95 protein-coding genes, 5 pseudogenes and 3 riboswitches (2 of these 103 running past the window's edge) are annotated in these 115343 nt (G+C 60.2%); of the genes and pseudogenes, 66 read left to right on the top strand and 34 right to left on the bottom strand.

Annotation, left to right across the window (positions count from 1 at the left end):
• A protein-coding gene (locus CX511_RS14530) for a cadherin-like domain-containing protein (protein WP_101292290.1) crosses the window boundary here: on the bottom strand, positions 1-1661 show its beginning. 9829 nt of this gene lie to the left of the window's left edge; 1661 of the gene's 11490 nt are visible here — the first part of the coding sequence; its start codon is at positions 1659-1661; its stop codon lies beyond the left edge, outside the window.
• A gap of 324 nt (positions 1662-1985) precedes the next feature.
• Here CX511_RS14530 and CX511_RS14525 point away from each other — a divergent pair, with 324 nt between their 5' ends.
• The 14 genes from CX511_RS14525 (at position 1986) to CX511_RS14460 (ending at position 23001) form a co-directional block, all read left to right on the top strand.
• The gene (locus CX511_RS14525; protein WP_045186044.1) at positions 1986-3614 is read left to right on the top strand and encodes a mechanosensitive ion channel family protein; all 1629 of its coding nucleotides are present in this window, start codon (positions 1986-1988) and stop codon (positions 3612-3614) included.
• Complete coding sequence (gene aspT, locus CX511_RS14520) at positions 3611-5293, top strand: aspartate-alanine antiporter (RefSeq protein ID WP_045186046.1); 1683 nt, start codon at positions 3611-3613, stop codon at positions 5291-5293. Before CX511_RS14525 ends, aspT begins: the two co-directional genes overlap by 4 nt.
• Before the next feature lie 132 nt (positions 5294-5425).
• The gene (locus CX511_RS14515) at positions 5426-7399 is read left to right on the top strand and encodes a BCCT family transporter (RefSeq protein ID WP_045186048.1); all 1974 of its coding nucleotides are present in this window, start codon (positions 5426-5428) and stop codon (positions 7397-7399) included.
• Positions 7400-7906: 507 nt separating this feature from the next.
• Positions 7907-8596, top strand: a complete 690-nt coding sequence (locus CX511_RS14510; protein WP_101292291.1) for a LuxR family transcriptional regulator — start codon at positions 7907-7909, stop codon at positions 8594-8596.
• A gap of 322 nt (positions 8597-8918) precedes the next feature.
• Entirely contained in the window at positions 8919-11255 is a 2337-nt protein-coding gene (locus CX511_RS14505; RefSeq protein ID WP_101292550.1) for a tetratricopeptide repeat protein, read from the top strand.
• Between the two features lie 91 nt (positions 11256-11346).
• Positions 11347-12321 (top strand): AAA family ATPase, encoded by a 975-nt coding sequence (locus CX511_RS14500; RefSeq protein WP_045186052.1) that lies wholly within the window; start codon positions 11347-11349, stop codon positions 12319-12321.
• A 4-nt stretch (positions 12322-12325) separates the two neighbouring features.
• Positions 12326-13285 carry a DUF58 domain-containing protein gene (locus CX511_RS14495; protein WP_101292548.1) on the top strand — a complete coding sequence of 320 codons (960 nt, stop codon included), beginning with the start codon at positions 12326-12328 and terminating at the stop codon, positions 13283-13285.
• Positions 13282-13788 (top strand): DUF4381 domain-containing protein, encoded by a 507-nt coding sequence (locus CX511_RS14490; RefSeq protein WP_045186056.1) that lies wholly within the window; start codon positions 13282-13284, stop codon positions 13786-13788. The genes CX511_RS14495 and CX511_RS14490 overlap by 4 nt, the downstream gene beginning before the upstream one ends.
• Entirely contained in the window at positions 13775-14776 is a 1002-nt protein-coding gene (locus tag CX511_RS14485) for a vWA domain-containing protein (RefSeq protein ID WP_045186058.1), read from the top strand. Before CX511_RS14490 ends, CX511_RS14485 begins: the two co-directional genes overlap by 14 nt.
• 1 nt (position 14777) lies before the next feature.
• On the top strand, positions 14778-16373 hold the full coding sequence (locus tag CX511_RS14480) for a VWA domain-containing protein (protein WP_045186060.1): 1596 nt from the start codon (positions 14778-14780) through the stop codon (positions 16371-16373).
• Positions 16370-17674: a BatD family protein gene (locus tag CX511_RS14475; RefSeq protein WP_045186062.1), complete on the top strand. Its 1305-nt coding sequence runs from the start codon at positions 16370-16372 to the stop codon at positions 17672-17674. The genes CX511_RS14480 and CX511_RS14475 overlap by 4 nt, the downstream gene beginning before the upstream one ends.
• Before the next feature lie 42 nt (positions 17675-17716).
• Positions 17717-18715 (top strand): HAD family hydrolase, encoded by a 999-nt coding sequence (locus CX511_RS14470; RefSeq protein ID WP_045186064.1) that lies wholly within the window; start codon positions 17717-17719, stop codon positions 18713-18715.
• Between the two features lie 102 nt (positions 18716-18817).
• Positions 18818-20383, top strand: a complete 1566-nt coding sequence (locus CX511_RS14465) for an arylsulfatase (RefSeq protein WP_045186066.1) — start codon at positions 18818-18820, stop codon at positions 20381-20383.
• Positions 20384-20529: 146 nt separating this feature from the next.
• Positions 20530-23001 carry a fused MFS/spermidine synthase gene (locus tag CX511_RS14460; RefSeq protein WP_045186068.1) on the top strand — a complete coding sequence of 824 codons (2472 nt, stop codon included), beginning with the start codon at positions 20530-20532 and terminating at the stop codon, positions 22999-23001.
• Positions 23002-23013: 12 nt separating this feature from the next.
• Here the strand turns inward: CX511_RS14460 and CX511_RS14455 are convergent, their stop codons facing one another.
• The 3 genes from CX511_RS14455 to CX511_RS14445 all read right to left on the bottom strand — a co-directional run bounded on the left by CX511_RS14455 (position 23014) and on the right by CX511_RS14445 (position 27320).
• Positions 23014-24915 (bottom strand): diguanylate cyclase domain-containing protein, encoded by a 1902-nt coding sequence (locus CX511_RS14455; RefSeq protein ID WP_101292546.1) that lies wholly within the window; start codon positions 24913-24915, stop codon positions 23014-23016.
• Between the two features lie 102 nt (positions 24916-25017).
• The gene (locus tag CX511_RS14450) at positions 25018-26319 is read right to left on the bottom strand and encodes a spinster family MFS transporter (protein ID WP_101292558.1); all 1302 of its coding nucleotides are present in this window, start codon (positions 26317-26319) and stop codon (positions 25018-25020) included.
• 17 nt (positions 26320-26336) lie between these two features.
• A complete protein-coding gene (locus CX511_RS14445; protein WP_045186072.1) occupies positions 26337-27320 on the bottom strand; it encodes a flavin reductase family protein in 984 nt (327 codons plus the stop codon).
• Between the two features lie 177 nt (positions 27321-27497).
• Between CX511_RS14445 and CX511_RS14440 the strand changes: the two genes are divergently transcribed.
• From CX511_RS14440 to CX511_RS14420, 5 genes are all read left to right on the top strand, one after another.
• On the top strand, positions 27498-28925 hold the full coding sequence (locus tag CX511_RS14440; protein WP_101292544.1) for a coniferyl aldehyde dehydrogenase: 1428 nt from the start codon (positions 27498-27500) through the stop codon (positions 28923-28925).
• Positions 28926-28976: 51 nt separating this feature from the next.
• Entirely contained in the window at positions 28977-30554 is a 1578-nt protein-coding gene (locus tag CX511_RS14435; RefSeq protein WP_101292542.1) for an amidase, read from the top strand.
• Between the two features lie 136 nt (positions 30555-30690).
• Complete coding sequence (locus CX511_RS14430) at positions 30691-32400, top strand: FAD-binding protein (RefSeq protein ID WP_045186077.1); 1710 nt, start codon at positions 30691-30693, stop codon at positions 32398-32400.
• Positions 32401-32408: 8 nt separating this feature from the next.
• A complete protein-coding gene (locus tag CX511_RS14425) occupies positions 32409-34118 on the top strand; it encodes an FAD-binding protein (protein ID WP_101292540.1) in 1710 nt (569 codons plus the stop codon).
• Complete coding sequence (locus CX511_RS14420) at positions 34096-34854, top strand: glucose 1-dehydrogenase (protein ID WP_101292538.1); 759 nt, start codon at positions 34096-34098, stop codon at positions 34852-34854. The genes CX511_RS14425 and CX511_RS14420 overlap by 23 nt, the downstream gene beginning before the upstream one ends.
• A 105-nt stretch (positions 34855-34959) precedes the next feature.
• Here the strand turns inward: CX511_RS14420 and CX511_RS14415 are convergent, their stop codons facing one another.
• On the bottom strand, positions 34960-35745 hold the full coding sequence (locus CX511_RS14415) for an enoyl-CoA hydratase (protein WP_101292536.1): 786 nt from the start codon (positions 35743-35745) through the stop codon (positions 34960-34962).
• 136 nt (positions 35746-35881) lie between these two features.
• On the opposite strand from CX511_RS14415, the gene CX511_RS14410 reads away from it, so the two are divergent.
• The 10 genes from CX511_RS14410 (at position 35882) to CX511_RS14365 (ending at position 47155) form a co-directional block, all read left to right on the top strand.
• A complete protein-coding gene (locus tag CX511_RS14410) occupies positions 35882-36667 on the top strand; it encodes an SDR family oxidoreductase (RefSeq protein WP_045186085.1) in 786 nt (261 codons plus the stop codon).
• Between the two features lie 56 nt (positions 36668-36723).
• Positions 36724-37707, top strand: coding sequence for a bifunctional MaoC family dehydratase N-terminal/OB-fold nucleic acid binding domain-containing protein (locus CX511_RS14405; RefSeq protein ID WP_101292534.1), 984 nt, complete (start codon positions 36724-36726; stop codon positions 37705-37707).
• The gene (locus CX511_RS14400) at positions 37704-38837 is read left to right on the top strand and encodes an acyl-CoA dehydrogenase family protein (protein WP_045186087.1); all 1134 of its coding nucleotides are present in this window, start codon (positions 37704-37706) and stop codon (positions 38835-38837) included. The genes CX511_RS14405 and CX511_RS14400 overlap by 4 nt, the downstream gene beginning before the upstream one ends.
• Positions 38809-39228 (top strand): MaoC family dehydratase, encoded by a 420-nt coding sequence (locus tag CX511_RS14395; RefSeq protein ID WP_101292533.1) that lies wholly within the window; start codon positions 38809-38811, stop codon positions 39226-39228. The genes CX511_RS14400 and CX511_RS14395 overlap by 29 nt, the downstream gene beginning before the upstream one ends.
• A 17-nt stretch (positions 39229-39245) precedes the next feature.
• Positions 39246-40424 carry a lipid-transfer protein gene (locus tag CX511_RS14390; protein ID WP_045186089.1) on the top strand — a complete coding sequence of 393 codons (1179 nt, stop codon included), beginning with the start codon at positions 39246-39248 and terminating at the stop codon, positions 40422-40424.
• A gap of 10 nt (positions 40425-40434) precedes the next feature.
• Entirely contained in the window at positions 40435-41604 is a 1170-nt protein-coding gene (locus tag CX511_RS14385) for an acyl-CoA dehydrogenase family protein (protein ID WP_101292531.1), read from the top strand.
• A gap of 30 nt (positions 41605-41634) precedes the next feature.
• Entirely contained in the window at positions 41635-42840 is a 1206-nt protein-coding gene (locus tag CX511_RS14380; RefSeq protein WP_101292529.1) for an acyl-CoA dehydrogenase family protein, read from the top strand.
• Positions 42837-43991: an acyl-CoA dehydrogenase family protein gene (locus CX511_RS14375; protein ID WP_101292527.1), complete on the top strand. Its 1155-nt coding sequence runs from the start codon at positions 42837-42839 to the stop codon at positions 43989-43991. Before CX511_RS14380 ends, CX511_RS14375 begins: the two co-directional genes overlap by 4 nt.
• A gap of 12 nt (positions 43992-44003) precedes the next feature.
• Positions 44004-45692 (top strand): class I adenylate-forming enzyme family protein, encoded by a 1689-nt coding sequence (locus CX511_RS14370; RefSeq protein ID WP_101292525.1) that lies wholly within the window; start codon positions 44004-44006, stop codon positions 45690-45692.
• Between the two features lie 80 nt (positions 45693-45772).
• Complete coding sequence (locus CX511_RS14365; RefSeq protein WP_045186097.1) at positions 45773-47155, top strand: DUF1329 domain-containing protein; 1383 nt, start codon at positions 45773-45775, stop codon at positions 47153-47155.
• Between the two features lie 161 nt (positions 47156-47316).
• Here the strand turns inward: CX511_RS14365 and CX511_RS14360 are convergent, their stop codons facing one another.
• From CX511_RS14360 to gspG, 4 genes are all read right to left on the bottom strand, one after another.
• Positions 47317-47976, bottom strand: a complete 660-nt coding sequence (locus tag CX511_RS14360; RefSeq protein ID WP_045186099.1) for a TenA family protein — start codon at positions 47974-47976, stop codon at positions 47317-47319.
• A 3-nt stretch (positions 47977-47979) separates the two neighbouring features.
• Positions 47980-48627: a TenA family protein gene (locus tag CX511_RS14355; RefSeq protein WP_045186101.1), complete on the bottom strand. Its 648-nt coding sequence runs from the start codon at positions 48625-48627 to the stop codon at positions 47980-47982.
• 79 nt (positions 48628-48706) lie between these two features.
• Positions 48707-48821: riboswitch (TPP riboswitch) on the bottom strand.
• A gap of 38 nt (positions 48822-48859) precedes the next feature.
• Positions 48860-50047, bottom strand: a complete 1188-nt coding sequence (locus CX511_RS14350) for a type II secretion system F family protein (protein WP_101292523.1) — start codon at positions 50045-50047, stop codon at positions 48860-48862.
• A 15-nt stretch (positions 50048-50062) separates the two neighbouring features.
• The gene (gene gspG / locus CX511_RS14345; RefSeq protein WP_045186106.1) at positions 50063-50485 is read right to left on the bottom strand and encodes a type II secretion system major pseudopilin GspG; all 423 of its coding nucleotides are present in this window, start codon (positions 50483-50485) and stop codon (positions 50063-50065) included.
• Between the two features lie 177 nt (positions 50486-50662).
• Between gspG and CX511_RS14340 the strand changes: the two genes are divergently transcribed.
• The 20 genes from CX511_RS14340 (at position 50663) to CX511_RS14245 (ending at position 72536) form a co-directional block, all read left to right on the top strand.
• Positions 50663-51268: a lytic transglycosylase domain-containing protein gene (locus tag CX511_RS14340; protein ID WP_045186108.1), complete on the top strand. Its 606-nt coding sequence runs from the start codon at positions 50663-50665 to the stop codon at positions 51266-51268.
• A gap of 162 nt (positions 51269-51430) precedes the next feature.
• Positions 51431-57307: a manganese-oxidizing multicopper oxidase MnxG gene (gene mnxG / locus CX511_RS14335; RefSeq protein ID WP_045186109.1), complete on the top strand. Its 5877-nt coding sequence runs from the start codon at positions 51431-51433 to the stop codon at positions 57305-57307.
• An 18-nt stretch (positions 57308-57325) separates the two neighbouring features.
• A complete protein-coding gene (locus CX511_RS14330) occupies positions 57326-59311 on the top strand; it encodes a cytochrome D1 domain-containing protein (RefSeq protein WP_101292521.1) in 1986 nt (661 codons plus the stop codon).
• The gene (locus CX511_RS14325; protein WP_045186113.1) at positions 59308-59973 is read left to right on the top strand and encodes an SCO family protein; all 666 of its coding nucleotides are present in this window, start codon (positions 59308-59310) and stop codon (positions 59971-59973) included. The genes CX511_RS14330 and CX511_RS14325 overlap by 4 nt, the downstream gene beginning before the upstream one ends.
• The gene (locus CX511_RS14320; RefSeq protein WP_101292519.1) at positions 59970-60632 is read left to right on the top strand and encodes an SCO family protein; all 663 of its coding nucleotides are present in this window, start codon (positions 59970-59972) and stop codon (positions 60630-60632) included. The genes CX511_RS14325 and CX511_RS14320 overlap by 4 nt, the downstream gene beginning before the upstream one ends.
• Positions 60633-60637: 5 nt before the next feature.
• Entirely contained in the window at positions 60638-62173 is a 1536-nt protein-coding gene (locus CX511_RS14315) for a cytochrome c/ABC transporter substrate-binding protein (protein WP_231353298.1), read from the top strand.
• Complete coding sequence (locus CX511_RS14310) at positions 62170-62814, top strand: SurA N-terminal domain-containing protein (RefSeq protein WP_045186119.1); 645 nt, start codon at positions 62170-62172, stop codon at positions 62812-62814. Before CX511_RS14315 ends, CX511_RS14310 begins: the two co-directional genes overlap by 4 nt.
• Positions 62815-63043: 229 nt before the next feature.
• On the top strand, positions 63044-63577 hold the full coding sequence (locus CX511_RS14305) for a response regulator (protein ID WP_101292517.1): 534 nt from the start codon (positions 63044-63046) through the stop codon (positions 63575-63577).
• Between the two features lie 53 nt (positions 63578-63630).
• Positions 63631-65334, top strand: a complete 1704-nt coding sequence (locus CX511_RS14300) for a GspE/PulE family protein (protein ID WP_045186123.1) — start codon at positions 63631-63633, stop codon at positions 65332-65334.
• Entirely contained in the window at positions 65315-66103 is a 789-nt protein-coding gene (locus tag CX511_RS14295) for a hypothetical protein (protein WP_045186126.1), read from the top strand. Before CX511_RS14300 ends, CX511_RS14295 begins: the two co-directional genes overlap by 20 nt.
• Position 66104: 1 nt before the next feature.
• On the top strand, positions 66105-66647 hold the full coding sequence (locus tag CX511_RS14290; protein WP_101292515.1) for a PilN domain-containing protein: 543 nt from the start codon (positions 66105-66107) through the stop codon (positions 66645-66647).
• Positions 66634-67182 carry a GspMb/PilO family protein gene (locus CX511_RS14285; protein WP_045186129.1) on the top strand — a complete coding sequence of 183 codons (549 nt, stop codon included), beginning with the start codon at positions 66634-66636 and terminating at the stop codon, positions 67180-67182. The genes CX511_RS14290 and CX511_RS14285 overlap by 14 nt, the downstream gene beginning before the upstream one ends.
• The gene (locus CX511_RS14280) at positions 67182-67682 is read left to right on the top strand and encodes a hypothetical protein (RefSeq protein WP_101292513.1); all 501 of its coding nucleotides are present in this window, start codon (positions 67182-67184) and stop codon (positions 67680-67682) included. Before CX511_RS14285 ends, CX511_RS14280 begins: the two co-directional genes overlap by 1 nt.
• Positions 67679-69502: a secretin GspD/PilQ domain-containing protein gene (locus tag CX511_RS14275; protein WP_045186132.1), complete on the top strand. Its 1824-nt coding sequence runs from the start codon at positions 67679-67681 to the stop codon at positions 69500-69502. Before CX511_RS14280 ends, CX511_RS14275 begins: the two co-directional genes overlap by 4 nt.
• A 3-nt stretch (positions 69503-69505) precedes the next feature.
• A complete protein-coding gene (locus tag CX511_RS14270; RefSeq protein ID WP_101292511.1) occupies positions 69506-69979 on the top strand; it encodes a prepilin-type N-terminal cleavage/methylation domain-containing protein in 474 nt (157 codons plus the stop codon).
• Positions 69980-69984: 5 nt separating this feature from the next.
• On the top strand, positions 69985-70359 hold the full coding sequence (locus tag CX511_RS14265; RefSeq protein ID WP_045186137.1) for a type II secretion system protein: 375 nt from the start codon (positions 69985-69987) through the stop codon (positions 70357-70359).
• Positions 70334-70858, top strand: a complete 525-nt coding sequence (locus CX511_RS14260; RefSeq protein WP_045186139.1) for a type II secretion system protein — start codon at positions 70334-70336, stop codon at positions 70856-70858. Before CX511_RS14265 ends, CX511_RS14260 begins: the two co-directional genes overlap by 26 nt.
• Complete coding sequence (gene csgE / locus CX511_RS14255) at positions 70855-71250, top strand: curli production assembly/transport protein CsgE (protein ID WP_045186141.1); 396 nt, start codon at positions 70855-70857, stop codon at positions 71248-71250. The genes CX511_RS14260 and csgE overlap by 4 nt, the downstream gene beginning before the upstream one ends.
• Positions 71247-71666, top strand: a complete 420-nt coding sequence (locus CX511_RS14250; RefSeq protein ID WP_045186143.1) for a curli assembly protein CsgF — start codon at positions 71247-71249, stop codon at positions 71664-71666. The genes csgE and CX511_RS14250 overlap by 4 nt, the downstream gene beginning before the upstream one ends.
• Positions 71667-71693: 27 nt before the next feature.
• Entirely contained in the window at positions 71694-72536 is an 843-nt protein-coding gene (locus CX511_RS14245; protein WP_045186145.1) for a CsgG/HfaB family protein, read from the top strand.
• Positions 72537-72838: 302 nt separating this feature from the next.
• Here CX511_RS14245 and CX511_RS14240 read toward each other — a convergent pair whose 3' ends face one another.
• From CX511_RS14240 to CX511_RS14220, 5 genes are read right to left on the bottom strand one after another with little or no spacing between them, the layout of a single operon-like run.
• A complete protein-coding gene (locus CX511_RS14240; protein ID WP_101292509.1) occupies positions 72839-73084 on the bottom strand; it encodes a DUF1272 domain-containing protein in 246 nt (81 codons plus the stop codon).
• Positions 73085-73086: 2 nt separating this feature from the next.
• Entirely contained in the window at positions 73087-73842 is a 756-nt protein-coding gene (gene cobM, locus CX511_RS14235; RefSeq protein ID WP_101292507.1) for a precorrin-4 C(11)-methyltransferase, read from the bottom strand.
• A 27-nt stretch (positions 73843-73869) separates the two neighbouring features.
• Positions 73870-74271 (bottom strand): cobalamin biosynthesis protein, encoded by a 402-nt coding sequence (locus CX511_RS14230; protein ID WP_045189431.1) that lies wholly within the window; start codon positions 74269-74271, stop codon positions 73870-73872.
• 5 nt (positions 74272-74276) lie between these two features.
• Complete coding sequence (locus CX511_RS14225) at positions 74277-74969, bottom strand: CbtA family protein (RefSeq protein ID WP_045189428.1); 693 nt, start codon at positions 74967-74969, stop codon at positions 74277-74279.
• Between the two features lie 10 nt (positions 74970-74979).
• Positions 74980-75165, bottom strand: coding sequence for a CbtB domain-containing protein (locus tag CX511_RS14220; protein WP_045189426.1), 186 nt, complete (start codon positions 75163-75165; stop codon positions 74980-74982).
• 98 nt (positions 75166-75263) lie between these two features.
• Positions 75264-75488, bottom strand: a riboswitch (cobalamin riboswitch).
• A gap of 62 nt (positions 75489-75550) precedes the next feature.
• A riboswitch (cobalamin riboswitch) is annotated at positions 75551-75746 on the top strand.
• A gap of 96 nt (positions 75747-75842) precedes the next feature.
• Here CX511_RS14220 and cobW point away from each other — a divergent pair.
• The 4 genes from cobW to CX511_RS14200 all read left to right on the top strand — a co-directional run bounded on the left by cobW (position 75843) and on the right by CX511_RS14200 (position 82346).
• A complete protein-coding gene (gene cobW / locus CX511_RS14215) occupies positions 75843-76913 on the top strand; it encodes a cobalamin biosynthesis protein CobW (RefSeq protein WP_045189455.1) in 1071 nt (356 codons plus the stop codon).
• Positions 76914-76916: 3 nt separating this feature from the next.
• Positions 76917-80678 (top strand): cobaltochelatase subunit CobN, encoded by a 3762-nt coding sequence (gene cobN, locus CX511_RS14210; protein ID WP_101292505.1) that lies wholly within the window; start codon positions 76917-76919, stop codon positions 80676-80678.
• A 1-nt stretch (position 80679) separates the two neighbouring features.
• A complete protein-coding gene (locus tag CX511_RS14205) occupies positions 80680-81684 on the top strand; it encodes a magnesium chelatase ATPase subunit I (protein WP_101292503.1) in 1005 nt (334 codons plus the stop codon).
• A 95-nt stretch (positions 81685-81779) separates the two neighbouring features.
• The gene (locus tag CX511_RS14200; protein ID WP_101292501.1) at positions 81780-82346 is read left to right on the top strand and encodes a vWA domain-containing protein; all 567 of its coding nucleotides are present in this window, start codon (positions 81780-81782) and stop codon (positions 82344-82346) included.
• Between the two features lie 131 nt (positions 82347-82477).
• On the opposite strand, the gene CX511_RS14195 is transcribed toward CX511_RS14200, so the two are convergent.
• Positions 82478-82744 (bottom strand): DUF1652 domain-containing protein, encoded by a 267-nt coding sequence (locus CX511_RS14195; RefSeq protein ID WP_045189416.1) that lies wholly within the window; start codon positions 82742-82744, stop codon positions 82478-82480.
• A gap of 313 nt (positions 82745-83057) precedes the next feature.
• Here CX511_RS14195 and CX511_RS14190 point away from each other — a divergent pair, with 313 nt between their 5' ends.
• A complete protein-coding gene (locus CX511_RS14190; RefSeq protein ID WP_045189414.1) occupies positions 83058-84380 on the top strand; it encodes a sigma-54 dependent transcriptional regulator in 1323 nt (440 codons plus the stop codon).
• 57 nt (positions 84381-84437) lie between these two features.
• Here the strand turns inward: CX511_RS14190 and fapF are convergent, their stop codons facing one another.
• The 10 genes and pseudogenes from fapF to CX511_RS25680 form a co-directional block, all read right to left on the bottom strand.
• The gene (fapF, locus tag CX511_RS14185) at positions 84438-85718 is read right to left on the bottom strand and encodes a fibril amyloid transporter FapF (RefSeq protein ID WP_045189412.1); all 1281 of its coding nucleotides are present in this window, start codon (positions 85716-85718) and stop codon (positions 84438-84440) included.
• A gap of 47 nt (positions 85719-85765) precedes the next feature.
• Positions 85766-86518: a fibril amyloid subunit FapE gene (gene fapE, locus CX511_RS14180; RefSeq protein WP_101292499.1), complete on the bottom strand. Its 753-nt coding sequence runs from the start codon at positions 86516-86518 to the stop codon at positions 85766-85768.
• Positions 86519-86551: 33 nt separating this feature from the next.
• Positions 86552-87232 carry a fibril amyloid maturation endopeptidase FapD gene (gene fapD / locus CX511_RS14175; RefSeq protein WP_045189406.1) on the bottom strand — a complete coding sequence of 227 codons (681 nt, stop codon included), beginning with the start codon at positions 87230-87232 and terminating at the stop codon, positions 86552-86554.
• 64 nt (positions 87233-87296) lie between these two features.
• Positions 87297-88841, bottom strand: coding sequence for an amyloid-like fimbrin subunit FapC (fapC, locus tag CX511_RS14170; protein WP_045189403.1), 1545 nt, complete (start codon positions 88839-88841; stop codon positions 87297-87299).
• Positions 88842-88893: 52 nt separating this feature from the next.
• Entirely contained in the window at positions 88894-89466 is a 573-nt protein-coding gene (fapB, locus tag CX511_RS14165; protein WP_045189401.1) for a fibril amyloid subunit FapB, read from the bottom strand.
• Position 89467: 1 nt separating this feature from the next.
• Positions 89468-89905 carry a functional amyloid chaperone FapA gene (fapA, locus tag CX511_RS14160; protein ID WP_045189399.1) on the bottom strand — a complete coding sequence of 146 codons (438 nt, stop codon included), beginning with the start codon at positions 89903-89905 and terminating at the stop codon, positions 89468-89470.
• A 326-nt stretch (positions 89906-90231) separates the two neighbouring features.
• Positions 90232-90756, bottom strand: coding sequence for an AAA family ATPase (locus tag CX511_RS14155; protein ID WP_045189397.1), 525 nt, complete (start codon positions 90754-90756; stop codon positions 90232-90234).
• On the bottom strand, positions 90753-91319 hold the full coding sequence (gene pnuC / locus CX511_RS14150) for a nicotinamide riboside transporter PnuC (RefSeq protein WP_045189394.1): 567 nt from the start codon (positions 91317-91319) through the stop codon (positions 90753-90755). Before pnuC ends, CX511_RS14155 begins: the two co-directional genes overlap by 4 nt.
• A gap of 141 nt (positions 91320-91460) precedes the next feature.
• Positions 91461-92048: pseudogene (locus tag CX511_RS25685) on the bottom strand (methyl-accepting chemotaxis protein); the annotation flags it as partial.
• A gap of 270 nt (positions 92049-92318) precedes the next feature.
• Positions 92319-93005: pseudogene (locus CX511_RS25680) on the bottom strand (cache domain-containing protein); the annotation flags it as partial.
• A gap of 392 nt (positions 93006-93397) precedes the next feature.
• On the opposite strand from CX511_RS25680, the gene CX511_RS14140 reads away from it, so the two are divergent.
• Together CX511_RS14140 and CX511_RS14135 are read left to right on the top strand one after the other, a co-directional pair.
• Positions 93398-94228, top strand: a complete 831-nt coding sequence (locus CX511_RS14140) for an undecaprenyl-diphosphate phosphatase (RefSeq protein WP_045189390.1) — start codon at positions 93398-93400, stop codon at positions 94226-94228.
• Between the two features lie 12 nt (positions 94229-94240).
• Positions 94241-94678, top strand: a pseudogene (locus tag CX511_RS14135) (DUF1294 domain-containing protein); the annotation flags it as partial.
• Here the strand turns inward: CX511_RS14135 and CX511_RS14130 are convergent.
• Together CX511_RS14130 and CX511_RS14125 are read right to left on the bottom strand one after the other, a co-directional pair.
• On the bottom strand, positions 94671-95030 hold the full coding sequence (locus CX511_RS14130) for an MmcQ/YjbR family DNA-binding protein (protein ID WP_045189388.1): 360 nt from the start codon (positions 95028-95030) through the stop codon (positions 94671-94673). The pseudogene CX511_RS14135 and the gene CX511_RS14130 overlap by 8 nt on opposite strands.
• Positions 95023-95931, bottom strand: a complete 909-nt coding sequence (locus CX511_RS14125; protein WP_045189386.1) for a LysR substrate-binding domain-containing protein — start codon at positions 95929-95931, stop codon at positions 95023-95025. The genes CX511_RS14130 and CX511_RS14125 overlap by 8 nt, the downstream gene beginning before the upstream one ends.
• Positions 95932-96059: 128 nt before the next feature.
• Here CX511_RS14125 and CX511_RS14120 point away from each other — a divergent pair, with 128 nt between their 5' ends.
• Entirely contained in the window at positions 96060-96671 is a 612-nt protein-coding gene (locus CX511_RS14120) for an FMN-dependent NADH-azoreductase (protein WP_045189384.1), read from the top strand.
• Between the two features lie 125 nt (positions 96672-96796).
• Complete coding sequence (locus tag CX511_RS14115; RefSeq protein ID WP_045189452.1) at positions 96797-97825, top strand: alpha/beta hydrolase family protein; 1029 nt, start codon at positions 96797-96799, stop codon at positions 97823-97825.
• Here CX511_RS14115 and CX511_RS14110 read toward each other — a convergent pair.
• From CX511_RS14110 to CX511_RS14100, 3 genes and pseudogenes are all read right to left on the bottom strand, one after another.
• Positions 97809-99008 carry an MFS transporter gene (locus CX511_RS14110; protein WP_045189381.1) on the bottom strand — a complete coding sequence of 400 codons (1200 nt, stop codon included), beginning with the start codon at positions 99006-99008 and terminating at the stop codon, positions 97809-97811. The genes CX511_RS14115 and CX511_RS14110 overlap by 17 nt on opposite strands.
• 195 nt (positions 99009-99203) lie before the next feature.
• The gene (locus tag CX511_RS14105) at positions 99204-100790 is read right to left on the bottom strand and encodes an ABC-F family ATPase (protein WP_045189379.1); all 1587 of its coding nucleotides are present in this window, start codon (positions 100788-100790) and stop codon (positions 99204-99206) included.
• A 20-nt stretch (positions 100791-100810) separates the two neighbouring features.
• Positions 100811-101566: pseudogene (locus tag CX511_RS14100) on the bottom strand (tyrosine-type recombinase/integrase); the annotation flags it as partial.
• On the opposite strand from CX511_RS14100, the pseudogene CX511_RS14095 reads away from it, so the two are divergent.
• The 5 genes and pseudogenes from CX511_RS14095 to CX511_RS14075 form a co-directional block, all read left to right on the top strand.
• Positions 101567-101936 (top strand): annotated as a pseudogene (locus CX511_RS14095) (lysis system i-spanin subunit Rz); the annotation flags it as partial. It lies immediately after the preceding pseudogene.
• 611 nt (positions 101937-102547) lie between these two features.
• Positions 102548-103132, top strand: a complete 585-nt coding sequence (locus CX511_RS14090; RefSeq protein ID WP_101292491.1) for a fimbrial protein — start codon at positions 102548-102550, stop codon at positions 103130-103132.
• Positions 103133-103177: 45 nt separating this feature from the next.
• Positions 103178-103897, top strand: coding sequence for a fimbrial biogenesis chaperone (locus tag CX511_RS14085; RefSeq protein WP_101292489.1), 720 nt, complete (start codon positions 103178-103180; stop codon positions 103895-103897).
• Positions 103898-104103: 206 nt separating this feature from the next.
• Positions 104104-106494: a fimbria/pilus outer membrane usher protein gene (locus CX511_RS14080; protein WP_101292554.1), complete on the top strand. Its 2391-nt coding sequence runs from the start codon at positions 104104-104106 to the stop codon at positions 106492-106494.
• 4 nt (positions 106495-106498) lie between these two features.
• Positions 106499-107479, top strand: coding sequence for a fimbrial protein (locus tag CX511_RS14075; protein WP_101292487.1), 981 nt, complete (start codon positions 106499-106501; stop codon positions 107477-107479).
• 250 nt (positions 107480-107729) lie between these two features.
• Here the strand turns inward: CX511_RS14075 and CX511_RS14070 are convergent, their stop codons facing one another.
• From CX511_RS14070 to CX511_RS14060, 3 genes are all read right to left on the bottom strand, one after another.
• Positions 107730-108524, bottom strand: a complete 795-nt coding sequence (locus CX511_RS14070) for an EAL domain-containing protein (protein WP_177409681.1) — start codon at positions 108522-108524, stop codon at positions 107730-107732.
• Between the two features lie 206 nt (positions 108525-108730).
• The gene (locus CX511_RS14065; protein ID WP_231353297.1) at positions 108731-111940 is read right to left on the bottom strand and encodes an ATP-binding protein; all 3210 of its coding nucleotides are present in this window, start codon (positions 111938-111940) and stop codon (positions 108731-108733) included.
• Positions 111941-111950: 10 nt separating this feature from the next.
• Entirely contained in the window at positions 111951-112577 is a 627-nt protein-coding gene (locus CX511_RS14060; RefSeq protein WP_101292483.1) for a response regulator, read from the bottom strand.
• A gap of 475 nt (positions 112578-113052) precedes the next feature.
• Here CX511_RS14060 and CX511_RS14055 point away from each other — a divergent pair, with 475 nt between their 5' ends.
• Entirely contained in the window at positions 113053-113604 is a 552-nt protein-coding gene (locus CX511_RS14055) for a hypothetical protein (protein ID WP_101292481.1), read from the top strand.
• Between the two features lie 509 nt (positions 113605-114113).
• On the opposite strand, the gene CX511_RS14050 is transcribed toward CX511_RS14055, so the two are convergent.
• Positions 114114-114443, bottom strand: coding sequence for a hypothetical protein (locus CX511_RS14050; RefSeq protein ID WP_158239996.1), 330 nt, complete (start codon positions 114441-114443; stop codon positions 114114-114116).
• A 493-nt stretch (positions 114444-114936) separates the two neighbouring features.
• On the opposite strand from CX511_RS14050, the gene CX511_RS14045 reads away from it, so the two are divergent.
• On the top strand, positions 114937-115083 hold the full coding sequence (locus tag CX511_RS14045) for a hypothetical protein (protein WP_156156627.1): 147 nt from the start codon (positions 114937-114939) through the stop codon (positions 115081-115083).
• 95 nt (positions 115084-115178) lie between these two features.
• Positions 115179-115343, top strand: the 5' end (the start) of a protein-coding gene (locus CX511_RS14040; protein ID WP_231353296.1) for an MrpH family fimbial adhesin. 354 nt of this gene lie beyond the right edge of the window; only the first 165 of its 519 coding nucleotides appear in the window; its start codon is at positions 115179-115181; its stop codon lies beyond the right edge, outside the window.

Genomic DNA, 115343 nt, shown 5'->3' with positions numbered 1-115343 from the left:
TCGTCTTCGGGCACGAAGAATTGCACATTGGTGCTGGTCGGGCCACTGATAGTCGGGTAGCGGACACTGAACTCGCGGATGTAGAGATCGTTGCTAAGGTTGCCGTCGTTGTTTTGCGCGAGGATCGCCTGGATCAGCGCCGGATTGGTGACGGCGCGGCCATCGTAGAGGGTAATGGAGGTCAGCGTGCCGCCCCCGCCAGGGGTAATGGCGGTGACGATGACATTGTCCGGCACCGGTTGCTTGATCACGACGTCGGTCAGGGTCTGCTCATCGGCGGGGGTGAGGGTGACGTCGAGGTCGCGCTTGAAGTTGGGGCCGGTTGCCGTTTCACCTTCCGGGGTGGTGACCACTTGATCGACGGTGATCACCGTCGGATGCACCCGATAGCTGTCGGCGTTGGCCGCAGGCTCCAGGATGCTCGGGTCGGTGGCCGGATTGTTCAGCGAGTCGTTGCCGTACTGAAAGCCGCTACGGGCACGGATGGTCAGGTCTGGGGTCGAGCCGGAAAAGGAAAAATCGGTGTCGGCCAGGTTACTCAGGCTTGCCGTTACCTGGATGGCGATTGGTGGCTGACCCTGGCTGACACTGGCAAAGGGTAGCTCCAGGACCACCATCTGATCACCCGCGCGCATGCCGAAATCGGCGGCATTGATCACCAGCGGCTTGCCATCGCTGCCGACGGCCAAGGGGTGACTGGCGCGGCCATTGGCATCGAAGGTCAGGACATGCGCATTCAGCGCCTGGCCCAGGTAAGTGGCGGATACGAAGGTGACGCCATCATCGGTTTGCGAGCCGGCGCCGTCCTTGCCCGTGGCGGGGAAGAACAGGTCGACAAACGGCGCATAGCCGGTGTCACTGGTGCTGTTGGTGAAGGTCACGGTAAAGCTGAAGGTATCGCCGATCAGAACGTTAGCGCCGCCGGACAGGTCGGTATTGGGCCCGGCCGCCAGCAGGCGGTCATAACCGGCCATGGCGGTGGCGGTTAGTGCAACGGGCTTGTCCAGTACGCCACGGGTGACTTCCAGGGTCCAGTCGCCCCCGACGCGGGCGCTGCCGGTATTGTCATTGGAGGCGCCAACATCGGCGCCGGTCAAGCGTGACAGTTCATCGACCAGGGTGCGTCCATCGCTGCCTGCACCAACGTTGCAGCCATACAGTTGGATGTCCGCGCCCTCGCTCAGGGATTGGCTCCATTGACTCAGCGGTTGGGAAAACTGCTCGATAGTGTCGGCGCTCAGGGTAGTCTTGCCGAGGGTGAACTCGCCTGCGGCGCCGTGGGAGAGGATCTGGATCGAATCGACCTGCCCCAGTTGCGCCAAGGCAGTGGAAATCGCCGCCAAGCCATCTTCATCCGCTTCTACCACCAGCACATCGACATTGCCGGGCAGCTTGGCGGTGAGCTGCTCGCGGCCTTCGATGCGGCTATCGAGGACCAACAGGTGCCGGGCAGCAGAGGGTTGCTGGCTGGGTTCACTGCGGGCTTCAGCGGGGGTCGCGTGGGCGGTATTGGCATCGGCGTTGTCGCTGCCGTCTTGGTGCTGCTGGTCGGCCGCCGCCGTGGCGGCAGCGCCGTCAAACAAGATGCGCGGTTCCAGGGCCAGCGCTTGGCGCTGGGGTTTGAACGCGGTAGGCACTGCAGAACGGGGCTGGGTCGTCATGTCCACATCATCACTCTGAGCCCTGGAAGAGGGCAGGCCATCAGGGGCATCGCCACACAGCGGTCAGTCCCTCAGATGCTGATTAGGGAAAGGGCTGGCGTTGTTGGGTATCAAAAACAGCCTAGTCGTTTTTTTTAGCCTTGTAGGGCCGTGCTGAGGAGCGGTTCTACAGTCGATTGCAAACTGCAGGTACAAGCGTAGAACCCGGTCTATCCTGACGTTGCCTGCTCAACGCGAGCGGCAGGTGCGATGCAGTCACTGGCCACGAATGTGCCGCAGACGACGGTTGTGCCCTGACAAGGGAATCTGGCTGGAGCAAGAGTCATGGAGAGTTGGGTGAAGCGCTGGTATGTGCGCGTTTTTTTCCTGTTGTGGGCTGCTTTTCACTTCCCTGTGTTTGCCGCGCAAGATTCGCCGGAGGTGACGGCCCCACCGGCCGAGCTGAAGATTGCCAATCGCAGCATTATTACCTTTCAGGCCACTTTGCTCGGCGAAACCCCCGCCGCACGTGCCCAACGTGCGCAGACGGTGATCAACGAAACCCTCGACGGTACTGAAGATCCCTTGGTGCGCCTGGATACCATTCAAGACAGCTACCTGGTGCTGATCGGCGAACGCCGAGCGTTCATCGTAACGCCCAAGGATGCAGGCCAAGACCTCTCAGTTGCCGAGGCTGCAGCGCAAGCCGGCCAGCACCTGGAAAAGGTCGTGAATGAGTCCCAACAAGCTCGCAGCGTGCGATTTCTGGTCACCGCAGGGGGGCTGAGTGCGGTGGCCACGTTGCTGTATATCGCTTTGGTGCGCCTGGCAGGCTTTGTCCGGCGCAAACTGCTGTCCTGGCTGCCCAAGCGCATACGGCGACACCACGATGTGCTTAAAGTCGGCGAAACCCCGCTGCTGGACAGCAGCAACCTGTTTCCGCTGATCAGGCGTTTGCTGGCGTTGTTGTACTGGTCGATTGTGTTGCTTCTCACCTATGAATGGCTGACCTTCGTCTTGCAGCGCTTTCCTTATACCCGGCCCTGGGGGGAAAGCCTCGATCATTACTTGCTGGAACTGTTGCGCTACGTCCTTGATGCCATCGTCAGCGCCATACCGGGGTTGGTCATTGCCCTGATGATCTTCTTCATCGCCCGCGGCATCAGCGCTTTCAGCAAACGCGTGCTGGAGCGCTTGGCCAAGCCCGGGACCATTACCTGGCTGAACCACGAGACCCTGCAGCCGACCACCCGCCTGACCTCGTTGGCAATCTGGCTATTTGCCTTGGCAATGGCCTATCCGTACTTGCCTGGCGCTGGCACCGAGGCGTTCAAGGGGTTGTCAGTACTGATCGGTCTGATGATCTCGCTCGGCGCCTCCAGTGTTGTGGGCCAGGCCGCTGCTGGCTTGATCCTGACGTACACACGCACCTTGCGCCCCGGCGAGTTTGTGCGCATTGGTGAGCATGAAGGCACCGTGACCGAGCTGGGCATGTTCACCACCAGTATCCGTACCGGGTTGGGGGAGGTACTGACCATCCCCAATTCAATGATTACTGGCGCGGTGACCAAGAACTACTCGCGGGTGGTGCAGGGGGCCGGTTATGTGGTGGATACCGTGGTGACCATTGGCTACGACACCCCATGGCGTCAGGTCGAGGCGATGTTGCTGGAGGCTGCGCAACGCACTGCCGGGATCTTGCAGACCCCCAGCCCGCAAGTCTTTCAGACGGCGCTCTCAGACTTCTATCCGGAGTACCGCCTGGTCGCCCAGGCAGTACCCAGCGAACCACGGCCACGTGCCGAGTTGCTGACCTTGCTGCATGCCAACATTCAGGATGTGTTCAATGAGTACGGTGTGCAGATCATGTCGCCGCACTACCTGGGCGATCCCGAGCAGGAGAAACGCGTACCCAAGGAGCGTTGGTTTACCGCACCCGCGCAGGCTCCAAGCGAAAAAGGTGTCGAGCAATGATCGACTTCGTGCTTCATGCGTTGCGCTCCAACCCCGAGATTGCGGTGTTCCTGGCCATTGCCTCGGGGGTGCTGATCGGCCGGATTCAGCTGGGCAGTTTCCATTTGGGCTCGGTAGCCGGGGCCTTGCTGATGGGCTTGATCATTGGCCAGATCGGCCTTGAGGTGCCGCAAACGCTCAAGTCAGTGTTTTTTGTGCTGTTCATCTATGCCGTTGGCTTCAAAAGCGGCCCAGAGTTCTTCAGTTGCCTGAACCGCAGCAGCCTGAAGCTGGTGCTGTTTTCGGTGGTGCTGTGTGCCACGGCGTTGGGCGCGATCTTGATGATGAACGCGGTGTATCACTTCGATGCAGGCTTTACTGCAGGATTAGGCGCGGGCGCCCTGACGGATACCGCAATCATGGGGACTGCGAGCAGCGCCATCGCCCAGTTGCCCCTTGATGATGCGGCCAAGAATCAGCTCTACAGTCATATGGCAATTGCCTATGCCATCACCTACCTGTTCGGCACCATTGGCCTGATTGTGTTCGTTGGCACCATTGCGCCGAAGCTGTTGGGTGTGGACTTGCGCGCATCTGCCCGTGAGTTGGAACTGGAGTTAGGCATCGCCAGCAACGAAGACATCATCACTATTCCCTATACCCGCATCGTGGTGCGTGCCCATCGCGTGGCAGACAGCGCCAATGGCATGGCGATCGCCGAGTTTGAGCGCCGTCACGCCAACATCACCATCGAGCGTGTGGTACGCGGCGACCTGGTTCTTGAACGTGACACTGGTTTAGTCCTGCAAAGCGGCGATATCGTCGGCGTCTATGCCCTGCGGGAAGACGTTGGCGTGCTGGCGCAATGGCTTGGCCCGGAGATCGACCACGCGCAATCGCTGTCGTTTCCCACTCGCAGCGCCGACGTGGTGCTGACCAGCGACACCTTGGCCGGTAAGACGGTGCATGAAATCAAGTCCGCACTGGTGGGCTCGGAGCGTTTGGGGTGCTTTGTCAACACCATCACCCGCCAGGGGCTGGAGTTGCCGATGCTGCCCAACACCGTGCTGCGCAAAGGGGATGTCATCTCACTGACCGGGCGCACCTCAAGCATTGTCGCGCTGGCGCAACAACTGGGGCGTATTCGCGAGCACAGTTACAAAAGCGATATTGCCGTGCACAGCCTGGGCATGGTCGTTGGTGCGCTGGTCGGCATGCTATCGACGCATATCGGCATGATTCCCATCGAGCTGGGTGTGGGCGGTGGAGTGTTGTTGGTTGCGCTGTTGATTGGCTGGTACAACTCCCGCCACCCAGAGGTAGGCGCCTTGCCGGCCGCGGCGCAGTGGGCGTTTTCAGAGTTCGGGCTTACTGCCTTCGGTGCCGTGGTGGGCCTGCTGGCAGGTCCCGCCGCTATCAGCGCGATGCAGAGCCAAGGGGTTGCCTTGCTGATTTCCGGGGTGGTGGTGACCTTGTTGCCACCGCTGGTGTCGCTGTATTTCGGGCGTTATGTTCTGCGCTTGCACCCGATGGTGCTGTTCGGCGCGCTGGCCGGGGCCCAGACCGAGGCGGCGTCGATGAACAAGATCATTGAACAATCCGGGAGCAACACGCCTGTGATTGGGTTCACCGTTTGCTACGCCATTTCCAATGTGCTGCTGGCGGTGTGCGGGCCAATCATCGTTTATGTAGCGAGTTGATCCTGTGGCCTTCAGGCAACTGCGCCCGGTGCTTTGCTCAAGGCCCGGTGAGCTACGCTGTGCAGACGCGTGATTGTCCGGTGCCACCGGATGCTTGCTCAAGCTTAGTGTTGCAATGGAGAGAGCCACCTGATGGAAAACCCTACCAAGCCAAGGAGCACCCTCAATCCACCGGTGTTCTACACCAGCGCCGTACTCATTTTGTTACTGGTGTTCTATGCCGTGGCTTTTCAGGCACAGGCGCAATCCCAGTTCAACCATATCCAGCAGTGGATCATCACCAACGCCAGCTGGTTTTACATCCTGGCCGTGGCGTTGATCCTGATCAGCGCAGTGTTCCTGGCGATCAGCCGGTACGGCGACATCAAGCTTGGCCCCGACCACAGCGAGCCGGAGTACCGCAGTCGCAGCTGGTTCGCCATGCTGTTTTCCGCAGGGATGGGCATCGGCTTGATGTTCTTCGGGGTTGCCGAGCCGGTCATGCACTTCACCAGCCCGCCGGTGGGTGAATCGGGTACCGTGCAGGCCGCCCGTGAGGCGATGAAGATCACCTTCTTCCATTGGGGGCTGCACGCTTGGGCGATCTACGCGATCGTCGGCTTGATCCTGGCGTACTTCAGTTTCCGCAAGGGCTTGCCACTGACCCTGCGCTCGGCGCTGTACCCGCTGATCGGTGAACGTATCTACGGCCCGATAGGCCACGCGGTGGATGTATTCGCGATCATCGGCACGGTGTTCGGCGTGGCCACCTCACTGGGCTATGGCGTGCTGCAAATCAACAGCGGCTTTCACCAGTTGTTCGGGGTGCCGATTAATACCACGGTGCAGATCATTCTCATCACGGTCACGTGTGGCCTGGCCACGCTGTCGGTTGCCAGTGGCCTGGACCGCGGTGTGCGGATACTGTCGGAGCTCAACCTGGTACTGGCGCTGGTACTCATGCTGTTTGTGTTGGTGCTCGGGCCCACGGTGTTCTTGCTCCAGGCTTATGTGCAGAACACTGGCGCGTATCTCTCTGAGATCGTCAATAAGACCTTCAACCTCTACGCCTATGAGCCCACTGACTGGATCGGCGGCTGGACCCTGTTGTATTGGGGCTGGTGGCTGTCCTGGTCGCCCTTCGTTGGGTTGTTCATCGCACGCATCTCTCGCGGACGGACCATTCGCGAGTTCATTTGCGGCGTGCTCTTCGTGCCGGCCGGCTTCACCCTGTTGTGGATGACTGTGTTCGGCGATTCGGCGTTGCACATGATCCTCAACGAAGGCGTTAAGGATTTGGCCGTAGTGGTGGGGCAGGACAGCTCATTGGCGTTGTTCGCCTTCCTCGAACACTTTCCGATGTCCAGCGTGGTGTCGATGGTCGCGGTGCTGATGGTGGTGGTGTTCTTTATTACCTCCGCCGATTCCGGCGCGCTGGTGGTGGATATGTTGGCCTCCACCGGGCATGACCACTCGCCCTTGTGGCAGCGCATCTTCTGGTCAGTGAGCATCGGTGTGGTAGCGGTAGCATTGTTGCTGGCCAATGGGTTGAAGGCTTTGCAAACCGCGACCATTGCCAGTGCACTGCCGTTCTCGATCATTCTCCTGGCGTCGATCTGGGGTCTGTTCCGTGCTCTGAACCTGGATGCCACACGTCAAGGCTTGCGTTACCAGGCGCTCCCGTCGCCGCGTCACGCCGCCCATTCGTTCGGTGGCTGGCAGCGACGCCTGCGTAATATCGCCATGATGCCAAAGCGCTCGCACGTGACGCGCTTTATCGGTGAAGTGGTCAAGCCTGCCTGTGAGGAAGTGGCTGGGGAGCTGCGCAAGCAGGGGTATGAGGTGACCCTTCAAGAGCAGGACGATGGGCGCATCACCCTGGAGTTGGATCACGCCGGGGAAGGGCGCTTCCTTTATGAAGTACGGCCACGGGCTTTCGTGATGCCCAGCTTCGTGCTGCAGGAACGTGATGACAACAGTGATGCGCGCAAGTATTTCCGCGCCGAAGTGCACCTGCGCGAAGGCGGTCAGGATTACGACATCATGGGCTGGAGCCGTGAGGATGTGATTGGCGACATTCTCGATCAGTACGAACGGCATTTGCATTACTTGCATATGGTTCGCTGAGCCGGTTTCTGGCCAGCCACGTTGGTGAGAAGGCATACAGCAGCGCCTGTGGCACACACGTCCACCTTACCAGGGCGGGCGTGTGTGCTGACGGATCAGCTGTATCCATTACGGTTGCCCAATCGGGGTGATGGTGCATTTTTCCGTGCCATGGTTGAACTGTCGTCGAGCACATCGGCGATGGATTTAGATCAACTGGACGTGAAGTGAAGATATGCGTGCAACTGCCAAGATGTACATCTTCCGATCATTGTAATGAATATAAATTATTGGGTGTTTTCTGACTGTTGTTTCAATGAGTGGCGAACTGATAGCCCCCGCTAAAGTATTGTGAGCAGTAGCATTATTGAACTACAGGATATGGCATTTTGAGATTAAAGAATAAACAAAATGTTTATTGAATTCGCAACAATTCATGCTTCAACCTACAGTAATGGAAAGGAGTAGTAACACGTGGCGCAGGAGTAATTGGGCTACGTTCATGGAGCTGGACAACGGTAGGGTGTTATGCGGCAAAAAGACTGGGAAAATCTGACTCATGCGTCAACGCTGTCAAACGCATTCGATTATGCCTGTCAGGGCGTAAAGGAGCTGGGTTTCGATTTCTGCAGTTTTCTCTCCTGGAATAGCCTTGAAACCCGACCTGTGCTGTTAAGTACGTGTCCGACGGCGTGGGTTGAGCGCTACATCACGATGAACTATGTCGAATGCGATCCACGTGTGAACGCATGCCGACGCACGTTACTGCCGGTGTGCTGGACCGATACATTGTTTGTGGATACCCCCGAACTCTGGCAAGAAGCCCAAAGCCACGGCTTACGTTGCGGCGTGTCGCAGGGCAGCCACAGCGCAGGGGTCTTCAGTGTCTTCAGTGTTGCACGGACTGAACCGACCCTGTGTACGTTTGAGTTGTACGAGAAGGCCGGCGACATCCAGTTGCTGGCGACTTTCCTGCATATCCGCCAAGCAGACAACGCACGCCAGCAGGCAACCGCGATGCACCTGAGTGCGCGTGAAGTTGAGGTGTTGCAGTGGACGTCCCACGGCAAAAACGCAGAGGACGTGGCGAAGATCCTGGGGTTATCGTGTTCTACAGTGAGTTTTCATTTGCGCAACTCAATGGCCAAACTGGGTGTTCACAATAAGGTGGCGGCGGTGGCGAAGGCGGCGAAATTGGGGCTGATCGATGAGGCCTGATCCGCGCGGGTGCGTTGGGCACGCGACGCTGTTGGCACATTCGGAATAAATGTTAGGTCTTTTTGGAATTTAACTTAAGCCACCGGCTGAAGATGCACTAGCCTAGGCTCTGTATGAAAAGTTTTGAGACGAAGGCCAGGCAAGGCGAAAACAGCCGAGGAAGCGGAGTTTACGGGTTGTAAATGAGCATTCCGAGGCTGTTTTCAACGCAGCATCACCGAGTATTAATGCTTTTCGTACAGAGACTAAAGCACGCGGCAACCACCCGCCGTAGCTAAAAGCGCCCGGAACAGGGCGAAATAAACAGACCGTGGAGCAGGGAATGGGGCCATGCAAGCCAAAGGGAAGTCTGCTGTCTCGTTATCGGCATTGGGTGCTGTCAGGGGTGATGCTGTTGTCCGGCTTGTTGCCGGTCTGGACCAATAGCCAATCCAGCGCCCAAGCGGCTGCGCAAGCCAGTTCGAGTCAAGGTTACGTTGCCACGGCCACCTGCCTTGGCTGCCATAGTGAACAAGCAAAACAGTGGAAGGACTCCGATCACGGCTGGGCCATGCGCGATGCCACGGCGCAGAACGTGCTGGGTAACTTCAACGACGCGCGCTTTGACGAGGCTGGGGTCAAGGCGCGTTTCTTTCGCAAGGGGAAGCGTTTTTTCGTCAACACCGAAGGCGAGGCGGGGAAGGCTGCCGATTTTGAGATCCTCTACACCTTCGGCCATTACCCACTGCAGCAGTACTTGGTGTCCTTGCCACGCGGGCGCCTACAGGCCCTGACCATTGCCTGGGACAGTCGCGCCAACAGTGAAGGCGGACAACGCTGGTTTTCGTTGTACCCCGGTCAACGCTTTGCCCCCAACGATCCATTGCACTGGACCGGACGCTATCAGAACTGGAACGGCATGTGTGCCGACTGCCATTCGACGCGGTTGATGAAAAACTACAACGACCGTGACGATAGTTTTGCTTCTACCTGGCAGGAAAAGAACGTCGGTTGCCAAAGTTGCCACGGCCCGGGTCAGGCCCACGTCGATTGGGCAAAAGCGACAACGTCACTCGCAACGGCCGGTGCCTCGGCTTCGGAAATCGGGCTTGCCGTGGACTACAAGGCGCTGGGTAGCCAGGGTCTGGTCGAGCAATGCGCCTTTTGCCACAGTCGTCGGCAAACCCTGGGCGTAGGTCAGATACCCGGTCATCCGCAGTTGGACCAGAGCCTGCCGGCAACCTTGCGCACGGGCCTCTATCACGCTGACGGCCAGATCGATGGCGAAGTCTATGAATATGGTTCGTTCACCCAGAGCAAGATGTATGCGGCGGGTGTGGGCTGCACCGATTGCCACAACCCGCACACCAACAAGGTCAAGGTCGAAGGCAACGGCTTGTGTCTGCAGTGCCACAACAGTCAGCCACCCGTCGCCCGTTTTCCTAGCCTGCAGGCCAAGGATTACGACAGTGAAGCACACCATCATCACCCGGTGGGCACGCCCGGCAGCCAGTGCGTCAACTGCCACATGCCGAGCAAAACCTACATGGTGGTCGATCCCCGACGTGACCACAGTTTGCGCATTCCACGCCCGGACCTGGCCAGCAAGGACAGCAGTCCAGACGCCTGTACCGCCTGCCACCAAGGGCAAACGCCGCAATGGGCGGCGCAAGCGATCGAAGGCTGGTTCGGCAAGCGGCGACGTGCACCGCACTATGGCGAGAACTTCCATGCTGTACGCAGCGGCGAGGGCATTGCCTTCAGCGAGCTCAATACGGTGTTAGCGGACCAGGGCAAGCCGGCAATTGTGCGCGCCACTGCCGCCGAGCAAATGGCCGATTTGGGCAGCCAGTCGATCATTAGCCTGGGCTGGGCACTCAAGGACCCGAGTGCCTTGGTGCGCGCCTACGCCGTCTCGGGTTTTTCCAGCGTGCCTGCGGCGCAACGCTTGCAACCGCTGTTGCCACTGCTAAACGACCCGACCCTGGCCGTGCGCGATGAAACCGTCAGGGTACTGGCCGATGTCTCGGTTGAGCAGTTACCGGCCGAGTCGCGCGAGACGTTCAAAACGCTGTTGGCAGACTACGAGCGACGCTTGCGCGGCAACGCTGACCTGCCGGGCGGTCGCTTGAATCTGGCGGTACTGCTCAGTCGCCAGGGACGAGATGCCCAAGCAATGGACGAGTATCGTCAGGCCTTGAAACTGGACCCGTATTTTGTTCCCGCCCGGGTCAACCTAGTGACCTTGCTCAGTGCTGCACAACAGCTTGAAGAAGCCGAAAAGATGTTGCGCGAGGGGCTGGCCCTGGAAAAGATGCCCGTGACCGATCATGGCAATCTGGCTTACATGCTGGCGTTGTTGTTAGTCGAGCAGGGTAAGCCCGAGCAAGCGCTGGAATGGATGGAAACGGCAGCCGTGGCGTTGCCGAACAACACCCGCATTCGCTACAACCAGGGTTTGTTGCTTTCGCGCCTGAACCGTCGTGACGAGGCCATCAGCGCCTTGCGCAGCGGTTTGCAGCAGGCACCGGACGATCCTGACCTGCTGTATTCGTTGATCTACCTGCATGCCCTGGCGGGTGAGCGCAGCGATGCCTTCGGCTATGTTCAGCACATGCGCAATGTCGCGCCTGATGATCCGCGTCTGCAGGCGATCGAGCCCTATTGGCAGAAGCCTTGATCGCGCCTTGAACGCAGTGGCTGGCATTCTTGCGTATGCACCAGCCGCTGCTAGGATTTAAGCCACTGCGGCCAAGTCAGGGAATGAATAAGTGTCCATACGTGAACAAGTAGCTGCACTGGAAGCCAGCGTTGCGCAACAGGTGCTGGGGCAGGCTGAAACCATCCGCCATGTGATGCTGGGCTTGTTGGCCAATGGGCACGTGCTGCTCGAAAGCCTGCCCGGCCTGGCCAAGACCCGCACTGTCAAGGCGCTGGCCACCCACCTGGATGCCAAGATGCGGCGTATTCAGTTCACCCCGGATCTGCTGCCGTCCGACATCACCGGCGGGGAAATCCTGCAGCAGAGTGCTGAAGGCAACCAGATCAAGTTCCAGCCGGGGCCGCTGTTTGGCAACGTCATTCTCGCTGACGAGATCAATCGCGCACCGGCCAAGGTCCAGGCCGCTCTGCTCGAAGCCATGGAAGAACGGCAGATCACCGTGGCCGGACAAAGCTACCCGATGTCCGGGTTGTTCATGGTCCTGGCCACCCAGAATCCTATCGAACAGGAAGGCACCTACCCGCTGCCGGAAGCACAGATGGACCGCTTCCTGATGAAGCTGCAGCTGGACTACCCCAAGGTCGCCGATGAAACCCTGGTCTTGCGCCTGGTGCGCGGCGAAGAGCAGCAGGGCAGTGACACAGCTCAAGCGCCGCAGCGCCTGCCTCAAGACGTGGTGTTCGCCGCGCGCAAGGAGGTCGCTGCGATTCACGTCGCCGATGCCATCGACCACTATGTGATTGACTTGATCAACGCAACGCGCAACCCGGCCGCCTACGACGAAGACCTGGCGCGTTGGATCAAGATTGGCGCCAGCCCACGCGGCGGGATCAGCCTGGATCGGGTCTCACGGGCGCATGCCTGGTTGTGTGGCAATGATTTTGTCTCACCCGATGATGTGCGCGCCGTGGTCCACCCCGTGCTGCGCCATCGTTTGCAGCTTTCCTACGATGCGGTGGCCGACGGCATCACGGCGGATCAGGTGATTGACCGGCTGCTGGATCACGTCGCGATCCCGGCCTGAACCCATGGCTACCCTGCATTCGGATACACCGCCAGCCGATGGCTTGGTTTACGCCTCGCTTAGTCAGCTCATGGCGCTGGAACATCGTGTACACGGCTTGAACTTCGTTGCCCGACAACCCTTGGCGAGCATCCTCTCCGGCAACCATGCTTCGCGCCTGCGGGGCCGGGGCCTGAGCTTCGATGAATTGCGCCGTTATATTCCCGGTGACGACCTGCGCCATCTCGACTGGCGTGCCTCGCTACGCTACGGCAAACCGTTTGTGCGCACCTTTACCGAGGAGCGTGACCGTCCGACGCTGCTGTTGGTCGACCAGCGCATGAGCATGTTCTTCGGCTCTCAACGCAGCTTCAAATCGGTCGTCGCCGCCGAACTGGCGGCATTATCGGCATGGATCGCTTTCCATGCTGGAGACCGTGTGGGAGGCCTGGTCTTTGATGATCAAGGGGTAAAGCACATTCGGCCGCTACGCAGCCGGGCCCGGGTTGAGGCACTCTGCGCGGCGGTGATACGCAGCAATCAAAAACTCTCGGCCACCGCTGCCGACGCTGAATCGGCCAACCAGCTCGATGTAGTCCTGCGCAACTGCATTGCTGAGGCAGGCCACGATAGCCTGGTGTGCATCATCAGTGACTTTTCCGGTGTATCAACGCAGACCCTTCAGCTGTTGCGCCAGCTCAGTGCGCATAACGATGTGATCGCCATGCAGGTGTATGACCCGATCGCCCTGGACGTACCCCAGCAGGGGCGCTTGACCGTAACGCAAGGGCAACTGCAGGTGGAGCTGGAGGTGGCCCGGCGCCAGGTCAATCGGCCGTTGGAACAGTTTCTTTCCGGGCGTTTGCGCAGTGTGGCCGAGTTGCTGCGTCGCAGTCAGGTGCCGCTGATGATGATCAGCACAGGGGAGGAGCCCCTGCTGCAACTGCGCCGTGAGCTGGGTCGGTTATCGGGAGTGGCCCGATGACACCGCCAGCGCTACCGAGTATTGACCAGCTCCAGGAGCTGCCGTTGCCAACGCCGCCGTTCAGCTATGCGCCGCAAACCTGGGGCTGGCTGCTGTTGTTGCTGGTGGTAGTGCTCCTGGCCAGTTGCTGGGCTGTGAGGTACTGGCGACGCTGGCAACGCAATCGTTACCGGCGTGAAGCGCTAGTGTGTCTGGGGGACCTTGAGCACAAGCTCGCGGATCCCTCGCAGCGCTTGCAGGTATTGCGTGAACTGCCGGTGTTGCTCAAGCGGGTCGCGTTATCGACGAGTGCTGCTCCGGCAGTGTCGTCACTGAGCGGTGGGCAGTGGCAAGCGTTTTTGGTACAGCATGCGCGAACGCCCATTGCCGATGATTTTGCTGCTCGCCTGTACACCTTGGCCTATGCACCGGACAGCGAGGTGCTGGGCATCCCTCACGCTGAGATCGATACGCTGTTTGCAACCAGCCGTCAATGGATCGAGGCTCACCATGTGGCAGTTTGACTATCCCTGGGTGCTGTTGCTCTTGCCGCTGCCCTGGCTGGCCTACCGTTTCCTCGGTGCTTATCGTGAAGCGCACAGTGCGTTGCGGGTGCCGTTCTTCGCCGCCATGAGCCGCGCCATTGGCCAGCAACCGGGTGGTGCCCGTGGCGGCAGCGGGCGTTGGCAGTTGCTGCTCAACCTGCTGGTCTGGGCGCTGCTGTTGGCTGCTTGCGCACGGCCAGTGTGGGTCGAGCAAGCCATCGAGCACCAGCAGCCGATGCGCGACATGATGCTGGCCATCGACATCTCGCAATCCATGCAGACGCAGGATTACACCGACGCCAACGGCAACAACACTGATCGGCTGACGGCGGTGAAAGGCGTTGTGCGCGATTTTATCGCTCAACGCAAGGATGATCGCATTGGCTTGATTGTCTTCGGCACGGGTGCCTATCCCCAGGCGCCATTTACCCTGGATCACGCCAGCCTTGGTGTGCTGCTCAATGAAGTCGGCATTGGCATGGCCGGCCCCAATACCGCATTGGGTGATGCCATCGGGCTGAGTATCAAGTTGTTCGAGCAGGCCAAGGAGCAAGAGAAAGTGCTGATCCTGTTGACCGACGGCAATGACACTGGCAGCGCCATCACCCCCGACCATGCCGCGCAACTGGCTGGTCAGCGCGGGATCGTGGTGCATACCATCGGCATCGGGGATCCTCAGGCCAGTGGCGATGCCAAAGTTGACCTGGCGGCGTTGCAGAACATCTCCCGGATCACCGGCGGGCGCTTCTTCCGTGCCGACGATCGTCAGGCGCTGCACGCGGTCTATGCGACGCTGGATCAGATCACCCCACACAACGTCAAAACGTTGAGCCACCAACCCAAGCGCGACCTGTTCTGGTTGCCCTTGGGGGCCGCGTTGTTGTCGTTACTGCTCAGCCATACGCTGGCGGCACTTTGGGGGCGGGTTTCGCAGGCTCCAGAGCCGCGCGTGCAATCGGGACGTTGACATGGATATCGACCTCAGCGCCTTTCACTTTCTGCGCCCTCTGTGGCTGTTGTTGATTGTGCCCGCCATCGGGCTGCCCTGGAGCTGGGGGCGCCGTCATGATCTCAAGCACCAGTTAAGGGGGCTGATTGCCCCGCATTTGATGGAACCGCTGCTGATCATTCCAGATGACCAGCAACGTGTGCGTCCGGTGCACCTGCTCGCCGCGTTGCTCGGCATGGGCGCCATCGCCGCTGCCGGGCCAACCTGGACCCAGGACACCCCGGACTTTCTCGACAACCGGGCGCCGTTGATCCTGGCGGTCGATCTGTCGCCCTCGATGGATGCCGTAGACGTGCCGCCGTCACGCCTGGTGGCGGCCAAACATAAATTGCATGACCTGATCCAGCGCCGTGGCGGGGCGCGCACAGCGCTAATTGCTTACGCCGGCAGCGCGCACCTGGTGTTGCCCGCCACCGAAGACCCGGCGCTGCTCGACACCTTTCTGCAGGCATTGTCGACCGACCTGATCGAGCAATCCGGCAAGGACGTGCTTGGCGTGATCGATCAGGCGAAAAAGCTGCTTGATGCCGAAAAAATGCCTGGCACCCTGCTGTTGGTCACCGATGGTGCAGCACCCGAGCAGTTTGACGACATTTCCAAGCGCTTGTCCGGCAGTGACCTGCAAGTGCTGGTGCTGGCAGTCGGCAATACCGACGGCGGCGTGTTGCTCGATGCCAAGGGACGCCCGCGGGCTTCGGATGATGGCCAACCCGTGCAAGCGACCTTCGATACCCAAGCGTTGAAACACCTGGCGCAAGCGGCGCACGCGCCACTGGGCAGCCTGACGCTCAACGATGACGACCTGGACTGGATCACGCTGCACGCGCAGCAACACTTCCAGGCAGTGCAAGGCGATCAGCAACAGGTGCACTGGAAGGACGCAGGCTATTGGCTGTGTTGGCCATTGGCCTTGATTGCGCTGTTGTGCCTGCGGCGCGGTTGGCGGGTGAACTGGGTCGGATTGCTGTTGGTGGCTGCACTCAGTGCGCCTGCCGACTCGGTGCGCGCAGGGGCATTGGCCGATGCTTTCTTCACCCCTGACCAGCAAGGGCGCTGGGCCTTTGAGCAGGGCCATTTCCCCCAGGCTGCCGCGCATTTCAGCGACCGGTACTGGAAAGGTGTGGCGGCCTATAACGCGGCGGACTACCCTGTGGCGCTGGCCAGCCTTGCCCGCCTGGACAGTGCCGCAGCGTACTTTTACCTGGGCAATATCTACGTGCGCTTGTTCAAGTTTCCCCAAGCCATTACGGCTTACCAGCAGGCACTGCAAAAGCAGGCAAATTTCCCCCAGGCCAAGGCCAACCTGGCCCTGGCCCAAGCCTTGCTCAAGGACTACGAGGACCAGCAACAGGCCGGCACCCCGGATGAGAAAGCCGACAAGGTGGTCGAGGACCAAACACCCAGCCAGGGCGCGCAGCAAAAGCAGGTCAGTACCGCGCAAGCCGCCTCGGATCAGCTGTGGTTGAACAACCTGACGACATCGCCGGCGCAGTTCCTCAAACGCAAGTTCACCCTCCAGAATGCTGAGCGCCAAGCGATTGGGGAGACGCCATGAGACGCATCGTGATGCTCTTGCTGCTGTGCGTGCCATTGCTGGCGAACGCCGCTGCCGAGGTGCGCGTGCAAAGCCGCCTGGTTCCTCAAACGGGTGTCGTGGTCGGCGCAACGGTGAGCATGGAAGTGGATTTACTGGTGGACACCTGGTTTACCGCCGCGCCGGTTCTGCCCAAGCTGGAGTTGCCCGGTGCTGTAGTGACCCCGCCCAGCGGTGAGGCGCAGCACCTCAATGAGAAGCTCGATGGCAAGACCTTCTTCGGCTTGCGCTACACCTACCAGATCACACCACAGGCCGCGCAGTCGTTCACCATCCCGGCATTGGCCTTCCAGGTGCAGCCGGGGCAGGGCAGTGGAGTGGTGACGCTCAACAGTCAGCCATTGACGTTTGCCGCCAAAGCACTGGCGGGCGCTGGCAATCAACCGCGCCTAGTGGCCAATGAGGTGTCTATCGAACAGACGCTGCAGCGCTCCCATGAGCCGTTGCGGGTGGGCGACAGTATCACTCGGCAGTTGACCATCGAGGCGCAAGGCGCCCAGGCGATGTTAATTCCACCACCGTCCTTCGCTCAGGTTACGGGCCTGAAACGTTACCTGCAGTCCCCCACGGTGGCGGCCTTGAGTGATGGCCGTGGTGGGGTTTCCGGTGGCAAGCGCGAAGACAGCGTTACCTATGTGATCGAACAGCAAGGGTCGCATAGCCTGCCGGCCTTTACCGTTCAATGGTGGGACGCTAGCACTAGCGAAGCCCGCACCGCGACGGTCGAAGCCGTGAACTTTGTAGCTGACAAAGGTAGCTACAGCGCGCCATTTGATATCAATGAGGACCTGCGCGCCCTTGGCCGTCAGGCCCATGTGCGCATTGCCGGGCACTGGCTGTTAGTGTCGGCGATAGTGCTGGTGGGCGCGTGCCTGTTGTACTGCGCACGCCCATGGGGGCGCGCTGCTGTAGCGTGGTTGCGGGGCTGGCGGGAGAACCGGCGTCGTACCTGGCTGGCATCGGCAGACTACGCCTGGCAGGTGCTGCGCCGACAGTTGAACGGCTCCCCGCTGCAGTTAGGTGGGCTCTATCTTTGGGTACGCCGCAGTAGCGGCAAGCGCACCCTGTCTGATTTTTCTGAAGAATTGTCCGACACAGCAGTAAATCGTTCACTAGACTTGCTCAAGATTCGTTATGCCCCTAGCGATTCGGCCGAGGCTGCCCCCGCCAATCTGGTGCAATCGCTGGCGGTATCACGGCGGGAGTTACGCAAGCGCAAGGTCGCCGATCCGCAGCATGGATTGCGGCCATTGAATCCCTGACTCGCATGAGTAAGGTACGAGGGAACTGCTCAAGGACGTTGTATGCCCCTACTTCTTCAGATGCGTTGGCTGATCAGTCTATGTGTACTGGTACCGCTGCTGGTGCAGGCAGCCGACCCTATGCCGTCTTGGTACAACGGCACCTCGCGCCAGGCCATCGAGCAGTTTGTCAGTGCCGTCACTACCGAAGGCAGCAAGGAGTATGTGCCGACGGCTGAACGCATTGCGGTGTTCGACAATGACGGCACCTTGTGGAGTGAGCAGCCGATCTATTTCGAGGTGCAGTTCGCCCTGGATGAAGTCAAGCGTCTGGCGCCGCAACACCCAGAATGGAAAACCCAGCAACCGTTCAAGGCGGTTCTTGACGGCGATCAGAAGGCATTGGCTGCCAGTGGCATGGACGGGTTGCTAAAAATAGTCGCAGCGACTCATTCCGGCGTCAGCACCGAGGCGTTTATCGCCCAGGCCCAACGTTGGCTCGCCACGGCGGTTCACCCCAAAACCAAGAAGCCCTACACCGAGATGGTCTTCCAGCCGATGCTGGAGTTGCTGGAGTACCTGCGCGCTAATGGCTTCAAGACCTACATCGTGTCGGGCGGCGAAGTCGCGTTCATGCGGGCGTTCGCTGAGGAGGTGTATGGCATTCCCCCGGAGCAGGTCATCGGCACGACCCTGGCCTCGCGCTTTGACGACAACAAGGGCACCCTGACCATCCAGCGCCTGCCCAAGTTGCTCCACAACGATGATGGCCCGGGCAAGCCGGTCAGTATCGACACCGTCATCGGTCGCCGGCCGATCCTGGCATTCGGCAACTCCGACGGCGACCTGCAAATGCTGCAATGGACCAAGGCCGGTAGCGGCAAGCGCTTTGCGGGGCTGGTGCATCACACCGACGCCAGGCGCGAGTGGGCCTATGACCGCGACAGTAAAGTCGGTCGCCTGGACAAAGCGCTGATAGCCGCCAACAAAGAGGGTTGGACCGTGGTTGATATGGCCCGCGAGTGGCGCCGCGTCTATCCCTTCGACAGCATCGAGGACTAGTAAACAAGAAACCGCAGGCGCACAAGGAACCTTGAGCAAGGTACCTCTGGTGCACGTAGTCGTGGCGGATGCCAGTAAACGTGAGACGGAGAAAGTGGCCCTATGAAACTCAGTAGACGATGGATAACAACAATGACCCTTGCCGCGAGCGTGGCGGCGGTCATGAGTGGCGCGCAGGCCGCAGAAAAACCCAACATCCTGGTGATCTTTGGTGATGACATTGGCCAGACCAATATCAGTGCCTACGGCAAGGGTGTGGTGGGTTATCAAACGCCCAACATCGACCGGATTGCCAAAGAAGGCATGATGTTCACCGACTACTATGCCGAGAACAGCTGCACCGCGGGTCGCTCTTCCTTCATCACTGGTCAGACACCATTGCGTACCGGCTTGTCCAAGGTCGGCATGCCAGGCGTACCGGTTGGCTTGCAGGACCGCGACATTACCATCGCCCAAGCCCTCAAGGCCCAAGGCTATGCCACCGGCCAGTTCGGTAAAAACCATCTCGGTGACCGAGACGAGTACCTGCCGACCAACCATGGCTTTGACGAGTTTTTTGGCAACCTGTACCACTTGAACGCCGAAGAAGAGCCGGAGCGCGAGCTGTGGCCCAAAGATGACCCTGAGTTCCTCAAGGCCGCATCGCCCCGTGGTGTGATCAAGTCCAGCGCTGACGGCAAGATTGAGGACACCGGTGCGCTGACAAAAAAGCGCATGGAAACCATCGATGACGAGACCACTCAAGCGGCAATAAACTTCATCGACAAACAGGTTAAGGCGGACAAGCCGTTCTTCGTCTGGATGAACACCACCCGCATGCACCTGTACACCCATGTGCGCGAAGAGTTGCGCAACAAAAGCGGCATGCCGGGCAATGAGTACGCCGATGGCATGCTCGAGCACGACGCCGATGTGGGCAAACTGCTTAAAACCTTGGATGACCTGAAGATCACTGATAACACCATCGTGGTGTACACCACTGACAACGGGCCGAACCAGTTCTCTTGGCCGGATGCGGCGACCACGCCGTTCCGTAACGAGAAGAACTCTAACTGGGAGGGTGCCTATCGGGTCCCGGCGATGATTCGCTGGCCGGGCAAGGTCAAACCCGATGTGATTTCCACCCAGATGTTCTCAGGCCTCGACTGGTTCCCGACGCTGCTGGCAGCGGTGGGCGACACCGACATCAAGGAGCGTCTGCTCAAGGGTGCCGATGTGGGCGGCAAGAACTTCAAGGTGCACCTGGACGGCTACAACCAACTGGACTATCTGACCGGCAAGGCCGACAAGAGCGCACGTAACGAGTTCTATTACTTCAACGATGACGGTGAGTTGGTCTCCATGCGCTTTGGCAACTGGAAGCTGGTGTTCTGTGAGCAGCGCGCCCCCGGCGGTTTTGCCGTTTGGAGCGAACCGTTCACTTGCCTTCGGGTGCCGAAACTGTTCAACCTGCGCATGGACCCGTACGAGCGGGCAGACGTGGTGTCGAACCAGTATTACGACTGGTTGACCAAAAACACTTATCTGCTGTTCCAGGGCGAACGCAAGGCGGCAGCCTTCCTGCAGACCTTTGTTGAGTATCCGCCAAGCCAGCGTCCGGCCAGCTTCAGCATTGACCAGGTCCGCGCCGACGTAGATAAGAAGATTGCAGAGAAAATGAAGCAGTAAGGCAGTGCCAGCGCCCGTCAGTGACGGGCGCTTTCTTTTTACTTGTTTTTCGGTCGCGATGTTGGCGCCGATAAGGTCGATTGATGCCCTCAGCTGTCAGTTCCTCTGAACGCCAATCATCCCTTGCAGAGCCGGCGGACCAACGCATGCCCCTGCACATGCGCGTGCCCGCGCTATTGCTGTGTGTATCGGGTGCGGCGGCGTTGGTCTATCAGGTACTTTGGGTCAAACAACTTTCGCTGGTGGTGGGGGTGGAGGTATATGCCATCACCGCCGGTATCAGTGCGTTTTTCGCCGGGCTGGCCTTGGGCGGCCTGGTGTTCGGCCGCTGGGCCGATCGGTTACGCCGCCCGGTCAGGCTGTATGCCTGTCTGGAACTGGCGGTGGCGGTGCTCGGGGTGTTGAGTACCCTGGCGCTGGCTAACTCAGCCGGGCTGTTCGCGCGCCTGGAGAATCACGTAGGGCTGCTTGCCTGGCTGGTACCGTTTCTTCTGGTGGGGGCACCTGCGTTTCTCATGGGCGGTACGCTGCCAGTGCTGGTGCGTGCCCTGACCCCCGCACAAGGGCAATTGGCTGAGGCGGGAGGGCGTCTGTATGCCGCTAACACGGCCGGCGCCATTGCCGGCACCTTGCTGGCCGCCTTTGTGCTGCTGCCCCAAGTGGGGGTTACCGGCAGTGCGCTGGTGGCGGCGTCGCTTAACGTGCTGGCCGCTGCTGGCGCTTGGATTGCCCGCCGCCGTGATGAGCACACCCCCCTGAACGTTCAGGCCGCTAGCGCGCCGCGCTCCCCGGCGGCACGACTGGCCATTGCCCTGTACTGCGTGGCGGGTGGCGTCGCGCTGGGTTATGAAGTGGTGTGGACACAATCAATTGTGCAGTTCATGAGTACCCGTACCTTCGCCTTTTCAGTGGTGCTGGCCACGTACCTGGCGGGCTTGGTGCTGGGCAGCGCACTGTATGCGCGTCGCGCTGATCGAATCCGCGACCCTTGGGGGCTGTTTGGCTTGCTGATCGCGCTGGCAGGGCTACTGGCGCTGGTACAGATTGCCGGGCTGGGTCGCTGGCTGATCAGTGCCCAGACACAGGTAGAAGCGCTGGTGCTGCACCTGACCGGGAATGAGCTGGCCGGCATGTGCGCGCGCTTTGCCACGGCGGCGCTGTCTGTAGTGTTTTTGCCGACCACGGTACTGGGCGCTGCTTTCCCGCTGGCGCTGCGCCTGAGTGTCGACAGCCAGCAAGTGGGGCGCGATGTCGGTGCGGTGGTCGCGCTCAACACCGTAGGCGGCATTATTGGGGTGATGTTGACGGGCTTCGTGCTGGTGCCCGGTGTTGGCCTGGTGCGAACCTTGGTGGTGCTTGCACTGGTGGCGGCGGCAGTGGGGTGCGTGGCCGTCTGGCGTGGCCAGGCCGTGCCGCGCGGGATGCGCATGGCGGTCCTCGGCGTCAGCTTGAGCACTGTGATCATCGGTGTGTTGACACCGCCACAGCGCTTGGCCGAACTGCTCCCAGGTGCACGCAGTGGCCACCTCACTTTCTATGAAGAAGGTCGTGGCGGTACCGTTGCGGTGGTCGCCCAACAGCGCCAGAACCGCAGGTTCAACCGGCTCTACATTCAAGGCGTATCTAACACCGGTGATGCCATGCCGTCGCTGCGTTACATGCGTCTGCAGGCGCTGTTGCCGCTGTTGATACACCGCCAGGAGCCGCGTTCGGCCATGGTGATCGGCTTTGGCACCGGGATCACCGCAGGTGCCCTGTTGCGTTATCAGGGGCTGGAGCGGCCGGTGGTGGCCGAACTGCTGCCTGAAGTATTGGCTGCAGCGCCGTTGTTCAAGGGCAATTTCGACGCCAGAAATGACCCGCGCCTGGACATTCGCCTGCGTGACGGCCGTCGAGAACTGTTGCGCAGCGCCGAGCGCTACGACCTGATCACCCTGGAACCGCCTCCACCTTCAGCTGCCGGTGTGGTCAACCTGTACTCGCAGGACTTTTACCTATTGGCCGCGTCACGGTTGGAGGCGGGCGGTATTGTCGCTCAATGGTTGCCGTTGCCGACGCAGAATACTGATGACAGTCGCTCGCTGGTGCGCAGCTTCCTCAATACCTTTCCCCATGCCTCGTTGTGGACCACCGAGTTTCACGAAATGCTCCTGATTGGCTCGCAGGCACCGCTGGAGCTGGACGCCGCACGTATCAGCCAGCGTTTTGCGCAACCTCGCGTGCGCGCTGCGCTGGCTGAAGTCGGGGTCGACTCGGTCAGTGCCTTGCTCGCTACCTGGGTGACCGACCGCGAAGGTCTTGAGCGCTTTGCCGGCAGCGCCGAGGCCGTTACCGATGACCGTCCGCGCATTGAATATGCGCCCTGGGTACGTTCTGGGGAGATCACCCGGGTATTGCCGCAACTGCTCTCCCTGCGCACAGCGCCGCCGCTGATCAATGCCGACGCGGCCTTGCTGGGCGCCGTTGAAGACCAGTGGCACGTGCTCAAACGTTTCTATGGGTTGACGCTCCTGGCCTACAACGGCAATCGCCAAGGGTGGGCGCGGGAAGTCCGGCAACTGATGCAAACCGAGGCGGGCAACCCGTATTTTCGCTGGTTCATCGGTGGCGGCCAATGAAGCGGGGCCAGCTCAGCACCGCGCGCTGAACAGCACCGCTTCGTTTCTCCCGCGCTTGGCCTGGTACATGGCTTGGTCGGCCGCCTTGATCAGGCTGTCGATGTCCTGGGCGTGCTGCGGGTAGACGGCAATGCCGATACTCGGGGTGACGAAGTCGATCTGCAGCGCATCCAGCGTTACCGGTTGCCCCAGTGCAGCCAGCAAGCGTTGCGCCAATCCTTGGGCACCGGCGGCGTCGGCAGTGAGAATCAAGGTGAACTCGTCACCGCCCAGGCGATACGCCTGATCGGGTTTGCGTACAGCGCTGCGTAGTCGTTGTGCCATCTGTACCAGCAAAGCATCGCCGACATCATGGCCAAAGCTGTCGTTGACCTGTTTAAAACGGTCCAGGTCAATGAACAGAAGTGCCAATGCGGCGGGTGCTTCGTCGAGCCGTTGCTGCAGGTGTTCGTAGAAGGCCTTGCGGTTGCCCAGGCCGGTCAGGGCATCGCGGTAGGCGATATCCAATAGCTGGCTTTGGTACTCCACATGGCGACTGACATCGTGGAGGATGCCGCGGTATCCGCGAATTTCGCCCTTGGCATCGAGGATGGTCGACAAGCGCGTTTCGTAGTGGCAGAGACTGCCATCGACGCGCCGCAAGCGCCCCGACATCACCTGTGAGCGGTTGTCGTCGATGCTGTTGAGCAGTGCTAGGAAGCGTTGATTGGCGTCGTCATCGAGCAACGTCTGGACGCGTATACCTACCGGAGAGTGTGATTTGTAGCCCAGCAACTGACAAAAGGCGCGGTTCACCGAAACGATCTCACCGTTGGTATCCAGTTCGAAATAGCCTTCCTCGATGGCTTCGAGGATCGCCCGGTCGCGTGCCTCACTCTGTTCGAGACGTTCAAGGGTCTGGTTGGCTTCCTCGGCGAGGTAGCCCAGTTCATCCTGGCCGCTGTCGCTCAACCGCGCGCCGGTAACATCCGGGCCAATCCTGGCGAACTCATCGTGCATGCGCGATACCCGGCGCAGCAACAGGAACTCCAGGCCAAGGTAAATCAGTAACCAGGCCAGCAGTGCTACGGCTGTCGAGACCACCAGAAACAGGTTGATTGCCTTGCGGCCCTCGTTGTAGAGCCGACGTTCGCGGGTCAGCTCCAGCACCAGTTGTTGCTCATTGGGGCTGTGACTGAACAACAATGCAACTTGCTGATGACGCTCATCCGGCACGTGCCGGCTACTGATGGAAATCTGATCTTGATCCGGCCCGCTGGTCGCAGCCTGGGCACTATCACTGGCGGTGTAGCGCTCAGCCGGGACCACTTGCAGGCTTCCTTTGAGCTCGGCTTGCAAGGTGTTTATACGGCTGGCGTCGAGCAGGTGGCCCGCGACCAGGGTACGGCGTGCCTCACCTTGGTCCGGCGTTAAGGTGACACTGGCCAGGATCAGCGGAACGCCGGCGAGCACCACTAGTTCAACCTGAGACGCTTGCGCCGTGTGGCGTTTGCTCAATTGTGTCGCGCGCTGGCGGATACTGCTGCGCAAATTGTTCAGGTCGGCGTGTTGTGTGGTTAGCAACAGCGGTCGAGTTGCCAGGTCGATAGGCCGCCATTGCTCCAACTGCAAGGTGCCAGTGGCCTCCAGTTGCAGCAAAAAGTCGAAGTTCAGTTGTTCCAGTGTTGCCTGCTCCACGGCTTGCACAGGCATTTCGGCGGCCATTTGCTGGGCGAGGCGCTGCAAACGGTCCAGGTCGAAGTTGATGCTGTTGCTCATCAACGCCCGCAAGCGTTTGGCTTCATTGAACAGCAACAGTTCGTCCTCTCGATCGAGGCGGTCAAGCATCATCGTTTGCGACAACACATAAACCAGGCCCAAGGTCAGGGTCAGGGGCGGGACGAACAGCCAAAGCAGCTTTTTGCGGAGGGTCATGCGCACAGTTTCCGTAGGATCACAGCCGTAGCCTTCAGCCCAGGAGTCTAGTCAACCACAGGGGCGTAAGGGAAGTTGTCAGGCCAGTGACGCCAGGCGTGCTCACCTGCGGCCATAGCCAATCGTGCGGGCATGCACGGCTGTGCGCCAGAGCAGGAACAACGCGCCGAGCAACGGCAAGCTCACCAGCACCAGCGCATACCGTAGCGACTGTGCAGCGAACTGTGGCACCAGCAAGTCGCTGAACACGCCGGTCAACAGCGGCCCAATGCCGACCCCCAGCAGGGTGCTGACAATGGTCTGCAACGCCATGGCCGTGCCGCGGCGATTGGACGGCACCAGTTGCGTGACCAGGTTATAGGACGGTGCCACCCACCAGACCACGAAGAAACTGTACAGCGCGCACCAGAGCATGGCGGTGGGGATCGGTATGCCAGCCAGTTGCATCAACACGCCAGCCGGCCACAGCAGGTAGATGATCAATGCCGTCAGGGCGGTGAGATTGCCCAGAACTGGAATGAGGATCTGCCAGTGCGGACTGCGGTGGCTCAAACGGTCATTGAGCCAGCCGGCAAACAGGCCGCCGATGCCGGCCGCCACGCCACAGATGACCCCGGCCAGCATGCCGGCATGCTGCAGCGACAGGTCGTGGGAGCGAATCAGGAAACTGGTGTTCCACATGCCGATGGCATAGGAGCTCAAGGTCGTCAGGCCACCGGCCAGGATCAGGCAACGGTAGGCCGGCAGTGCCCACAGGGCGTGGGCCTCGTGGCGCACGCTGAGCAAAGGTGTCGCGGGGGGAGCACTGGCGATCAGATCCCAACGACCGCGCAACGGGTCTTTGACCCGCGCCAGCAATGCACAAAACAGCAGGGCGGGTGCACCGAGGGCGAAAAAAGCAGTGCGCCAGCCGTAGTGTTCAACCACCCAGGCGCCGATGCTCAGGCCAATGATCGAGGAAAAGGTCGGCGCTGCGGTAAAGCAACTGATGGCGAAGGAGCGGCGCTGTGGCGGATACAAATCGGCGATCAGCGACAGGGAGGCCGACGTAGTCGGCGACTCACTCACCGCCACCAGCATCCGCGCAATGGCCAGCACGATAAAACTGCCGGCCAGGCCGCAGGCCATGGTGGCCAAGGCCCAGAGCAGGCACGATAAGGCCAGCAGGCGGGTGCGTGGCAGGCGGTCGACCAAGCGCCCGGCCGGCAGGCCGAGTAGGGCATACACGGCGGCAAAGGCCAGGCCCGAAATCAGCCCCATGGCCGTGTCGCCGACGCCGAACTCGGCTTTGATCGGGTCGATCATCACCGCCAGGATCTGGCGGCCGACAAAGTTATCGGCAAACACCATCGCCAGCAGCAACAACAGGCCATGACTGCGCCAGCCGACCGTGGCGCTCGGCATGCCTTGCGCGTTGGCGGTCAACGCGGCGCCCACAGGTCAGGCAGGCCAGGGTCGCTGACCACAATCAGGCGTTTGAGCAGAACCTTCAGGGCTTGAGCATCGGCCGGGCCCAGTTTGGCGGCCAGGTCTTCTTCCACCAGCTTGGCCAATGCCAGCTGTTGCAAGGAGGCTTCACGGCCGTTGGCGGTGAGCACAAAGCGCAGTTGTCCTGCGTCGCCTTCAATTGCGACCAGGTTCTGCCGTTCAAGAAAGCGCATGCTCGGCAGGGTCACTTGATGGCCGGTGTAGCTGACGAAGGTGTTGATCTCTTCCAGGCTGAGGTTGTCGCGGATACACAGCACCGAGAGAATGAAGAACGCCTGTTCATCCAGTTGCTGGTTGTTAAGTAACAGGCGCAGGGCGTTGAGCAACTGGTAGTGGGCACGGCCCAGCAGATAGCCGAGCAAATCTTCGGTGTAACTGCACTCCGGTGGCGGCGGGGTGGTGGCCAGGCGTAGTTCACTGCGTGGCTTGCGCGTGGCCAGGGCGTATTGGCCGCTCTGGAATGCCAGCGGCGCACGCTCGCTGTGGTCGAACGCGAGCACTTCGCCGACGAAGATCACATGATCGCCGCCTTCATACTGGAATGCTGTGCGGCACTGGAAGCGCGCGGTGCAATCCTGCAACAGCGGTGCTTCACTGACGCCGTTGTCAAACTGGATTTCGGCGAACTTGTCCTCACCCTGAGTTGCGAACCGTCCGGACAGTTGCTCCTGTTCGGTAGACAGCACATGGACGTTCCAGTGCTTGCCATTGCTGAACACCGGCAAGCTGCGGGCTTTTTTCGACAGGCTCCAGAGCACCAGCGGCGGGTTGAGTGACACCGAGTTGAAACTGTTGGCGGTAATGCCCACCGGAGAGCCGTCTTCGGCCTGGGTGGTGATGATAGTGACCCCGGTGGTGAAGGTGCCGAGCGCGGTGCGAAAGGCCTGGGGGTCGAAACCGATGTTTGGCGTTGCCATGACTGACCTCATGGGGTGGGATTTTCGTGATCCCAGTATTGGTCGCAGGCCGTGTGTACACATCGTCTTAACGGACTAACGCAGATGCCGGGTAATCGTCCGATCGGACGAGGCGCAGGCCCTTGCTCGCCGCTAATGTGGCGCCAGCCACCACCCATGCGAGCCAAGGGGAACCCGATGACTTCATCCGTAGATACATTGACCCGTCTGCTGGCCAGCCAGAAGCAGGCCTTCAACAGCGCTGGCGCGGTCAGCGCGCAGACGCGCCGCCAGCGCTTGCAGCAGGTGATCGAGTTGCTGGTGCGCCACCATGCCCAACTGACGGAAGCGATTGACCTGGATTTCGGCGGCCGGCCTGCCGGCTTTTCGCTGATGAATGATGTGCTGGGCGCCCTGGCTTCGCTCAAGCACGCCCGCGACCACCTTGAAGGCTGGATGCAGGATGAGCAGCGCCAGCCGTTTGCACCCTATGATCTGTTGGGCGCCGAAGCCTGGGTGATGCACCAGCCCAAGGGCAGCGTCGGTATCATTGGTACCTGGAATGCGCCGTTGTACACCTTGCTCAGCCCGCTGGCCTCCGCCCTGGCGGCGGGTAACCGGGCCATCCTCAAACCGTCCGATGTGGTGCCGCGCACCGCGCAGTTGCTGGAGCAGCTGTTTGCCGAGCACATCGACCCGCTGGACGTCGCGGTCATTACCGGCGATTCGTCAGTGGCCAAGGTGTTTTCCGCGCAGCCTTTCGATCACCTGGTGTTCACCGGCAGCACCGAGGTCGGGCGTTCGGTGATGCGCAACGCTGCACAAAATCTGGTGCCGGTGACCCTGGAGCTGGGCGGCAAGTCGCCGGTGATTGTCTCGTCCAGTGCTGACCTTACGCGTGCTGCCTTCAGTATCGCCGTGGCCAAGGCCAGCAACGGCGGGCAGATCTGCATCAACCCGGACCTGGTCTATGTACCCGAGGCCAGCCTCGAAGCGTTTCTCCTTGCTTTGCGCAGCGCCTACTCAGAGCTCAACCCGACGGTGGCCGGCAACCCGGATGTCGTTGCCGTGGTCAATCAGCGCCATGTCGAGCGGGTGGAAAGCTATGTGCAGGAGGCGCGCAACCTGGGCGCACGGGTCGAATGCCTGCCTGAGGCTGTACCGCTGGATATCGGTGATCGTCGGCGTCCGCTACAGGTGGTGATCAACCCACCGCATGACAGCCTGATCATGCGTGAGGAGATTTTCGGCCCGGCGCTGGTGGTGCTGACCTATCAGCAACTTGATCCGGTACTGGCCGACATCAATGCGCGGCCACGGCCGTTGGCGCTGTATTACTTCGGTGCCGACCTGGACGAGCAGCGTCATGTGCTTGAGCACAGCCTGTCTGGCGGCGTGACCATCAACGAGGTCATGATGCATGCGGCCATGCACGACGCGCCTTTCGGCGGAGTCGGGGCTTCTGGACTGGGGCATTATCACGGTCGCGAGGGCTTCCTCGAATTCAGCCACATGCGTACCGTGTTCAAGGCCCCGGCCCATGACCCGCGTCGTGAGTGGGGTGTGTTGCCACCTTACGGCGAGCACTACCTGGCGGCGATGTCCGCGATGGTCACTGCCGATTGATAGTCCCACCCCGTCGATGCCCGATTGTTGAACCTTGAACAGGAAGTAGCCATGACCGAGTACCGCAGCGAAACCCCGTCTTCAACCACTGAAGCGCCTGGCATTTGGCCCCGGCGTAGCGTGCTCAAGGCGGGTGCCTTGGTGGCGGGTGTCGGTATGCTCGGACGCTTTGCCGATGCCCGTGCTGCCGGTCTTTCGGACCGTGAGTATCAGGGCCTGGATGCCTGGGCCATGAGTGAGGCGGTGCGCAAGGGGGAGCTTAGCGCTGAAGACCTGCTGGCCGCAGCCCTGGCGCGTTGCAGCGCGGTCAATGGCAAGGTCAAGGCGGTCAACATGCTGCATGAAGACTATGCCCGCGCGCTGCTCGCTCAACGTGGCAAGCCTCTTACCGAGGGCGCGTTGGCCGGGGTGCCAATATTGATCAAGGACCTCAACACCTACCTTAAAGGCACGGTCACCAGCAACGGCAGTCGTTTGTTCAAGGATGCACCGCCGGCGACCCGCACCAGCACGCTGATCAGCCGTTACGAGCTGGCCGGCGCCGTGCCGTTTGGCAAGACAACCTGCCCGGAGTTCGGCCTGACCACCACCACCGAGTCGCTGCTCTGGGGGCAGACCCGCAACCCCTGGAACCTGGAACACAGCGCGGGTGGCTCCTCCGGCGGCGCGGCCAGTGCCGTGGCGGCCGGGATCGTGCCGGTGGCGCATGCTACCGACGGCGGTGGCTCGATCCGTATTCCGGCGTCTTATTGTGGCTTGGTCGGGCTAAAGCCCAGCCGCTACCGCACGCCTAGCGGTCCGGGGCATTTTGAAGGCTGGTTTGGTGCCAGTGTCGGCAATGTGGTGTCGCGCAGTGTTCGCGACATGGCCTTGTTTCTTGATGTGGGGCAGGGCCATGAGGCGGGTAGCCCGTACTGGAGTGCGCCTTTGACCCGGCCTTACATTGAGGAGCTTGAGCGCGAACCCGGCAAATTGCGCATCGCGGTGGTGCGTCAGTCGTTGACCGGCTCACCGTTGGAGCCGGCGATTGCCGCGGCCCTGGAGCAGACCATCAAACAATTGACGGGGCTGGGGCATGAGCTGGAGGAACTGACACTGGGGGTCGATCCGCGTCAGATGTTCGGTGCTCATGGCACAGTTATCGGCACGGCCCTGACCACCCTGGTGAAAGATCGAGAGCAGGTGCTGGGACGGGCGGTAACGGCACAGGACCTGGAGAAGATCACCCAGGTGGTGCTTGAACGGGCGCGGGGAACCACGGGCGAGGGATTGTATCGGGCGCGGCAGTCGTTTGAGGCTATTGGCGCGTTGATGGAAAGTCACTTTGAGCGTTTTGACCTGATCCTTTCACCCGTGACGGCCAACCTGACCCCGCGTATTGGGCTGTTGTCGCTGGATCAGCCTTGGGACAGTTACGCCCAGCATGCGATGGGCAGTGCCGGGTTTACTGCGCTGGCCAACGTCAGCGGGCAGCCAGCCATCTCGCTGCCGCTGGGCTGGAGCGAGGAGGGCTTGCCGGTGGGCATGATGTTCACCGCACGCCTGGGTGGGGAGGATGGCTTATTGCGCCTGGCCCGGCAGATGGAGCAGGCACAGCCTTGGGCGGGCAAGCGCGCCCTCGTTGTCTGATTATCGCCTGGCCAGCGATGCAGACGCAGCGCAACGGCTGACAGGGGTAGGTCCCCATCTAGTCCGGATTGACGATGAGCCCGCCAGACACGGAGTCGATCATCGACGCTGTCCTTCAGCCAATGGCATAACAATAATGACAGCTCAAGTTCAGACTCAAACGGCCTACGACGTCATTGTCGTCGGTTCGGGTGCCGGGGCCATGGCCTCGGCGGTATTTCTCGCCGATCAGGGCTTCAGTGTGCTGATCGTGGAAAAGAGCGACAAGTACGGCGGCACCTCGGCGATTTCCGGCGGCGGTATCTGGATTCCGAACAATCACTACTTCTCCCGCAAGGGCGGTAACGACAGCGTCGAACAGGCCTTGACCTACCTGAAGGCCGCCGCCGGTGACCAGGTCGAGGAAGCGCGTTTGCGCGCCTACCTGGTCAACGCGCCGAAGATGATCGAGACCCTCACCCGCACCAGCCGCGTGCGCTATGCGGTGGCGGAAAAGTACCCAGACTACTACCCAGATCTGCCCGGTTCCTTGCCAGGCGGTCGCACCCTGGACCCTGAGCTGTTCGACACCAGCCTGTTGGGTGAGGAACTGGACAACCTGCGCAAGCCGTCGCCCTCAACCCTGCTGATGGGCCGCATCGCCTGGACTGCCCGCCATGCGCACAAGGCCATGGCCCGAGGCTTTGGTTGGCAGTTGCTGATCCTCGGCTTGATGCTGCGCTACAAGCTCGATTTCAAATGGCGGCGCAAGAGCAAGTATGACCGCCGCGCCGCCTTGGGCAGTTCGCTGGTGGCTTCGCTGCGCCGTTCGTTGATGGACCGCAATGTACCGCTGTGGCTGAACACCGACTTCGCCAGTCTGATCAGCGAAAACGGGCGAATCACTGGCGTGACGGTGACCCGCGACGGCCGCGAACTGGCTCTCAAGGCGCGCCACGGCGTGATTCTGGGCTCCGGTGGTTTCGAGCAAAACCAGGCGCTGCGTGAGCAGTACCTGCCGCAACCGACGCGCATGGCCTGGAGTGCCACACCGCCGGGCAACAATACCGGTGCCGCGTTGCAGGCCGGCATGGCCCAGGGTGCGGCCACGGCGTTGATGGACTGGGCCTGGTGGGCGCCGACCATCGCCGTGCCCGGCGAGGAAAAGCCCCGTGGCATCTTTGCCGAGCGGGCGTTCCCCGGTGCCATTGTGGTCAATGGCCTGGGCCAGCGTTTCGTCAATGAGGCGGCGCCGTACCTGGAGTTTGTCGACGCCATGTACCACGACAACCAGGTTACCGGCGGCAACAGCGTACCGGCCTGGGTGGTCTTTGACGGTCACTTCCGCCAGCACTACGCCATGGGCCCGTTGATGCCGGCCCAGGTCATGCCCGACAGCCGCCTGCGTAAGGAGTGGCGCAATGCCCTGTACTGGAAAGCCGACACCCTGGCTGAGCTGGCGCAGTTGATCGGCGTTGACGCCGCCGGGCTGGAAAACACCGTGGCCAAAGTCAATGACTACGCCCGCACTGGCGTCGATCCGGATTTTGGCCGCGGCGGCAACGTCTTCGACCGCTACTACGGCGACAGCAACATCAAACCCAACCCGTGTCTGGCGCCGCTGCGCAAGGGGCCTTTCTATGCCATGCGCATGGACGCCGGCGACATCGGCACCAAGGGCGGCCTGCTGACCAACGCCGATGCCCAGGTGGTGCGTGAGGATGGCCAGCCGATCAGCGGCCTGTATGCCATCGGCAACTGCTCGGCCTCGGTCATGGGCACCCGCTATCCCGGTGCCGGTGGCACCCTGGGGCCGGCGCTGACTTTCGCCTATGTGGCCGCTAATCACCTTGCCAGCCAACGCTAGGAGCTGTCATGCAGACGACCGATACCCCTTCAAGCTGCAGCGCCATCCTCGCGCCGTTGCGGGTCAGCGACAGCCATACACTGAAGTGGGATGAGCAGTGTGACGTGCTGGTCATCGGCTGGGGGGCGGCGGGTGCCTGTGCCGCCCTCGAAGCCCGGGCCAATGGTGTCGATGTGCTGATTGCCGACCGCTTCACTGGCGGCGGTGCCAGTGCCAAGAGTGGCGGCGTGGTGTACGCCGGCGGTGGTACCCGTCAGCAGCGCGCCGCTGGCATTAGCGACAGCCCGCAAGCGATGTTCGATTACCTCAAGCACGAAACCTGCGGCGTGGTCAGCGATAACACTCTGCAGCGATTCTGCGAGCAGAGTGTGGCCAACCTCGAATGGCTGCAAAGCCACGGCGCGCCCTACAGTCATGAGATGCCGCCAGGCGGCAAGACCTCGTATCCGGCTGATGGCTATTTTCTCTACTATTCGGGTAACGAACTGGTGCCGTCGCACACCGGCAGCCAGCCGCCCGCACCCCGCGGCCATCGCACCGTGGGCAAGGGCCAATGTGGCGCGGTGCTTTACGCTCACCTGCACAGCGCCTGCCTCAAGGCCGGAGTACGGCCGTTGCTGCAATCGGCGGCCCGGCGCTTGGTTCAGGACAACCAGGGCCGGGTGATCGGTGCCGAACTGTGGCGCCTGCCACCTGGTAGCGAAGCGGCCAAGACCCACGCACGCCTGGCTGCCCGCGCCGAACGCTGGCAGAACTTCGCACCGGGCTACTGCGACCGCTTGCGCCAGCGCGTCAGCCAACTGGAACGCGAACACGCACGGCCTTATCGGGTGCGCGCGCGCCAGGGAGTAGTACTCAGCACCGGCGGCTTTATCTTCAACCGTGAGCTGATGCGCGAGCATGCGCCGGACTACCGACGCAACTTCAAGGTCGGTGCCACCGGTTGCGATGGCAGTGGCTTGCGCCTGGGTCAGAGTGCCGGGGCAGCCAGCGCCGGGCTGGAGCGGGTATCGGCCTGGCGCTTCATCAATCCACCGCACTGCTGGCCGAAAGGGATCGTGGTCAACCGTGAGGGCCAACGCTTCTGTAACGAGGAAGTCTATGGCGCCACCCTGGGCCAGCCCTTGATGGAGGAGCAGGGCGGTCGTGCCTGGCTAGTGCTTGATGCCAGGCTGCGGGCTAAGGCCATTCGCCAGGCGCTGTTTGGCGGGTACTGGTGGTTCCAGAGCTTGCCTGCCTTGATGCTGATGCTGTGCAAACCACGCAAGGGCAAGACCGCTGCACAGTTGGCCAAGGCCAGCGGCATGCAGGTCGAGGCCTTGAGCCAGGCCCTGCAGCGCAACAATGCCGCAGCCCGTGGTGAGGCCGAAGATGCTTTCGGGAAATCCCCCGGCAGCCGTCAGGTCCTCGATCAGGGGCCGTTTTACGCCTGTGACATTTCGGTAGGTAACCCGATCTTTCCCCTTGGCGCGCTGACCTTGGGCGGGCTGAAAGTGGATGAAGACACGGGCGCTGCCCTTGACGCGCAAGGTCAGCCTATCTCCGGCTTGTATGCCGCCGGGCGTACGGCCCTGGGTATCCCTTCGCATTTGTATATCAGTGGCCTGTCGCTGGCCGATTGTGTGTTCTCAGGGCGTCGCGCAGGTGATGCGATCGCAAGGCAAGTCTGCAACCCAACACAACAAGGAGTGGCTTATGACACGACGAGTGCAAGGTAAGATCGCCCTGGTTACCGGCGGTGCGAACGGTATCGGTCGTGCGTGTGCACGCCTGTTGGCCGCCGAAGGTGCGCAGGTCGTGATCAGCGATATCGACGAGGTTGAGGGTCAAGCGCTGGCGCAGGAAATCGGCGCAGCGGCTGTATTCGTTCGTCACGATGCCAGCAGCGAACACGACTGGCAGCAGGTCATGGTGTTCATCGGCGAGCGGTATGGTCGCCTCGACATCCTCTTTAACAACGCTGGCATCCTGCGCAAGGGTTCGATAGAGGAGGCATCGTTGGAGGACTGGCACAAGGTACTGCGCATCAACAGCGACAGCGTGTTCCTCGGTTGTCGTGAAGCGATTGCGTTGATGAAGGCCACCGGCGGCTCGATCATCAACATGTCGTCGATTGCGGCGTTGGCTGGGCGTGCTGACTACCTGGCGTATAGCGCCTCGAAAGGTGCCGTGGCGGCGTTATCGCGGTCGGTGGCTGTGCATTGTCGCCAGCGTAAATACCGTATTCGTTGCAACACCCTGCACCCCGACAGCGTGCTCACCGATATGACCCGCGCCAGCTGGCCGGTCGGGCTCGACCCCGCGCGCATGACCATCGACAGCGACCCGATGCAACGCACCTGCCTGCCCGAGGATGTCGCCGCCAGCGTGCTGTTTTTGGCCAGTGACGAGTCGCGGGCGATCAATGGCGTCGAGTTGCGGGTCGACAGTGGGCAGTTGTTGATGAGTATTTAAATACCCGACGTAGCCGCTGCCGCCAGGCTGCGATCGACTGCGAAGCAGGCGCCAGGGACGGTTGCCTGTTGCGGCCTGGTGGCAGCGGCTACCAGGTGAAAGGCGTCAGTACCCTTCAAACCGCGCAGGACGTTTGTCGATAAACGCCTGCATGCCTTCCTTCTGGTCACGCGACGCGAACAACAACGCATTGGCCTTGCGCTCCAATGCCAACCCCGCTTCCAGTGGCGCGTCCATACCGGCGAGAATCACTTCCTTGATCTGTTCCGCCGCCAACGCCGGCATTGCCGCAATCACGGCCGCCAGCTCCAGGGCTTTGGCCTGCACCTGATCGTCGTCGACCAGATCGCTGACCAGCCCTGCCACCCAGGCTTCTTCGGCACTGATCGGCTGCCCGGTCAGGGCCATGCGCATGGCCTTGACCTTGCCCACTGCCCGTACCAGACGTTGCGTGCCGCCAATGCCGGGCATGATGCCGATGCGAATTTCCGGCTGGCAGAAGCGCGCGCCACGGCCAGCGACGATCAGGTCGGCGAGCATCGCCAGTTCGCAGCCGCCGCCATAGGCATAGCCGCATACCGCGGCAATCACCGGCTTTGGGCAATGCTGAATCGGCGCCCAGACCCGCTCGGTATGACGCTTGTAGATATCGATGGCGCCAACCCCGGCCATGCTGGTGATGTCCCCCCCGGCAGCAAACACCTTGTCGCCACCGGTGAGCAGGATGCAGCGCACCTGCGGGTCTTCGGCCAGGGCGATGAAGTGCGTCGAAAGCAGTGCCTGCAGTTCAAGGCTCAGGGCATTGGTAGCCTGCGGCCGGTTCAGGCGCAGCAGGGCCACGCCTGGCAGCGGGTATTCGAGCAGTACCGGCAAAGCGGCGGAATCGGTCATGGGCATCCTCGTGCGCACGTATCGTTGGCCGCCAGTGTCCTTGCCTGAGCCTGCGTAATTCATCGTCCGTTCAGACGAAGTACGCGGCGAACGTTGTCCCTAGAGTGGGCCTTGTCAAAAGAACAAGGAACACGACATGGCACAGCACACGGGGTTTGATTTCAGCGGCAAGGTGGTGCTCATCACTGGCGGCACCAAGGGTATCGGTGCGGGGATCGCCAGCGAATTTCTCGCCGCCGGTGCCCAGGTGATCGTCTGTGCCCGGCATGCACCACTGCAGGTGCCCGCGCATGGTAGCAACAGCGCGGCGTTTATTCCGGCCGACGTGCGTGACAGCGATTCGCTGCAAGCGCTGTTCGATGCAATCAGCCATGAATATGGCCGTCTCGATGTGCTCATCAACAACGCGGGTGGCAGCCCCCGGGCACCGGCCGCCGAGGCCTCGCCCCGTTTTCACGAGAGCATCATCCGCCTCAACCTGATCGCGCCCTTCAATGTGGCCCAGCACGCCAACCGACTGATGCAGGCGCAGACCGACGGCGGTTGCATCCTGTTCATCGGCAGCATCAGTGCCTTGCGTTCATCACCGGGCACTGCTGCCTATGGCGCGGCGAAAGCCGGCGTGTTGGCGCTGGTGCAATCGCTGGCGGTGGAGTGGGCGCCGAAGGTGCGGGTGGTGGCGGTCAGTCCTGGCCTGGTGCTGACCGAACAGGCGCATTTGCATTACGGCACCGACGCCGGCATCGCCGCGGTGAGTGCCGGTATCCCAGCGGGGCGCATGGCGGCCGCAGAAGATATCGCCAACGCCTGCCTGTACATGGCTTCACCGCTGGCCGCCTATGCCAGCGGCTGCAACCTGCTGCTGCATGGCGGCGGCGAGCGCCCGGCTTTTCTCGACGCGGCCCAGGTGCTGCCGACCTGATCGACCCCGGCAGCGCCGGCGTGCCGGCCGCTGCCCTCACTGTGCAGGAGACGACTGTGGCAGATCCACAATTGCTGTCCAATGTGAGCGCCCTGGTGGGGCGCCAATACGGGCGGGTGTACGCCTGGGATGAGGTAAACGCACCGATGATCCGCCAATGGTGCGAGATCATGGGCGTCAACAACCCGCTCTACACCAACCCCGCCGCGGCCCTCGAAAGTGTCCATGAAGGTCTGATCGCGCCGCCGGCGATGCTTCAGGTGTGGACCCTGGAAGGTTTTCACGCCAACAACTACCCGCCTGGGTCCACCGCCGAGAATCCCTACGAAGTGCTCAAGCTGTTTGAGCAGTACGGTTACAACTCAGTGGTGGCCGTGAACTCCGAGCTGAGCTTTACCCGGCCTTTGCGTCTGGGTGAGAAGCTGTACTACACCACACGCCTGGCGTCGGTTGGAGAAGAGAAAACCACCGGCCTGGGTACGGGTTTCTTCGTCACCCTGGTGATGAGCCATTTCGTCGAGAAAGCCTCGGGTGATGAACCTGTGGGCGAACTGTTGTTCCGGGTCTTCAAGTTCCGCCCGGCGGCTGCCCAGGCACCCGCTGCAGCCAGCAGTGAAACGCCGGTGACAGCCAAGCGTCCGCTGCCAGGCATCAGCGACGATACCCGTTTCTTCTGGGAAGGCTGTGCCAAGGGACAGCTGCTGATTCAGCGCTGTAGCGCCTGCTCGACCTTGCGTCACCCACCGGCACCGGTGTGTATCCAGTGCCACAGCTTTGATTGGGACACCGTCCAGGCCAGCGGCCGGGCCAGCCTGTATTCGTTCGTGGTCATGCATTACCCGGTGGTGGCGCCGTTTGAGCACCCTAACCCCATCGGCCTGATCGAGCTGGAGGAGGGCGTGCGTCTGATCGCGGGGCTGGTCGGCGTCGAGCCTGGGCAGCTGCAGATTGGCCAGCGCCTGCAGGTTGAATTTCAGGTTTTCGACGCGCAACAGACCTTGCCGCTGTTCCGCCCGGTTGTGGACCAGGAGGCGTCATGAACTTCGACCTGAGCGACGACCAGCGCGCTATTGCGCAGATGGCCGACAGCCTGTTTGCCGATCATTGCGACGACGATGCCTTGCGCCTCTGGGACAGCAGCGGCGAAGCGATGATGGGAGATCTCTGGGGCCTGTGCGTGGAAACCGGCCTGCACGCCCTGGCGATTCCCGAGCACGCCGGCGGCAGCGACCTGGGCATGACCGAGCTGATGTTGGTGCTTCAGGCCCAAGGCCGCAGCCTTGGCCAGGTACCGCTGTGGCGACACCAGTTGGCGGCGGCCACCCTGGCCTATTTTGCCTTGGCTGACGCGGCCACATGGGCAGCTCGCGCTGCCGCCGCCGAGGTCATCCTGACGTTGTCGGTTGAAGCCCGCGCTAGCGCGTGTGGCATCGAGTTGCAGGCGCAACCTTGTGAAGGCGGCTGGTTGCTCAATGGCCGCGTGTCAGCACTCGCCTTCGGCTTGCAAGCCCAGGCCGCGCTGGTCCTGGCCGAAGCCGAAGGCCAGGCGCGCTTGGTGCTGCTGGACCTGAGCGCGGCGCAGATTCGCCGGGTGCCTGGGGTGCTCAGTCATGGCGAGCCGGTCGCCGAAGTCCAGGTCGAAGGCTTGCGCATCAGCGCCGAGCAGTTGTTGCCGGGGCCAGCGCTGGACTGGCTGGAAGCACGCAGTCAGGCGGCACTGGCGGCGCTGCAGTTGGGGGTCAGTGATGAGCATATCCGCCGCACCGTGGCCTATGTCAGCGAGCGCGAGCAGTTCGGTCGTGCGATCGGCAGCTTTCAGGCGGTGCAGATGCGCATGGCTGATGCGCATATCGACCTTGAAGCGTTGCGCAGCGCGCTCTGGCAACTGTGCTATCGGCTTGACGCCGGCCTTGCCGCGCCGTCCGAAGCCCTGGCTACGGCCTACCTGGCCTGCGAAGCCGGGCACCGCATCGGCCACAGCGCGCAGCACGTGCATGGCGGCATTGGCGTCGACCTGACGTACCCGATTCACCGTTTTCTTTACTGGAGCCGCGCCCTGGGCCTTGCCCTGGGGGGATCGGCCGCATGCCTGGAACGCCTTGGCCACTGGCTGGGCGATAACGACAAGCTGGGATGGAAATATGACCTCGATGAACACCAAGTGCTTTGACGACGTGCAGCCCGGCGAAGCGTTGCCGGAGCTGGTGATCCCGATCACCGTCGGCCTGATCGCGGGTGGCGCGATTGCCACCCGCGACTACTTTCCCGGCCACCATGACGTCGACGCGGCCAAAGCCCTGGGCTCGCCGCACATTTTCATGAACATCCTCACCACCAATGGCCTGGTGCAGCGCTTTGTCGAAGGTTGGGCAGGGCCGCAGGCGCAGTTCGTGTCGCTGAAGATCAAGCTCGGTGCGCCCAACTACCCCGGCGACCGCATGACCTTCAGTGGCAGCGTGACGGGTCAGGACCCGGCCACCCGCACGGTGGAAGTGACCCTGAGCGGCAAGAATTCCATGGGCAATCACGTGACCGGCACGGTCGCGCTGATCTTGCCCTGACAGGCGGAGACATACAGATGACCGATTCATCGATTAGCGGGCGCGCCGCCATTGTTGGCCTCGGCGCCACCGAATTTTCCAAGCACTCCGGGCGTACCGAATTGCGTTTGGCGATGGAGGCCACCTTGAGTGCGCTCAAGGATGCCGGCATCGACCCGTCCGAGGTCGAGGGCTTTAGCTCCTACTCGGTGGACAAGGTGCCCGAGTACGAGATCGCCCGCCTGCTCGGCTGCAAGGACGTCAAGTTCTTCTCCCAGGTGCCGCATGGCGGCGGTGCGGCCTGCGGGCCGGTGATGCATGCGGCCATGGCGGTGGCCACCGGTGTGGCCAAGGTGGTGGTGGTCTATCGAGCGATGAACGAGCGCTCCTGGTACCGCTTCGGCACCGGCACCTACGGTTTTGCCTCGACGCCGATCTTCGAGAACGTCAACTACGGCTGGTACATGCCCCACGGCTTCCACACCCCGGCGGCCTGGGTCGGCATGTTCGCCCAGCGCTACATGCACACCTACGGCGCCACCTCCGAGGACTTCGGCCGGGTGGCCGTGGCGGTACGCGACTTTGCCGCGACCAACCCGGCGGCGTTCTTCCATGGCAAGCCGATCACCCTGGAAGAACACCAGGCCTCGCGCTGGATTTGCGAGCCGCTGCACTTGCTCGACTGCTGCCAGGAGTCTGATGGCGCCGTGGCCATGGTCATCACCTCGGCCGAACGTGCCCGTGACTTGCCGCAAAAGCCGGTGATCATCAAGGCCGGCTCCCAGGGCATCACCAGTGGTCAGCAGATCATGACCTCGTTCTACCGTGACGACATCACCGGCCTGCCGGAAATGGGCGTGGTGGCGCGTGAGCTGTACCGTCAGGCCAAGCTCGGCCCTGAAGATTTGCAAACCGCAGTGATCTACGACCATTTCACCCCCTTCGTGCTGCCGCAGCTGGAAGAGTTCGGCTTTGCCCGTCGCGGCGAGGCCAAGGAATTCATCCGCGCCGGCCACCATGCCCGTGGCGGCAAGTTGCCGATCAATACCCACGGCGGGCAACTGGGTGAAGCCTATATCCATGGCATGAACGGTGTTGCCGAGGCGGTGCGCCAGGTGCGTGGCAGCGCAGTCAACCAGGTGGCTGATGTTCACAACGTGCTGGTCACCGCCGGTACTGGCGTACCCACCAGCGGCCTGATTCTCGGCGCAGCCTAAGGAGCCGCTCATGTTCGTTGATCTCACCCCCGAGCAACAGGCGCTGCGCCACCAGGTGCGCGATTACTTTCAGGCGCTGATGACCCCGCTACTGCGCGAACAGCTACGCGGCCAGGAAGGCGGCGAGCTGTTTCGCCAGACCGTTCGGCAGATGGGCCGTGATGGCTGGCTGGCCGTGGGCTGGCCCAAGGAACACGGTGGCCAGGGCTACGCGGCCACCGAGCAATTGATCTTCTTTGAAGAAGCCAACATTGCCGGCGCACCGCTGCCGTTCGTGACCATCAGCACAGTTGGCCCGGCGTTGATTGCCCATGGCAGTGCACTGCAAAAGGAGCGCTTTCTGCCCGGTATCGCCGCTGGCGAAATCATGTTCGCCATCGGCTACTCCGAGCCTGGCGCTGGCAGCGACTTGGCGGTGCTCAAGACCACGGCGCGGCCAGAAGACGACCATTTTGTGGTCAACGGCAACAAACTCTGGACCTCTGGCGCTGAATCGGCCGACTACATCTGGCTGGCTGCGCGCACCGATCCGAGCCAGGCGCGGCACAAGGGCGTATCGATCCTGATACTCGACACGCAACTGCCGGGCTTTTCCAGCACCTTGATCCCGACCACCAGCAACCCGACCGCCGCGACCTATTACGACAACGTACGGGTGCCTCGGGACATGCTCGTCGGTGAGCTGCACGGCGGTTGGAAGCTGATCACCGCGCAACTCAACCATGAGCGCCTGGGCCTGGGGTCCTGGTCGGACAAGGTCGCTGGGCTGTTTCGCCGGGTCTACTTGTGGGCGCGCAGTCGCGACGAACAGGGGCGCCGAGCGATGGACCAGGCCTGGGTACGCAGCTCGCTTGCCGAGTGCTATGCACGTTTGGAGGCCATGCGCCTGATCAACTTTCGCATTGCCGCCGACCTTGAACAGGAACGCATCGACGTGGCGCTGGCCTCGACCACCAAGGTCTATGGCTCGGAGTCGGCAATTGAAATCCTGCGTCGGCTCGCCGCGATCGTCGGTGCCAATGGTGCGCTGCGCAGCGGTTCGGCGGCGGCCCTGCTGCATGGCGATCTGGAGTACGAGGTGCGCGCCTCGGTGACGGTGACCTTCGGCGGTGGCACCAACGAGATCCAGCGCGAGCTGATCGCCCAGTTCGGCCTGGGCATGCCGCGTCCACAGCGCTAGGGCCATCCAACAATAACAAGGGTCAAACATATGAGCACCATCGAGCAATTCAGGCACGACACCCGGGCTTGGCTTGAGGCCAACTGCCCGGCTTCGATGCGCACCGCCATGGGCGAGGGAGACGTGGTCTGGGGCGCGCAACAACCGCAGTTCCCCAGCAGCGACGCGCAGTTGTGGTTCGAGCGCATGCGCGACAGAGGCTGGTTCTGTCCCGAGTGGCCACAAGAATACGGCGGCGCTGGGTTGAGTGCTGAACAGCTGGCGGTGCTGGAAGGCGAGATGCGTCGCCTCAAGTGTCGGCCGCCGCAAATCAACCTGGGTGTATGGATGCTCGGCCCGGTGCTGCTGGAATTTGGCAGTGAGGAGCAAAAACGCACCTTGCTGCCGCCCATGGCCCGTGGCGAGGTGCGCTGGTGTCAGGGCTTTTCCGAGCCCAACGCCGGATCGGACCTGGCCAGCCTGAAGATGAGCGCCCGCGACGCTGGCGATCACTTCGTCGTCGATGGCAGCAAAATCTGGACCTCCTACGGTGACAAGTCCGATTGGATGTATGCGCTGGTGCGCACTGACCCGGCGGCGCCCAAGCATGAAGGCATCAGCCTGATCGTGCTGGACATGCGCAGCCCTGGGGTCAATCCGGTGCCGATTGACCTGATCAGCGGCAAATCGGCGTTTTGCCAGGTGTTCTTCGACGGTGTGAACGTCCCCAAAAGCCAGTTGATCGGGCCGCTCAATGGTGGCTGGAACCTGGCCAAGCGCCTGTTGCAGCACGAGCGCAAGGCGATGTCCAAGTTCGGCGAAATCAGCCTGCCATCCCATGTCGACCTGCTGGCGTTGCTGCGTCAGTACTTACCGCATCCGCGCAGCCAGAGCGAGCACGTGCTGCAGGGTCGCGCTGTGGCCTGCGCGATGAACGAGCGGGCCTATGACCTGACGGTACAGCGCATGGGCCAGGCGGCCCAGGTCGGCGACGACATCAGCGGCCTGATGGCAATCATGAAACTGGTGCACACCGAACAGGAGCGCGACAAGTTCGAAGTGCTGCTCGACCTCATGGGAGCCCATGCCATGGGCTGGCAGCTCGATCCCTTCACTGAGCAGCAGTTGGCAATAACCCGCGGCTGGCTCAACAGCTACGCCCTGACCATCTCCGGCGGCGCGTCGGAGGTGCAGCTCAATGTGATTGCCAAGCGCGTGCTTGGCCTGCCCGATGCCAAGAAAGGAGTGACGCCATGAACCTGGTCTACAGCGACGAACAGCGATTGCTGGCCGACAGCGCGCGCGACTTTCTGGCCGCTCGTAGCCCGGTTTCCGCCCAGCGCCGTCTGCGTGACCAACGCGGTAGCGAGGGTTTCGACGCGCAATTGTGGCGCGATGCGGTGGCGTTGGGATGGAGCGCCATTCCGTTCCCCGAGCACTTGGGTGGCCTGGATTTCGGCTGCATGGGCCTGGGGCCGATCTTCGAAGCCATTGGCCGCAACCTGTCGGCGACACCGTTGTTGTCCAGCGTGGTGCTCGGCGGCTCGCTGCTGCACCTGGCCGGTAACGCTGCACAGCAGGATCGTTGGCTGGCGCCGTTGATCGCCGGTGACCTGCGCCTGGCCCTGGCCCTCGACGAACAGGCCCGTCACGCGCCACAGGACACGGCGCTTGAAGCTCGCGCCGAGGGCGACGGCTATTGCCTGCAGGGCGAGAAGTACTGGGTGCTCGACGGCCTGGGTGCTGATGCCTACCTGGTCGCGGCACGCGTCGTCGGCCAGGCCGGTGACGAGCAGGGCATCAGCCTGTTCCTGTTGCCTGCCGACACGCCTGGTTTGCGCTGCAGCGCATTGCCGTTGATCGATGCGCGCAACTGCGCACGCTTGCGCCTTGAGCAGGTGCGCGTCGGGCGCGAGGCACTGCTCGGGCGGGTCGGGGCGGGCTGGGCCAGCCTTGATCTGGCCCTGGACCGTGGCCGGGCGTGCCTGGCGGCGGAGCTGCTGGGCGCTGCCGAGCAATTGTTTGACACCACTCTGGAATATCTCAAGACCCGCGTTCAGTTCGACACGCCGATTGGCAGCTTCCAGGCCCTGCAGCATCGCGCCGCGCAGCTGTATGTCGACCTGGCGTTGAGCCGCAGCGCGGTCATGGCTGCCCTTGCCGCATTGGATGACCACAGTCTGGACGCTAGCGCGCGTGGGCGGCTGGTCAGCCTGGCCAAATGGAAAGCCGGTGATAGCGCCTTGAAGGTCAGTAACGAAGCGGTGCAGATGCATGGCGGCATCGGTGTTACCGACGAACTGGACGTCGGCCTGTACCTGAAACGGGTACGTGTCGCCCAGGCTTGCCTGGGGGATCGCGACTTTCATTGCGAGCGCTATGCGGCCCTGAGCACGACGTGCGCCTGAGCGGAGAAGACTATGACCGAGCAACGCTGGCACAGCGCCTGGGCGCAACTGATTGCACCCGGTTCACCCTTTGAAGTAGTCACCCCGGCAGGCGGGGGGACGCGCTATTTTCGGCAAACGGCGGCGAACCTGTCGCAGGCCATCGACGCCGGTCGCGTGCATGGCGACCGCGAGTTCCTGGTCTGGCAGGGCCAGCGTCTGACTTTCACCCAGTACTTCGACCAGGTCGATCGTCTCGCCGGGCAATTGAGCGAAACCTATCAACTGCAGCCGGGTGCGCGGGTGGCGATTGCCATGCGCAATCAGCCGGCCTGGCTGGTGGCGTTTGCCGCGATCCAGCGTTGCGGCGCGGTGTGTGTACCACTCAATAGCTGGGGCTTGCGAGATGAGTTGGTGCATGGCCTGCAGGACAGCGGCGCCAGCCTGCTGTTGTGTGATGACGCCCGCCTGCAGGTGCTGACCGATGACCTGGCGGCTAAGGGCCTGGCGACCATTGTCGTCGGCGCCAATGCGCAGCAGCCCCTGGCCGCGCACTGCGCGGGCTATGAGTCGTTGCTGGCTGCGGTGCCTTTGCCGGTGCCTACGCTTGACCTCGATCCTGATGCACCGGCCTTGATTCTCTACACCTCGGGCACCACCCGCCGCGCCAAGGGCGTGCTGTCCAGCCACCGGGCGATCTGCCAGGCGCTGACCGCGCTGGAGTTTCAGGGGGCGTTCTGCGCCCTGAGTTCGCCCGAGCGGATCAGTGTGGTGGTCAACAGCGGCTTTGCCCCGACCACCTTGATGGCGGTGCCGTTGTTCCATGTCAGCGGCTTGCATGCGCAGTTCCTCCTGGCCCTGCGCGCCGGCCGACGCCTGGTGCTGATGTACAAGTGGGATGTCGAGCAAGCCTTGAACCTGATCCGTGACGAGGGCTGCACCCAGTTCAATGGCGCGCCGGTGATGATGCAGCAGTTGCTTGCCTCACCACGTTTTGCTGGCCCGCACACTGCCAGTCTGTTTGGCATGGGCCTGGGTGGCGGTGCGTCGTCGAGCGCCTTGCTCGCCAGCATGATTGAGCGCAAGCCCGATGCCATCGGCGGCAGCGGCTATGGCCTGACCGAAAGCAATGGTATCGGCGCTGCCATCGGGGGTGACCAGTTCGTCTACAAGCCCGCCAGCTGCGGGTGGCCGTTGCCGATTGTCGATGTACGTATTGGTGACGATCCCCAGCAGCCGTTGCCAGCCGGTACCCCCGGTTTGATCTGGTTGCGTTCACCGACGCTGATGAGTGGTTACTGGAACCTGCCCGAGGAAAGCGCTGCGACCTTGCGCGAGGGGTGGCTCGATACCGGTGACACTGGCTACCTCGATGAAGAGGGTTTTCTGTGCATCAGTGGCCGGGTCAAGGATCTGATTAACCGGGGTGGCGAGAAAGTTTCCGCCGCCGAGATCGAGGCCTGTATTTGCGACATGCCAGGGGTCGAGGAGGCCGCCGCGTTCGCCGTTCCCGACCCGCACCTGGGCGAGGCGGTGGCCCTGGCTATTCGTGCTGCCGAACGTCTGGATGCCGAGACCATTCGCGCCTATATCGCAGCGCGGCTGGCAGCTTACAAAGTACCCGCACAGGTCTACCTGCACACCACACCACTGCCGCGAAATGCCACCGGCAAAGTGCTCAAGGCTGAACTGCAAAAAACCATCGCCCAGTTCGATTCTTAGTCTTTCCGGACGATGAATACGCCGCCAGAACGCGAAGAATGGGTAACACCCGAAAGCCTTATCAGCGAAGGAGGCAATACATGAAAATAACAACAACAGGTGTCGTGCTCGCGGCCGCCATGGTGGCCAATACCGCTTTGATCGGTAGCGCAGCGGCGCAGGTGTCGCCCCAGGAAGCCGACAAGCTGGGCAAGGAGCTGACCTGCGTCGGTGCCGAAAAAGCCGGAAACGCCGCCGGTACTATCCCGCCGTACACCGGTAAGTACTTGGGCGAAGTGCCAGGCTGGAACCATGTGAAATTCTCTGGTGACCAGCCAGTGGACCCTTACGCTGCAGAACAGCCGATCCTGGTGATCACGGCGCAGAACATGGCGCAGTACGAAGCGAACCTGACCGACGGCCAGAAAGCGTTGCTGAAAAAGTACCCCAGCTCGTACAAGATGAATATTTACCCTGGCCACCGCGATTTCCGCTACCCGGATTATGTCTGCGATCGCGCCAAGTACAACGCCCTGCATGCCAAACTGGTCGATGATGGCATGGGCATCGAAGGGCTCGGTCAGATTCCGTTCCCGATTCCCAAGAGCGGTATGGAAGTGCTGTGGAACCACCAGTTGCCGGCGCGTGCTTACACCGAAGAGAAGGTCAGCGACCTGGCCTCGGTCTTGCCCAACGGCAGCATCGGCTGGGGGCGCGCCCATGCGCGCAACCTGTCCCAGGCCAACTCGCCAACCGTCGAGCCCAAGACCGAAGACAAGATCCAGGCCATGAGCTACAACACCACGCTCAAGCCGGCCCGTGATAACGGCGTGATCAGCATTTCCCACGAACCCTATAATTTCCTCGCCAACCCGCGTCAGGCCTGGAACTACAGCCCGTCCACCCGTCGCGTGCGGCAGATGCCCGGTTATGGCTACGACCAGCCCATGATCGGCACCAACGGCACCATGACGGTCGACGAGGACCGCCTGTTCAACGGCTCACCGGAGCGTTTCACCTGGAAACTGCTGGGCAAGCGCGAAATCTTCAGCCCGGCCAACGCCTACAAGGCCAACGCGGCGACGGTGAAGTACGCCGAATTGCTCACGCCCAACCATCCCAACCCTGAGTACATGCGGTATGAGTTGCGGCGAGTGTGGGTCGTGGAGGCTGACCTGAAGGAAGGTTACCGCCACGTCTATGGCAAACGCGTGCTGTTCATCGATGAAGACACCTGGAACGCGGTCATGGCCGACAACTACGACGCCCGTGGGCAGTTGTGGAAGCATGCGATGCTCAACTACTACTACCACCCGGACATGAGTGGCTGGCAGGCTGGTTCGCAGTTTTTCATGGACCTGAACTCGGGGCAGTACACCGGTTACGGCATGACCAACGAGGCGAAGAAGGGGCCGATTCTCAACGAAGCGAAGTTCACCCCGGACATGTACACCTCGGACGCGGCGCGGGCTATCGGGCGCTGACAGGCCCTCTTGCATTATTTGTGCGAGATACCGTCATGTGCTGATTCTGTGGGAGCTGGCCTTGCCAGCGATGCAGGCACCGAGCAATAGCTGACACCGCACCGATGCCATCGCCGGCAAGCCCGGCTCCCACAAATTTATCTGCAAGCCCGGCTGTGGTCCTAGCGGGTGTCCAGGCCCATCTGCCAGAAGTCCGCTTCCAGCCGCGAAGCCTGGGCGAACAGCTTGGCCAGCTCTTCGAAACGGCGTTCAGTCATTGCCCGTGAGGCCAGGTCGTCCAGGTGCGCACGGGCCGCGTTGGCAACGCCCTGATAGCCCTCACCGGCATATTCACCAATCCAGTCGCGATACGGATGATCTGCCAGCGCCTCGATGCCATTTGGCGTCAGGTTGCGGCCGATTTCGGCGTAGCCAATGACGCAAGGCGCCAAGGCCACATGCAGGTCCAGCAAATCACCCGCAGCGCCACAGTCGAGGACAAAGCGGGTGTAGGCCACAGTCGCTTGATGCTCCGGTGTGGCGGCCAGGTCCTCGGGCGACAACCCCCAACGTTGGCACAGCCGCACATGCAGCTCGGTTTCATCAAGGATCGCCGCCAACCCTGCTTGCGCAGCGCGAATATCGGCGAGCGTGCGGCTCTTGTAAGCCGCCAGGGCCCAGGAACGGGCGAACTGGATCAGAAACAGATAGTCCTGCACCAAGTATTTGCGAAAGGCTGGCTGAGCGAGGGTGCCCGCGCCCATCTGGCGGACGAAGTCATGGTCGACGTAGCGGTTCCAGTCTGCAGCGGCGGCTTGTTTCAGGCGATCAAAGATGTCCATGGCTTATCCCTTGATGTCGTAAGCAGCGTCGAAAAAAGCGTGCTCCAGCGCAACCGCGCGCAGGAAGAAGTCGGTACTGATCTGCGCTTGCGCCGGCCCCACACGGTCCAGCTCAGCGCGCAAGAAGGCGACGAAGCTTTGAAAGTCCGGATTGTCGTGGAGGGTGATCCATTCAGCGTGCTCAAAGCGCGGCGGCAATTGTTTCGGTGCACGCAGCGCCCAATCCAGATAAAGCCCCTCGGCGACGTTGAGCACCGCCAGTGCCGCGGCATAAGATCGGGTGGCGGCCGCTTCGCGCATGATGGCCTTGAAACCTGCAGTCGGCACCGCGTCGGGAGCTTCCAGGCGCTGCGCCTCACTGACCCCAAGGGCCTCGAAGGCACGCAGGAAGTAAGTGTTCTCCTCACCGCAAATCACCCCAGTGAAACGGCCCAGGCGAATTCGTGCCTCGAAGGTGTCGGCAGTAGCAATGGCCGCGCCGAGCAGGGTCAGGAAGGCATCGATGAAGCGGTGATCCTGGATCAGGTAATTGATCAGCACTGCATCGTCCAGGGTGCCGTCGAGCAATTCATTGACGAAGCGGTGTTCGATCGATTGCGTCCAGCTCGGTTCGCTCTGGCGGCGAAGGGTATCGGTGAAGCGTTCGGCCATGGTGCTGTCCTCAAAGATGGCGACAGCGAGACCGGATAACTCAGACATCGGCGGCCTCGCAGTGAGACCGGCAAAAAGGCAGGTTGGCAATCCCCATCCCTTCGCCGGCATGATCCGGATCAGGTTCGAAGGGTCACCGCGCTGCAGCTGCTAGCGGTTTCTCAGCCCGTTGCCGGGCTCCCCTTGGTGGCCGAATCTATACAGCAACTGGGTTGGATTGTCACGTTGGTGGCTAGTGAATGCTGGAAGCCAGCTCAAAGATCGGCATGTACATCAGGATCACGATAAAGCCGATCAGCAAACCAATGAAGGTCATCAGCAGGGGTTCGAACAGGCGCACGAACCATTCGATCCAGCGGCTGATTTCTTCGTCGTAGAAGTCGGCGCTGCGCTCCATCATCTGTCCGAGGTTGCCCGACTGTTCGCCCGCGCGCAGCAAACGCAGCGACACTGGCGTCACCAATTGTCCGGCTTCTAGCGCCGCCGACAACGACAGCCCTTCACGCACCCGTTCACACGCATGCTCCAGGCGCTGCTTGGCGGCGACGCCGAGCAAGCCGCGGGCCATTTCCATGGCGGTGAGAATCGGAATGCCGCCTTGAAGCAAGATACCCAAGGAGCGATAGAACCGCGCCAGTTCATACATCACCAGGCGCCGGTGCAGGGCCGGCAGGCGCTCCAGTTGACGGTTCAACCAACGTCGCACCCGTGGGTCGCGGCGCACCATGAACAGGCTGCCCATGAGCCCGAGAAAGCCAAGGCCCAGCGGCGCCTGGTGAGCATGCAAAAACATCCCGGCTTGCATCAGCCACCGCGAGAGCCACGGCAGTTCGGTGCCCAGGCCCTCAAATACCAGGCTGAAACGTGGCACCACATAACCGAGCAAAAACAGCACTACACCGCCACCGACCAGTAGCAGCAACAGTGGATAGATCGAGGCGCTGACGATCTTTTGCCGCACTTCGTCCATGCGTTTGCGGTAGGCGACGTAGCGGCCCAAGGCATCACCGAGGGCGCCGGTTTTCTCGCTCGATTGCACCAGCGCGATATACAGTGGCGGGAACACACTGGGTAATTGAGCCAAGGCTTGAGAGAAGGATTTACCCTCATAGAGCAGGCGCACCAGCTCACCGAGGGTCTTGCGTGCCTGCGGCGCCGCTTCTTTTTCGGCCAGGCTTTCCAGTGCATCAATCAGTGGCAGGCCGGCATTGAGCAGGGTGGTCAGCTCCTGGCTGAACAACACCAGATCGAACGTTTCGCGGCGACGCCAACGCAACTTGGCAAACTGCTCGCAGTTACGCACGCTGACCACCCGCAAACCTTGTTGCTCAGCCTGCAGGCGCGCTTGTCCGGCGTCCTGGGCGTCGAGCGTGAGCAACACCACTCCGGTTTTCCCCAATGCCTTGAGCTCAAAGCGCATGTGCTGATCCTCCGCTTACTGCCAGCTGGTGACCTCGGCGTTCTCGCCTTCGCCACCGGGCTGACCGTCTTTGCCCATGGAGAGCAGGTCGTACTCGCCGTTTTCCCCGGGTTGGCGATAGATGTAATTGCGCCCCCACGGGTCTTGGGGGACTTTTTTCTGCAAGTAGGGGCCCGACCAGCGGGTCTCGTCGCTGGGTGCCGTAACCAGCGCCTGTAGCCCTTGCTCGGAATTGGGGTAATGCCCCACTTCCAGGCGATACAGGTCCAGGGCTTTGCTCAAACCTTCGATCTGCGCCCGTGCCACCTTGGCCTCCGAACGCCCCAACTGGCTGAAATATTTGGGCGCGACGATACCCGCTAGCAAACCCAGTACCACCAACACCACCAGCAGTTCGAGCAGGGTGAATCCCTGTTGTGTGCCTTTTTTTTTGTTCATGCCAAGGCCCTCCATCGTGTGCCTACAAGGCCACATGCAATTGCCGTGCGCGTCTGCGCCGAGTCTTTGCGCTGTGGGCCTGGCAAGGCGGCACAGTGCTTGCGTCAGTAGCTCAAAGCCTCGGCAATCGGGGCATATGCCCCACTTTTCGGGGAACGCAACGGGGAGGGCGCAATCATGCACTGGCTCACTGCGGGAATTGTTGTCTGGCTGAGTGTGACCGATCCGGTCCTGGCTGATGTGTACATTTCGATCAAGGCTGACGGCGGCTATGTCCTGTCCAACGTCCACCGCCCGGGTCGCAAGTATGAACGGGTGGTCAGCGAGCCTGAAGTAGGCCTGGCCAGCAGCGGTCAGGCGCAACTGATCACCGGTATGCCCTATGCCGAGCTGGTAGCGGCGGCGGCCGAAGCCAACGACCTGCCACCGGCATTGCTGCATGCGGTGATCCAGGCCGAGTCGCGCTACAACCCCAATGCCCGTTCCGCCAGCGGTGCGGTCGGGTTGATGCAGCTGATGCCGGACACTGCACGCGAGTTGGGGGTCAAGAACGCCTTGGACCCGGCTTCGAACATCAAGGGGGGAGCACGCTACCTCAAGCGCATGCTCACCCTGTTCGACAACGACATTACCTTGGCCGTCGCGGCCTATAACGCTGGGCCTGACGCGGTGATGCGGCGTGGACGGGTAGTGCCGCCGTATGCCGAGACCCAGCGTTATGTGCCGAAAGTGTTGCGCCAGTACCGGCGGTTGCAGGGCTTGGCGATGGACGCACCGTTGTGACGGTGTCTGGACAGGGCCCCCTAAATGTGGGGAATACCGGGGGAAAATCCCCAATTGAGATTCATTCAGTAGTCCAACTGGCTGAAAAATAACAATAAAAAACTATGGCATGAGGCTTGCTCAAGCCGTTCCAGAGTCCACTTGCACCACCCGAGGCACGCCATGATGACTCCGATCAAAGGCTCCGTTCTGACCTCTCTGCTACTGACTGCCGTCACCTTTGGCTGGCAAACAGAAAGCGAGGCTGCCGTGCGCTGCGAGCGCAACCTGGTGGCCAACGTGGTGGCGCTTGACCAGCCACTGATGTTCAACCGGCTCGGTGCACAGAATGCCAACGGCATGATGTTCGCCCTGCGCCGCGACGTGGTCGACGAACACCAGGTGTCGCTGGATCACGGCGGCGCGGCAGTACCTGGCAAGGTCACCTTACGCCCGGACAAACGTCCGCGGCCGATCGTACTGCGGGTCGCAGCGGGTGATTGTCTAACCATCAATCTGCAAAACCTCTTGGCCTACCAGGCCAACCCGAACAAGCACGGCCTCGATCACGAAGAAGAAAACGAAGGCGAAGAGAACGAGGCCGAGGAAAACGAAGGCGCTGAAGGCAATGAGCAGGGCGGTGAACATGGTTTCGTTGCTGACGAACAGGTCACCGACCGCCACGTAGGCTTTCAGGTCAACGGCATGCAAGCGGTCAACGGCATTGGCGACATTGCCGCCAATACCGGGCGCAATGGCAACTTCTTGATCGCTCCAGGCGCCAGCCGTACCTATACCCTGTATGCCGAGCGCGAAGGCGCGTTCGCCGCGACCAGCCAGGGCGCCACGTTCGGCGGTGAAGGCGCTGCCGGTAACGTCGCCAACGGCTTGTTCGGTCAGGTGGTGGTGCTGCCAAAAAATGCCCGTACTTACCGCAACACCCTGACCGAAGAAGAAATGCGCCTGAGCACCACCGGCCGCGCCCCGACCGGCCAGCCGATCGTCGATTACCAGGCCCGCTACCCGCAACGTGAACCGTGGATCCGTGAAGGCAAGGCCGGTTCGCCGATCATCGCCATGGTCGATGGCAATGAGATCATCTCCAGTGAAACCGACGCCGTGGTCATGGGGCCCAATGCCGATGGCAGCTTTCCGCCCTCGACCTACCCATTGGAGAGTATTGGCAAGCGCAACCCGGCGATCCCCAATCGCCTGGAGCCGTTTCGCGACTTCGCCGCGCAGTTCACCGATGAAGCGGCTGCCACTCAAGCCTTCCCCGGTTACTGGGCAGACCCGGTAATGGGGCATGTGCTGGAGCCGACCCGCGACTCGTTCATGATCAACTACGGTTCTGGCGGTATGGGCGCTGAAGTGGTGGCCAACCGCCTGGGCGTCGGCCCCATGCATGATTGCCTGTCGTGTGCCTACGAAGAGTTCTTCCTCAGCTCGCACACGGTCGGTGACGTGGCCATGCTGGTGGACGTACCGGCCAACGTTGGCCTCGAAAACATTCGCCCCGGTGAGCAGCCCAAGGCTGATCAGATTGGCGTCAAGGCCACCATGGCGCTGTTTCCGGCAGAGCCGGCCAACGTCAACCACAGTTACATTGGCGACTTCGTCAAGTTTCGCAACACCCACAACGGCCACGAGCAGCACATCTTTCACCTGCACGGACACCAGTGGCTGTTCAACCCCAATGACGACAACTCTGACTACGTTGATGCCCAGGGCATTGGCCCTGGTGTCGGTTATACCTACGAGATCGCCAACGGTGGCTCGGGTAACCGCAACCGCGTAGCAGGCGACGCCATCTATCACTGCCACTTCTATCCGCACTTTGCCCAAGGCATGTGGAGCATGTGGCGGGTGCATGACGTGTTCGAAGAGGGCACCCGTCTGGAGGTCTCTGCGCAAGGTGCCGATGGTTACCACAGTGAGCCGTTTGCCCTGCGCAGCGGCAAGCCAGCGGCGGGGGCTCGGGCCTTGCCGGACGGCGAAATCATCGCCGGTACACCGATTCCCGCCATCGTTCCATTGCCAGGCAAGGCCATGGCGCCTATGCCGGGCAAAGTCGCAGTGATTCCGAAGCTGGCTGAAACCCTGGTCGCCGAGCAGGATGACGACGAGGACGAAGAAGAGGGCGATGACGACTCCGGCCATCATGATGCAGCCCCGCGGGCGGTCGGTTCGTTGGTGCTGGTGGATCGCAGTGAAGCCAACCGCAACGCCGATGGCAGCCTGAAAAACCCAGGCTATCCGTTCTGGATTGGCGGTATGGAAAGCACCGTGGGCCAACGCCCACCGACCCCGCCACTGGATATGCTCGACCCGGCCAAGGCGCAGGAACTGAAAAACACCGGTAATGCCCTGTGGGCCAACCTCGACCCGGCTCAGGTCGGCGGCTGGGACGGCGGTTTGCCACGCCACGCATTGGACGGTATCTCCGCCGGGGGGGAAGTGGACGTAACCACAACCGCCCTGGATTTCACCAAGCAGATCACCAAGGCCAAGGCGGTATTCCTGCCGGAAGAAGGCACCGAGGTCGAGCAGGCGGCAATGAGCTTCCACGCCAAGCTTGAACACCCAAGCTATGCGGTGTTGCCAGACAGCCAGACCGTTGCGCGCAACTTCCGCACCAACGGCGCCGCCCCGACTGCTGGCGCACCGTATTTCGAGCCGTGCATGGATGACCGCGCCAAACGCCTGACGCAGTCGTCCGGTGCGGGTGAATTTGCCAGCGGCGAGCGCCTGGACGGCATGAGCTTCACCGGATCTTCAACCTTTACCGCTGACCGCCCACGGATCTACAAGGGCGCCAACATTCAGTTCGATGCGGTGTACAACAAGGTCGGCTACCACTTCCCGCAAGCGCGGATCATTGCCCTTTGGGAAGATGCCTGGCCGGTGATCAACAAGCAGCGTCCACCAGAGCCGTTGGTGATGCGCATGAACACCTTCGACTGCACGATGTACCAGCACACCAACCTGATTCCATCGTTCTACGAGATGGATGACTATCAAGTGCGCACCCCGACCGACGTCATCGGCCAGCATATTCACCTACCCAAATGGGACCTGACCGCAGCCGATGGTTCGGCCAACGGCTGGAACTATGAGGACGGCATTCTTTCCCCCGGTACCGTGGTTGAACGTATTCATGCCATTCGAGAGTACAACAAGTGCAGCAGCGGCGATCCGCGCGAAGGCAGTGCCGAGTGTCCGGTGGCCAAGGCGCATCCTTTCTTCGGTCGCTACGGTCGCGCCGACTGGCTGGGCGCTCGCACGGCCATGCAACGCTGGTTCGCTGACCCGGTGATCAACGTCCACAACGTCGACCGTGGCCTGGGTACCATCTTTACCCACGACCATCTCGGCCCATCGACGCACCAGCAGTTGGGCCTGTACGCCACCGTGCTGGCCGAACCTGCCGGTTCCACCTGGTATCACGCCGAAACCGGTGAACAGCTCTACAACACCGCGCTGCGTGAAGACGGCGGGCCGACCTCCTGGCAGGCTGTGATCAAAACCGGCGACCTCGACAATGACGGCCGCAATGACAGCTATCGCGAGTTCTTCCTCGAGTACAGCGACTTCCAGCATGCTTACGAGGCTGGGGTATATGTCGGCGCAGGCCCTGACGGTGTACCCAATGCTCAGGCCTTCCCGGCCACCGCTGACAGCTTCCGCTTTGCCATTAACCCGCCGGTGCGGCAGAAGGCCTCGAACCTGCTCGAAGCGGTGGTCGAGTCGCGCGGCGGTCTGAATCCAGGTTGCCCATCACGGCCTTGCCCGCAAGCCATCTCGGTGGATGACCCAGGCATGTTCGTCGTCAACTACCGTAACGAGCCACTGGCGCTGCGGGTGTATGACCCGAACAAAGTGGCCCCGGACGGCAAGCGTGGGATGCAGGCCGATGGCCTTGGCGGTGACCTCGCATTCGCCATGCAAAGCCGTACCGACCGCGCCATTGCGGCGATGAACCTGTCGCCAGCAGCGATCACCTCGGCAGTCGGCCCGACCGGTGGCACCACACTTTTCCCGCCGCACATCAACAAGGCTGGCGCCGAACCTGGGGATCCGTTCACACCGATGCTGCGCACCTACTCGGGTGACAACGTGCGTCTGCGCATGCATGCCGGTGGCCATGAAGAGGAGCACAACGTGACCTTGCATGGCGTGAAATGGCTGCAGAACGGCTCGGGCTACGGCAACAGTTCGAACTCGGGCTGGAAAGCGTCGCAAATGGTCGGCATCTCCGAGCAACTGGGCTTTATGGCGCCGGTGTCGATGATCTCCAGTTCTTCAGCCCCCAACGGTGACTACCTGTACTCGCTCGATGCCGCCCATGAAGGCTATTGGAACGGTATCTGGGGGGTGATGCGCAATTACACCGCCAGCCGCAGCGACCTGTTCGCCTTGCCCAACAACCCGTTGCCGATGGCCGCGCGCAACACCGTGGCGTTTGACGGTATTTGCCCACGCTACACCGCCAATGCCAACGGCATCGGCACCCGGCCAACCGTGCAGCGCAGCTATGAAGTGGTCGCGGCGCTGGCCAACGACATCCTCGGCAATCCACTGGGGGTGAGCATCAATGACCCCAGTGGTGTCGGCCAGCACGTCGGCGGTCCATTGAAGGCCAATGGCGGTACCCTGGTCTACAACAGTCGGCGCACCAGTATTCCTCAGGTTACTGTGACCGATCCGGAAGATGGTGAAACCTTCACCATCGGTGGCCACAGCGGGCCACTGCATGACCCGACCGCGATCCTCTACGTGCGCAAGGCTGACCTTGATCCGGTCACCGGCAAGCTCAAGCCTGGCGTGCCGATCGAGCCGCTGGTGCTGCGTGCCGCTGCTGGCGAGTGCTTGAAGGTCACCCTGGAAAACCGTCTGCCGCTGGTGATGCCGGACCTGCCCAGCACCGCCGTGATGCAGAACGTGGTCAAGCGTGACCGCCAAGGCAGCGAAGGCTCCACCGCCTTCAACAACAACCTGATGCGTCCCTCCAGCCATGTTGGCCTGCACACGCAACTGCTGGCCTATGACATCACCAAGTCGGACGGCGTCAACGTCGGCCAGAACCCGGTCCAGACCGTACCGCCGCGCACCGGCAGCAGCGGTGCCTACCCGAACAAGGTGTACCAGTACTATGCCGGGCACCTGGAACGTGAAGGCAAGCCGGTGATGCAGATGGGCCGGTCGGTGGACAACATCAACACCACGGCCATCGAGTTCGGTGGGCTCAACATCACCCCGGCAGACGTCATCAAACAGGGGCAGAAGGGCCTGATCGGTGGCATGAGCATTCTGCCGCAGACCGCGACCTGGACCGAAGACAGCGCCAGCCGTGCCTCGGCCACGGTGCAAGTGCCAGGGCAGGCGGCCTACCGCGACTTTGCTACCCTGTGGCAGCGGGCGCTGAACATGCGCTGGGCCGATGGCCGGCCGGTGGAAGGCATCGCCACTGAAGGCAACGGGGTGCCGGGCGATCCGAAAGATAACTCGAACATGGCCATCAACTACAAGACCGAGCCCCTGTGGTTGCGCTTTGGCCTGGCCCCGGATGCGCCATTTGGGCATGCCGACGGCAATGGTTGGGCGGATGTCCCCAACGCCCACATGGCCTACAGCAACGCCCTGGTCGGCAGCGATCCGCAAACCCCTGTGCTGTGGGCCAAACCGGGTCAGCCGTTCCGTAACCACATCCTGATGCCTACCGGGGGCAGCCGCGGCATTACCTACCAACTCGATGGGCACCTGTGGCCACTGCACAACTACCAGGCTGAGAAGTCCGACATCGGCGGCTACCCATTGAATCTACCGGGGATCGGTTCGGTGCGCTTTGGCTACAACCCACAGGCGATGTTCATCGGCGCCCAGGAAAGCGTGCTACCGGCTGCGCACTTCAGCTTCATGGTGCCCAGTGCCGGGGGCAGCAACGCCATACCCGGTGACTACCTGTTCCGCGACTATGCTGCCTACGGCAACGTTTCGGGGCTATGGGGGATCTTGCGAGTAACGGAAGAAGCACCACCGACTACAGCGCCAGCGCAGTGACAGGGAGAGGAAGAGGTCATGAACAATAAAAATCGACCGTTGTACCTGGGCCTGATGGCAGGCTTGACCCTCATGGGTGTGGGGATCAGCTACGAGAGCCTGTGGTGCGACCCGCGCAGTGAGTTGGCTGAGACTCAAAGCGACCCGCAGGCCTTGCATCGGCTTAGCCGTGATGGCGTCACGGTCGAGTTCGAGGCGCGGCCACTGGGCAGCGACGGGGTGCTGACCGAGGGCGCGTTTGCCAGTGTGCGCTTCAACGTCACCGATCAGAACAGCGGCCAGCCATTGTCGGGCATTGCCCCCGGCGCCTGGCTGGACAAGGCGTTGACCGGCGACGCAGCCAAGGATCGCAACAAAAGCTGTAAGGCACGGGTGGCGCTGTTTCTTAAAAGCAGCATCGGTGCCCGGCCATTGCTCGACCTCAACAGCTACTTCCTGCTGGTACTCAACAAAGACGCCAGCCTGACCGTGATCGACCCCTCAGTCTCGGTCGGCGGTGTGACCAGCACCCTGGCGCGCATCGAACTGCCTGGTGTACCCATGGACTGGGCGGCCAGCAACGACGACAAACAGGTATTCGTGTCGATCCCCGAGCGCGATGAGGTGGCATTGATAGACACCGAGACCTTCCAGCGCGTTGGCAATATCGCTGCCGGCAAACAGCCGTTGCGGGTAGCCTTGCAGCCGGACCAGCGTCTGTTGTGGGTCGGCAACAACTCAACGGATCCCGCGCGCAGTGGTGTCACCGTGATTGATGTGACCAGCCGCAAAAACATGAAGTTCTTTGCCACCGGTACTGGCCATCACGAAATCGCCTTCAGCGCCGACTCGCGGTATGCCTTTGTCAGTAACCGCGACAGCGGCACCTTGAGCGTGATCGATGCCAGTGAAATGCGTCTGATCAAGACCTTGAAGGTTGGCCCGCACCCCTTATCGGTGGCCTATTCGGCGCTGTCGCAGGCGGTGTATGTGGCCGATGGTCGCGACGGCAGCATCAGTGTCATTGATGCCCGCAGTCATACTTTGCGCCACCGCATCGCGGGCCAGCAAGGGTTGGGGCCGATGCGGTTCAGCAGTGACGGGCGTTTCGGCATCGTCCTCAACACCCTGGAAAGCCAGGCGCTGGTAATCGACGCCAGCACCGACCGGCTGATTCACAGCCTGCCGGTGGCCGCCGAACCCTATCAACTGACCTTCACCAAGGCCTACGCCTATATTCGTGGCCTGGCTTCACCGAAGGTCACCATGGTCAACTTGAGCAGCCTTGGCGAGGGCCGCCAGCCCATCGTCCAAGGCTTCGAGGCAGGCCCGGCGGCACCGCGTCAGGCCGGTGACCTGCCGTTGGCCCAGGGTTTGGCGGTGTCGCGCGATGAGAACTCGGTGTTCGTCGTTAACCCGGTGGACAACACCACCTACTTCTATGCCGAGGGCATGAATGCACCGATGTCCGGTTACGCCAACCGCGGCCACAATGCCCGTGCGGCGTTGGTGATCGACCGCAGCCTGCGCGAGGTGGCGCCGGGGGTGTACAGCTCGACGATCAAACTGCCGGCTGCTGGCACCTTCGATGTGGCCTTCATGCTCAACCAACCGCAGATCATTCACTGCTTCAGTACTGAAGTGGCCGCTTCGCCCACCGCGCCTCATCGGCAGACGCCGCAGGTCGAGTTCCTGCTTGAACCCACCGTGGTCGTGCAGGGCAGCCCGTTTACCGCGCGCTTTCGTATCGTCGAAGGCAATGGTACCCCGCGCAACGGTATCAAGGACTTGAGTGTGCGCTACTTCCTCGCACCTTCGTCGCGGGCCCGTGACAGCCGCGTGCATGAAGTTGGCGAGGGCGTCTATGAGGCACCGTTGGAGCTGGCAGAAGCCGGCGCCTGGTACCTGCATGTACAGGCGCCGTCGCTGGGCAGCGCCTTTGCCGAAAAAAATTACACCAGCCTACGGGTGCTGCCTGCCGGGGCTCAACAAGCGTCTGACTCGGGTTCAAGGAGTGTGCGATGAAAAGGCTTGATCGCTGCAGACTGTTCAGCCTCTGCCTGTTAGCCGCCAGTTGTGGTTTTGCCCAGGCGCATGGTGGTGTGGATCACAGCGCCCAGGGTGACCACAGTGGACATGCTCCACCTGCCGCTCACCACGAAAAGGCCTCCGTGCGTTTCGCCGACGTGCAATTGCTCGACCAGAACGGCATGCCGGTACGCCTGGAGAAGGACCTGGTGGGCGATCGCCTGGTGGTCATGGGCTTTATCTACACCAGCTGTACCACAGTGTGCCCAGTGGTGTCGTCGATCATGGCCAAGGTGCAAAAGCAATTGGGTGGGCGGGTCGGCGACGAAGTCCAGTTGGTGTCGATCAGCGTCGACCCACAGCGCGATGATTCCAAACGCCTGCAAGATTATGCCAAAGCCTTCCAGGTGGGGCCGGGCTGGAGCTGGCTGACCGGCACCCCCTATGCCGTCAATGAAACCCTCAAGGGTTTGGGCAGTTTCAGCGCCAATCTCAGTGAACATCCACCGCTGATCCTGGTAGGCGATGGCCGCAGTGGCAAATGGACGCGTTTCTATGGCTTTACCGATCCGGCGTTGCTGGTGACGGAAATCGATCGCCTCAGTGCTCGTCGCGTGCATGCCAAACACACCGCTATCGCCCAAGAGGTATTGCCATGAGCGCCGCACCTGCACACAAATCGGCGATGCGCGGGGTCGACTGGCTGGCGTTGCTGGCCTGCCTGTGGATCCTCAGCTCGGTGGCGTTTGCCCATGAAGGGCATGCCCCGCAAAGCAGTCCAAGCCCCAACCCCAGTGCCGTTACGCCGACTGCGGGCACCCATGATGCCCAGACTTACTTTACCGACAGCCTGGTGCAGGACCAGAACGGTCGCACGTTACGGTTCTACAGCGATGTGCTCAAGGACCGTGTGGTGTTGCTCAATGTCATTTTCACCCACTGCAGCGATGCCTGCCCGCTGATTACCCGCAAGCTGCGCGAGGTGCGCGAAGCCATGGGCGAGGAGGCGGCCAGCAAGGTGACGTTCGTTTCCTTGAGCAGCGACCCGACCAACGATACGCCGCAAGTGCTCAAGGCCTTTGCGCAAAAACAGGGGGTGGACGGGCCCAACTGGCTGTTCCTGACCGGTGACAAGGCGCAGATGGACCTGGTGCTGATGCGCCTTGGCCACCTGATTCCCAGCCCCGAACAACATTCCACCCAACTGATCGCCGGTGATGTCGCCAACAAACGCTGGAGCAAGATCCGCCCTGATGCGCCGCCGATGGCGATCGCCCAGCGCCTGCAATTGCTTTCGCAACCCCTGGCCGGACGTTGAAGATCATGACCACGACGGCGCGCACCCTGGCCGTGTTGCTGATGCTCGTCGCCAGCAACGTAAGCCTGGCCTTGGACCTGAGCCCGGCAGAACTGGCAGGCAAGCGCTTGTACCGCGAGGGTGTGTCGAGCAGCGATGCTCAAGTGTCGGCGCGGGTCGGTGCTGCCGATATGCTGGTGCCGGCCAGTGTCGTGCCCTGTGGCAGTTGCCATGGCGCCGATGGCCTGGGGCGGGCCGAGGGTGGTGTGCGTCCGCCGCCGCTGAGCTGGCAACGCCTGGCCCTCGGCCAGGGGCAGCGTAGTGTCAATGGCCGGGCCTATCCGGCTTACACCGAGGCGAGCCTGGCGCGAGCGATTCAGGAGGGCCGGGACCCGGCGGGCAATCACCTGGACCCGGCGATGCCACGCTTTGTCCTGAGCATGGCTGACCAGCGTAACCTCACTGCCTATCTTAGGCGCTTGGCCGATGACCGTGATCCAGGGATAGAGGAGCAGACATTGCGCTTGGGCACTTTACTGCCTGGCGAGGGTGCGCTGGCGGCGTCGGCACGGGTGGTGGCAGCGGTGCTCAACGACCGCATCGAGCAACTCAACCAACAAGGCGGCATTCATGGGCGCAGGCTGCAGTTGATCAACGTCGATCCTGGGCCCGATCAAGCGAGTGCCGAACAAGCCCTCGCACAGTTGCTGGAACACGAACAGGTGTTCGCCTTGATTTCGCCGCTGGCACCCGCGCTGGAGCCGGTGCTGGCGAGCCGCCTGGAGCAAGCGCGGGTGCCTTTGATCGGCAGTGCACCGGCCTTGACCAGCAGTGTGCAGATCTTTGACCCTTTGCCGGGGCTGGATGAGCAACTCTTGAGTCTGGCTGACTACGCCCAGGCCACGTTGGCACAACAACAGGTCGGTACGCGGATTGTGTATGCCGATCCCGCCCAAGCCTCCATGGCCCAGCACCTTGAGCAGCAACTGCAACAACGCGGTTGGCGCGAGGTCAAGGTTCAAGCCCTGACTGACCAAGCGCCAGAGGGCCAGGCCATTTTCTTTCTCGGTCAGGCCGACGACTTCGGCCAGTTGACCACCCAGCTGCAGCAGAGCGGTCGCACTCCTTACTTGTTTGCCAGCGCCAACCAGGTCTCCAGCCAGTTGCCGCGAGTGCCTGAAGCCTGGTCGCGGCGGGTCTATCTGGCTTATCCCTTTGTCCCAGGGGACTGGACACCTAGCGGGCGCCAGGCACTAATGGAGATGCGAGTACGCCAAGGCCTGGACGGTCGCCAGGGAGTATTGCAGGTCAGCACCTGGTGTGCAGTGCAGTTGCTTGGCGATGCCCTCAAGCGTGCCGGACGGGATGCCAGCCGTGAAAAACTGATCCAGGCACTGGAGGGCCTGCACGATGTGCAGACCGGCTTGACGCCGCCGTTGAGTTTTGGACCGGGGCGCCGTCAGGGCTTGGCTGGCGCTCATGTCGTCACCCTGGAAATGCCCGGCCCGGTGTTCTATCCGGTGGCGGCCTATCGTCCTGTCACTGAGGTGACCACGCCATGAAGCTGCTCTGTCTGTTGCTGTGCCTGTTGGCCCTGCCGCTACAGGCGCAAGAAGGCCCAGCTGCGGCCAGGGTCAATGGTGTGCCCATTAGCCAGCTGCGTCTGGAACGTTACTTCGCCGACTACTTGCAGGCACAGAGCAGGGCCTTGACCAGTATTCGCAACCCCAGCGTGTACAAGCGTCTGCGCGAGCAGGCGCTCAATGACCTGATCGATAAAGAGTTGCTTTGGCAGGAGGCACAGCGTCAAGGAATCAAGGTCAGTGATCGTCAGGTGGATGAGCAGATAGACCAGCTACGTCAGGCGATGGGCACAGCAAAGCCCTTTGAGCAGCGTCTGGCCGATGCCGGGTTTGATGCCAACAGCTTTGCCGACTACACCCGTCATGAATTGGCCGCGCAGCAGGTGTTCATGCAGGCCTCTCAGGTCCCGGAGCCGAGCCCGGACCAGGTCCGCGCATTCTATGTGGCCAATCAGGAATCTTTGCAGCAGGCAGAGAACCAAACCGGCACTGGCCCAGTCGAACCTGAGCAGGGATTGAGTTTGGCAAAACGTTTGCTGGTCGATCAGCACCAGGCGCAGGCGCGCCACGCCTTGCTACAGCGTCTGCGTGACGCCGGGCAGGTGCAACGACTTGACTGACAACTCATCTGACCCCCAATGTTGGGGACATCAGTAGGGGCAAAACGCCAGCCGGTCCCCGGGATTGGGGAAGGGGGGATGGCCCGTTTGCGTCTACTCTTAAAGAATCAACGACATAGCACAGTGAAAAGCGCCGCCTCCGGTCTGGCACGAAGCATGCGTAAGCCTCTACAAGGTCGCACTTCGTCAGACCGGGAAACCGGGCCTGTGATGCTTCAGGGAGTCGACCTTGGTTAACACAGTATTGGTAGTCGATGACGAACAGACCCTTGCGGGCAATATCCAGGATTATCTGGGGCAGCAAGGCCTGGATGTCCATGTTGCCTACGACGGCGAGAGTGCCATCGGTAAAGCCGAGCGCACCCGACCTGACGTGATAGTGCTCGATTTCCGCTTGCCCGACATGGAGGGGTTTCAGGTACTGGAAGCTGTACGCAAGAGCAGGAACTGTCATTTCGTGCTGATCACTGCCCATCCGACCGCTGAGGTCCGTGAGCGGGCCAGTCAACTGGGTGTCAGTCATATCCTGTTCAAGCCTTTTCCGCTGGCGGAACTGGCCCGTGCAGTCAACGACCTGATGGGCATCAAGCGCGAAGCCAGGAGCCAGGGCCACACGGACACAGGGTTCGTCGAACGGCGCCAGAGCAGGAGTGAGAATTTTCCCCTGCAGTTGTTCGACGGTAGTTGGGTTTTGGCAGATCGCCGCCGTAATGGCGCGAGGCCGCCGGAACCGGACGACGACCAACTGCTCACCGGGGAATAACGCGCGAGCAGACCTGACCATGGCTTGCCGCGCCCCGCGCTGGAGAGCAAGTCATGGAAACCGTGTCGCTCGCTGTTGTCACCACCCAGGCCGGTGCCGTTGCCCCCCTCGGTCGTGAGTTGCTGGCCCAGGCCCGTGCCGTCGCCGAACAGAGCGCCGAACGCCTCCTCGATACCCTGCAACGCCTGAGTGGCCAGAGCCCTGCCGATTTTGTCGCCCGCTTAGGGGTGACCCTGCATTACCCGGTGCTGGACAGCCAGGCGTTGTTTGCCGCCACACCGCTGTTCGACCGAGTCAGTCTGGCCCAGTGCCTGAAGCGCGAATTCCTCTTCCTTGAACATGACGGCCAAGCCTTGGGCGTGTTTGCTGACCCCTTCGATACCGCGCGTCTAGCCTGGATCGACGAGTGCCTGCAAGGCGCGCCGCTGTACCTGGTCGAAGCCGCTGACCTTGCCGGATTTCTGGCCCGCCACGAAGAAAGCTTTCATGCGGTTGACTCGCTGGACAACGAAAGCGAAGCAGTCAACGAACTCGACACCCTGCAGAGCCTGTCGCTGGCCAGCATCAGCGAAGACCAGAGCCGGGTGGTCAAGCTGGTCAACTCGACCCTTTATGACGCCCTGAAAATGCACGCCAGTGACATTCATCTGGGTGTCACGGGTAACGGTCTGGTGATCAAGTACCGCATCGATGGCGTGCTCAACAGCATCAGCAAGGTCAGCGGCAGCGAGTTCGCCGAACAGGTGATCTCGCGGATCAAGGTCATGGCCGAGTTGGACATCGGTGAAAAGCGCGTACCGCAGGACGGTCGCTTCAAGATCGGCATCAGTGCCCGGCAGATCGACTTTCGTGTGTCGATCATGCCGAGCATCTTCGGTGAAGATGCGGTGTTGCGGGTACTCGACAAGCAGGACCTGGCCGATCGCGTCAGCGGCGTGCAACTGCAGGCCCTGGGGTTCGAAGATCACACCCTGCGCAGCCTGCGCCGCCTGGCGAACGAACCGTACGGGATGATCCTGGTTACTGGCCCGACTGGCAGCGGCAAGACCACCACCCTCTACGCCATGATCAGTGAGATCAACCACGGCGTGGACAAGATCATCACCATCGAAGACCCGGTTGAATACCAGTTGCCGGGGGTATTGCAGATTCCGGTCAACGAGAAAAAAGGCCTGACCTTCGCCCGCGGCCTGCGCTCGATCCTGCGTCACGACCCGGACAAGATCATGGTCGGTGAGATCCGCGACCCGGACACTGCACAGATTGCCGTGCAGTCGGCCCTGACCGGGCACCTGGTGTTCACCACCATCCATGCCAACAACGTCTTCGATGTGATCGGCCGCTTCAGCCAGATGCAGGTCGACCCCTACAGCTTTGTTTCCGCCCTTAACGCAGTGTTGGCCCAGCGCTTGATTCGCCTGGTGTGCCCGCACTGCGCCAGCCCCCATCAGCCCAGCGAGGAAGAACTCAGCCTTTCGGGGCTGGTAGCGGGGCAGGTGGATGACTACCACTTTGTTCACGGCAGCGGTTGCGGCCAGTGCCGGGGCAGTGGCTATCGCGGACGCACGGCGATCGCCGAATTGCTGCACCTGGACGATGAACTGCGGCAGATGATCGTCGAACGTCGGCCCCTGGCCCAGATCAGGGCGTTGGCCTGTCAACGCGGTCTGCGCCTGCTGCGCAGCTCGGCACTGGAACTGGTGCGCGATGGCCGGACCACCCTGGAGGAGATCAATCGTGTCACATTTGTCGCCTGATCGTTTTATCGCCGTGCTCGGCGCCCAGGGTGTTGGTGTTTGCCAGCGCCAAGGACAGCAACAACACTGGCTGGGCAGCCTGGGCTTTATTGCCGAGCGCAGCCAGGCCGCGAGTCTGGCCCTGGACACGCTGCACAGCCTGCTGGCTGAACAGCGCTGCAAGGGCGCCGACCTGCAACTGGTGCTGTCAGCGCATTACTGCCGCTTCTGCCTGGTGCCCTGGAGCGCGGCGATCAGCCGTCCCGATGAGCTGCACCACTATGCTCGGGCCTGCTTTGAAGCCCACTATGGCCAGAGCCTGGACGGCTGGCGCCTGGTGGTCTCGCCCGAGGCCGCCGGCGCTGCACGGATTGCCACTGCCGTGCCGGAAGCACTGCTGCAGCGGCTGCATGAGCACTGCCGCGACCTCGGTTTACGCCTGCGCTCGGTGCGCCCTTACTTGATGGCCGCCTATAACCGCTTTGCCGAGCAACTGGGGCAAAGCGACTTCCTTTTCGTCCTCGCCGAGCCACAACGCACTGTTTGCCTGCTGGCGCAGAACGGTGTCTGGCGCCAGGTCAGCGCGCAGGGCAGTGGTGACAGTGACGCTGCTCTGCAAGCTCTGATTGCCCGCCAGTGCGAACTCAATAGCCACGAACGTACGCTGGCGGTGTTCCTTCACGCGCCGGGTCGGCTGGAGCAGCCTCCGCTCATCGATGGCGTGCACTTGTGCGAACTGGACGGTGAAGCCGCTGACGTGCTGTGCCGCATGACCCGGGCGGTGGCCTGAAATGCGCCGCCTGGAGCTGGACTTTCAGCCACGGCGCACAGCCGTTGCGGCCTGGGTGTTGTTGGCGCTCGGCGCCAGCCTGTTGGCAGGGGCGATTATCGTTAGCCAAAGTTTCGAGCAGCAGCAGGCAGCACTTGATCAGCAACTGGAATCGTTCGAGCGGCAGTTGGGCAAACGCCCTGAGCATAGCGCGTCGCTGACCTCGGCGCAGAGCCGCGAGCAAACCGAGAAGCTGGCACAGATGCGCAGCGTCTCGCAGCAACTGCAGCGGCCGTGGGAGCGTCTGTTCGACATGCTCGAAGCACTGCCCCAGGACGACGTCGCGCTGCTGACCCTGACCCCCGATGCACGTAAGGGCCAGGTTCGCATCAGCGCCGAGGCCCGCGACCTGGAAGCCATGCTGAGTTTCCACAAGCGCCTGGAAGCCAGTGGTGAGTTGCGCGATGTGTCATTGCTCAACCACGAAATCATGGCCAAGCAAGCCGAGCATCCGGTGCAGTTCAACCTGTCGGCGACCTGGGAGATCGGCAATGCCCATCCATAGCCTGATTGTCCATGAGCGTGTCCGCCAGTTGGGCGTGGTTGGCCTGGCCGGTGCTGCCTTGGTGTTGCTGGCCTTGCTGTATGGCGCGGCAGTGGTACTGCCACACTGGCAGCAGGTGCAACAGCAGCACCTTCGCAGCGAGCAGGCGCTGGCGCAGTTGCAGCAACTCAAACGTGGCGACCTGAAACTGCCGCAGGTGCCCCAGCGTGAACTGGAAGACTTTCACAAACAACTGCCGGCCCAGCCGCAGGCCACCGTGGTCATCGACCGTATCTACAGCTTGGCCAAGGCCGAACGCATCAGCCTGGCTCGCGGTGAGTATGCCCTGGGGGTCGACCCGAAGACCCAGCTGGCGCGCTATCAGATCCTCTTGCCGGTGCGTGGCAGCTACCCGCAGATCCGCCGCTTCGTTCACGCCTTGCTCGGTCAGTTGCCGGCCCTGGTGCTGGAAGACGTCGACCTGCAGCGCAAGAAGATCGGGGACAGCGAGCTGACCGGTCGCCTACGTATGACCCTTTATCTGTCGAGGTCATGATGAACACTCAACGCCGCCTGGCCTGGCTGGCCTTTCTCGGATCCGCTGCCGTGCTGGCGTGGGCGCCGGGCTACTTCTTCGCGGACTCGGCCGCTGACAGCGAGGCAGTGATTGCCGCCGCCGACAAAGCCACGGTCGCTGCCAACGAAGTGGGCGCGCAGGCTGCCAAGCCAGCCGTGCTCAAGCTGCGCGACCTGTTCCCGAGCAAAAGCTGGAAACCGGCCGCACAGATGGCCACGGTCACGGAGCAACCGGCTGTTGTAGCGCCAGTGGCCTCGGCGCCCACTGCACCGGCGTTGCCGTTCCAATTTGTCGGTCGCCTGCACGATCGCGACGATCAGCAGGTGTTTTTGCAAAGTGGTGAAAAGCTTTACGTCGTACGTCGCGGCGATGTGATTGATGACCTCTACCGGATCGAGCAAATCTCCGCCACGGAGTTGAGCCTGGTCTACCTGCCGTTGCACCTGTCCCAGACTTTGTCTGTAGGGAGCGCACCATGATTTCGTCCAGGCACTGCAACAAGGCGCCGTACCTGATGCTGGCACTGTGTGTAGCCCTGGCCGGCTGCGGTACCAGTGGCGTACGCAAGGACGGCCAGGCGCTGATCGCCGAAGGGCAGTACGAAGCGGGCATCGCCTTGCTCGAGGAATCACTCAAGGAAAATCCGCGCGACACCGAGCTGAACATCGCCGTGATCCAGGGCCGTCGACAGGCGGTGGAGGCCTTACTGAGCCAGGCTGATAGCGACCGCAGCCGCCACGACTTCGCGGGTGCAAGCATGGGCTACGGCCGGGTGCTGACCCTGGAGCCGAACAACCGCCGGGCCCAGGAGGCGGTGCGCCAGCTTGAACAGATCCACAACCTCGACGAGCGCATCACCCTCGGCCAGGCAGCGCTGCGTCGCGGTGACCTGTTCGGTGCCGAGCGACACATGCGTGAAGTGCTCCAGCTCGACCCGCAGAACGCTCAAGGCCTGACCCTGCGCAGTGACATCGAACTGGTGCAGAGCCGCACCGCCCAGCCTAACCCGCAACTGCGCACGAAAATGGAACGGCCGGTGACCCTGGAGTTTCGCGATGCCAACCTGAAAACCATCTTTGAGGTGCTGTCGCAGGTGGCCGGGCTCAATTTCATCTTCGACAAGGACCTGCGTCCGGACATGAAGGCGACCATCTTCGTCAAGGACGTGCGCATTGAAGATGCCGTGGCGCTGCTGCTGGAACAGAACCAGTTGCACCAGAAAGTGGTGAACGACAACACCCTGCTGATCTACCCGGACTCGCCGCAAAAGACCAAGGACTATCAGGAATTGGTCATGCGCACCTTTTACCTGACCAGCATCGACTCCAACACCGCGCTGAACCTGGTCAAGACCATGCTCAAGACCCGAGATGTGTTCGTCGATGAACGCCTCAACACCTTGACCATGCGCGATACCCCCGATGCGGTGCGCATGGCTGAAAAACTGCTGCAGTCGCAGGACCAGTCCAATCCTGAAGTGGTGCTGGAAGTCGAGGTGATGGAGGTCGCGCGTTCGCGAATCCTCGAGCTCGGCCTGCAGTGGCCCAATACCTTCGGGGTGCTCAATGAAGATGGCAAAGCCGTAAGCACCCTCGATCAACTGCGTGGCATCGACTCGTCGCGCATCACCATTTCGCCGTCGCCGCAGGCCAAGATCAACGCCCAGGACAACGACATCAATACCTTGGCAAGCCCGGTGATTCGCGTCAGCAACCGCGAGCAGGCACGCATCCATATCGGCCAACGGGTGCCGATCGTCAGCGCTACGTCGGTGCCGTCTACCCAGGGACCGGTGATCACCGAAAGCATTACTTACCTGGACGTCGGCCTTAAGCTTGAAGTGACCCCGATTGTGCACTTGAACAACGAAGTGGCGATCAAGGTATCGCTGGAGGTCAGTAACGCCAAGCCACTGGAACCGACCCGTCAAGGCACCATTCCGGTCCAGGTCGACACCCGCAACGCCCAGACCAGCCTGCGCCTGCATGACGGTGAAACCCAAGTGCTGGCGGGGCTGGTGCGCAACGACGACGGTGCCAGCGGCAACAAGATTCCGTTGCTGGGCGACATTCCCGGGTTGGGACGACTGTTTGGCAGCAACCGCAACGACAAGAGCCAATCGGAACTGGTGCTGTCGATCACTCCGCGCATTGTGCGCAACCTGCCATACCAGAGCCCGTCGGACATGGAGTTCCCGTCGGGCACTGAAACCAGCATGCAGATCCGCAACCTCAATCGCACGATTGAGGTCAGCGACGAGCAGCCGATCGCCGCCGTGCCTACTGCTGTGAGGCCCTAAGCCATGAACCGCTCGATGGCAGGATTCAGCTTGATCGAAGTGATGTTGACCCTGGCGCTGCTCGGGTTGCTGGCCTCGATTGCCGCACCGCTGACCGAAACCCTGGTGCGCCGGGGCAAAGAGCAGGAGCTGAAAACCGCGCTGTATCAGATTCGCGACGCCATTGACGCCTACAAACGCGCCTTCGATGCGGGTTACATCGAGAAATCGCTTAATGCCAGCGGCTATCCACCCAGCTTGCAGGTGCTGGTGGAGGGGGTGCGCGATGTGCGCAGTGCCAAAGGTGCCAAGTTTTACTTTCTGCGGCGCATTCCCCACGACCCGTTGCTCAGCGCCAAGGCCGACGACGAAGGTGGCTGGGGCCTGCGTGCCTATGACAGCTCGGCACAAAGCCCGCGCGAAGGTGAAGACGTTTTCGACGTCTACTCCAAGGCAACGGGCAAGGGCCTCAACGGCATCGCCTACGGGCAGTGGTGACCAGCATGAAACGCAGCCAAGGCTTCACCTTGATCGAGTTGCTGGTGGTGATGGCGATCATCGCCACGCTGATGACCATTGCCATGCCGCGCTATTTCCAAAGCCTGGAAACCTCGCGTGAAGCCACCTTGCGTCAGAGCCTGGCGGTGATGCGCGAAGCACTGGACCACTACTACGGCGACACTGGGCGTTACCCCGAGTCGCTGGAGCAACTGGTCGAGCAACGGTACCTGCGCAACGCGCCGCTGGACCCGATCACCGAGCGCCGTGACCAGTGGCAGGTGGTCGCTCCGCCAGAGGGCGTGGGCGGTTCCGTGGCCGATATCAAGAGCGGTTCAACTGGGAGGGCGCGTGATGGCAGCTTATATGCCGAGTGGTAGCGCCGCCGAAGCGGGCTTCACGTACCTGGGGGTGCTGTTGCTGATTGCGGTGACCGGTATCGCCCTGGGTTCGACGGTGACCCTGTGGTCGACCCAGGCGCTGCGCGAGCGCGAGCGCGACCTGCTCTGGGTTGGCAGTCAGTATGCCCAGGCCTTGCGCAGCTACTACCGCAACTCGCCGGGCCTTGCGCAGTACCCAGAGACCCTGGAAGCACTGCTGGAAGACCCGCGCTATCCCAACCTCAAGCGTCACTTGCGTCGTTTGTACCCGGACCCAATCACCGGCAGCGATGACTGGGGGCTGCTGCGCGCCATCGACGGGCGCATCACCGGGGTGTACAGCCGTTCGGATCTCGCCCCGTTGAAACAGACCGGGTTTGCCGCCCAGTGGTCGGACTTTGAAGGCCTGCAGCACTACTCAGACTGGCAGTTCGTGGCTGAGAAGGATTTTGCCGAATCCGCCGCAAGTGGGCGCAAGGGCCAGGGAGCAGGGCAATGAACCGCCGCCTGGCAACCTGCGCCCTGGCCTTGGTGCTGCTGGCCGGCACGGCCCGCGGCGGTGCCGAGGACGAGATGATGGGCTTTATCGTCGACAACACCATCTCGCACATTGGCCACGACTTCTATTACAGCTTCGCCGAGCGGTTGCGTGCCACCAGCCGCCTGGATTTCAACCTGGTGGTACGCGAACGGCCCGACCCACGCTGGGGCAGCCTGGTCACGGTCGAGTATGAGCAACGGGTGGTCTACCGGCGTTTCCTGCCACCCAACACCACAGAGCTGAAGGACGCCGCCTATGAAGCGGCTGACCTGGTCAAGGCGCAGATCATCCAGCGCAAGTTGCAGATGCTGCTGCAGGACACCACCGATCTAGAGAGGGATGAGCTATGAACAACAACAATACCTGCCGCCTGGCCTCCCTGGTCCTGCTGGCTGCCCTGTGCAGCCAGGCGGGTGCCACTGAGCTGGTGTACACCCCGGTCAACCCGGCGTTTGGCGGCAATCCGTTGAACGGCACGTGGTTGCTCAACAACGCCCAGGCTCAGAACGACCATGATGATCCGGACGTCAAGGACCGCGCCTCGGCGTTCGCCAGTACCTCCGCACTGGAGCGCTTTACCAGCCAACTGGAGTCGCGGCTGCTCTCACAACTGCTTAACAACATCAATAACGGCACCACCGGCAGCCTGCAGACCGATGCATTCATCATCAACGTGCTCGACGACTCTGGGGCGCTGACCATCCAGATCACCGATCGGGCAACAGGTGAAATTTCAGAAGTTCTGGTGAACGGCCTGAACCCTTGAAGGGCCGGGCAATGGGGAGAGACAATCATGAAACGATTTCTGACCACACTGCTGATCCTCGCCGCGTTGCAAGGTTGCAGCCTGCGCGAACCGATGCCCGCCGAGCAGGACAGCGAAAGCCCGACCCTGACGCCGCGCGCTTCGACCTACTATGACTTGATCAACATGCCGCGGCCCAAGGGCCGGCTGATGGCGGTGGTGTATGGCTTTCGCGACCAGACCGGGCAATACAAACCGACCCCGGCCAGTTCGTTCTCCACCAGCGTCACCCAGGGGGCGGCAAGCATGCTGATGGATGCCTTGCAGGCCAGCGGCTGGTTCGTGGTGCTTGAACGTGAGGGCCTGCAGAACCTGTTGACCGAACGCAAGATCATTCGCGCTTCGCAGAAAAAGCCGGACACGCCGGTGAACATTCAAGGTGAACTACCACCGCTGCAAGCGGCCAACCTGATGCTCGAAGGCGGCATCATTGCCTACGACACCAACGTGCGCAGTGGCGGCGAGGGGGCACGCTACCTGGGCATCGACATCTCTCGTGAGTACCGCGTCGACCAGGTCTCGGTCAACCTGAGGGCGGTGGATGTACGCAGTGGTCAGGTGTTGGCCAACGTCATGACCAGTAAGACGATTTACTCGGTTGGGCGCAGTGCCGGGGTGTTCAAGTTCATCGAGTTCAAGAAGCTGCTGGAGGCCGAGGTCGGCTACACCACCAACGAACCGGCGCAGTTGTGTGTGCTGTCGGCCATCGAGTCGGCGGTGGGACATCTGCTGGCGCAAGGCATCGAGCGGCGCCTGTGGCAGGTGGCAGGGGATGGCAGCGGCGATAGCGCGACCCTGGACAAATACCTGAGTCAGTATCAAGCCCCATGAGGGAACCACTGACTTGATTGGCACCTTGTAGCCGCTGCCATGAGGCTGCGATCGACTGCAGAGCAGTCGCAATTCGTGCACTTCGTTAGACCTGACGGATTGCGGTGCCTGGTTTTGCGGCCGTTTCACGCCCGATCGCAGCCTCTCGGCAGCGGCTACAGGCCAGGAAGCAGTTGCACATGCTGTAGCCGCTGCCGAGGTACGAGGCTGCGATCGACTGCAGAGCAGTCGCAATTCGGGCCAACCTTATGAGCCGAAATTGGCTCTTGCCCGGTGACGGGCAAGACGGTATCTACTACTCATTACGGCGTCGAGCAGCCCTGTTCCTTGACGATCCGTGTCGTCGACGCCGGGTACTTGGCCAGTTTGGCCGCTGCGCGCGCCGGCCGCTTGACCAGCTCACCGCCGCAATTGGGGCACTGCCCCTTGAGCTGGCGCTCATTGCAGTCGGTGCAAAAGGTGCACTCAAACGAGCAGATCAACGCGTCCTGGCTATCGCCAGGCAGGTCACAACCACAGCATTCACAATTAGGGCGCAGTTCGAGCATGGTCAGTTCTCGTTGGGACGATAGAGGTGAGCATGGCTGGCGCGGTACAGCGCCGACTCGGCAAAGCTGTCATTGGCCAATACTCGGCCGACCAGAATCAGTGCGGTACGCCGAAAGCCCTTGGCCTGGACCTGCTCGACAATACCATCAAGGGTCGCGAGCACCCAATCCTGATCGGGCCATGTTGCCCGGTGGACCACTGCAATCGGGCAATCACCGCCGTAATACGGGCGCAGTTCTGTGACGATTCTCTCCAGGTGTTTGACCCCCAGGTGAATCGCCAGGGTAGTGCGATGTCGAGCAAGCTCAGCCAATTGCTCGCCCTCGGGCATCGGCGACTTGTCCCCGTAGCGGGTGAGGATCACGGTCTGGGCGATGTCCGGTAAGGTCAGTTCGCAACCGAGCAGGGCGGCGCTGGCGGCCACGGCCGTTACGCCGGGGACGATCTCATAGGGAATGCCCAGCTCGCGCAGGTAACGGATCTGCTCACCGATTGCACCGTACAGGCTCGGGTCACCGCTATGGACGCGCGCCACATCCAGGCCCTGGTCGTGGGCGTGCTTGATCGCTTCGATGATCTGCGCCAGATGCAGTTCGGCACTGTTGATTACCGTCTCGGCGCGATGGCCTTCAAGCACCGCAGTCGGTACCAGGGAACCGGCATAGATGATCACCGGGCAGCGATGGATCAGGCGCTGGCCCTTGACGGTGATCAGCTCGGGGTCGCCGGGGCCGGCACCGATGAAATAGACGGTCATGCAAAGTCCTTGAGAAGAAAGCGCGGATTATCTGCCAAATGCTGCCACTGTGGCCAACGCCAGGCTGGCGTCGGCACACAGCGTGCGGGTAATGCGCAGGTGGGCCGGGCCTGCGAGTTGCTCGGCCAAGGCCAGAGCGGCGCTTTCGGCGACGCCGTAGCAACCGCTGTGTTGGTAGGCAACGACTGAACGATGGCTCAAGCGCTGTTCGAAGGGCGCTAAGTGTGCGGCACTGAAAAACAGCAACGGGACATTCAACTGCTGGGCCAGTTGTTGCAGCCCAGGCTCATCGTGCTTGAGGTCGATGCTGGCAAGGCCCGCGACTGCCGTAAGTGGCAAGTTGTGGGCCTTGAGTGTCTGCACCAGCAGGTTGCCCAGCGTTTCTACCGGGCAACCCCGTCGGCAACCCAGGCCGACGAACAGCGGCATGAGCTTCAGGCCCGGCTCGGGCGACGGAACAACCAGGCACTGATCAGCCCCAAGGCCAGCCAGAATGCCGCGTTGGTCAGCAACGAGGCGACCTTGAACTCCGCTTCCAGGGCTTCTGGCGCGAGCATTTCATGTACTTGCGGCTGCGGTGCGCCAATCACATGCGGCACGACCAGCAGCACGACGCCCAGTGCTTTTAACAGCCAGTTTTGGGCGAACACCATTAACCCCAGACCGACGGCGGTGGCGGCGGCAGTGCCGACCCACCAGGCCTGACGCTGAGCCAGATCGGCAGCGGCAGTACCTGGCAGCTCCGGTGGCAGGCCCAAGGTCGGCGCCAGGCAGAACACGGCGAAGCCACCCAGGCCCCACAGTGCACCACTGATAACCGTCTTCGGCGCACGCAGGGTATAGAGGGCGGCGAGGATCAGGGCAAAGCCTACGGCGACCACCAGGTTACCGCCGGTGGTTGACAGTACTCGTTGCCAGCCATCTTCCGGTGCCCAGGCTTCGCTGTCGTGATGATGCTCGGCGGTACCGGCAGCATGCGCGTGTGGTGTTTCGACCGCAGGCGCGGCACTTTCATAGGTTTCCGCCTGAAGAATCAACGGCGCAACCCAGAAGCTTTGCAGCAGGGTCAGCAGCAGGGCGGCCAGCAGTCCGGCAAACCCTGCGGTACTCGCAATACGCTTGATCATCGGACGGTACTCAGTGGCAGGGGAAAGCGGCGCTGTGACGGGTATCGTGGGCGGCGTTGTGTACCGCTTCGATGTGCGAGAAACCGGCAAAGTACACCAGGCACAGGCCCAGCAGCGAGGCACCGACAGCAACCAGCAGGCGCTGGCTGAGACTTGAAGGGGTAACGGCGGTGTGACTGGCGGTACTGATAGGCATGGCGCTTTCCTCTTGGTGTTGTTCGGCAACAGGCAAGCGCAAGAACCCCCTGCACGGAACGCGCCCAGGGGTTGCAACAGCGCCCGCCCACCGCGGGTTTGTCAGATCAGTGTTGGGCCGGTCTCCGGGCTTGTGAGGGCGGACAAATTGCTCAGCCGAGGCGTCACCTTCCCATGCCAGACTACGGGCACAGTGGTTTTGACGCTTTTCTCACTTACCGTTGCGGGGGCAGCACCGGACTTGCCATACACCTTTATAAGCGATGTATGACGCACCGGTTTCCCAGTTTCACCCTGTAAAGGGCACCCAAACGAATGGCGCTAGCAAATCACGGGTAAGGGCGGGCGTCAATCGTGACAGCAGTTGACCGCTTACCAGGCACTGCGTAGCCTAGCCGCTTCGAGGTTCTTCGGCGCTGGCCGAAGCTAAGACGGGAACGCGGTTCAAGCCGCGGCTGCCCCCGCAACTGTAAGCATTGAACGGTTCGACACAGCCACTGCGTTCTGCGGGAAGGCGTCGTTCCAGCGGCCTTGGGCCGCAGCAGTGCAAGCCAGGAGACCTGCCTCGAACAGTTTCCGACATAAACCGGGCGGGGTGATCCGGTGGCGAACGCGCCCAGGCAATGACGCCTGCGGTTCTCGTCCCGCATGCCCGCCATTCCTGCCAAGGGCATCGACATGAAAACACTGGCCAAACTCCCCGTCACCATCGTTACCGGCTTCCTCGGCTCGGGCAAAACCACGTTGCTGCGGCATATGCTCGACAACGCCCAGGGGCGGCGTATCGCGGTGATCGTCAACGAGTTCGGCGAACTGGGCATCGACGGCGAGATCCTTAAGCAATGCAGCATCGGCTGCACTGAGGAAGAGGCCAGCGGCCGCGTCTACGAGCTGGCCAACGGCTGTCTGTGCTGCACCGTGCAGGAAGAGTTCTTCCCGGTCATGCGTGAATTGGTTGCCCGGCGCGGTGATCTGGACCACATCCTCATCGAAACCAGCGGCCTGGCCCTGCCCAAGCCCTTGGTACAAGCCTTCCAGTGGCCGGAAATCCGCAACGCCTGCACCGTTGATGCGGTGATCACTGTGGTCGACAGCCCAGCCGTGGCCGCGGGCACCTTTGCTGCCTACCCGGAGCAGGTCGATGCGCAGCGCAAGCTCGATCCGAACCTGGACCACGAGTCGCCGCTACACGAGCTGTTTGCCGACCAACTGGCCAGTGCTGACCTGGTGATCCTGAACAAGGCTGATCTGATTGCTGCGGATGACCTGGCCAAGGTCCGCAGCGAAGTGCAGGAAGAGCTGCCGCCTGCAGTGAAAGTCATCGAAGCCAGCAGCGGCCGTCTGCCACTGGAGGTGCTGTTGGGCCTGGGCGCCGAATCGGAAGCGCACATCGATAGTCGGCGCACGCACCACGATTCGCATCATGAGGGTGATGATGATCACGACGATCATGATCACGATGCCTTCGATTCGATTTCCATCGAGCTGCCGCAAGCTGACGAGAGCCTGTTGCTCGACGCCCTGACCCAACTGGTGGTGCAGCACGGAATTCTGCGGGTCAAAGGCTTTGCCGCGATTCCTGGCAAACCGATGCGCCTGCTGATCCAGGGCGTCGGCACTCGCTTCGACAAGCACTTCGACCGCGCCTGGCGCAGTGAAGAAGCGCGGACCACACGCCTGGTGCTGATCGGCCAGGAACTGGATGCCGCCCAACTGGAAGCGAGCCTGCGCGCCGCCCTGGGCGCCTGATTCATGCACCTGCTGCGGACCCAGCCCGGTGGTTTTGTACCGGACGACAGTATTGCCGACCTTGGCCAGACCCCGGCCGAGCTGGTCATTCTCTGCAGCGGTGACTCACACTTGGCGCTGCTGGCCGAAACCGCCCAGCAGTTGCCGGAGGATTTTCCCAGCCTGCGTCTGGCCAACCCGATGCAGGTACAGAACCATGCCTCGGTCGACCTGTACGTCGATGAAGTGCTGCGCCATGCCAAGGTGATACTGGTGTCGTTGCACGGTGGCGTAGGTTACTGGCGCTACGGCGTCGAGCAGCTACTTGAACTGGCGGCCCGTGGTGTGCACGTCATCCTGGTACCGGGCGATGATCGTCCTGATCCGGAACTCACTGACCTGAGTACGGTGTCGCCAGCACAGGCCGAGCGGCTTTGGCACTTCTTGCGCCAGGGCGGCAAGGCCAATGCCCTGAACCTGTTCAAGTGCCTGGCCAACCAGTGGTTGCAACGCGATTACCCGTGGCACGAGCCGCAGCAACTGCCGCGCACGATCGTGTACCACCCGCAGAAGGCCAGTGCCGCGTTGGCTGATTGGTTCGAAGACTGGCAGATTGAGCACCCGGTGGTGCCGATCCTGTTCTACCGTTCGCACCTGCAGGCGGCCAATACCGCGTTTATCGACACCTTCTGTGAGCGCTTGCAGCTGGCAGGGCTCAACCCGCTACCGATCGCCGTGGCCAGCCTCAAGGAAGCTGGTTGCCTGAATCAGGTAGAGGAATGGCTCGATCAGGTCGACGCGGCGTTGATCATCAACACCACCGGTTTCGCGCAATCAAGCCCCGAGCAACCGCACCTACGGCCGTTTCGCCGTGACATTCCTGTGTTGCAAGCGATTTGCGCTCAAGATAACCAACCCGGCTGGGAGGCGAGCGAGCAGGGGCTCGGCGCTCGGGACCTGGCCATGCACATCGTCCTGCCGGAATTGGACGGGCGCATCATTACCCGGCCGATCAGTTTCAAGGACCTGGCCTGGCGCAGTGAGCGCAGTCAGTCGGATGTCGTCTGTTATCGCCCACACGCCGAACGCATGGATTTTGTCGCCGAGCTGGCGCGGCGCTGGTGTGCGCTGGCCGAGTTGCCCAACCAGGACAAGCGTGTCGCCTTGATTCTGGCTAACTACCCGACCCGTGATGGGCGCATTGGCAATGGTGTTGGCCTGGATACGCCCGCAGCGGCCTTGAACATCCTGCGCGCTTTGCAGCAACAGGGTTATCCGTTGAGCGAGTTGCCCGACAGCGGCACCGCGCTGATCCAGGCGTTGCTTGGTGGCGTCAGCAATGACCTGGACAGCCTTGATCAGCGTCCTTGCCTGCAGAGCATGTCCCTGGACGACTATCGGGCGGCGTTTTCCGCCTTGCCGCGCGCCAATCAAGAGGCTGTGCGTGAGCGTTGGGGCGAGCCTGAACAGGACCCGATGTGCCGCAATGGGCGGATGATGGTCGCCGGCCTGCGCTTTGGCCTGACCTTTGTCGGCATACAACCTGCGCGTGGTTATCAGTTGGACCAGAGCGCGGTATATCACGATCCTGACCTGGTGCCGCCCCACGGTTATCTCGCGTTCTATTTCTGGCTGCGTCATGGCTTTGCCGCCGATGCGCTGATTCATGTGGGCAAGCACGGCAATCTGGAGTGGCTACCTGGCAAAGGCGTCGGCCTGTCTGGCAGTTGCTGGCCGGACGCCTTGATCGGTCCGCTGCCCAACATTTACCCGTTCATCGTCAATGATCCGGGCGAGGGCGCCCAGGCCAAGCGGCGCACCCAGGCGGTGATCATCGACCATCTGATGCCGCCGTTGACCCGTGCTGAAACCTACGGCCCGCTACGCCACTTGGAGGCGTTGGCCGACGAATACTACGAGGCGCAATTACTCGACCCGCGCCGCGCCCGCGAGCTGCAGCGGGATATTCTCGCCCTGCTGCGTGACAACCATATCGATCGTGAACTGCAACTGGAGGGCGCATTGGATGACGCGGCGGTGTGGTTACCGCGCTTGGACACCTACCTGTGCGACCTGAAGGAATCGCAGATCCGTGACGGCTTGCATGTGTTCGGTGAGTCGCCGTGCGGCCGCTTGCGCATCGATACGTTATTGGCGTTGTTGCGGGTGGAGCGTGGCGATGGGCGCGGCGCCAATGCCAGTTTGCTGCGCGCGCTGGCCAAAGCCCTGGCGCTGGGCTTCGACCCGCTCGATTGCGACCTCGGTCAGCCTTGGCAGGGTCCGCGCCCAGCATTGTTGCAGGCCCAGGATCCGGCGTTGTGGCGCACTGCCGGTGACAGCCGCGAACGCCTGGAAATGCTCGCTGCGCAGTGCATTGAGCAGGCCCTGGCAGGTGCCATCACTGTGCCCGATGAGCCGCTGTGGTCAGAGGTTCGTGCTGTACTGGCGGCCTTGCAACACACCGTTGCGCCACAATTGGACGCCTGTGGTCCAGCTGAGCTGCAGGGGATGCTGGCCGCCTTGCAAGGGCGCTTCGTCCCGGCCGGCCCTAGCGGCGCCCCTAGTCGTGGACGCCTGGACGTGCTGCCAACCGGGCGCAACTTTTATACCGTCGATGTGCGCAACTTGCCGACCACCACGGCCTGGCGTATCGGATTTGCGTCGGCCAACCTGATCCTTGAGCGTCACCTGCAGGAGCATGGCGACCACTTGCGTCAGCTCGGCCTGTCGGTGTGGGGCACGGCGACCATGCGCACCGGCGGTGACGACATCGCCCAGGCCATGGCCCTACTGGGCGTGCGTCCGGTGTGGGCCAGTGGCAGTCAGCGGGTGGATGACTTTGAGATCCTGCCGCTGAGCCTGCTGGATCGTTCACGGGTGGATGTGACGCTGCGCGTGTCGGGGTTCTTCCGAGACGCCTTTGGCAACCTGATCAAGCTGTTTGATGCGGCAGTGCAGGCAGTGGCAGCACTGGACGAGCCCGACGACCTCAATCCGCTTGCCGCCAAGGTGCGCAGCGAACGTGCCGAGCTAGAGCGTCAAGGCCTGAGTGACGAGCAGGCGGCGCGTCAGGCAGGTTGGCGCGTTTTTGGCGCCAAGCCTGGCGCCTATGGTGCTGGTGTACAGAACGCCATTGACGGGCATCTGTGGAATGAGCGCAAGGACCTCGCTGAGATCTACCTTAACCACGGTGGTTACGCCTACGGCGCTGGCGATGACGGCACACCGGCGCGTGCCGATTTTGCCCGGCGCCTGAGTCAAGTCCAGGCGGTGATTCAGAATCAGGACAACCACGAGCATGATCTGCTCGACTCCAACGACTATTACCAGTTCCAGGGCGGCATGCTGGCGGCGGTGGAAAGCCTGGGCGGCAGTCCGGTTGCCAGCTATCACGGTGACCACAGTCAGCCGGACCGCCCGCGTATCCGCACCTTGAAAGAAGAGCTCAACCGGGTGATTCGCGCCCGTGCGCTCAATCCCAAGTGGATCGATGGGGTCAAGCGCCATGGCTACAAAGGTGCCTTTGAACTGGCCGCGACCGTCGACAACCTGTTCGCGTTCGATGCCACCACGCACTTGATCGACGACCACCATTACCAAGCGCTGGCCGACGCCTATGTGCTCGACGGCCCGACCCGGGCGTTTATTCGCCAGCACAACCCGCACGCCTTGCGCGATATCACCGAGCGCCTGCTCGAAGCCCAGCAGCGCGGCCTGTGGGAACAACCGGGGGAGTACCGTGAAGCCCTCGAAGAGCAACTGCTGGACGGTGAAGAAGAGACCTGAAATGACTGAACCTGCACATTTTCCCCTGTCCGCTGTGGTCGGTGCCGACGCATTGAAGCTGGCCCTGTGCTTGACCGCCATCGACCCGAAGATCGGTGGCGTACTGATCGAGGGCCCACGCGGCATGGCCAAGAGCACCCTGGCTCGAGGTCTGGCTGATCTGCTCGGTGAAGGCCCGTTCGTAACCTTGCCTCTGGGGGCGAGCGAAGAGCGGCTGGTCGGTACCCTTGATCTGGAGGCCGCACTGGGCCAGGGTAAGGCGCAGTTTTCGCCTGGCGTGCTGGCCAAGGCTGACGGGGGGGTGCTGTATGTCGATGAGGTCAACCTGCTGGCCGATCATCTGGTCGACCTGCTGCTCGATGTCGCCGCCAGTGGCACCAACCGAGTCGAGCGCGACGGTATTTCTCATCGTCACAGCGCGCGCTTTGTATTGATTGGCACCATGAACCCGGAGGAGGGTGAGCTGCGTCCGCAGTTGCTGGATCGTTTTGGGCTGAACGTTGCCCTTGATGGGCAGCCGGCACCTGAAGCCCGTGGCCAGATCATACGGCGGCGCCTGGATTTCGACGCCGACCCCGAGGCATTTTGTGCGCAGTGGGCATCTGCGCAGGCGCAATTGCGCGATCGCTGCCAGGCTGCCCGTGAACAGCTGACGCGTATCGCCCTGGACGATCAGGCCCTGGCGCAGATCACCGAGCGTTGCTTTGCTGCTGGGGTCGATGGTTTACGCGCCGACCTGGTCTGGCTACGCGCCGCCCGCGCCCATGCCGCCTGGCGCGGCGGGGCAGCGATTGAGGCGCAGGATATTGAAGCGGTGGCCGAGTTCGCCTTGCGTCATCGGCGCCGTGACGTACCGCCGCCCTCTAGCCAAAGCCCAGCAGCCGAGCCACAGGCTGGCAAGGCAGCCAATCACCCACAAGGGCAAGGCGCCTGGGGTGAGATGCCTCCTCAAGCGACCGCAACCGGTGCACGGCGCGAGGTGCCGAACTGGGCAAAAAAGCCCTGAGCATCCGTCGCACCCAGGCGGCGGATGCCAAACCCCGTCCTGGAGCGATCAAGCAAGGTCAGCGGGGGCGAGCCCGCGAAGCCGCCCAAGGCACTGTGGCCTGGTCAGCAACCTTGCTCAAAGGCCGCCCTCGTCTGCGTCGAGACCTGTGTTGGCAGCAGCGCACGGCCAGCGCCCCTGAGCTGTGGCTGGTGATTGTCGACGCGTCGGCCTCGACCCGGCGTTACCAGGCTTTGAGCCAGGCCAAGGGACTATTGGCGGGATTGTTCGATCAGGCTTACCGCCAGCGTGCACGCCTGACGCTGCTGACTGCCAGTGGTAACGCGCCGCGTTGGCAGCGCCATGGCCTGAAAGCCTCGGCAGCCTTGCAGCCGTGGCTGGACACTCTCGGGGCGGGGGGAGGAACGCCGTTATTGGCGGCACTGGAGCAGGCGCGTGATTGGCTGCAGACACGTCAACGCCAGTATCCTGACGAGCAGCAGCGCTGCCTGCTGCTGACCGACGGTCGACTCAAGGCCTGGGAACCTGTGCAGCCGCTGCCATGCCCAAGCATGCTGGTGGACATCGAGTGTTCGCCCGTGCGCTTGGGTCGCGCGCTTTTATTAGCGCAGCAGTTACAGGCCGAGTACCGTACGATTGATAGTTTGAACGTGCTTGGATAACTAAGGCGCGTACAAAACAGTACGTTAGCGGTTCCGCGACGAAGTGTCGCAGTTTAACTTTTGCAACAATTAAGTTGCCTGGCGCGCACCGTAAAGATGCGCTGCCATTAACCCAATAGATAGCGGCCTACTTACTTTGGCATTGACCAAGGTTGCAGATCACATCCTTGTTTTTTCAACTCGGCGCGCATTTCTTCAATCAGGCTGGCCAGTTGCGTCGGGTCGGAGTAGGTGCTGCTCGGCACTTGCTTGCTGCCGATGCGAGTGCTGGTCCGGTCGATCACTGCCAGGCTCAGTTCACCCGTACCGTTAGGCGAATCCCAAGCAACACACTGGAAGGGTTCGAAGGCGTGGTCGGCAATCAGCAGTGCTTCGTTGACACGGAGCGGGGCATTCATGGGTTCGGTCTCTCTGTGGGCCCAAACAAGATAATTAACAACCGCATTGGCGGTGAGTTACTTGTACTGATGCACGCAGTACAGGGTTAAGTCACACGCGTATTGAAGTTTTTTTGTGTATTTGCAAAAAAACGCGATAACGGCTGCAACGTGGACGTTGAAAGTTAAAGAAAATTCCCTGGCACGTGGTTATTTTGACGCTTTGCGGACAGACGGTAGTGGGCGTTTGACACATCGTTGCTACTGTTACAAACGGGCCTGCCAACTTGCTGTTTCTATTTAAAATTCCAACAATTGGCGCCAAGGAAAGGTCATGCTTGAACCAGCATCCAACCGTCGCCTGCTCGTCGTTGATCCTTGCGACGATTGCCACCGATTATTGCCAGGTCTGCGCAATGTCGGCTGGGATGTTCACAGTTGCACCTTGGCCTCAGCGCTGGAGCATCCTTGTGATGTCGGCGTGCTGCGCCTACAAGCGTCACACCTGCAGCACCCGGATGCGGTCAAGGACCTGATCAGCCGCAGCAACACCGAATGGATTGCCGTGCTCAGCCCTCAAGAGCTGCGTATGCAGAATGTGGGCGATTTTGTCTGCGAATGGTTCTTCGATTTTCACACCCTGCCCTTCGATATCTCTCGGGTGCAGGTCACCATTGGCCGGGCCTTCGGCATGGCGCGCCTGCGCGGCAAGGCGGTGCATGTCGATGAAGCCGAGCATGAGTTGCTCGGTGACAGCCGACCGATTCGCGAGCTGCGTAAATTGCTCAGTAAACTGGCGCCCACCGAGTCGCCAGTGCTGATTCGGGGAGAGAGTGGAACCGGCAAGGAACTGGTGGCGCGCACCTTGCACCGCCAGTCCCAGCGCCATGACAAACCCTTTGTGCCAATCAACTGCGGGGCGATCCCTGAGCACCTGATTCAGTCGGAGCTGTTCGGCCACGAAAAAGGGGCATTTACCGGGGCCCACCAGCGCAAGATAGGCCGCATCGAGGCGGCCAACAGCGGCACGCTGTTTCTGGACGAAATTGGTGATTTGCCTCTGGAGCTGCAGGCCAACTTGCTGCGTTTCCTGCAGGAAAAACACATTGAACGGGTTGGCGGTAGCCAGCCGATCGCTGTCGATGTACGTGTACTGGCGGCCACCCATGTTGACCTCGAAGGCGCTATCGCCCGCGGCCGCTTCCGTGAGGACCTGTATTACCGGCTTAATGTCCTGCAAGTGGTCACCGCACCTTTGCGTGACCGGCATGGTGATCTGTCGATGCTGGCCAATCACTTTGCCCATTTCTATAGCCTGGAAACCGGGCGGCGGCCACGCAGTTTTAGCGAAGACGCGCTGGTGGCGATGGGCAAGCACGACTGGCCAGGCAATGTGCGTGAACTGGCCAACCGGGTCAGGCGTGGCCTGGTGCTGGCCGAAGGGCGGCAGATCGAGGCGCAGGACCTGGGCTTGCTCAGTCAGCATGCGTTCGTATCGACTATGGGAACCCTGGAAGATTACAAACACCGTGCCGAGCGCCAGGCGTTGTGCGATGTGCTCAACCGGCACAGCGATAACTTGAGTATTGCCGCCAAGGTACTCGGGGTTTCCCGGCCTACCTTTTACCGGTTGCTGCATAAGCATCAGATTCGCTGAGCGCTAGCGCCGCCATGAAAAAGCCCGCCGAAGCGGGCTTTTTCATGGGCGTCAGGGTCAGAAGTAGTAGGGGAATTTCAGGCTGAAGGAAAAATCTGGCGAGTCGTCGGTCAGGCCAATGGACAGGTTTGGCACGATGGTCAGGTTGTCGGTTGCAGCCAGGGTCATGCCGATGTTGAAGTTGGCTGCGTTGTAGTCGCTGCTGGGAACATCCTGCCAGTCGCCACCATCAGGCTTGATCTTGCTCTTGTTGGCAAACTGGTCGGAGAACGAAAATGACATGCTCATCTTTTCGTTCAAGGCAAAGGCAATACCGGCACCGATCTGCCAGGAGTCGCCAAGTTTCACGTCACCCGGGACTTTGGTGTTGATCGTGGGGCTGATGTCGCTGAACGAATCTTCCATGTTGTAGGTATAGGACAAGCTGCCGAAGAGCACGGCCGGGTCGTAGGTTTTCACCAGCGAGATACCCGGGGTGATCGCCCAGATACCGTTGCCGGTGGGCAAAGATTCAGGTACTGACAGGTTGTCGTTGGTGGGGTCATTGACCAGTTTGATGCCGTAAGGATCATCACCGGTCGGTGCCTTGACGCGCAACGTGAGCACCGCGTCGGGCAGGTTCTCTGACTCATCAAGGAACTTGTAGGCGACCCCGACGTTAACATCGCCGATGGTGGGATCGCGGGTGACAGTGGCGTCGGATGAAACAGGCCCGGCACCCCCTGCGCCACCAGAAGAATAGGTCGATTCACGGTAGACCACCGGAACGTTGATATCGAACTGCCAACGTTGCGCCAGGTTGTAACGGGCGGTCAGGTCCAGGGTCCAGTTATCGGCCTTGATACGGTCAAGGTTGATGTCGCCGAGGAAAATCGAATCGAGCGCCAGAAAACCGTTGAGGACCAATGCACGGGTATCGTAGTGCGTGTAGGTCAGGCCGGTTTCGACGCTGAACTTGCCGCCACCAAAGAAGCCGCTGGCTTCGTCATACAGGTTGGAGACGCTCTGCGCCGGTTCCGAATCTTCTTTGAGCGATTGCCCGTATGAGCTGCCTGTGGTGCCCGGCGCACCGGCGGCCACGGACTGACCACCCTTGACCGTTTCGGCGGGAGACTTGGTCAAACGTTTGGGGGCCGGTGTCGCCGGTGCTTCTTCGACTTGGCGAACGCGCTGTTCAAGCACCATCAACGCGTTCTGCTGGGCTTCGTAACGCTGTTTCAACTCCATGAGTTCTTGTTTTAGTGCTTCGACCTGGGGGTCCGTTGCTGCGTATAGCAATGTCGACGGGGCCAGGCTACTCAAAACAACGATAGCTCTGAACATTACCAATCGGTGCATGGGTTAGCCGTCCCTTCTAACTGCATTTTGATGAGACTGAGCGTAGATCAGAATCCGAGAGTGCGAAGGCCTTTGAGCTGGTCCAGGTTGCCGTTCAGCGAGCCTGCGGTCGGCACGTTGTCACGCAGGACGACATTGAGGGAGGTGAAGTTTCTGACCTGGTTGCCACCGCCAAGTAAAGTCGTGTTCTGCATCAGCCCACCCTGGGCAAGACGCTGCACGGTACTGCCCTGGTTGTTGTTGGCCATGATATTGAGTTGCACACCCTTGCCGGTCGAAGAGACGCTCAGCGAGCCGGCGCCATTGGCACCGATCAATGTTGTGCCCGCAGTCAGCGGCTTGCCTTGTTGTTGCGCTGCTGGCGCCTGGTTGGCCTTGGTGACATTGATATCAACGTTGTTGTAGGCCGTGTTGTTGTCGCCGGCCGCACGTACGACTTGGGTGACGCCTTCGGTGCTGTTCAGCCCTCTGCCGCCAGTAACGGTACCGGTGCCGGTAACAGTGCCTTGAGAACGCCCCGGGACATTGCCTTTTTCGTCGATCATCGACACATAGAATTGTGGCTTGATGGTCGATTGTTGAATTTGCATCGTGGACGTGGCGCCGATCATCTCACCTTTGGCATTTTGCCAAGTGCTGGTCATGACAATGCCAAAACTGATGATGCGCCCTGGCATCACGTAGCGGCCGCGCAGGTTGGCCAGTTCCTGATCCTTCAGTTCGATGGGGGTGAACGTTTGTGCCTGAGTCGGCAGGCTGGCGGCCAGACAAACCACGGCGAGCCAGAATGGAGTCTTCATGGGATGCTCCCGGAGCCTCGTGCTCCCTTGTCATTAGAAGAAGTCGCTTTGGATGAATCCGAAATCCATCAACTCGGCGTCTTGCACCGGGGTGAAGTTATTGATGCGGCCCTTGGCGGTCAGTGGCAGAGGAGGGTCGAGCAGGGCATTGGTCTTGTCGTAGCCCTTGCCAATGATGGCGAAGATGATGCCGTTCCAGCCTTTGATGAAATCATCGATTTTGTAGCGTTTATGGCCGAGGACCGGATCGCCGATATACACCCAGCCGTTGTCGACCTTTTGCATGACCACAAAGTGCTTGTAGCCACGGATATCCATCAGTACCACGACCGGAATGCGAATGTTGTGCAAGGTCTCGGGGGCGACCCGGTAACCACGGGCGCGCATACCGAGGCTTTCCACATAGCGCTTCATGTCGAGCATCGAAAAGCCCTGGACCCTGACAAGATCCTGATCGGCGTGGGCGAGCATGCCTTCGATGATCTGTTCTTCACCCACGTCCAGCCAATAGGCTTGGCGCAGGATGGTCGCCAGTGCCGCTGCGCCGCAGCTGAAGTCGGTTTTCTGTTGCACCAGGTCGGCAAATTTGCGCTCGCGTACACTCTGGATCGGCTTGAAGACCACCGCGCCACCCGGCAGGACGGACAGTGGCATTTGCGCCGCTTCACTCAGACTGGCCACACAAAGCAAAAACGCCAAGGCGATAATACGCATGGTTGGACGCCTTCTGGTTCTGTTGAAAAAAGGCCCCCCGAAGGGGGCCTCCAGGCCATAGCAATCAGAACGATTGGTTGGAAATGGCCAGCGAGTTGCTTTGTTGGTTGCCTACACCGGCAGCCACGTTGACGCCGAGGTTGCCACTGCCGCCATTCACCGAACCATTCAGGGTTGCAGTGTTGGTCACAGGGTTTGCCCAGCCGGTTGGGGTCAGCACTTGGAACGAGATGGTGTTGCTCAGCTCAAACGAGTCAGCCTCGCTATAGCTCTTCGAAACGCTTTCCGAGGACTCGGAAGCAGATTCTTTAGCTTTGTCATACGAGTTGGAGGCCGTTTTTTCGAAAGAAGACTCGAAAGCCTTATCGAACGCCGATTCGCGCGACTTATCGTAGGAAGACTCGCGCGATTTGTCGTACGAAGATTCGCGCGACTTGTCGAACGAGACGTCCAGCGACCGATCAAACGACGAGTCGCGGGTCCTGTCGTACGAGGAGTTCGACGAGGATTCATGCGATCTATCGATTGATGCATCGAGGTTTGCGTTAATTGAAGCGTCGGCACTTTGGCTGCGGGTGAACTCGTTATCGTTGAAGGTACGGGTAGAGGACTGGTTAGCTTCTACAGAAGCGTCCAGCGATGCGGACAGCGTAGTATTGGAGCTAGAGCTGTGATCGCGGCTGTTGGTACCGCTGGCCGACGAGCTGTTGTTCCCACTGGCAGACGCGCTGAGCGAACCACTGGAAGACGAGCTGTTCGAACCGCTGGCCGACGAGCTGTTGGATCCGCTGGCGGACGAGCTCTTCGAACCGCTGGCACTCCAGCTATTGGAACCGTTGGCACTGGTGTTCCATGAGCCGCTTTCGCTAGAGCTCGCAGAAGCACTCCGGTCAACGCTGGCGTCAAATGTCCCTTCGCGGGAGGACGAACCGCTCTTGGTGGTAGTGAACGTCAGTGTATCGACGCGATAGGTCCGGTCGGCTTTGTTTTCAACCACCAGGCCAGGGCCACTTTGATTGGCCGAAGCAGTGGCGGTTGCGTTACCCAGCGGGGCATTGGTGTTGGCAATGGCCATGGTATTTTTTTGCTGGTTAAGGTCGCCGCCAGCAATGTTGATACCCATGTTGCCGCTGCCTTCACTGCCGGAGGCGTTCATCACAGCAGAGTTTGTCGAGCCGAAGTTGTAGACCTTGTTGTTGTTGCTGTATTGCCTGACGTTGGCGGTGGCTTCGGAATTGCCGAACACGAAGCTGTTATCGATGGCGCTGGCGTCGGAAGCAGCGTTAGCGATAGCGGCGGCGTTGTCCTGCTGGTTGCCGGAGCCCGCTGCGACGTTGACACCGACGTTGCCGCTGGTGCCCGACGCAGACTCGTTCATCTCGGCTGCGTTGATGGTCCCTTCGTTGAGGATGCGATTGTTGGTACTGCTTTGCCTATCGTAGGCTTCAGCGGTCGCATTGATAGGGACCATTTTTGGAGGAGGGGTGTGGTTGTTGCCACCGTGATGGTGGCCATTACCACGCCGATCGTTCTGCCCAGCTTGTACAGCAACAGCCATGACCGCAGCAATTGCGAAAACCAGAGGCTTGATTGCCATCGAGGGTTTCATGGTGATTCTCCGTACTTTATTTTAGGTTAAGTGTTGTTCTTACCTGTTTGGGTCAGTCCGCGACCCGTACGCTCAGGGTATTGGCAGTTCGGTTTCCCACCCCGGCGCTCTGATTCAACTGAATCACCCCACGGCTACCGGTGAATGCCTGGTCACTGGTAGTGATCTGGCGATAGCCTGGTGCAGAAGCAGTTGCATCGGAGTTGTAGAGCAGCGCCACGTTCTGTTGCATGAGGACGCTGTCGTCGATACTTTGCGGTTGTTCACTGAGGCTGATACTCAGTGCGTTGGCTTGCTGGTTACTGGCACCTGAGCTCTGGTTGACGCCGACTACTCCGCTGCCTTGACTGAAGGCATCGCCCTTAATGGCGGAGCGGGCAGCGATGGCGGGGTCGACCTGAGTGCGCAACCGTTGGCGAATCTGGGTGCTTGCGCTGGCGTTGTGGCCAACGGCGATGGCCCGGGCGTTTGCCTGTTGCTGTTGATCGCCGGCAGCCTGGTTGACCGCGAGGTTGCCCTGGTATTGCTTGCCGGAACTGTCGATGGTGGCGTTATTGATCACGGGGGGTTGAGCGAAGGCCTGTGTACTGCAGAGCGTGGCCAGAATCAGCAGCGTGTACCTCATCTCACTTGCCTCCGGTCAGGATTTGCAGGGGCGCCAGGCCCTTCTGCACACTCGAATTGACCATGTTGGAGATGCCATTGCCGGAGCCCGTACCACGTCCACCCGCCAGGTTCGGCAGCTGGGTCTGGTTGTTGATATTGGCGCCCAGGTTGTTGGTCTGTTGCGTGATCAACGAGCTAATGCCTGCACCGCTGGTGATATCGGCAAAGTCACCATCACTCAATTCGTTAGTTTGTTTAAGGATTTGAGCAGACGGGTTGGTATTGACGGTGACCGGGTAGGGGTCGGGGGCGAGGGGCGGGCGCATGGCATTACGCGGTTGCACATCGCGGGTAATCACGACGATTCCGTTTTCGGCCTGGACCGGCAAGCTCAAGCTTGTTGCCACTGTGCAGCCGACCAGCAGGAGGCTAAAGATGCCTTTGTCAAATGTTCCCACGATGGCAATTCCTTCTTCAGTGCGCTGTCCCTGTTCAGCGCTGCGAGGAAGAGAGCAGAAGGTGTGCCGGTTTTTATTTATTATTGAAAAACAATGGGTTGATTTTATTCGTCGCCATAGTCAAAAAAAGGTGTATCGCCGCTGATACAGAGGTGCGATAGACGCGTCGATCCTGTGTGCGTTATTGCTCATCAAGGCGCTCGCACGTTGACTGTTTCAGGTTGTTAACACTTTTGCACAGGCGCGCCCTGGCCGCTTTAAATCGCGGGTTTGCGCGGGTGACAGTGTTACAGGAATGGACAGTTGCGCAGCGGGGGAGAAGCAATTCAATCGTCGAGCAAACGGGTCACCGCTTCAAACGCTGCACGCTTGCGCTGGTCCCAGTCGCCTTGTACCACCTGATAAGGCTGCTGGTGGCGCGTCAGCCAAGCGTGGGTGGCCTGGAAAAACGCCAGGCGTTCGCTCAGCTCTGGCTGGCAGCGTTGGCCGTCGTCATGCCAGGCGATGGACTCAGGGCTGAGCAGCAAGTGCAGGTCGTAATGACGCGTCAATAACGCGTCCTCGAGCCATGCCGGGCAGTCGCCAAACAGGGTGCGACTCCACAGCATGTTGCTTAACAGATGGGTATCGAGAATCAACAGCGACGGTTGTTTGGCGCGGGCGTCGTCCTCCCATGCCAGCTGGCCAATGGCTATCGCTGGAATGTCAGCGTAGCAGGTGTCGCGGGCTTCGCTGTCGATAAAGTGCCGTACGTATTCATCGACCAATATGCCGCCAAATGTGGCCTGAATCGCGTTCGCCAGCCAGCTTTTGCCACTGGATTCAGGGCCGGTCAGTACCAGGACTTTCATGCGCTGACCAGCGCCGGGTCGCGCCGCCACTGACGCCAGCCCTGCACGGCTATCAGAGTGAACAGGGCGTAGAGCGCCGCCGTCAGATAAAGCGCCTTGTACAGGAACAGGCCGACAAAGATCACATCCAGCACAATCCACAGCGGCCAGCACTGCACGCGCTTTTGTGCCATCCACAGCTGCGCGACCAGGCTGAAAGCGGTGAGCGCCGCGTCCAGCCAGGGTTGTGCGGCATCGGTCCAGGTGGCCATGGCGGCACCCAGGGCAAGGCTGCCAAGCAGACCCAGGCCCAAACTAAACAGCATCGATTGGGTATCCAGATGCGTCACCTGCCGGGCTTCGCGTTGGTGGTCCGGGCGCGTCCATTGCCACCAGCCGTAGAGCTGCAGCACGGCATAGACCAGTTGCAGGAGCATGTCCGAATACAAGCGCACTTCAAAGAATACCCAGCTGTAGAGCAGCACCATCACCAGGCCAATAGGCCAGCACCAAGGGTTCTGTTTGGTCGTGAGCCACACGGCGATAACGCCGAGCACGGCGGCGAACAGTTCGAGGCCGGACATCGGCGTTCCTAGGCAGGTTCGGGGGAGGGCGAGGATTGTACATGATTGGGGCTGCGCTGCAGCCCATCGCCGGCAAGGCCGGCGCCCACAAGTGTCCGTGTTCAGCTTCCCTGTAGGCGTCGGCCTTGCCGGTGATGAGGGTTAAACGCGGAACTGCCCCAACAACCGATCCAGTTGTTCGCGCAATTGATTCAATGCCACTCCCGCACTGCTCGATTGCTGGGCCGCCACTGCCGTCTGGCGTGAGAGGTCGGCGGTGTCGGTGACACTGCGGTTGATGTCCTCGACGACGTGAGACTGCTGCAGGGTCGCACTGGCAATCGAGGCGTTGAGGGCGGTGAGGTTGTGCAACGCCTGACTGATGGCGTCCAGGCTGACCCCCGCTTCGTTGGCTCGCTCGATCGTCTGGCGAGAGGCTGAACTGCTGGCGTCGATCGCTTTGACTGCCGCCTCGGACTGCCCTTGCAAATGCTCGATCATGCTCTGGATTTCTGCAGTCGATTGCTGGGTGCGCTGGGCCAGCAAACGGACTTCGTCGGCGACCACGGCAAAGCCACGGCCTTGTTCGCCTGCCCGGGCCGCCTCAATGGCCGCGTTGAGCGCGAGCAGGTTGGTCTGTTCGGCAATCGAACGGATCACTTCCAGCACGCTACCGATTCGCGTGCTCTGGCTGGCCAGGGTCTGGATCACTGTGACCGCTTCATCAATGGTGCCGGACAATTGATCGATCTGCTGCAGGCTGCCATGGATGCTCTGCTGACCCTGCTCGGCGCGGTGCTGGGCGTCGCGCATCTCAGTGGACGCCTGTTCGGCATTACGGGCGACATCCTGCACAGCGTAGGTCACTTCATTGATCGCCGTGGCCACCTGCTCCATCTGCGCCGATTGCTGTTCGCTGTGCTGTTGCGCCTGATTGGCATTGTTGCCGACATCCACTGCCGATTGACCCAGTGCCTGCGCGGCACCCTGCAGTTGGCTGATTACCCCCTGCAGCTTGCCGGTAAAGCGATTGAAGTGCTCGCCCAATCGGGTGACTTCATCGCGGCCATGGGTATCCAGACGGCGGGTGAGGTCGCTTTCGCCGCTGGCGATCATGGCCATGGCATCCACTGCCTCTTGCAAGGGGCGCGAGATGCTGCGGGCAATGACCACCACCAGCAAGGTCATGACCAGGGCGATGCCCAGACCCAGCAGTGAGGCGTCACGCAATTGGCGCAAGAACTCGTTCTGCATGTCATCGATATAGATACCTGAGCCAATAACCCAGCCCCAGGGCTTGAACAACAGGATATACGAGGTCTTTTCAACCGGCTCGCTGGCGCCGGGCTTGGGCCAGCGATAGTCGATACTGCCCGCACCCTGGGCCTTGGCCAAGGCGACCATTTCGTTGAACACGGCAAACCCGTCCGGGTCGCGCACGGCGGAAAGGTCCTGGCCGTCGAGCTTGGGGTTGGCCGGGTGCATGATCATCTTCGGCCCCAGGTCGTTGATCCAGAAGTAGTCATTCTGGTCGTAGCGTAAGCCGCGTACTGCACTCAAGGCCTGTTGCTGGGCCGACTCGCGGCTCAGGGTGCCGCTAGCCTCCAGGCCCTGATAATAAGCCAGCACACCGGCGGCAGTTTCCACCACATGGCGGGTTTTCTCGGCCTTGGCCTGGTACAAATCGCCATGGATCTGCCTGAGCATCAGCAGGCCCAAGGTCAACAGCATCGCCACCGCCACTACCAGGATCAGCCACAAGCGGCGGCTGATTGACAGGCTTCGTAGAGTCTTCATGGAACGGTCACCCCGGATTCTTTTTATTGTCCTGCGCATACCAGCATGCTTTTCCCCCACCACCTACTCGACCAAGGCCTAAGTGCCTGATTCGTACAAGGTGTGTAGTGCCGACCAGCAGCGTTTACACGAGAGGTCTGATAGGATTTCGGCCCGGTCGGGACAAACCTGAAGGGTGGCTGAACTTTTTTGCCGACTTTGCGACCAACTGTCGCTGTAAAACGACCGGGCATTCGAACCTGGCTTTGGCTGATGGAAACTACAACGGGGGCGTGCCATAGGCATCGCTTCGTGGGGGAATAATGGATCTTTGGACCGGCCTGCAGGCCGTCATTTTGGGTATTGTCGAAGGCTTGACCGAGTTCTTGCCGATCTCCAGTACCGGGCACCAGATTGTTGTTGCCGACCTGATCAACTTCGGTGGTGAGCGGGCGATGGCCTTCAACATCATCATTCAGCTAGGGGCCATCCTGGCGGTGGTCTGGGAATTTCGACGCAAGATCTTCGACGTGGTCCTGGGTTTGCCCAAGGAACGTCAGGCCCAACGCTTCACGGCCAATCTGCTGATCGCCTTCATGCCGGCAGTGGTGTTGGGCGTGCTGTTTGCCGACCTGATCCATGAATACCTGTTCAATCCCATCACGGTAGCCACTGCGTTGGTAATCGGTGGGGTCATCATGCTCTGGGCTGAGCGCCGTGAGCACGTGGTCCAGGTTGAGCAGGTCGATGACATGCGTTGGACCGATGCCCTGAAGATCGGCTTTACCCAGTGCCTGGCAATGATCCCGGGAACCTCGCGGTCCGGCTCGACTATTATTGGTGGCCTGCTGTTTGGCCTGTCGCGCAAGGCAGCAACCGAGTTCTCATTCTTCCTGGCCATGCCCACGATGGTCGGTGCCGCGGTGTATTCGGGCTACAAGTACCGCGATCTGTTCCAGCCGGATGACTTCCCGGTGTTCGCCATTGGCTTCGTGGTCTCGTTCATCTTCGCCATGATCGCGGTACGCGGCCTGCTGCGTTTCATCGCCAACCACAGCTATGCGATGTTTGCCTGGTACCGGATTGTCTTTGGCCTGATCATCCTGGCCACCTGGCAGTTCGGTGTGGTCGACTGGGCCACGGCGCACGGTTGATCGATGAGCCGCACTCAAGCTTCTGCGCGACGCGCTGTTACCGCTAACAGCGCTGTCCAGCACCCGCGCAGTAAACTCCTGGTGTTCTTCGGCCTGTGTTTGCTGCCGCTCGGTGGTGCGCTACAGATGCTGCTCAGCGGCCAGTCATGGCTACCCGCTGTGGCGTATCCGCTGGCCAGTCTGATCAGCTTTGCGCTGTATTGGCGTGACAAGCAGCAAGCACGTGTCCAAGGCTGGCGGACCCCGGAAAAAGTCCTGCACGCCAGTGAGTTGTGCGGCGGCTGGCCAGGGGCGTTACTGGCCCAGCAGGCCTTTCGGCACAAAACCCGAAAGCTGTCGTTTCAGCTGAGTTTCTGGGCCATTGTTGCCGTGCACCAGCTGTTCTGGGTCGACCACCTGCTGCTCGGTGGTCGTTGGCTGGACAGCGCGCTGGGCCCGCTGCTCAGATAAGCAGGCCCGGCTGCAGGCGTTTGGGCAGGCGCCTGACCACCAGTTGGTGGGAGCGCTGCAGCAGGTCGCAGAGCTCCTCGCGAGCCATTGGGTAGGGGGGTGCCAAGCTGATCCAGTGTGCCCGTGCCAGATACGGTGCCGGGCGCACGCCGGGGCGGTCGACGTAACCGAGGAACAGCTCGCTGTCGACCTTGAACGACAAACCAGCGCCGGCCAGGTCCAACACCGCGAACATCTTGTTGCCGGCAATCGAGAACACTCGTACACCGCCCCATTTGTAGTCTTCCCGTGCACCGGGCAGGCTCAGGCAGAAGTCCACCACCTGCGCCGGGCTGATTGCTCCCTTAGACATAACGCTCCCCACACTCGGCAAACGACTCCACCAAATGGTCGATCCATACCCGCACGGCAGGCAGAAGACCGCGTCGGTGCGGGTAGACCGCTTGCAAATAACCGCCCGGCAGCGACCAGTCTGGCAGCAGCCGAACCAGTTCGCCACGGGCCAGCTCCTCTTCACAATGCATGATCGGCAGGGCGGTGAAGCCCAGACCATCCAGAGCGGCCTGCTTGCGCACGACAAAGTCGTCAATGGCCAGGCGCGCTTCCAGGGCAAGTTCGTGTTTGTGGCCACGGTCGTCGAGCAGGCGCAGATGGACCAGACGGTCGACGTCAACCGCGCCCAGCACTGCCAAGCCATTGAGGTCCTCGGGGGTGAGCGGGGCATGGGTTGTAGCAAAGCCGGGCGCTGCCACCAGGTACATTTGTGCCTGGCGCAGGCGCCGCGTGACCAACGCCGGGTCCTCGTCACCCAAGTCGCGCACACGCAGGGCCACATCAATGCCTTCGGTGATCAAGTCGACCCGGCGATTGAGTAGCACCATGTCCAGTTGTACCAACGGATACCGTTCGAGAAAGCGGCTGATCACGTGTGGCAATAACGAGTGGGCCAGCCCCACCGGACACGACACCCGCAAGCGCCCTCGCGGTTCACTGGTCATGCTGGCCACGGCCTCGTCCGCCATTTCCGCTTCCAGCAACATGGCCTGGCAGTGACGCAAGTAACGCTCGCCCACTGCGGTCAACTTCAGCTGGCGGGTGGTGCGCTGCAGCAGGCGCGCGCCCAGACGTTCTTCGAGTTCGGCGATGCGCCGTGACAGGCGCGACTTGGGGATCCCGAGCAGGCGTCCGGCAGCAGCAAAACCACCGGCTTCGACCACCCGGGCGAAGTAGAAGAGGTCATTGAGGTCTTGCATGGCGCTCACCATTGTCCTGTCAGTAGGACAAACTAACGCATTTTTGCTGACTTATCAGCTATTCGCCGTCCGGGTAGGATTCTCCCCATCGTGATCGCCCAGATGCGGTCTTCATTCAGGAGAGTCCCATGAAACTGTTGCATATCGATTCGAGCATCCTGGGCGACAATTCCGCCTCCCGCCAGCTGAGCCGCAGCGTGGTCGACGCCTGGAAAGCCGCCGATCCTTCTCTGGAAGTGGTTTACCGCGACCTGGCTGCCGACGCCATTAGCCATTTCTCTGCCGCTACGCTGGTAGCTGCCGGGACCCCAGAAGCCATGCGCGATGCCGCCCAGCAGCACGAAGCCCAGCTGAGCAGCGACACCCTGCAAGAGTTTCTCGCTGCTGATGCGGTGGTGATTGCTGCACCGATGTACAACTTCACCATCCCGACCCAACTCAAGGCCTGGATCGATCGCGTCGCCGTCGCTGGTCAGACCTTCCGCTACACCGAAGCTGGCCCTGAAGGCCTGTGTGGTGACAAGAAGGTGATCCTGGTGTCCACCGCAGGTGGTCTGCATGCCGGCCAACCAACGGGTGTTGGTCACGAAGAGTTCCTCAAGGTGTTCCTCGGTTTCATCGGTATCACTGACCTGGAAATCGTTCGTGCCCACGGCCTGGCCTATGGCGAAGAGCATCGCAACAACGCCATGAGTGCAGCGCAAGCGCAGATCAGCAACGAGCTGTTCGCAGCGGCCTGATCACCGCTCAAGCTGTAATAAAACCGACAGCAGACCTCGTCTGCTGTCGGTTTTTTCATTGAGCTTTCATCCACGTCGCAACGCCTGGCTTTATGCTGGATCATCAACCGGGCAGGGTGACGCCGATGCGCACATTCGCTGCGTTTTTGATCTTGGGCTGGCTTGGCGCTGCCAGTGTGGCGAATGCTGAGCCGGCGCAGCACTGGAGTGTCGGTTTGCACCGCATGGTGTTCGCCGACCCGCTGGACGCGCAGCCGGTGCAAGCGCTGGCGTTCTATCCCTCTACGGGGCCCGAACGTAGCAGCCGCATCGACGGTTATCGGGTCGCCGCCAGCGAAGGCACACCAGTGGCCATTGGCCGCTACCCGCTGCTGATGCTGTCCCATGGCAACACTGGCACACCGCTGGCCCTGCATGACCTGGCCAGTGCCTTGGCGCGCCGGGGTTTTGTGGTGGTGGCGGTCACCCACCCAGGCGATAACGCCCACGATCACAGTCGCCTGGGTACCCTGAGTAACCTCTATGGGCGGCCGCTGCAGATCAGTGCGGCGATTACTGCCAGTCTTGACGATCCGTTGCTCGCGCCCTATATCCGTGGCGAACAGGTCGGGATGATCGGCTACTCGGCAGGCGGTGAAACCGCGCTGATCCTTTCCGGTGCACAACCGGACCCGGAGCGCTTGCGTCGCTATTGCCTGGAACGGCCGCTGGATGCCGATGCCTGCAAGACCAACGGCGTGCTGATCGCTGACCGCGCTGATTTGAGTGCCGAGGCCGACCCCCGAATCCACGCGTTGCTGCTGATGGCGCCGTTGAGTTTGATGTTTGGTCGCCACGCGCTGGCTCAGGTCAAGGTACCGGCATTGATCTACAGCGGTGATCAGGATCAGTTAGTGGCAGTCGACAAGAACGCCCAGGCCTTGGCGCGCAAACTGCCGGTGACGCCCAACTATCGCTTATTGGCCGGTGCCGGGCATTTTGTCTTTATGGCGCCGTGCGACGATGAACAACGCCAGCACATGGCGACGCTGTGTAACGACCCGGAGGGGGTGGATCGCGAAGGTATTCACCTGTCATTGCAAGCTGAAGCGGCGCACTTTTTCAGCCAAACCCTGAGTCGACCTGAGCGGGCAGGGCTCACGGCCGATCAATGATGAGGCGGCGACGCGCCAGCAGCAGCGTCAGGCCAACCCCCGTCAGCGACAGCAAGGCGGCAATGCAGAAGATCCAGGCGTAGCCCAGGTGCAGGGCCACCGCTCCCATCAGCGGCCCGGAAATGGCCAGCGCCAGGTCAAAAAACACCGCGTAGGCACCCAGGCCTGCACCGCGGCTGGACACCGGCACTTGCTTGATCGCCTCAACGCCCAGCGCCGGATAGACCAGCGACAGGCCAAAGCCGGTCAGCCCGGCCCCCACCAGCGCCAGCGCCGGATTGGGTGCCAGCCACAGCAAGGCCAGGCCCAGGGCTTCGGTGCTCATGCAGGCAATGGCCACGGGGTAACCCCCAAAGCGATTGACGGCATTGACGAACAACAGCCGCGAAACAATAAAGCACAAGCCAAAGACACTCAGGCACCAGGCCGCGCCGGTCCAGCCTTGCTCCAGGTAGAACAGGGTGACAAAGGTCGTCAGGGTGCCGTAGCCGATCGAGGCCAGGGTCAGGCCCATGCCACAGGGTGCGACCCTGGCGAAAGCAGACCAGAACGGTAAACGCTCACCGCGCACCACCGGCATCGACGGTTTGTCGCGGATCACCCGTAACGCCAGTACCGCCAATGCCGTCAACATCAGGCCCAACGTCGCGAAGTTCAGGTGGTCTGCGACCATTACACCCACTGGCGCGCCGATGGCGATAGCGCCGTAGGAGGCAACACCGTTCCAGGAAATCACTCGCGCTGTCTGCTCGCTGCCCACCGCACCGATGCCCCAGCTCAAGGTGGCCACGCCAATCAACCCTTGAGCAATGCCCAGAAACAGGCGCCCGGCGAGCAACATCAGCAGGCTCAGCGTCGGCACATTGACCGTCAAGGCCGAGGCGAAGGTCAGCACGCCGCTGATGGCAATACCCAGCAGCCCATAGATGATGGCCTGCTTGGTGCCCTTGCCGTCGGCCACCCGCCCGGCGAAGGGCCGACTGAGCAAGGTGGCCAGGTACTGTAGGCCAATGGTCAGGCCAGCAATGACCGGACTGAAGCCCAGTTGATCATGCACATAGCCCGGCAATACCGCGATCGGCAGGCCGATGCAGAGAAAGGCAATAAAGGTATAGAAGACGATTGCAAGGATTTGCAGGGTGACCGAGAAGCTGCTGACGGGGGCGGGTGGTGACGCGGACATGAGCTTGTTCGCAGGCAGGCGTGGGAGAGGGCCCATGATCGCTGGCGGCGACGATAAAAGGAAGCAGGCTATCTAATTTTTCAGCGCTCAAGCGTGCTGATGCGCTGTGGGAACCAGCCTTGCTGGCGATGGGATACCCGCATCGCTGGCAAGGCCAGCGCCCACAAGGTGCTGTGGGGCTGGCAGCTGTACTGCTTAGACCACGACGCCCTGACTGCGCAGGTAATCATCGTAGGTGCCGCTGAAGTCCACTACACCGCTCGGGCTCAGCTCGATGATGCGGGTGGCCAGCGACGACACGAACTCACGGTCGTGGCTGACGAAGATCAGCGTGCCTGGGTAGTTTTCCAGCGCCAGGTTCAGCGCCTCGATCGATTCCATGTCCAGGTGGTTGGTCGGTTCGTCCATGATCAGCACGTTCGGCTTTTGCAGGATGAGCTTACCGAACAGCATGCGGCCTTGCTCACCACCAGAAATCACCTTGACCGACTTGAGGATCTCGTCGTTGGAGAACAGCATGCGCCCCAAGGTGCCACGGATTATCTGCTCACCCTGAGTCCACTGGCCCATCCAGTCGAACAGGCTGACATCGTCTTCGAAGTCGTGGGCGTGGTCTTGGGCGTAGTAGCCCAGCTCAGCGCTTTCGGTCCACTTGATCGCGCCGGCATCCGGCCCCAGCTCACCGACCAGGGTGCGCAGCAGGGTGGTTTTGCCGATACCGTTCGGGCCGATGATCGCCACGCGTTCGCCCGCTTCAACGGTGAAGCTGAAGTTCTGGAACAGGGTCTTGCCGTCGAAGCCTTTGGACAGCTTTTCGATGGTCACAGCCTGGCGGTGCAGCTTTTTGGTCTGCTCGAAGCGGATGAACGGGCTGACCCGGCTCGACGGCTTGACTTCGGCCAACTGGATCTTGTCGATCTGCTTGGCGCGGGAGGTGGCCTGCTTGGCTTTCGAGGCGTTGGCCGAGAAGCGGCTGACGAAGGTCTGCAGCTCAGCGATCTGGGCTTTCTTCTTGGCGTTGTCTGACAGCAACTGCTCGCGCGATTGGGTCGCGGCGGTCATGTACTCGTCGTAGTTGCCTGGGAACAGACGCAGCTCACCGTAGTCCAGGTCAGCCATGTGCGTGCATACGCTGTTGAGGAAGTGACGGTCGTGGGAAATGATGATCATGGTGCTGTTACGCGCCGTGAGAATGCTTTCCAGCCAGCGGATAGTGTTGATGTCCAGGTGGTTGGTCGGTTCGTCGAGCAACAGCACTTCAGGGTCGGAGAACAGGGCCTGCGCCAGCAATACGCGCAATTTCCAGCCTGGTGCTACTTCGGTCATCGGGCCGAAATGCTGTTCCAGTGGAATACCCAGGCCCAGCAGCAGCTCACCGGCGCGGGATTCGGCGGTATAGCCGTCCATTTCAGCGAATTCTGTTTCCAGCTCGGCCACGGCCATGCCGTCTTCTTCGGTCATTTCTGGCAGCGAATAGATACGGTCGCGCTCAGCCTTGACCCGCCACAGTTCCTCGTGGCCCATGATCACGGTGTCGATCACGGTAAATTCTTCGTAGGCGAACTGGTCTTGGCGCAGTTTACCCAGACGCACGTTCGGCTCGAGCATGACCTGGCCTGCGGAAGGCTCCAGGTCGCCGCCGAGGATTTTCATGAAGGTCGACTTGCCGCAGCCGTTGGCGCCGATCAGGCCGTAGCGGTTGCCGTTGTTGAACTTGACCGAGACGTTCTCGAACAATGGCTTGGCGCCGAACTGCATGGTGATGTTAGCGGTGGAGATCAAAGGGCTTACCTATCAATAGCTTACGTCGCTGGCATTGCGGCTGATACCGATTTGATACCAATTTGCAGCTTTTCCAGCTCGCTCCAGTCGGAGCTTGAGTTAATCCAACGCGCATACGTCGACAGCAGCATTTGCACGCTGTGGCCGAGCTGTTGGGAGATAAATGCGGGGTTGAGGCCAGACATTAAGCATATTGTCGCATAGGTGTGACGACAGTTGTATGGTGGGCGATAACGAATCCCCAGTTCTTTCAGCACCGGCCGCCACTGATGATGGAGATCAGAGGTCTGCTGGACATACTCTGCATTCTTCGATGGCGGGAAAATGAACGGTGACTCCGTGATCCGACCCTTTCCCTTCCTGCGTCGCTCGGCGTACTCCTTGGCGAATTCGAGCGCATGCAAGGCCCTCTCGTTGAGCAGCACGAACCGGTCTTTGCCGGTTTTGGTGCGCTCGACTACCTCGCCCAGCGCAACAGTGCGCTTCACATGGGCAATCTTCTTTTCCAAATCGACAGCATCCCAGCGCAGCTCCAGGCCCTCCGACAGGCGTACGCCGCTAAAAAACACGTACTAGAAGAAAGCCGCGTAGATTTGGCTTGGCCAGTGCGGATGCTCGTAGAGCCTGGTAGTGATCTGGTTCGCCTCCTCTAAAGTGAACGGGTCGATCTCTTTCTTGGTGCGCTTGGGCAGTTGCAGTGCCTCGGCAGGGTTCCTACTGATCAAACCGTCGATCACCGCTGAGCGCAGAATCGTTGATAGCTTGACCAGGGCGTTGAGGCTGGCGCTGTGGCAGTGATCAACTGGCAAAGCAGAGCAGGCACGCCGCCGTGCACTCGAGGAGCAGTTGAAGGCCAACGACAAAACCCACCACCAGGAGCTGACTAATGCCCCAAAAGACCAGGATCGCCTACGCAATCGCCTAGCTACTTCTGATCTCCGGTTGTCAGTCCTACTCGCCGCCCTAGGTAATGGCAGTGGGGTGCCAGCCGCCTCCAGCACCAGCGGCGTGGTTCATGGCGCCGCGCGAGGCGAACTTGACCCAGCGGCTGCTCAACGAATTGTCGCCATAACCGGTGACGGTGACGAGGGATTGAAAGCGCTTCAGGCCTGTCAAGGAATTGTGCGCACATTGGCAGGAGGCTGAGTGAATGACCCGATATTCTCAAATCAGCTCTCAGGTCGGGCGCGCGTAGAAATCATTCAGCGCCATTCTCGTCCGGCGACCATGCTTTATCGCTCAGTTGATTCGGCTTAAGGAACGGCTTGCAGATGTAAAACGTGGGATGGCGAACAGCTACAAGAGTTATTTACAAGTCGCGTAGTTATTAGGATTGGTATTTTCTGGCTATAAAACATTTCTTGGCGCTGCCGGCCCGCAAAGATTGATCCGGGCGGAAAGCTGAGAACTTGCTTCAGATAAATATCCGATATCTGCTGTTGCAGCGTATTGCATTCAGTGGGAAAGATGGGGCTGTGAATGTAGATATCAGTAAGTAGTGGGGGTGAGTGTGTAATATGGTACAGGCTAGTCTTGCGTGTTTTTATAGTTCTTTTTTTATGTTCTGAAAAGTGGTCTGGCAGGGTGAGGCTATGTGCTGAAGTTAGTGTTGACGAGGGTTCAAGATTTTTCTCGGATGCATTCAAGAGCGTTCCTATGGTGCCATTGTTTGTCGAAAATTATTCTATATCGGCGCTTTTGTTGCGCTAAAAATATACATGCAAGGGCACTTTTGAGAGGGTTGTTTTTCAATGAATATGTCTAAGTTACTCTTGACTGCTTCGGTAGTTTTTACTCTGGCTAATAACGCCCTAGCTGCTGATGGCACCATCAACTTCACTGGTGAAATCATTGCCGCATCCTGTGTTGCATCGGCTGGCGCCGGCACCACCACGGGTGGTAGCGCTGGTGCTCAGACCATTGATGTAAACATGGGAAAAGTCAGTCTGGACTCGCTCGGTGGTGCAGCGGGCGGGGGCATTGCTGCCGGTAAATCCATCAACCTGAACCTGGACTGTGGCAACACCGCAGCCGGTCTTACCACCGTGAAATTTGGCTTCGATCCGATGGCCGGCTCGGGTATTGACGAAAAGAACAACAGTCTGCTGAAGACTTCCGGCACCGCTAAAGGTGTTGGCATCGGTATGTACGACAGCAATAACCAACTTATCAACTTATCCGCCAACGAAGCCTACTCCGCAGCACTGGTATCGACCGGCGAAGGTGAGACTGCCAAGTACAACGCCTCCCTGAGCATGCGTGCCGCTTATGTTCCCAACGGCGCCGAACTGGCCGTGGGCACTGCCAACGGCACCCTGCCGTTCACCCTGTCCTACGAGTAATTCGTTATTGCGGGGTGCAACGCCCCGCTTTCTGTGAGATCACCAATGAAATCCACTTTAGTATTGCGCTGGTGTCTGTTTATGGCGCTGGCAGCGCCTTCAAGTTTTTCAATAGCAGGTGTCCAGGTCGGCGGCACGCGGGTGATCTATCCGGCGACTGACCGCGAAGCCACTATCCAAGTGCGCAATGAGGGCGCTGAGGACATCATGATCCAGTCCTGGATTGAAGCTGCATCCAACCAGGCTGAAAGCGACGTACCATTCGCCATCACCCCGTCTCTTGCACGTCTTAGCCACAAAAAACAGCAAGCGTTGCGAATCTTTTACCAAGGTAAAGGATTGCCCGAGGATCGCGAGTCGGTGTTTTGGTTAAGCGTTCAGGAAATACCGCAATTGACTGGGACGGATAACAACCTGCAAGTGGCGTTCCGTCAGCGCCTAAAGTTGTTTTATCGACCGGCGAAACTTCCAGGCACGCCGGATGAAGCAGCAAAAAATCTCAGCTGGAAGCTTGTAAGTAATTCCGGCGAAACGATGTTGTTGGCCAATAATTCCTCCGCATTCAACGTTTCCCTGGGCGTGGCGAAAGTTATTATCGGCGGCAGGGAGTATCTGGCTGAGGCGGAAATGGTCGGCCCTAAAAGTTCGGCAAAAATGAAGATAAAAAATCCCCCTAAAAATGTTCGGGAATCTACCGAAGTTCGATGGGAGTCTGTCAATGACTTTGGTGCTCTGGTCAAATATCAGTCGGTTATTCAGCGGTAATACGCAAATTATCCATTTTTCCAACTCTAGCGAAGGGACTCCGGCTTAGGGAGTGCCCTGCGCATAAGGGTACTAATTTGAAAGCTTTCTTGTCGCCCTCTAAACAAAAAAAGAATTCCAGTCTGAGCACCAGTAGGCACCTTTCATGCGTAGCCGCCCTCAGTTTTCTGAGCTCCACAACAGTGGTCGCTGCCCAATTTAACCCGATGTTTCTCAAGAATAAGGATGCCGAGGTCGATTTGCGTTATTTCGAGCAGTCGAACGGCATCGTTCCCGGTACCTATAGCGTTGATCTGTACGTTAACCAACAATTGGATCGACGTCAGGAAGTTACTTTCGTGGTTGACGAGGAAGCCGAGAACGCTGATGCGCAACCGCTCCTGACTCTTGGACTGCTGCGCGACCTCGGCATCGACGTGCAGCGTTTGATACAAGAAGGCATCGTCTCGGCCGACAGCACTGACAGCGACCCTGTCACTTTACTGCGTATTGACGGCGCAACCCTCGAACTCGACGTGGCCAAGTTGTCGTTGCACATCAGCGTTCCACAGGTTTACATCAAGCGCCGGGCCCGAGGCTATGTCGACCCGTCATTGTGGGATGACGGCATCACTGCGCTGTTCAGCAGCTATCAGTTGAACTTCAACCGTAACACCGGTGACGGCTTTCGCAGCGAATACGGCTACCTGGGCTTACGCAACGGTCTGAACATCGGTCAGTGGCGCCTGCGTAACGAATCGTCGCTCAGTCAGGGCACCGGGACTTCACGGACTTTTTCGAGCAACCGAACCTACCTGGAGCACGATGTTACCAGCCTCAAGGGGCGTTTTGGCGTTGGCCAGCTGTACAGCAATGGTGAGATTTTCGACAGCACGCGTTTTCGCGGTTTTCAGCTTGGCTCGGACATCGGCATGATGCCCGATGATGAAGCCGGTTATGCGCCGGTCGTACGTGGCATTGCCGAAACCAATGCCATCGTCGAAGTACGCCAGAACGGCTATGTGATCTATTCCACCTCGGTGTCGCCGGGGGCCTTCGAGATCCGCGATATCTATCCAGGCGGTTCCAATGGTGACCTGGAAATCACGATCATCGAGTCTGATGGACGCGAGCGTAAATACAGCCAGGCTTATTCCTACCTGCCGGTGATGACCCGCCGGGGAAACTTCCAGTACAGCTTGTCAGTGGGTGAATACGACAATGAACGATCCGTATCGCCCAACATGCTTCAAGCCACAGCAGTGTATGGCGCGACCGACAACCTTACGAGTTACGGTGGTGTGCTCGGTAGCGAAGGTTATACGGCGCTCAACGTAGGTGTTGGCATCAACTCATCGTTAGGTGGGATGTCCGTGGATGTCACCAACAGCCGTTCACGGCCGGATAGCGGCAAGCAGACCACGGGCCAGAGTGTGCGTTTTCTGTACTCCAAGACCCTGAGTAAAACCAACACCACGTTCACCATGGCCGGTTATCGCTATTCTACTTCGGGATATCGCACGCTGAGCGAACACATCGACGAGTCGGATCAGGCCGATTTCTACGGAAGTCGCGGCCGACAGAAGAATCGTCTGGACTTGAGTATCAATCAGACGATTGGTGGCTACGGCTCGCTCTTTATCAGCGCCGGCGAGACCGACTATTGGGATCTTGCCGGCAGTACGCGGCGTTTGCAGGTTGGCTACAGCGCCACTATCGGTGAGGTGAGCTACAGCGTGTCGACCTCTCACACGCAAAATGCTGGCCCGTCGCGCGACTCGGATAATCAGTTGGCGTTCTCGGTAAGTGTGCCGTTCGGCCCGCGTGTTCGCTCGCAGCGCCTCTATGCCAACCTCGCTACTGCCAGTAAAGGTCAGGAGAGTGTGCAGAGCGGTGTCGCGGGTTACCTCAACGATGCCAACACTTGGTCGTACTCGGCTCAGGCCGGGCTGTACGACAGCGAGCGCTCCGGCAGCGTTGGCCTGGGCTGGGATGCGCCGTCGGCCAAGGTCGCGGCAAACTATTCGAAGTCAGGACCCTCGCGGCATCTGGACATGACCGCGTCCGGCTCGGTGGTAGCCCACAGTGGCGGCGTAACCTTCGGTCAACCAGTGGGTGAGACCTTTGCATTGATCGAGGTGCCTGGGGTCAAAGGTGCGGCGGTCGAAGGTTCGACGGCTCGAACCGATGGCGCGGGTTACACCATCGAAGGTTACGTGCAGCCGTATCGCTACAACTGGGTAAATATCGACACCCAAACCCTCGGTAGCGACGTTGACGTCACTGAAACCTCTCAGAGGGTTGTTCCCCGTCGAGGCTCGATTGTCAAAGCCCGCTTTGAAGCCTCCACCGGCCGACGCGTGCAATTTGATCTCCTGCAAGCTAACGGAAAAAAATTGCCATTTGGTGCGCAATTATTTGATGAAGACAATCTGTTGTTAGCGGTAGTGGATAACCAATCGCGCGCATTAGTATTTGGCATCAAGGAACACGGGCGGCTAACTTTAAGTTGGTCTGGTAATAGTTGTAATGTAAGTTACAAATTGCCAGAGCGTGACTCTCTGTTGTTATATGATCAAGTGAAAGCTGCCTGCGATATTCAATTGGCTGCGGAGTAATCAGATGAAATATATAGTGTTATGTTTGTGGGTTTTGAGTGCTGCTTTGAGCTTAAGCACGGTTCAAGCGGCGACCGTGGAAGAGTGCACTTGGTATCTTCAGCAGGGTAGTGGGAATAATAAATTTTTTGTCGAGGCGTCTCTCCCGAGCTCTATAGAGCTGCGTAAAGCTCCTGTTGGATCGGTAATGGCTTCGTCGCAACCGATCATAATTAATCTCAATGGCTCTAGAGGTTTTGTCTGTAATCCGGGGATGCGATATATATCCATGTTAATGGAGCAAGGATCATTGGTGGAAGGTTTCACTGATGTATTTCATACGGGAGTAGCGGGTGTTGGGTTTAGACTTATAGACTTAAATGGGTCTCGCGCAATCCCATTTCAAAAAAGTTATGAGGGAGCGGGTGGGGTCGTTGATGCGTTAAATAAAGTAAGGATTGATTATGTCCGGATATCCCGGGACATTGCAACGGGTCAAGCACTTATGAACTTCAAAGTTCAGCAAATTTTGAATGGCTGGAATGCATTAGAGGTTAAATTCTTCGGAAGTACCAGAATTTACAGTCAAGCGTATTTTTCAGGCTGTACGGGTGTAGAAAAAATTAACATTCCCATGGGGCGTGTTCCAATTTCCAATTTGGGGTCAAAACAGAAGTCCTTCAATCTTGACGTTCTGTGCTCAGGAATGGCAGCCGGTACTAAAGTTCCTGTAAAGGTATATTTTGATGGCAGCTCGGAAGGCCCCGGGCGGTTGAGTTTGGAGCCAGGTGGGGCTAAAGGGGTGGAACTTTCGTTGTTAAGTGACCAGGGCATAAAGTTACCTTTCTCTCTCGGCGGTGCGTTGGGAATGACCTGGGTGAGAAGTGAACCCACAGGAGAGATCTATCGCTTGCCTGTCGTTGCTGAGTATGTCAAGAAAGATTCTCAAGCGTTCGAGCCGGGTATGGCTAATGCCACATTGAACTATATTCTTGAGTACAACTAAAGCAGTTGTCGAATGTAATGGTTTGGTGTCGACTGGAGTAGTTGCTATTTCTGCTCCAGGTCGCAAGTCATATATGTTCTTTGGGGGGTAATTAATCGATTATTCGGTCACCCAATGTCGTGGGTGTTCGCGCCAATTGAATCGCGTGTGGCAGAGCAACGCCAAGATTTGCATGCATAAGCGTAAGTGAGGCGGTGCCTCGTTGATGTAATTTAAAGGTAGAGGGTTGGCGTATTTTTTATTGCGTTATTTACTTTTTCTTAAGCTGATAAGTTCTATTTAACCAATTTTCAAATTCATCAGTTGATAATGGCTTGGCGCATAAAAAACCTTGACCGATTTGAGCCCCCATTTGGATTAAGCGAGTGCGCTGTAGATCGGTTTCAATGCCCTCCATCACCGTTTGCATACCCAGTTCCTCTGACAGTGCCAAGGTATTACGGATAACTGCACGACAGCTGACGGATTCGTCAATGCGGCGTATGAACTCTCGCGCCATTTTAATTTCACTGAAAGGAATTTGACATAGACGCAGCATTGACGAATGCCCCGTCCCAAAATCATCTGCCGATAAGCGAACACCCAGTCTAGCCAGACGATTGAGCTGCTCGATTAGAGAATTTGAAACTGCTGCAGGACCATCCTCGGTAATTTCGAAGGTCAATGTGCGAAGCGGTAAAGGATGCTTGAGTAACTTTCCTCGTAAACGATCGACCAGACTACCGCAGGTTAACTGGCTCAGGGATAGATTGAACGCAAGGTTGATAAGCCTTCCCTGGTCGTGAAGTTTTAGCTGGTACGCCAGCCCCTGTTCCAGAAGTTCCATTAATAACTCGTCGAGCGACTCCGCATACTTCATCAGGGGGATAAAGTGTGCCGGGCGAAGTACACCGCGCAACGGATGATGCCATCGTGCTAGGACTTCTGCTGCATCAACCTTCCCCGTACGTAGATCGAATTTAGGCTGCAGATAAGCACGAAACTCTCTCCGCCCAAGCCCCAGCTGCACTTCGTAAACGCTGGGGTGTAGGGCTTGAGCTTTCAAGGCATTAACGAGGTCTGGTTCCTGCAGTGAAAGTCGCTGTTTTAGCAGATGGGAATACGAAGGAGGGGTGGGCATCATAAAAGGCCTTAGCTTTGAGCACCCTCAAAGCTTATGGGAGGCCGCTTTGGTTGTATAAAAGAAGAGTCTGCGGTGCGCGCTGGTTTTTTCTTGAGTTTCAGTAAGTTATTTCTTGGGAAGTAAGCAAGTCAGATCGGTCGTAGTGACTTATTTATTTCCTCCAATGATTGCATAAGGGCGGTCACTGCTTCGACCACCTCAGTTGACATAGTGCTTTCGGTGCATATGTCTTCGACTTCGACGCATTGCTCCAGCAGTTTCGTTTGATTGAGGAAGTACGCGGTCCCCTTCAGCTTGTGCGCGATATCTTTTAGTTTCGCCAGGTCCTCCGTTTTCAAGGCCTGCTGCAGAGACTCGTATTCGCTAGTGTTGCTCGACACCACGTGCTCCGACATGTCTGCGTGGATGTCGTTCATAGAAGACGATGTACTTTCGAATTGCGGCGTGTTCGTATCGCGTTTTGGAATCCAGCGATTGAGGACAGCAAGCGTGATTGGCTTGGTGAGCGAATAATCCATGCCTGAGGCTAGAGAGCGGTCAAGCACTTCGTGCTGGGCATCAGCGGTCAGCCCAATAATCAAGCATGGACGAACACCGAGGGATTGCTCCAGGCGGCGCATGCTTTTGGTCATCTCCTGGCCGCTAAGATCAGGCATGTTGCAGTCGGTGATCACAACGTCGACTTCGTGGCCTTGCCATATTGCCAAGCCCTCCAAGCCATTGCTGGCAGTCAGCACGCGATGACCCAGATAGGATATTTGTTGGTAGAGCAGATACTGGCTCGGCAGGTGGTCTTCGACGATCAATACGGTAAGGGCGTCATCGTTATCAGGTTTGGCAGGCGCACCGGAGTTTTCCTCGACCACTGGACTATCAGAGCTGACGCGTTCAACCTCGAAACAGAACGTTATCCGTGTACCTAACCCCAGTTCGCTTTCTACCTCCAGGCGGCCACCCATTAAATCGCTGAGTGCCTTGCATATTGCTAGGCCCAGACCTGCACCAGCATTAGGGTCGCGGACCGCATCGTGCTTGACGAAAAATGGTTTGAACACTTGGTCAATTTGAGTGGGCGGTATGCCGGCGCCTGTATCGCTGACACTGATGATGAATTGCAGGCGAGATTCGCTAGTCGGAATTACTTGGCAGCGAGTCTCGATGCCACCGTGTTCGGTGAATTTGATTGCGTTGCCCAATAGATTGGACAGGATCTGTTTGACCTTCAACCCGTCGACCCAAACCCGTTCGGCAGCCAAGGGGGCAATGTCCAGCTTTACATGCAACTGCTTCTGTCGTGCGAGGCCGGAGAATACATTGGTCGTAGACTCCAACAGGCTTTTGATCTGCGCCGACTCCGGTTTCAGGGACAATTTTTCGGACTCGATACGCGATATGTCCAAAATATCGCCAATAAGGTCCAACAGGCCGGTAGCTGACTCATAGGCGATGTGTAGGGATTGCGTGTTGAGTTCGGCTTTGCCCTTGCGGGTAAGTACCAGTTCCAACATGCCGATGATCGCATTGAGTGGGGTACGGATTTCATGGCTCATGGTGGCTAGAAATACGGATTTGCTGCGACTGGCTTTCTCAGCGGCTTCTTTGGTCAGCTGCAACTCATCCAGCAAGAGTTGCCGCTGCTTCAAATGATGTCGCTTGCGCAGAATGCGGCGGCGCTGAACCACGATCAATAGCCCCGCAACTAACAGCAGGGCGCCCAATGCCTCGAAGGACCGCCAGATGTCGGCGGTGACACCCTCCCAGTACTTTTCATCGGTGGCAGAGTTCGCACGCCAGCGTCCAATGATCTGCAAGAACTCTCGAGGAGGGATCTCTGCCATGATCTTGTCGAAGATCGAAATTAGCTGAGGTTTATTTCCATGAGTGGCGAACACTACATCCGCATTTGGAACATTGACGATTCCTCCAATTGTTAGACTATTTTCGTATTTGTATGAAAGGTAATAGCGCGCAACGTTCGCTGGTGCCAGAACAAAATCCACACGACCCTCACGAACAAGCTTGAAGGCCTCACCCATGGTGCCTGTTTCCTCGATTCTCACATGAGGATATTGGCGGGCAAGGATCGATGGCGGCAAGTAGCCCTCAGCAACAGCGACTGTTGCGGTGCTTTTTTCATCGAGAAGGGCTTGTTCGCCACTACGCATGACATAGAGGTAGGGAGCAGTGGCCAAGTCTCTAGTGCGCAGGTACGGTAATGGTTCGTGGTTTGTCTCTGTCAGAATGCCAAGGTCTGCCTCACCCTTGGTTAACAATGCATCCACCTCGCTCAGCGAGCTGACGCGAATGATTTTGAAATGAATATCAGACTTGAGGCGAATGACATCCAGTAGGTCCGAGGCAATCCCGTTCAGATGGTCACGACTGTTGAAAAAAGCGTACGGGGCTAAATCCTCACTGATAGCGACTCTCACTATAGGAGTGTTGTCCAGCCATGTACGCTCGGCCTCAGTTAGGCGCTGGCGGAAGCCATTTACTTCACATCCCTGGATGTCGCCCCAGAAATATTGGGCGTCAGCCATTTGGCAGCGGGTGATGCCAGCTAAGCCACGCACGAACAGGTCTGTGATCAAGGTATTATTCGCTGCAACGGCGAAGGAAACCCCAACCTCTGGTTGTCGCACGCGCTGGCTCACCTCCAGCTGGTTGCTGAACAGCTGGTTGGAAAGGTAGTAGGTGGAAAAAATGTCGCCAAGGTAAACGTCTGTCTCACCGGTCAACACCGACGCCATTGCCGCTAAAGGTGTGGGATATACGGTGAAGGAGCCCAGGCCTCCGTTGTTTTTGTACAGCTCGAGTACAGTGCTGTTGGCCACTGCGATACGTAAATTAGAATCAAAGGGAATGTATTCGTGGAGGTCGCCACTCTCAGCGAATAGGGCCAATTCTGTCAGTACATAAGGGGGCGTCAGGCGCACATCGGCGTCTTCAGCATCCTGAGTTGTTGCGTTGGCGACCACATCTATCTGCCCTTGGTGCAGCGCTGTGAAGGCTGCCTCCGTAGAGTCGAACGGCCGCACCTTTATTGAAATGTCTAGCTCACGCTGCAATGCCCCCAAATAATCCGCCGTAAGCCCTTCGAAAACCTGATGTTCTGTAAATATCCGGTAGGGGGGCAAGGAATCATTAGTAACCCCGACGATCAGCGTTTGCTTTTGTACAAGCCAGGCCCGCTCTTGCTCGCTGAGTTTGATTTTCACGCTGTCGAGTTGTTGTCTTGCATTGGGCAATAGATCACCGATATTGGCTACCGCCTGTAGGCAGTAGCCGAACATCAGCAAAAAAAGGGGGAGGGCAATTAGGGGAAATACTTTCTTCACAGAGGCAGCCTCAGATGAGGTTGTGCTGATTGGCGATGCTAGCTAATTCGACCACGGAGGTGACGTTGAGCTTCATAAGAATGTTGACCTTATGACCACTGACTGTCTTGGTGCTTAAATTGAGTTTCTGTGCGATGTCACGGTTGGAGAACCCCTCCGCCAACAGTTTAAGAACTTGTATCTCCCGGTCTGTCAGATGCTCCAAGTTACCTGATTCACCCGTGACAGCGGCACCCGAAAAAAACGGCATCGCGCCCCGGGGGAAAAACACATAGCCGTCAGCAATGGTTTCGATCGCCTTGAGCAGCTGGGTCATGGGCTCGTTCTTACTGACAAAGCCGCTGGCACCGGCTTGAAAGCAACGGCTGGCAAATGTTTCTTTTGTCTGCGAGGTGTAAACCAGCACTCGCGTGTCAAGCTTTTCCCTTACGATCCGCTTCAATACTGTCATTCCATCGACTTTCTCGAGACCAATGTCAAGAATCACGATATCCGGCTGCAGGGATTGGATCATTTGAAGCGCGCTAGCACCATCCGAAGTCTCACCTATTGTCTCAACCCCAATTGAATCGAGCGCTAAGCGCATGCCGTGTCGCACTACGGGGTGGTCGTCGACGATCAGTACTTTTTCATTCATATTTTGGATCACTCTGGCGCTAATGGAATGAGTAGGCGAAATGGTCAGAAATGCACCTCAGACATAGCCACACAATTCACAGTCGACGTGGCTGAGTATTGTTGAATTAATTGATTTCCGAGTATTAGGTGTCGTCACGGTAGATATTATTGCAGGGTGACTGCCCATCAGGCGCTAGGCTTTGTGCCTTTCGTCGCCGCGATAAGCCTCGATAGCCGGCAAGATTATTCTTGGTCTTGCTCCTAGTTGTAACTAGCTAAAAAATCAAGAAAAATCTGAATTGCAGCAAGACAGATCTGATTGATAGGTCCCCTGCGGAGCGATAAGTTTCGTAAGCGTCCGATCGGCGTATTTTCCGAATTCCCCCCGTATCGTCAATATTTCCCTACGCCCTCGAAGCGCTTGCCGTTTACGGTCCAAGTCGCTCGGGGATGCCCGGGACCCGAAGGAACCGTTTCCGGTGTCGCTGTAAGCCATGCCAAGCGCCGGAGCACTACGCGCTGTACATATCGACAACAATCAGGTCGAGAACCAGATTCAACTGTTGCCGCCATCAATCGATGGCAGCCCGATCTACGTAAGGGGAGCTGGTTGGACGCTTACTCAGCTTGTCCCAATTTACAAGGAGCAAACGATGCACGTGAGTAAAGGGGATCTTGTCATTCTCAGTTCAAATCCCACTTCACTGTTCGGTTACGCCCGTACGCTCAACAAGTTAGGGTATTACACCCTAAGTTTGTGCAATAACGTCAGTGAGGTTGTCAGGTTGCTAGAGACGGGCAGATGTTTCGAGTGTTTGATTTACGATGATTTGGATCCGGGTCCAGATACACATGCGCTGCAAGAGATTGTACGGTACCGCGCGATCGACTCCATTATCGCAATCTCAGATGTGAACTCACAACAACGCCAAGCGATACTGGCGTGGGCGAGAAATCATGAAGTTCCAATTAAAGGTGTACTGCAAATGCCGCTGCGCTTCCCTGAGTTGCGCGAGGTAATATGGTCTCATTTAGCAGATTTCTAATCATCTGCCAAGGAAGTAAACCGCGGCGTAAAGAGCGGTTACATGCGCCCGTATAGTCGGCATGGGCATGTCGCCTGTGGTTTGGAAAAGTCTTGCAGGAGTGTTCATGGCTTGATCCCTTTGCTACGAAAGCAAGAATAGCTCAAGGTATCCTGAGCACAAGAACGACGACTGCACTGCAGTGTTCTATTCATGCAACGGCTAAGGATTTCGGGCAGCAGAAGCGTCCGTTTGCTGGTATTTTTGATCGAATACGGCGCAGGGCGACAAAAGGTGTTTCGCGACCAGGCTTTTTCCAATAGAAGGAACAGCAGCGTGAAGAAGACTCTGGCGGGAGTTGTCGAGTCCGGCGAGCCTCTGATGCGACAGGTAGTGGATGCGCTTCGTCGTTACCACGAGGCTCGGGATTTACTTGCTCCACCGGAGGAAGTAGAACGCTTGCGGCTTGAGGCTGAGTCTCTGTTTGAGGCGGTTCAGGAGTACCAGTTTCGGTTGCTCGGCGGGCCTACTCATCCCTTCATTAGTCCTTTTATGTCGGACGCTGGAGGCATCCCGCCCCATGTAGGCGAGCAACCGCGCATCTGTCGATTCTTTAGCTCAGTGCTCTCTACATAAGCTTTGGACAGATCCTTGGTCAGCCGCTCGATTCTGCTGTTCAGCTTGGTGACCTGCTCAGCCTGTCCCTGATTGATCACAACCAGCTTCTCGATGTTCTTCCGTGCCCGGGATAGGTCATGTTGTAGCTGCTCATTCTCCCCCTGGAGCAGGAGAGCATGTTGCTCCAGCATCTCCATGGGCGTCGGCATGCCCAGCGCAAAGCTGTCGTCTTCGATGATCACGGTGTCACCTACCAATGCTGTTTTTATATACAGTGATTGCGTCGGCCAATTCTGGCTAGCGCAGGGTGACGAGTTGCAGGGATGAGGGGAATTGTGTTTGGTCGGCAGAACGCCGGAGGAGGGGTGACGCTGATACCAATTTTGATACCAATAGGTGCGTTTTAGTGGGGGCTGATGGGGTGTTTAGTCCAATGAAATCAACGCATTTTTTGCTCCGGCCCTCCGGTTGGCCATCGACGATAATGCGGCGGATATTCGCAATCTTCGCCTCCAGATCGATGTCGCCCCACTGCAAGTCCATGGGGCCGCACGAACTCATGCACCGAACGCCTTGGCACCCCGTATCAGTTACAGTTGATGTTTTGGCCATGGATCATTGGTGATGTTTGAGGGATTCAAGACACACAGGTATACGCTCTATGCAGGTCATTGGCCCGTTGCATCCGCGGTTGGCCAAATACAGCCTGACGGCACGGTGCTTAATGATCTGGGATTGCAGCGCTTTCAAATTATCGATAACGGTCTGTACTCAGCGAGCGGCGAGCTGGTTGGGCCAATCTATCGAGTCGGCGAGGAGTTGGTGATTCCGGATGGCGCCAACAACTGCCTGTACTCGATACGGCTCGATACCGACCAGTAATCCTAGGCCGCTCGCAGAAGCGCTTCGATAACTCGCTGATGGTTGGCTGCCCAGAGAGCCTGGCCGCTTGCGGCGCGCGCCGGGCCGGGCCGTTGATGCGCTTGGAGCAAATGAAAAAATCAGGTTTCTCGATACCATTCCATGGTTCGCTTTTTGTACCAAGTAGTACCGCGATACCTGGAAATTTTTGTATTTCTTTTGCTCAAGGCTATCAGTGGAATGGGATCGGCGGGGCGGTCAGTCCGATCGGACCTTGCGCT

Origin of the sequence: Pseudomonas sp. S06B 330, from assembly GCF_002845275.2 — a bacterium.
Classification (GTDB): domain Bacteria; phylum Pseudomonadota; class Gammaproteobacteria; order Pseudomonadales; family Pseudomonadaceae; genus Aquipseudomonas.
Note: the sequence above shows the minus strand (reverse complement) of the source record. Positions and strands in the feature narration are given on the sequence as shown.

Excerpts from the sequence above, each read along its gene's own strand:
- cobN (WP_101292505.1), top strand. The coding sequence starts at position 76,917 with ATGCACCTGCTGCGGACCCAGCCCGGTGGTTTTGTACCGGACGACAGT.
- CX511_RS14080 (WP_101292554.1), top strand. The coding sequence starts at position 104,104 with ATGTTTCTCAAGAATAAGGATGCCGAGGTCGATTTGCGTTATTTCGAG.
- fapB (WP_045189401.1), bottom strand. The coding sequence starts at position 89,466 with ATGAGGTACACGCTGCTGATTCTGGCCACGCTCTGCAGTACACAGGCC.
- CX511_RS14195 (WP_045189416.1), bottom strand. The coding sequence starts at position 82,744 with ATGAATGCCCCGCTCCGTGTCAACGAAGCACTGCTGATTGCCGACCAC.
- CX511_RS14300 (WP_045186123.1), top strand. The coding sequence starts at position 63,631 with ATGGAAACCGTGTCGCTCGCTGTTGTCACCACCCAGGCCGGTGCCGTT.
- CX511_RS14270 (WP_101292511.1), top strand. The coding sequence starts at position 69,506 with ATGAACCGCTCGATGGCAGGATTCAGCTTGATCGAAGTGATGTTGACC.
- CX511_RS14460 (WP_045186068.1), top strand. The coding sequence starts at position 20,530 with ATGCCCCTGCACATGCGCGTGCCCGCGCTATTGCTGTGTGTATCGGGT.
- CX511_RS14475 (WP_045186062.1), top strand. The coding sequence starts at position 16,370 with ATGAGACGCATCGTGATGCTCTTGCTGCTGTGCGTGCCATTGCTGGCG.
- CX511_RS14315 (WP_231353298.1), top strand. The coding sequence starts at position 60,638 with ATGACCACGACGGCGCGCACCCTGGCCGTGTTGCTGATGCTCGTCGCC.
- cobM (WP_101292507.1), bottom strand. The coding sequence starts at position 73,842 with ATGACCGTCTATTTCATCGGTGCCGGCCCCGGCGACCCCGAGCTGATC.
- CX511_RS14125 (WP_045189386.1), bottom strand. The coding sequence starts at position 95,931 with ATGCAAGACCTCAATGACCTCTTCTACTTCGCCCGGGTGGTCGAAGCC.
- CX511_RS14350 (WP_101292523.1), bottom strand. The coding sequence starts at position 50,047 with ATGCGCTTTGAGCTCAAGGCATTGGGGAAAACCGGAGTGGTGTTGCTC.
- aspT (WP_045186046.1), top strand. The coding sequence starts at position 3,611 with ATGATCGACTTCGTGCTTCATGCGTTGCGCTCCAACCCCGAGATTGCG.
- CX511_RS14310 (WP_045186119.1), top strand. The coding sequence starts at position 62,170 with ATGAAGCTGCTCTGTCTGTTGCTGTGCCTGTTGGCCCTGCCGCTACAG.
- CX511_RS14055 (WP_101292481.1), top strand. The coding sequence starts at position 113,053 with ATGCCAAGCGCCGGAGCACTACGCGCTGTACATATCGACAACAATCAG.
- CX511_RS14290 (WP_101292515.1), top strand. The coding sequence starts at position 66,105 with ATGCGCCGCCTGGAGCTGGACTTTCAGCCACGGCGCACAGCCGTTGCG.
- fapE (WP_101292499.1), bottom strand. The coding sequence starts at position 86,518 with ATGAAGACTCCATTCTGGCTCGCCGTGGTTTGTCTGGCCGCCAGCCTG.
- CX511_RS14395 (WP_101292533.1), top strand. The coding sequence starts at position 38,809 with ATGACCTCGATGAACACCAAGTGCTTTGACGACGTGCAGCCCGGCGAA.
- CX511_RS14525 (WP_045186044.1), top strand. The coding sequence starts at position 1,986 with ATGGAGAGTTGGGTGAAGCGCTGGTATGTGCGCGTTTTTTTCCTGTTG.
- cobW (WP_045189455.1), top strand. The coding sequence starts at position 75,843 with ATGAAAACACTGGCCAAACTCCCCGTCACCATCGTTACCGGCTTCCTC.
- CX511_RS14465 (WP_045186066.1), top strand. The coding sequence starts at position 18,818 with ATGAAACTCAGTAGACGATGGATAACAACAATGACCCTTGCCGCGAGC.
- CX511_RS14155 (WP_045189397.1), bottom strand. The coding sequence starts at position 90,756 with ATGAAAGTCCTGGTACTGACCGGCCCTGAATCCAGTGGCAAAAGCTGG.
- CX511_RS14420 (WP_101292538.1), top strand. The coding sequence starts at position 34,096 with ATGACACGACGAGTGCAAGGTAAGATCGCCCTGGTTACCGGCGGTGCG.
- CX511_RS14220 (WP_045189426.1), bottom strand. The coding sequence starts at position 75,165 with ATGCCTATCAGTACCGCCAGTCACACCGCCGTTACCCCTTCAAGTCTC.
- CX511_RS14060 (WP_101292483.1), bottom strand. The coding sequence starts at position 112,577 with ATGAATGAAAAAGTACTGATCGTCGACGACCACCCCGTAGTGCGACAC.
- CX511_RS14480 (WP_045186060.1), top strand. The coding sequence starts at position 14,778 with ATGGATATCGACCTCAGCGCCTTTCACTTTCTGCGCCCTCTGTGGCTG.
- fapC (WP_045189403.1), bottom strand. The coding sequence starts at position 88,841 with ATGAAACCCTCGATGGCAATCAAGCCTCTGGTTTTCGCAATTGCTGCG.
- CX511_RS14245 (WP_045186145.1), top strand. The coding sequence starts at position 71,694 with ATGAAACGATTTCTGACCACACTGCTGATCCTCGCCGCGTTGCAAGGT.
- CX511_RS14450 (WP_101292558.1), bottom strand. The coding sequence starts at position 26,319 with ATGCCGAGCGCCACGGTCGGCTGGCGCAGTCATGGCCTGTTGTTGCTG.
- CX511_RS14205 (WP_101292503.1), top strand. The coding sequence starts at position 80,680 with ATGACTGAACCTGCACATTTTCCCCTGTCCGCTGTGGTCGGTGCCGAC.
- gspG (WP_045186106.1), bottom strand. The coding sequence starts at position 50,485 with ATGAACAAAAAAAAAGGCACACAACAGGGATTCACCCTGCTCGAACTG.
- CX511_RS14275 (WP_045186132.1), top strand. The coding sequence starts at position 67,679 with ATGATTTCGTCCAGGCACTGCAACAAGGCGCCGTACCTGATGCTGGCA.
- CX511_RS14365 (WP_045186097.1), top strand. The coding sequence starts at position 45,773 with ATGAAAATAACAACAACAGGTGTCGTGCTCGCGGCCGCCATGGTGGCC.
- CX511_RS14445 (WP_045186072.1), bottom strand. The coding sequence starts at position 27,320 with ATGGCAACGCCAAACATCGGTTTCGACCCCCAGGCCTTTCGCACCGCG.
- CX511_RS14380 (WP_101292529.1), top strand. The coding sequence starts at position 41,635 with ATGAGCACCATCGAGCAATTCAGGCACGACACCCGGGCTTGGCTTGAG.
- CX511_RS14455 (WP_101292546.1), bottom strand. The coding sequence starts at position 24,915 with ATGACCCTCCGCAAAAAGCTGCTTTGGCTGTTCGTCCCGCCCCTGACC.
- CX511_RS14370 (WP_101292525.1), top strand. The coding sequence starts at position 44,004 with ATGACCGAGCAACGCTGGCACAGCGCCTGGGCGCAACTGATTGCACCC.
- CX511_RS14515 (WP_045186048.1), top strand. The coding sequence starts at position 5,426 with ATGGAAAACCCTACCAAGCCAAGGAGCACCCTCAATCCACCGGTGTTC.
- CX511_RS14090 (WP_101292491.1), top strand. The coding sequence starts at position 102,548 with ATGTCTAAGTTACTCTTGACTGCTTCGGTAGTTTTTACTCTGGCTAAT.
- CX511_RS14280 (WP_101292513.1), top strand. The coding sequence starts at position 67,182 with ATGAACACTCAACGCCGCCTGGCCTGGCTGGCCTTTCTCGGATCCGCT.
- CX511_RS14130 (WP_045189388.1), bottom strand. The coding sequence starts at position 95,030 with ATGTCTAAGGGAGCAATCAGCCCGGCGCAGGTGGTGGACTTCTGCCTG.
- CX511_RS14355 (WP_045186101.1), bottom strand. The coding sequence starts at position 48,627 with ATGGCCGAACGCTTCACCGATACCCTTCGCCGCCAGAGCGAACCGAGC.
- CX511_RS14140 (WP_045189390.1), top strand. The coding sequence starts at position 93,398 with ATGGATCTTTGGACCGGCCTGCAGGCCGTCATTTTGGGTATTGTCGAA.
- CX511_RS14110 (WP_045189381.1), bottom strand. The coding sequence starts at position 99,008 with ATGTCCGCGTCACCACCCGCCCCCGTCAGCAGCTTCTCGGTCACCCTG.
- CX511_RS14240 (WP_101292509.1), bottom strand. The coding sequence starts at position 73,084 with ATGCTCGAACTGCGCCCTAATTGTGAATGCTGTGGTTGTGACCTGCCT.
- CX511_RS14265 (WP_045186137.1), top strand. The coding sequence starts at position 69,985 with ATGAAACGCAGCCAAGGCTTCACCTTGATCGAGTTGCTGGTGGTGATG.
- CX511_RS14250 (WP_045186143.1), top strand. The coding sequence starts at position 71,247 with ATGAACAACAACAATACCTGCCGCCTGGCCTCCCTGGTCCTGCTGGCT.
- CX511_RS14490 (WP_045186056.1), top strand. The coding sequence starts at position 13,282 with ATGACACCGCCAGCGCTACCGAGTATTGACCAGCTCCAGGAGCTGCCG.
- CX511_RS14505 (WP_101292550.1), top strand. The coding sequence starts at position 8,919 with ATGGGGCCATGCAAGCCAAAGGGAAGTCTGCTGTCTCGTTATCGGCAT.
- CX511_RS14510 (WP_101292291.1), top strand. The coding sequence starts at position 7,907 with ATGCGGCAAAAAGACTGGGAAAATCTGACTCATGCGTCAACGCTGTCA.
- CX511_RS14120 (WP_045189384.1), top strand. The coding sequence starts at position 96,060 with ATGAAACTGTTGCATATCGATTCGAGCATCCTGGGCGACAATTCCGCC.
- pnuC (WP_045189394.1), bottom strand. The coding sequence starts at position 91,319 with ATGTCCGGCCTCGAACTGTTCGCCGCCGTGCTCGGCGTTATCGCCGTG.
- fapF (WP_045189412.1), bottom strand. The coding sequence starts at position 85,718 with ATGCACCGATTGGTAATGTTCAGAGCTATCGTTGTTTTGAGTAGCCTG.
- CX511_RS14325 (WP_045186113.1), top strand. The coding sequence starts at position 59,308 with ATGAAAAGGCTTGATCGCTGCAGACTGTTCAGCCTCTGCCTGTTAGCC.
- CX511_RS14320 (WP_101292519.1), top strand. The coding sequence starts at position 59,970 with ATGAGCGCCGCACCTGCACACAAATCGGCGATGCGCGGGGTCGACTGG.
- CX511_RS14485 (WP_045186058.1), top strand. The coding sequence starts at position 13,775 with ATGTGGCAGTTTGACTATCCCTGGGTGCTGTTGCTCTTGCCGCTGCCC.
- CX511_RS14410 (WP_045186085.1), top strand. The coding sequence starts at position 35,882 with ATGGCACAGCACACGGGGTTTGATTTCAGCGGCAAGGTGGTGCTCATC.
- fapD (WP_045189406.1), bottom strand. The coding sequence starts at position 87,232 with ATGCGTATTATCGCCTTGGCGTTTTTGCTTTGTGTGGCCAGTCTGAGT.
- CX511_RS14190 (WP_045189414.1), top strand. The coding sequence starts at position 83,058 with ATGCTTGAACCAGCATCCAACCGTCGCCTGCTCGTCGTTGATCCTTGC.
- CX511_RS14085 (WP_101292489.1), top strand. The coding sequence starts at position 103,178 with ATGAAATCCACTTTAGTATTGCGCTGGTGTCTGTTTATGGCGCTGGCA.
- CX511_RS14425 (WP_101292540.1), top strand. The coding sequence starts at position 32,409 with ATGCAGACGACCGATACCCCTTCAAGCTGCAGCGCCATCCTCGCGCCG.
- CX511_RS14075 (WP_101292487.1), top strand. The coding sequence starts at position 106,499 with ATGAAATATATAGTGTTATGTTTGTGGGTTTTGAGTGCTGCTTTGAGC.
- CX511_RS14340 (WP_045186108.1), top strand. The coding sequence starts at position 50,663 with ATGCACTGGCTCACTGCGGGAATTGTTGTCTGGCTGAGTGTGACCGAT.
- CX511_RS14390 (WP_045186089.1), top strand. The coding sequence starts at position 39,246 with ATGACCGATTCATCGATTAGCGGGCGCGCCGCCATTGTTGGCCTCGGC.
- CX511_RS14415 (WP_101292536.1), bottom strand. The coding sequence starts at position 35,745 with ATGACCGATTCCGCCGCTTTGCCGGTACTGCTCGAATACCCGCTGCCA.
- CX511_RS14495 (WP_101292548.1), top strand. The coding sequence starts at position 12,326 with ATGGCTACCCTGCATTCGGATACACCGCCAGCCGATGGCTTGGTTTAC.
- CX511_RS14470 (WP_045186064.1), top strand. The coding sequence starts at position 17,717 with ATGCCCCTACTTCTTCAGATGCGTTGGCTGATCAGTCTATGTGTACTG.
- CX511_RS14440 (WP_101292544.1), top strand. The coding sequence starts at position 27,498 with ATGACTTCATCCGTAGATACATTGACCCGTCTGCTGGCCAGCCAGAAG.
- CX511_RS14260 (WP_045186139.1), top strand. The coding sequence starts at position 70,334 with ATGGCAGCTTATATGCCGAGTGGTAGCGCCGCCGAAGCGGGCTTCACG.
- CX511_RS14115 (WP_045189452.1), top strand. The coding sequence starts at position 96,797 with ATGCGCACATTCGCTGCGTTTTTGATCTTGGGCTGGCTTGGCGCTGCC.
- CX511_RS14400 (WP_045186087.1), top strand. The coding sequence starts at position 37,704 with ATGAACTTCGACCTGAGCGACGACCAGCGCGCTATTGCGCAGATGGCC.
- mnxG (WP_045186109.1), top strand. The coding sequence starts at position 51,431 with ATGATGACTCCGATCAAAGGCTCCGTTCTGACCTCTCTGCTACTGACT.
- csgE (WP_045186141.1), top strand. The coding sequence starts at position 70,855 with ATGAACCGCCGCCTGGCAACCTGCGCCCTGGCCTTGGTGCTGCTGGCC.
- CX511_RS14375 (WP_101292527.1), top strand. The coding sequence starts at position 42,837 with ATGAACCTGGTCTACAGCGACGAACAGCGATTGCTGGCCGACAGCGCG.
- CX511_RS14360 (WP_045186099.1), bottom strand. The coding sequence starts at position 47,976 with ATGGACATCTTTGATCGCCTGAAACAAGCCGCCGCTGCAGACTGGAAC.
- CX511_RS14285 (WP_045186129.1), top strand. The coding sequence starts at position 66,634 with ATGCCCATCCATAGCCTGATTGTCCATGAGCGTGTCCGCCAGTTGGGC.
- CX511_RS14330 (WP_101292521.1), top strand. The coding sequence starts at position 57,326 with ATGAACAATAAAAATCGACCGTTGTACCTGGGCCTGATGGCAGGCTTG.
- CX511_RS14435 (WP_101292542.1), top strand. The coding sequence starts at position 28,977 with ATGACCGAGTACCGCAGCGAAACCCCGTCTTCAACCACTGAAGCGCCT.
- CX511_RS14385 (WP_101292531.1), top strand. The coding sequence starts at position 40,435 with ATGTTCGTTGATCTCACCCCCGAGCAACAGGCGCTGCGCCACCAGGTG.
- CX511_RS14430 (WP_045186077.1), top strand. The coding sequence starts at position 30,691 with ATGACAGCTCAAGTTCAGACTCAAACGGCCTACGACGTCATTGTCGTC.
- CX511_RS14225 (WP_045189428.1), bottom strand. The coding sequence starts at position 74,969 with ATGATCAAGCGTATTGCGAGTACCGCAGGGTTTGCCGGACTGCTGGCC.
- CX511_RS14230 (WP_045189431.1), bottom strand. The coding sequence starts at position 74,271 with ATGCCGCTGTTCGTCGGCCTGGGTTGCCGACGGGGTTGCCCGGTAGAA.